At 44.3% G+C, this 115,343-nt stretch carries 114 protein-coding genes, 1 tRNA gene, 1 other RNA gene and 6 pseudogenes (2 of these 122 running past the window's edge); 31 read left to right on the forward strand and 91 right to left on the reverse strand.

Translation table 11 applies throughout. The features are described from left to right. Positions 1–511, reverse strand: the 5' end (the start) of a protein-coding gene (locus C0638_RS24065) for a glycosyltransferase family 4 protein (protein ID WP_058711305.1). It extends 614 nt beyond the left edge of the window; only the first 511 of its 1,125 coding nucleotides appear in the window; it begins with the start codon at positions 509–511; its stop codon lies off the left edge, out of view. Positions 512–716: 205 nt separating this feature from the next. On the opposite strand from C0638_RS24065, the gene C0638_RS24070 reads away from it, so the two are divergent. Next, entirely contained in the window at positions 717–1,898 is a 1,182-nt protein-coding gene (locus C0638_RS24070; RefSeq protein WP_058711306.1) for a GGDEF domain-containing protein, read from the forward strand. 124 nt (positions 1,899–2,022) lie between these two features. Here the strand turns inward: C0638_RS24070 and C0638_RS24075 are convergent, their stop codons facing one another. Both C0638_RS24075 and C0638_RS24080 read right to left on the reverse strand, forming a co-directional pair. Next, entirely contained in the window at positions 2,023–2,805 is a 783-nt protein-coding gene (locus C0638_RS24075) for a pseudouridine synthase (RefSeq protein WP_025676949.1), read from the reverse strand. Further along, positions 2,802–4,469: an RsmB/NOP family class I SAM-dependent RNA methyltransferase gene (locus C0638_RS24080; RefSeq protein ID WP_058711307.1), complete on the reverse strand. Its 1,668-nt coding sequence runs from the start codon at positions 4,467–4,469 to the stop codon at positions 2,802–2,804. Before C0638_RS24080 ends, C0638_RS24075 begins: the two co-directional genes overlap by 4 nt. A 163-nt stretch (positions 4,470–4,632) precedes the next feature. Here C0638_RS24080 and C0638_RS24085 point away from each other — a divergent pair, with 163 nt between their 5' ends. Next, positions 4,633–5,160, forward strand: a complete 528-nt coding sequence (locus C0638_RS24085) for a thioredoxin family protein (protein WP_013370512.1) — start codon at positions 4,633–4,635, stop codon at positions 5,158–5,160. Between the two features lie 85 nt (positions 5,161–5,245). Here the strand turns inward: C0638_RS24085 and C0638_RS24090 are convergent, their stop codons facing one another. The 3 genes from C0638_RS24090 to C0638_RS24100 are packed head-to-tail and all read right to left on the reverse strand — an operon-like array spanning position 5,246 to position 7,757. Beyond that, positions 5,246–5,815 (reverse strand): DUF309 domain-containing protein, encoded by a 570-nt coding sequence (locus C0638_RS24090; protein ID WP_013370511.1) that lies wholly within the window; start codon positions 5,813–5,815, stop codon positions 5,246–5,248. Next, positions 5,816–6,628, reverse strand: a complete 813-nt coding sequence (locus C0638_RS24095; RefSeq protein ID WP_013370510.1) for a GTP diphosphokinase — start codon at positions 6,626–6,628, stop codon at positions 5,816–5,818. 34 nt (positions 6,629–6,662) lie between these two features. Then, positions 6,663–7,757, reverse strand: coding sequence for a quinone-dependent dihydroorotate dehydrogenase (locus tag C0638_RS24100; RefSeq protein WP_013370509.1), 1,095 nt, complete (start codon positions 7,755–7,757; stop codon positions 6,663–6,665). A 218-nt stretch (positions 7,758–7,975) separates the two neighbouring features. Between C0638_RS24100 and C0638_RS25480 the strand changes: the two genes are divergently transcribed. Next, the gene (locus tag C0638_RS25480; RefSeq protein ID WP_013370508.1) at positions 7,976–8,122 is read left to right on the forward strand and encodes a hypothetical protein; all 147 of its coding nucleotides are present in this window, start codon (positions 7,976–7,978) and stop codon (positions 8,120–8,122) included. A 27-nt stretch (positions 8,123–8,149) separates the two neighbouring features. On the opposite strand, the gene C0638_RS24105 is transcribed toward C0638_RS25480, so the two are convergent. The 3 genes from C0638_RS24105 to C0638_RS24115 form a co-directional block, all read right to left on the reverse strand. After that, a complete protein-coding gene (locus C0638_RS24105; protein WP_102163817.1) occupies positions 8,150–9,580 on the reverse strand; it encodes a L,D-transpeptidase in 1,431 nt (476 codons plus the stop codon). Between the two features lie 161 nt (positions 9,581–9,741). After that, entirely contained in the window at positions 9,742–9,984 is a 243-nt protein-coding gene (locus C0638_RS24110; RefSeq protein WP_013309730.1) for a ferredoxin, read from the reverse strand. 161 nt (positions 9,985–10,145) lie between these two features. Then, on the reverse strand, positions 10,146–11,426 hold the full coding sequence (locus C0638_RS24115) for a DNA polymerase IV (protein ID WP_058711309.1): 1,281 nt from the start codon (positions 11,424–11,426) through the stop codon (positions 10,146–10,148). A 293-nt stretch (positions 11,427–11,719) separates the two neighbouring features. On the opposite strand from C0638_RS24115, the gene cimA reads away from it, so the two are divergent. Beyond that, positions 11,720–13,336, forward strand: coding sequence for a citramalate synthase (gene cimA, locus C0638_RS24120; RefSeq protein WP_013370504.1), 1,617 nt, complete (start codon positions 11,720–11,722; stop codon positions 13,334–13,336). A 62-nt stretch (positions 13,337–13,398) separates the two neighbouring features. Here cimA and C0638_RS24125 read toward each other — a convergent pair whose 3' ends face one another. The 4 genes from C0638_RS24125 to C0638_RS24140 all read right to left on the reverse strand — a co-directional run bounded on the left by C0638_RS24125 (position 13,399) and on the right by C0638_RS24140 (position 17,467). After that, the gene (locus tag C0638_RS24125; RefSeq protein WP_058710352.1) at positions 13,399–14,025 is read right to left on the reverse strand and encodes a TlpA family protein disulfide reductase; all 627 of its coding nucleotides are present in this window, start codon (positions 14,023–14,025) and stop codon (positions 13,399–13,401) included. A gap of 173 nt (positions 14,026–14,198) precedes the next feature. After that, positions 14,199–14,936 (reverse strand): exonuclease domain-containing protein, encoded by a 738-nt coding sequence (locus C0638_RS24130; protein WP_058710353.1) that lies wholly within the window; start codon positions 14,934–14,936, stop codon positions 14,199–14,201. Continuing rightward, positions 14,933–16,015, reverse strand: coding sequence for a DUF294 nucleotidyltransferase-like domain-containing protein (locus C0638_RS24135; protein WP_058710354.1), 1,083 nt, complete (start codon positions 16,013–16,015; stop codon positions 14,933–14,935). The genes C0638_RS24130 and C0638_RS24135 overlap by 4 nt, the downstream gene beginning before the upstream one ends. Before the next feature lie 48 nt (positions 16,016–16,063). After that, positions 16,064–17,467 (reverse strand): ammonium transporter, encoded by a 1,404-nt coding sequence (locus C0638_RS24140; RefSeq protein ID WP_013370500.1) that lies wholly within the window; start codon positions 17,465–17,467, stop codon positions 16,064–16,066. Between the two features lie 292 nt (positions 17,468–17,759). Here C0638_RS24140 and C0638_RS24150 point away from each other — a divergent pair, with 292 nt between their 5' ends. Both C0638_RS24150 and C0638_RS24155 read left to right on the forward strand, forming a co-directional pair. After that, entirely contained in the window at positions 17,760–18,191 is a 432-nt protein-coding gene (locus C0638_RS24150) for a MerR family transcriptional regulator (protein ID WP_043886097.1), read from the forward strand. Positions 18,192–18,233: 42 nt separating this feature from the next. After that, complete coding sequence (locus C0638_RS24155; RefSeq protein ID WP_025676967.1) at positions 18,234–18,905, forward strand: zinc metallopeptidase; 672 nt, start codon at positions 18,234–18,236, stop codon at positions 18,903–18,905. Positions 18,906–19,001: 96 nt separating this feature from the next. Here the strand turns inward: C0638_RS24155 and C0638_RS24160 are convergent, their stop codons facing one another. Both C0638_RS24160 and C0638_RS24165 read right to left on the reverse strand, forming a co-directional pair. Then, positions 19,002–19,931 (reverse strand): glutamate biosynthesis transcriptional regulator GltC, encoded by a 930-nt coding sequence (locus tag C0638_RS24160; protein WP_058710359.1) that lies wholly within the window; start codon positions 19,929–19,931, stop codon positions 19,002–19,004. Positions 19,932–20,029: 98 nt separating this feature from the next. After that, a complete protein-coding gene (locus C0638_RS24165) occupies positions 20,030–20,653 on the reverse strand; it encodes a rhomboid family intramembrane serine protease (protein WP_013370496.1) in 624 nt (207 codons plus the stop codon). Positions 20,654–20,774: 121 nt separating this feature from the next. Between C0638_RS24165 and tpx the strand changes: the two genes are divergently transcribed. Beyond that, entirely contained in the window at positions 20,775–21,293 is a 519-nt protein-coding gene (tpx, locus tag C0638_RS24170) for a thiol peroxidase (protein WP_013370495.1), read from the forward strand. Between the two features lie 90 nt (positions 21,294–21,383). On the opposite strand, the gene C0638_RS24175 is transcribed toward tpx, so the two are convergent. The 4 genes from C0638_RS24175 to C0638_RS24190 form a co-directional block, all read right to left on the reverse strand. Beyond that, entirely contained in the window at positions 21,384–21,776 is a 393-nt protein-coding gene (locus C0638_RS24175; RefSeq protein WP_025676970.1) for a DUF1499 domain-containing protein, read from the reverse strand. Between the two features lie 216 nt (positions 21,777–21,992). After that, positions 21,993–22,187: non-coding RNA, 6S RNA (gene ssrS / locus C0638_RS24180), on the reverse strand. 58 nt (positions 22,188–22,245) lie between these two features. Further along, on the reverse strand, positions 22,246–23,007 hold the full coding sequence (locus C0638_RS24185) for a YesL family protein (RefSeq protein WP_013370493.1): 762 nt from the start codon (positions 23,005–23,007) through the stop codon (positions 22,246–22,248). Between the two features lie 217 nt (positions 23,008–23,224). Next, the gene (locus C0638_RS24190; protein ID WP_013370492.1) at positions 23,225–24,802 is read right to left on the reverse strand and encodes a degradosome RNA helicase CshA; all 1,578 of its coding nucleotides are present in this window, start codon (positions 24,800–24,802) and stop codon (positions 23,225–23,227) included. Positions 24,803–25,128: 326 nt separating this feature from the next. Here C0638_RS24190 and C0638_RS24195 point away from each other — a divergent pair, with 326 nt between their 5' ends. From C0638_RS24195 to C0638_RS24210, 4 genes are all read left to right on the forward strand, one after another. Then, entirely contained in the window at positions 25,129–25,950 is an 822-nt protein-coding gene (locus C0638_RS24195) for a YitT family protein (RefSeq protein ID WP_058710355.1), read from the forward strand. Between the two features lie 172 nt (positions 25,951–26,122). Further along, positions 26,123–26,311, forward strand: a complete 189-nt coding sequence (locus C0638_RS24200) for a hypothetical protein (protein ID WP_014599634.1) — start codon at positions 26,123–26,125, stop codon at positions 26,309–26,311. A 218-nt stretch (positions 26,312–26,529) separates the two neighbouring features. After that, positions 26,530–27,708, forward strand: a complete 1,179-nt coding sequence (locus C0638_RS24205; RefSeq protein ID WP_058710356.1) for a putative glycoside hydrolase — start codon at positions 26,530–26,532, stop codon at positions 27,706–27,708. Positions 27,709–27,899: 191 nt separating this feature from the next. After that, positions 27,900–29,270 (forward strand): MATE family efflux transporter, encoded by a 1,371-nt coding sequence (locus tag C0638_RS24210; protein WP_058710357.1) that lies wholly within the window; start codon positions 27,900–27,902, stop codon positions 29,268–29,270. Here C0638_RS24210 and C0638_RS24215 read toward each other — a convergent pair. The 5 genes from C0638_RS24215 to C0638_RS24235 form a co-directional block, all read right to left on the reverse strand. Beyond that, positions 29,267–29,476, reverse strand: a complete 210-nt coding sequence (locus C0638_RS24215; RefSeq protein ID WP_040101660.1) for a DUF3906 family protein — start codon at positions 29,474–29,476, stop codon at positions 29,267–29,269. The two genes, C0638_RS24210 and C0638_RS24215, sit on opposite strands and share 4 nt — an antisense overlap. A gap of 117 nt (positions 29,477–29,593) precedes the next feature. Next, entirely contained in the window at positions 29,594–30,565 is a 972-nt protein-coding gene (gene pfkA, locus C0638_RS24220; protein ID WP_013370486.1) for a 6-phosphofructokinase, read from the reverse strand. 23 nt (positions 30,566–30,588) lie between these two features. Continuing rightward, entirely contained in the window at positions 30,589–31,668 is a 1,080-nt protein-coding gene (locus C0638_RS24225; RefSeq protein WP_014599633.1) for a tetraprenyl-beta-curcumene synthase family protein, read from the reverse strand. Between the two features lie 237 nt (positions 31,669–31,905). Next, positions 31,906–33,321 carry an MATE family efflux transporter gene (locus C0638_RS24230; protein WP_058710358.1) on the reverse strand — a complete coding sequence of 472 codons (1,416 nt, stop codon included), beginning with the start codon at positions 33,319–33,321 and terminating at the stop codon, positions 31,906–31,908. Positions 33,322–33,530: 209 nt separating this feature from the next. Continuing rightward, on the reverse strand, positions 33,531–33,728 hold the full coding sequence (locus C0638_RS24235) for a cold shock domain-containing protein (protein ID WP_013370483.1): 198 nt from the start codon (positions 33,726–33,728) through the stop codon (positions 33,531–33,533). Positions 33,729–33,901: 173 nt separating this feature from the next. Between C0638_RS24235 and C0638_RS24240 the strand changes: the two genes are divergently transcribed. From C0638_RS24240 to C0638_RS24260, 5 genes are all read left to right on the forward strand, one after another. After that, positions 33,902–34,135, forward strand: a complete 234-nt coding sequence (locus C0638_RS24240; RefSeq protein WP_014599632.1) for a hypothetical protein — start codon at positions 33,902–33,904, stop codon at positions 34,133–34,135. A 7-nt stretch (positions 34,136–34,142) separates the two neighbouring features. Then, positions 34,143–34,331 carry a hypothetical protein gene (locus C0638_RS24245; RefSeq protein ID WP_013370481.1) on the forward strand — a complete coding sequence of 63 codons (189 nt, stop codon included), beginning with the start codon at positions 34,143–34,145 and terminating at the stop codon, positions 34,329–34,331. Positions 34,332–34,530: 199 nt separating this feature from the next. Further along, positions 34,531–36,327 (forward strand): oligoendopeptidase F, encoded by a 1,797-nt coding sequence (gene pepF / locus C0638_RS24250; RefSeq protein WP_013370480.1) that lies wholly within the window; start codon positions 34,531–34,533, stop codon positions 36,325–36,327. Between the two features lie 56 nt (positions 36,328–36,383). Continuing rightward, complete coding sequence (locus C0638_RS24255) at positions 36,384–36,806, forward strand: LapA family protein (protein ID WP_040101661.1); 423 nt, start codon at positions 36,384–36,386, stop codon at positions 36,804–36,806. A 13-nt stretch (positions 36,807–36,819) separates the two neighbouring features. After that, positions 36,820–37,857: a M42 family metallopeptidase gene (locus tag C0638_RS24260; RefSeq protein WP_040101662.1), complete on the forward strand. Its 1,038-nt coding sequence runs from the start codon at positions 36,820–36,822 to the stop codon at positions 37,855–37,857. Between the two features lie 89 nt (positions 37,858–37,946). Here the strand turns inward: C0638_RS24260 and C0638_RS24265 are convergent, their stop codons facing one another. From C0638_RS24265 to hemE, 9 genes are all read right to left on the reverse strand, one after another. Continuing rightward, positions 37,947–39,896: an ABC-F family ATP-binding cassette domain-containing protein gene (locus C0638_RS24265; protein WP_058711188.1), complete on the reverse strand. Its 1,950-nt coding sequence runs from the start codon at positions 39,894–39,896 to the stop codon at positions 37,947–37,949. Positions 39,897–40,018: 122 nt separating this feature from the next. Further along, entirely contained in the window at positions 40,019–40,597 is a 579-nt protein-coding gene (locus C0638_RS24270) for a TetR/AcrR family transcriptional regulator (RefSeq protein WP_058711187.1), read from the reverse strand. A gap of 67 nt (positions 40,598–40,664) precedes the next feature. Beyond that, positions 40,665–41,471 (reverse strand): DUF92 domain-containing protein, encoded by an 807-nt coding sequence (locus C0638_RS24275; protein ID WP_040101664.1) that lies wholly within the window; start codon positions 41,469–41,471, stop codon positions 40,665–40,667. A gap of 162 nt (positions 41,472–41,633) precedes the next feature. Continuing rightward, positions 41,634–42,257: a fumarylacetoacetate hydrolase family protein gene (locus C0638_RS24280; RefSeq protein WP_040101665.1), complete on the reverse strand. Its 624-nt coding sequence runs from the start codon at positions 42,255–42,257 to the stop codon at positions 41,634–41,636. Positions 42,258–42,295: 38 nt separating this feature from the next. After that, positions 42,296–43,066: a glycerophosphodiester phosphodiesterase gene (locus tag C0638_RS24285; protein ID WP_058711186.1), complete on the reverse strand. Its 771-nt coding sequence runs from the start codon at positions 43,064–43,066 to the stop codon at positions 42,296–42,298. Positions 43,067–43,147: 81 nt separating this feature from the next. Continuing rightward, a complete protein-coding gene (locus C0638_RS24290) occupies positions 43,148–44,569 on the reverse strand; it encodes a CapA family protein (protein ID WP_058711185.1) in 1,422 nt (473 codons plus the stop codon). A 137-nt stretch (positions 44,570–44,706) separates the two neighbouring features. Continuing rightward, positions 44,707–46,152: a protoporphyrinogen oxidase gene (gene hemY / locus C0638_RS24295; RefSeq protein ID WP_040101668.1), complete on the reverse strand. Its 1,446-nt coding sequence runs from the start codon at positions 46,150–46,152 to the stop codon at positions 44,707–44,709. Positions 46,153–46,159: 7 nt separating this feature from the next. Further along, the gene (hemH, locus tag C0638_RS24300) at positions 46,160–47,101 is read right to left on the reverse strand and encodes a ferrochelatase (RefSeq protein ID WP_025676991.1); all 942 of its coding nucleotides are present in this window, start codon (positions 47,099–47,101) and stop codon (positions 46,160–46,162) included. A 22-nt stretch (positions 47,102–47,123) separates the two neighbouring features. Then, entirely contained in the window at positions 47,124–48,179 is a 1,056-nt protein-coding gene (gene hemE / locus C0638_RS24305) for a uroporphyrinogen decarboxylase (protein ID WP_058711184.1), read from the reverse strand. Between the two features lie 231 nt (positions 48,180–48,410). Between hemE and C0638_RS24310 the strand changes: the two genes are divergently transcribed. Next, positions 48,411–49,631 (forward strand): MFS transporter, encoded by a 1,221-nt coding sequence (locus C0638_RS24310; protein ID WP_013370468.1) that lies wholly within the window; start codon positions 48,411–48,413, stop codon positions 49,629–49,631. Between the two features lie 104 nt (positions 49,632–49,735). Here C0638_RS24310 and C0638_RS24315 read toward each other — a convergent pair whose 3' ends face one another. Further along, entirely contained in the window at positions 49,736–50,380 is a 645-nt protein-coding gene (locus C0638_RS24315; RefSeq protein ID WP_082689639.1) for an O-methyltransferase, read from the reverse strand. A gap of 156 nt (positions 50,381–50,536) precedes the next feature. Here C0638_RS24315 and C0638_RS24320 point away from each other — a divergent pair, with 156 nt between their 5' ends. Next, on the forward strand, positions 50,537–51,697 hold the full coding sequence (locus tag C0638_RS24320) for a THUMP domain-containing class I SAM-dependent RNA methyltransferase (protein WP_040101671.1): 1,161 nt from the start codon (positions 50,537–50,539) through the stop codon (positions 51,695–51,697). 187 nt (positions 51,698–51,884) lie between these two features. Then, the gene (locus tag C0638_RS24325) at positions 51,885–53,867 is read left to right on the forward strand and encodes an LTA synthase family protein (protein ID WP_058711183.1); all 1,983 of its coding nucleotides are present in this window, start codon (positions 51,885–51,887) and stop codon (positions 53,865–53,867) included. Positions 53,868–53,993: 126 nt separating this feature from the next. On the opposite strand, the gene C0638_RS24330 is transcribed toward C0638_RS24325, so the two are convergent. The 16 genes and pseudogenes from C0638_RS24330 to C0638_RS26265 all read right to left on the reverse strand — a co-directional run. Then, the gene (locus C0638_RS24330) at positions 53,994–54,263 is read right to left on the reverse strand and encodes a hypothetical protein (protein WP_013370464.1); all 270 of its coding nucleotides are present in this window, start codon (positions 54,261–54,263) and stop codon (positions 53,994–53,996) included. A 93-nt stretch (positions 54,264–54,356) separates the two neighbouring features. Next, complete coding sequence (locus tag C0638_RS24335) at positions 54,357–54,578, reverse strand: YuzB family protein (RefSeq protein WP_013370463.1); 222 nt, start codon at positions 54,576–54,578, stop codon at positions 54,357–54,359. Positions 54,579–54,601: 23 nt separating this feature from the next. Next, on the reverse strand, positions 54,602–54,904 hold the full coding sequence (locus C0638_RS24340; protein WP_013370462.1) for an iron-sulfur cluster assembly accessory protein: 303 nt from the start codon (positions 54,902–54,904) through the stop codon (positions 54,602–54,604). A 207-nt stretch (positions 54,905–55,111) separates the two neighbouring features. Further along, entirely contained in the window at positions 55,112–55,378 is a 267-nt protein-coding gene (locus C0638_RS24345; RefSeq protein ID WP_058711182.1) for a hypothetical protein, read from the reverse strand. A 136-nt stretch (positions 55,379–55,514) separates the two neighbouring features. Next, positions 55,515–56,735 (reverse strand): M14 family metallopeptidase, encoded by a 1,221-nt coding sequence (locus C0638_RS24350; RefSeq protein WP_058711181.1) that lies wholly within the window; start codon positions 56,733–56,735, stop codon positions 55,515–55,517. 119 nt (positions 56,736–56,854) lie between these two features. Continuing rightward, complete coding sequence (racE, locus tag C0638_RS24355) at positions 56,855–57,664, reverse strand: glutamate racemase (protein WP_013370458.1); 810 nt, start codon at positions 57,662–57,664, stop codon at positions 56,855–56,857. 209 nt (positions 57,665–57,873) lie between these two features. Beyond that, the gene (locus C0638_RS24360; protein WP_058711180.1) at positions 57,874–58,197 is read right to left on the reverse strand and encodes a YtxH domain-containing protein; all 324 of its coding nucleotides are present in this window, start codon (positions 58,195–58,197) and stop codon (positions 57,874–57,876) included. 96 nt (positions 58,198–58,293) lie between these two features. Continuing rightward, positions 58,294–58,941: a helix-turn-helix transcriptional regulator gene (locus tag C0638_RS24365; protein ID WP_016819697.1), complete on the reverse strand. Its 648-nt coding sequence runs from the start codon at positions 58,939–58,941 to the stop codon at positions 58,294–58,296. Between the two features lie 8 nt (positions 58,942–58,949). Continuing rightward, positions 58,950–59,390, reverse strand: a complete 441-nt coding sequence (locus C0638_RS24370; RefSeq protein WP_013370455.1) for a DUF86 domain-containing protein — start codon at positions 59,388–59,390, stop codon at positions 58,950–58,952. 24 nt (positions 59,391–59,414) lie between these two features. Further along, the gene (locus tag C0638_RS24375) at positions 59,415–59,702 is read right to left on the reverse strand and encodes a Dabb family protein (RefSeq protein ID WP_013309679.1); all 288 of its coding nucleotides are present in this window, start codon (positions 59,700–59,702) and stop codon (positions 59,415–59,417) included. An 81-nt stretch (positions 59,703–59,783) separates the two neighbouring features. Beyond that, positions 59,784–60,209, reverse strand: coding sequence for a phage holin family protein (locus C0638_RS24380; protein WP_013370454.1), 426 nt, complete (start codon positions 60,207–60,209; stop codon positions 59,784–59,786). A gap of 329 nt (positions 60,210–60,538) precedes the next feature. Beyond that, on the reverse strand, positions 60,539–61,675 hold the full coding sequence (locus tag C0638_RS24385; protein ID WP_058711179.1) for a polysaccharide deacetylase family protein: 1,137 nt from the start codon (positions 61,673–61,675) through the stop codon (positions 60,539–60,541). A gap of 463 nt (positions 61,676–62,138) precedes the next feature. Next, positions 62,139–62,657, reverse strand: a complete 519-nt coding sequence (locus tag C0638_RS24390; RefSeq protein WP_102163819.1) for a hypothetical protein — start codon at positions 62,655–62,657, stop codon at positions 62,139–62,141. A gap of 318 nt (positions 62,658–62,975) precedes the next feature. Continuing rightward, positions 62,976–63,287, reverse strand: coding sequence for a hypothetical protein (locus C0638_RS24395; RefSeq protein WP_058712177.1), 312 nt, complete (start codon positions 63,285–63,287; stop codon positions 62,976–62,978). Between the two features lie 266 nt (positions 63,288–63,553). Beyond that, complete coding sequence (locus C0638_RS26260; protein ID WP_244491608.1) at positions 63,554–63,667, reverse strand: hypothetical protein; 114 nt, start codon at positions 63,665–63,667, stop codon at positions 63,554–63,556. Continuing rightward, positions 63,668–63,957, reverse strand: a pseudogene (locus C0638_RS26265) (polymorphic toxin-type HINT domain-containing protein); the annotation flags it as partial. 330 nt (positions 63,958–64,287) lie between these two features. Here C0638_RS26265 and C0638_RS24405 point away from each other — a divergent pair. After that, complete coding sequence (locus C0638_RS24405; protein WP_013370447.1) at positions 64,288–64,872, forward strand: helix-turn-helix domain-containing protein; 585 nt, start codon at positions 64,288–64,290, stop codon at positions 64,870–64,872. Between the two features lie 202 nt (positions 64,873–65,074). On the opposite strand, the pseudogene C0638_RS24410 reads toward C0638_RS24405, so the two are convergent. The 3 genes and pseudogenes from C0638_RS24410 to C0638_RS24420 form a co-directional block, all read right to left on the reverse strand. Next, positions 65,075–65,323: pseudogene (locus C0638_RS24410) on the reverse strand (FGGY-family carbohydrate kinase); the annotation flags it as partial. Between the two features lie 275 nt (positions 65,324–65,598). Next, on the reverse strand, positions 65,599–66,705 hold the full coding sequence (locus C0638_RS24415) for a GntR family transcriptional regulator (protein WP_058712175.1): 1,107 nt from the start codon (positions 66,703–66,705) through the stop codon (positions 65,599–65,601). A 190-nt stretch (positions 66,706–66,895) separates the two neighbouring features. Then, on the reverse strand, positions 66,896–68,047 hold the full coding sequence (locus C0638_RS24420) for a sn-glycerol-1-phosphate dehydrogenase (protein WP_058712174.1): 1,152 nt from the start codon (positions 68,045–68,047) through the stop codon (positions 66,896–66,898). A gap of 168 nt (positions 68,048–68,215) precedes the next feature. Between C0638_RS24420 and C0638_RS24425 the strand changes: the two genes are divergently transcribed. Then, entirely contained in the window at positions 68,216–68,419 is a 204-nt protein-coding gene (locus tag C0638_RS24425) for a hypothetical protein (protein ID WP_013370442.1), read from the forward strand. 109 nt (positions 68,420–68,528) lie between these two features. Here the strand turns inward: C0638_RS24425 and fabV are convergent, their stop codons facing one another. Together fabV and C0638_RS24435 are read right to left on the reverse strand one after the other, a co-directional pair. Next, positions 68,529–69,707: an enoyl-ACP reductase FabV gene (gene fabV, locus C0638_RS24430; RefSeq protein WP_058712173.1), complete on the reverse strand. Its 1,179-nt coding sequence runs from the start codon at positions 69,705–69,707 to the stop codon at positions 68,529–68,531. 218 nt (positions 69,708–69,925) lie between these two features. Then, positions 69,926–70,282 carry a winged helix-turn-helix transcriptional regulator gene (locus C0638_RS24435; protein WP_013370440.1) on the reverse strand — a complete coding sequence of 119 codons (357 nt, stop codon included), beginning with the start codon at positions 70,280–70,282 and terminating at the stop codon, positions 69,926–69,928. A 197-nt stretch (positions 70,283–70,479) separates the two neighbouring features. Between C0638_RS24435 and C0638_RS24440 the strand changes: the two genes are divergently transcribed. After that, positions 70,480–71,010, forward strand: coding sequence for an NAD(P)H-dependent oxidoreductase (locus C0638_RS24440; RefSeq protein ID WP_058712172.1), 531 nt, complete (start codon positions 70,480–70,482; stop codon positions 71,008–71,010). 92 nt (positions 71,011–71,102) lie between these two features. On the opposite strand, the gene C0638_RS24445 is transcribed toward C0638_RS24440, so the two are convergent. Continuing rightward, positions 71,103–71,187, reverse strand: a tRNA-Leu gene (locus C0638_RS24445). Between the two features lie 381 nt (positions 71,188–71,568). Between C0638_RS24445 and C0638_RS24450 the strand changes: the two genes are divergently transcribed. Next, positions 71,569–72,003, forward strand: coding sequence for an N-acetyltransferase (locus C0638_RS24450; protein WP_058712171.1), 435 nt, complete (start codon positions 71,569–71,571; stop codon positions 72,001–72,003). Between the two features lie 103 nt (positions 72,004–72,106). Here C0638_RS24450 and C0638_RS24455 read toward each other — a convergent pair whose 3' ends face one another. Beyond that, on the reverse strand, positions 72,107–72,616 hold the full coding sequence (locus C0638_RS24455) for a GNAT family N-acetyltransferase (protein ID WP_058712170.1): 510 nt from the start codon (positions 72,614–72,616) through the stop codon (positions 72,107–72,109). Positions 72,617–72,686: 70 nt separating this feature from the next. Then, on the reverse strand, positions 72,687–73,202 hold the full coding sequence (locus tag C0638_RS24460; protein WP_058712169.1) for a hypothetical protein: 516 nt from the start codon (positions 73,200–73,202) through the stop codon (positions 72,687–72,689). 298 nt (positions 73,203–73,500) lie between these two features. Here C0638_RS24460 and C0638_RS24465 point away from each other — a divergent pair, with 298 nt between their 5' ends. Further along, complete coding sequence (locus C0638_RS24465; protein ID WP_013370433.1) at positions 73,501–74,028, forward strand: hypothetical protein; 528 nt, start codon at positions 73,501–73,503, stop codon at positions 74,026–74,028. A 297-nt stretch (positions 74,029–74,325) separates the two neighbouring features. On the opposite strand, the gene C0638_RS24470 is transcribed toward C0638_RS24465, so the two are convergent. Further along, positions 74,326–75,488 (reverse strand): IS3 family transposase gene (locus C0638_RS24470; RefSeq protein WP_442792739.1). Its coding sequence is split into 2 segments (ribosomal slippage): positions 74,326–75,224 and positions 75,224–75,488, totalling 1,164 coding nucleotides; the frame shifts between segments, so codons are not numbered across the junction. Positions 75,489–75,592: 104 nt separating this feature from the next. Between C0638_RS24470 and C0638_RS24475 the strand changes: the two genes are divergently transcribed. Beyond that, positions 75,593–76,090: a hypothetical protein gene (locus tag C0638_RS24475; RefSeq protein WP_058712366.1), complete on the forward strand. Its 498-nt coding sequence runs from the start codon at positions 75,593–75,595 to the stop codon at positions 76,088–76,090. A gap of 113 nt (positions 76,091–76,203) precedes the next feature. Here C0638_RS24475 and nspC read toward each other — a convergent pair whose 3' ends face one another. The 7 genes and pseudogenes from nspC to C0638_RS24510 form a co-directional block, all read right to left on the reverse strand. Beyond that, complete coding sequence (gene nspC, locus C0638_RS24480) at positions 76,204–77,343, reverse strand: carboxynorspermidine decarboxylase (protein WP_013370431.1); 1,140 nt, start codon at positions 77,341–77,343, stop codon at positions 76,204–76,206. Between the two features lie 8 nt (positions 77,344–77,351). Then, positions 77,352–78,551: a saccharopine dehydrogenase family protein gene (locus tag C0638_RS24485; RefSeq protein WP_013370430.1), complete on the reverse strand. Its 1,200-nt coding sequence runs from the start codon at positions 78,549–78,551 to the stop codon at positions 77,352–77,354. Positions 78,552–78,865: 314 nt separating this feature from the next. Further along, positions 78,866–79,126: a bacteriocin immunity protein gene (locus C0638_RS24490; RefSeq protein WP_013370429.1), complete on the reverse strand. Its 261-nt coding sequence runs from the start codon at positions 79,124–79,126 to the stop codon at positions 78,866–78,868. Between the two features lie 158 nt (positions 79,127–79,284). Then, a complete protein-coding gene (gene htpG, locus C0638_RS24495; RefSeq protein WP_102163821.1) occupies positions 79,285–81,165 on the reverse strand; it encodes a molecular chaperone HtpG in 1,881 nt (626 codons plus the stop codon). Between the two features lie 181 nt (positions 81,166–81,346). Beyond that, complete coding sequence (locus C0638_RS24500) at positions 81,347–81,970, reverse strand: SMI1/KNR4 family protein (RefSeq protein ID WP_058712333.1); 624 nt, start codon at positions 81,968–81,970, stop codon at positions 81,347–81,349. Positions 81,971–82,126: 156 nt separating this feature from the next. After that, positions 82,127–83,315, reverse strand: a pseudogene (locus tag C0638_RS24505) (hypothetical protein). A gap of 52 nt (positions 83,316–83,367) precedes the next feature. Then, positions 83,368–83,841: a hypothetical protein gene (locus tag C0638_RS24510; protein WP_013370425.1), complete on the reverse strand. Its 474-nt coding sequence runs from the start codon at positions 83,839–83,841 to the stop codon at positions 83,368–83,370. 132 nt (positions 83,842–83,973) lie between these two features. Here C0638_RS24510 and C0638_RS24515 point away from each other — a divergent pair, with 132 nt between their 5' ends. Then, positions 83,974–85,104, forward strand: a complete 1,131-nt coding sequence (locus C0638_RS24515) for a phosphodiester glycosidase family protein (RefSeq protein WP_013370424.1) — start codon at positions 83,974–83,976, stop codon at positions 85,102–85,104. Positions 85,105–85,234: 130 nt separating this feature from the next. Here C0638_RS24515 and C0638_RS24520 read toward each other — a convergent pair whose 3' ends face one another. The 3 genes from C0638_RS24520 to C0638_RS25930 all read right to left on the reverse strand — a co-directional run bounded on the left by C0638_RS24520 (position 85,235) and on the right by C0638_RS25930 (position 86,379). After that, positions 85,235–85,687, reverse strand: coding sequence for a DUF6386 family protein (locus C0638_RS24520; RefSeq protein ID WP_013370423.1), 453 nt, complete (start codon positions 85,685–85,687; stop codon positions 85,235–85,237). Positions 85,688–85,911: 224 nt separating this feature from the next. Then, positions 85,912–86,010: a hypothetical protein gene (locus C0638_RS25925; RefSeq protein ID WP_014599622.1), complete on the reverse strand. Its 99-nt coding sequence runs from the start codon at positions 86,008–86,010 to the stop codon at positions 85,912–85,914. A gap of 99 nt (positions 86,011–86,109) precedes the next feature. Then, entirely contained in the window at positions 86,110–86,379 is a 270-nt protein-coding gene (locus C0638_RS25930; RefSeq protein ID WP_225683746.1) for a hypothetical protein, read from the reverse strand. A gap of 353 nt (positions 86,380–86,732) precedes the next feature. Between C0638_RS25930 and C0638_RS24530 the strand changes: the two genes are divergently transcribed. Further along, a complete protein-coding gene (locus tag C0638_RS24530; RefSeq protein ID WP_058712638.1) occupies positions 86,733–87,071 on the forward strand; it encodes a helix-turn-helix domain-containing protein in 339 nt (112 codons plus the stop codon). 166 nt (positions 87,072–87,237) lie between these two features. Here C0638_RS24530 and C0638_RS24535 read toward each other — a convergent pair whose 3' ends face one another. From C0638_RS24535 to C0638_RS24555, 5 genes are all read right to left on the reverse strand, one after another. Then, on the reverse strand, positions 87,238–87,492 hold the full coding sequence (locus tag C0638_RS24535; protein ID WP_058712639.1) for a YciI family protein: 255 nt from the start codon (positions 87,490–87,492) through the stop codon (positions 87,238–87,240). 206 nt (positions 87,493–87,698) lie between these two features. Next, a protein-coding gene (locus C0638_RS24540; protein WP_412534807.1) for an IS3 family transposase occupies positions 87,699–88,861 on the reverse strand; the annotation gives its coding sequence in 2 pieces (ribosomal slippage) (positions 87,699–88,597 and positions 88,597–88,861; 1,164 coding nt in all). Between the two features lie 871 nt (positions 88,862–89,732). Next, positions 89,733–91,115: a lanthionine synthetase C family protein gene (locus C0638_RS24545; protein ID WP_058712041.1), complete on the reverse strand. Its 1,383-nt coding sequence runs from the start codon at positions 91,113–91,115 to the stop codon at positions 89,733–89,735. 16 nt (positions 91,116–91,131) lie between these two features. Further along, entirely contained in the window at positions 91,132–92,997 is a 1,866-nt protein-coding gene (locus tag C0638_RS24550; protein WP_058712042.1) for an ABC transporter ATP-binding protein, read from the reverse strand. Further along, positions 92,997–96,182 carry a lantibiotic dehydratase gene (locus C0638_RS24555; protein ID WP_058712043.1) on the reverse strand — a complete coding sequence of 1,062 codons (3,186 nt, stop codon included), beginning with the start codon at positions 96,180–96,182 and terminating at the stop codon, positions 92,997–92,999. The genes C0638_RS24550 and C0638_RS24555 overlap by 1 nt, the downstream gene beginning before the upstream one ends. A gap of 161 nt (positions 96,183–96,343) precedes the next feature. Between C0638_RS24555 and C0638_RS25245 the strand changes: the two genes are divergently transcribed. Next, a complete protein-coding gene (locus tag C0638_RS25245) occupies positions 96,344–96,514 on the forward strand; it encodes a hypothetical protein (protein ID WP_155617165.1) in 171 nt (56 codons plus the stop codon). A 115-nt stretch (positions 96,515–96,629) separates the two neighbouring features. On the opposite strand, the gene C0638_RS25250 is transcribed toward C0638_RS25245, so the two are convergent. The 7 genes and pseudogenes from C0638_RS25250 to C0638_RS24590 all read right to left on the reverse strand — a co-directional run. Then, positions 96,630–96,797, reverse strand: coding sequence for a hypothetical protein (locus tag C0638_RS25250; protein ID WP_155617164.1), 168 nt, complete (start codon positions 96,795–96,797; stop codon positions 96,630–96,632). A 193-nt stretch (positions 96,798–96,990) separates the two neighbouring features. Then, positions 96,991–97,758 carry a hypothetical protein gene (locus tag C0638_RS24565; RefSeq protein WP_058712045.1) on the reverse strand — a complete coding sequence of 256 codons (768 nt, stop codon included), beginning with the start codon at positions 97,756–97,758 and terminating at the stop codon, positions 96,991–96,993. A gap of 12 nt (positions 97,759–97,770) precedes the next feature. Next, complete coding sequence (locus C0638_RS24570; RefSeq protein WP_058712046.1) at positions 97,771–98,604, reverse strand: ABC transporter permease; 834 nt, start codon at positions 98,602–98,604, stop codon at positions 97,771–97,773. Beyond that, positions 98,601–99,329 carry an ABC transporter ATP-binding protein gene (locus C0638_RS24575; RefSeq protein ID WP_058712047.1) on the reverse strand — a complete coding sequence of 243 codons (729 nt, stop codon included), beginning with the start codon at positions 99,327–99,329 and terminating at the stop codon, positions 98,601–98,603. Before C0638_RS24575 ends, C0638_RS24570 begins: the two co-directional genes overlap by 4 nt. 156 nt (positions 99,330–99,485) lie before the next feature. Beyond that, positions 99,486–99,659, reverse strand: a complete 174-nt coding sequence (locus C0638_RS24580; protein WP_081317837.1) for a gallidermin/nisin family lantibiotic — start codon at positions 99,657–99,659, stop codon at positions 99,486–99,488. Positions 99,660–99,842: 183 nt separating this feature from the next. Beyond that, complete coding sequence (locus tag C0638_RS24585) at positions 99,843–100,535, reverse strand: response regulator transcription factor (protein ID WP_058712048.1); 693 nt, start codon at positions 100,533–100,535, stop codon at positions 99,843–99,845. Between the two features lie 185 nt (positions 100,536–100,720). After that, positions 100,721–101,566, reverse strand: a pseudogene (locus C0638_RS24590) (helix-turn-helix domain-containing protein); the annotation flags it as partial. Positions 101,567–101,946: 380 nt separating this feature from the next. Between C0638_RS24590 and C0638_RS25935 the strand changes: the two are divergent. Then, positions 101,947–102,402 (forward strand): annotated as a pseudogene (locus C0638_RS25935) (Tn3 family transposase); the annotation flags it as partial. 31 nt (positions 102,403–102,433) lie between these two features. Further along, complete coding sequence (locus C0638_RS25940) at positions 102,434–102,661, forward strand: tyrosine-type recombinase/integrase (RefSeq protein ID WP_233902256.1); 228 nt, start codon at positions 102,434–102,436, stop codon at positions 102,659–102,661. A gap of 781 nt (positions 102,662–103,442) precedes the next feature. Here the strand turns inward: C0638_RS25940 and C0638_RS25945 are convergent. From C0638_RS25945 to C0638_RS24635, 8 genes and pseudogenes are all read right to left on the reverse strand, one after another. Further along, complete coding sequence (locus tag C0638_RS25945; protein ID WP_233902257.1) at positions 103,443–104,075, reverse strand: serine hydrolase; 633 nt, start codon at positions 104,073–104,075, stop codon at positions 103,443–103,445. A 327-nt stretch (positions 104,076–104,402) separates the two neighbouring features. Continuing rightward, positions 104,403–105,542, reverse strand: a complete 1,140-nt coding sequence (locus tag C0638_RS24605) for a 5-methyltetrahydropteroyltriglutamate--homocysteine S-methyltransferase (protein WP_013370388.1) — start codon at positions 105,540–105,542, stop codon at positions 104,403–104,405. A gap of 124 nt (positions 105,543–105,666) precedes the next feature. Continuing rightward, positions 105,667–106,569, reverse strand: a complete 903-nt coding sequence (locus C0638_RS24610) for a LysR family transcriptional regulator (protein ID WP_058712052.1) — start codon at positions 106,567–106,569, stop codon at positions 105,667–105,669. 133 nt (positions 106,570–106,702) lie between these two features. After that, entirely contained in the window at positions 106,703–108,112 is a 1,410-nt protein-coding gene (locus C0638_RS24615; RefSeq protein ID WP_040101694.1) for a glycoside hydrolase family 1 protein, read from the reverse strand. A gap of 74 nt (positions 108,113–108,186) precedes the next feature. Then, on the reverse strand, positions 108,187–110,067 hold the full coding sequence (locus tag C0638_RS24620) for a beta-glucoside-specific PTS transporter subunit IIABC (protein WP_058712053.1): 1,881 nt from the start codon (positions 110,065–110,067) through the stop codon (positions 108,187–108,189). A gap of 182 nt (positions 110,068–110,249) precedes the next feature. Further along, positions 110,250–111,106 (reverse strand): annotated as a pseudogene (gene licT / locus C0638_RS24625) (BglG family transcription antiterminator LicT). 243 nt (positions 111,107–111,349) lie between these two features. Next, entirely contained in the window at positions 111,350–111,685 is a 336-nt protein-coding gene (locus C0638_RS24630) for a carboxymuconolactone decarboxylase family protein (RefSeq protein ID WP_025676279.1), read from the reverse strand. Beyond that, entirely contained in the window at positions 111,682–112,068 is a 387-nt protein-coding gene (locus tag C0638_RS24635; RefSeq protein ID WP_058711451.1) for a tautomerase family protein, read from the reverse strand. Before C0638_RS24635 ends, C0638_RS24630 begins: the two co-directional genes overlap by 4 nt. Positions 112,069–112,178: 110 nt before the next feature. Here C0638_RS24635 and C0638_RS24640 point away from each other — a divergent pair, with 110 nt between their 5' ends. After that, the gene (locus C0638_RS24640; RefSeq protein ID WP_058711452.1) at positions 112,179–113,087 is read left to right on the forward strand and encodes a LysR family transcriptional regulator; all 909 of its coding nucleotides are present in this window, start codon (positions 112,179–112,181) and stop codon (positions 113,085–113,087) included. Positions 113,088–113,190: 103 nt separating this feature from the next. Here the strand turns inward: C0638_RS24640 and C0638_RS24645 are convergent, their stop codons facing one another. Together C0638_RS24645 and pfkB are read right to left on the reverse strand one after the other, a co-directional pair. After that, positions 113,191–115,119, reverse strand: a complete 1,929-nt coding sequence (locus C0638_RS24645; protein ID WP_058711453.1) for a PTS fructose transporter subunit IIABC — start codon at positions 115,117–115,119, stop codon at positions 113,191–113,193. A 66-nt stretch (positions 115,120–115,185) separates the two neighbouring features. Then, positions 115,186–115,343, reverse strand: partial view of a 1-phosphofructokinase gene (gene pfkB, locus C0638_RS24650; RefSeq protein ID WP_058711454.1) — the 3' portion only. 754 nt of this gene lie beyond the right edge of the window; 158 of the gene's 912 nt are visible here — the last part of the coding sequence; its start codon lies off the right edge, out of view; it ends in the stop codon at positions 115,186–115,188.

The raw sequence follows: 115,343 nt of genomic DNA on the forward strand, positions 1-115,343 counted from the left end.
GTACATAAGGTGTTAAGTAATGCTGAAAAGATTGCGATACTGCTATCAGGCGATCCGCCTTATGCTCCATTTCTCGGTACAATGACACTAAGAACTGGTGTTCAGGCCCGTTCTCCTCTATTTTCCCGTTTAGAATTAACTCCTTCTCATAGGAAGAGTGAATCGTCTGTACGAGCGGGATATCTGGAAATACGTTTTTCATAGCGAGCCCGGCAATCGGATGATGAGCATGAATAAGGTCAAAGGGCTTCTGAATACGAAGCCGAGTCCACCACAAATAATCACGGTACGTCTGAATATATTTTTGAACGATTGGATATTGCTCATATCTCGTCCAGTCGAAGGTATCAAAGATTACTTGGTCCCTACCCTTGTTACGAATCCGTTTAGGGATTGAAAATAGCTCCATTTCCCAACGGGGGGACGTAAATCGCTCTTGCAAATATGGAATCATGGATGAAACGCCTCCCGGTTGCTCGGGTGGGAAAAAGAGAGCCTGTAGCAATTTCATGAGTGCTTCCCCTTTCAAGCATTAAACTGCCCGGAACACAGGATATATGTATAGGTTTCCGGATTTTCTGAAAGATGATATATTGAGAATAAATGTTAGGCACAAAAGAAAATTATAACATTTTAACTGCAATAAATCCTGTCTATTGTATCGGAACGATATCGTCTGTTCAATAGATAGATTAATTTTACAAATGGAGTCGGTGATGTTGACGTTGTTGTCCTTATTGGGAACCTTGGGCTCCCCATCTCTGGCCGGGGCTATAAGTGCAGCCTGCGGTTTGTATATTATACTCATGATGGCGCTAATGTGCGTGATCATATATAGCAGACAACGAAAAAAAGCCTATATCCTTTTTTCGGTTGCCGCTATTTTTATTATGACATATGAAGCGATGAATCTCTATTCGGCAGGCGGCGGCCAAATGCAACTGCAGGGAATCGTACGGAAAAATGCGCTGGAGGCATTTGCCTTCTTGCTCATCAATGCCGCTGTATTTCAGCTGTACCGAAAACTAAAGCGTGTGGAAAAATGGGCCTTGCTGTTGCTGGCTGCGTTATTAATACTGCCGGTAATGGCTTGGACTTTAGGTTTGTTACCCACTTGGATCAGCTCAGTGAAATTGGTTGGATTCACTCTGTTTTATCGAGTGCTGGTGCTTATATTAAGCCTTCTGTTCATCACCCCACGGATCGGACAGCCAAAGAAATTTATAGCAGGCTTATTCACTTATTCGCTCTGGCTTGGTTTTCTCTGGCTGCAAAATGACATCCCTGAAGAAGCAAACGGGTCAAGCACAGTCCTGTGGATGTCATTTTTACCATTGTTGTACTACACTACGTTATTCATCATTCTGTTTGAACGGATTGTGGAGCTACTCCAAAGGATTTATCGTTCTTCCATCACCGATGGCCTCACAGGGCTGTATAACCGTAAATATTTTTCGGGAAGATTACGGAGATATATGGACCAGGGAATCCGCGTGTCGGTCATTTTTTGCGATATTGACAATTTCAAAAAGCTGAATGATACGCAAGGCCATGCTCGTGCGGATGAGGTTCTCAAGCAGGTCGCACAAATTATGGAGGAGGAACTGGATGAAATCGGGCTGACCGGACGATACGGTGGCGAGGAACTGGTCGCAATGGTTGTGGATCGGCGGGCCAAGGTGGCGCAGGTCGCAGAACGAATCCGCGAACGTGTCGCTGAGGAAAGCATCGTCACTATCAGTGTCGGACACAGTACAGCAAAGAAGGAAATAAACCCGGATGAACTCGTCAAACAGGCCGATCAAGCCATGTACATATCCAAAACGACAGGCAAAAACAAGGTTACAGCTTATAAGGCAGCGGAAGTGAAGCAAAGTCGGGCAGCACGCGCACAATAATTCGCAAATTCGATTCGTTATCAAAGACTGCCTATGAATACTGCTCCGTCTGGTTGTCTATATCATAAAATGACGCACAGGAATCTCATACGAGCCTGTGCGTCATTTGTATTTAATCTCTTCATTAAACTTCTGAAGTTGCGGATGCTATATCACGGCCGATCGAGGCCAGTTCTTCGCTAGTCAGCTCTCGATAGCTGCCCAGTGGAAGCTGATCATCCAGCTTCAATGGCCCCATGGCTGTTCTTTTCAAGTAGGTCACCTTTTTACCAACCGCCTCGAACATGCGCTTCACTTGGTGAAACTTACCCTCATGGATTACGAGCGAAATATAGGAAGTGACTTCTCCATCTGCCTGATGCGGCTGTTCATGCCGAAGAATCGTCAACTGCGCGGGTAGGGTGACATACCCATCGTCCAGTTCCACTCCTGCTGTAAATTGAAGAATATCCTCCTCCGTTACATGCCCCGACACCGTAGCTTCATACGTTTTGGGGACATGACGCCGTGGAGACAGTAGTTCGTGCGCCAGCTTGCCGTCGTTGGTCAACAGCAATAAACCTTCTGTATCTTTATCTAGCCTCCCTACTGGAAAAGGCTCAAAATGTCGTTCCTCCGCACTCAGCAAATCCAGCACCGTCCGTTCCCTCGTATCTTCGGTTGCGGATATGACACCTGGAGGCTTGTGCAGCATGATGTAAATAAACTCCCGAAATACAACCAGCTCTCCGTTCACTTCAATTTGGTCTTGGTATGGATGAACCTGTAAGCCGCTATCTTTGATGGTCCGTCCGTTTACCGTGATCATACCTTGCTTTACCTGTCTCTTGATATCACTACGGGAACCATATCCCATATGGGTTAAAATTTTGTCCAAACGCTGAGTTTGTCTTCCTTTTCCACTCATACCGATGTCCACCTCCAGCCTGTAGGATATTCATTTTTAAGCATGCCGTCCTGCCATTTGCCCCACCCGGCCGAATAACCATCAATACACACGAGAGTAAAGCCTTTGGGTTGGACTTCATTTCGAAGCTCTATTCTCTCAACAGGGATGGACAAGGTTTCACCTTTTAAATACCGGATGGCTTCAGCATCCGAGCTGGAGAGGTTGATGCTCCTAACCGCCTCAGAAGGGCGTAAAGCCACCGCCAGCGGATGTGAAGGTACAAAACGACCATTCTTATCGGTTCCCATAAACCAGCCCGGACGTACCACCTTAAGGCCGTCCAAACGATGTGATGCCAGCGGCGATTGATAAATGCGATCTCCGTAGACCACCGTGTAGCCTGCAAATGAAACCTCCAGCTGCTCCTGAACAAATTGGTGATAGGACTCCAGCACATCATGCGGGGAGCGTGCGGCAGATTTCACATTTTCTTTGCCCATACGTGACTTGCTGCCATCAAAGCCGCGCGTGTTCTTTCCTTTGGCTAACTTTCCGCCCATTCCTTTTCCGGTTCGTTTAGGCTCATCAGTCGTGCGCCTTCCTTGGCCACTTGGGAGTAGCGCTTCCTTGACGGGCAAATGTTGCTTCTTCTGCGGATATGCTGCTTCTATGTTTAATACTCTGTCATTCTTGTTCGAAAACGGAACCATATCCCCCGATACAGTGTGATCTGCTGTCGAGGCCACACGAGCACCACCCTGATGCTGCAATACAGCGATAAAATGGCCCTCCCCCTCTACAAGATGCGGCCAGAGGCGTGCTGTACCCCGCAGTTCGGGATGTGCCGATGCAATCTCTTCGTTCATCCATTCCGGGTGGCCTGGTGCAAAGCCTGCTTCCGAAGGAACAGGGACTACGTTAAAATCGGGATGAGCATCCAGAAATTCCGCAATCATTCCTTCATTCTCCTCCGGGGCAAAGGTGCAGGTCGAATAGACAATTCTTCCCCCATCGCTCAGCATTGAGGCCGCTACACGCAAAATGTCCCGTTGCATGACCACACATTTTTCCACCGAGTGTGTCTCCCATTGTTTGGCCATATCCTCATCCTTACGGAACATGCCTTCTCCCGAACAAGGTGCGTCAATTAAAATCTTGTTAAAAAAATGAGGAAAAGCATCTGCGATACGATCAGGGCTCTCATTCAATACCACGGCATTGCGCACACCGTACAATTCCACATTTTTAGCCAACGCCTTGGTTCGATCGGCGCTAATATCATTGGTCACCAGTATGCCGCTTCCTTGCAGTTTGGCTGCGATTTGGGTTGATTTCCCTCCCGGTGCAGCGCACAAGTCCAAAACAGCTTCACCCTGAGCTACATTGAGCAGTTCAACTGGAGACATGGCACTCGGTTCCTGAACATAGTACAACCCAGCATGATAGTAGGGGTGAAGTCCAGGCTTAGTACCGTGCGGAATGTAAAAACCTGTGGCGCACCACGGAATCGGCCGCAGTTCGAACGGAGAACGTTCCTTAAAGTCCTCTACTGGAATTTTTAATGTGTTGACACGAATCCCCGCATGGGGCGTGTGGTCATAGGCAGCCATAAAAGCCTCAAATTCATCGCCGAGCAGTTGCTCCATGCGCTTTACAAATGCTGTGGGGAGCTGTACACCCATAATCGTAATCATCCTGTCCTGTTAAAATAAATTTTATTGTACCATAATCAACCTGTTAGCCGGCAATATCTGTGTGATTTACAAACTTTCACTACAAGCTGTAATGTTGTATAATAATGAGGTTCATAGTTACATATTTTAGATTTTGATAGGAGAGATTCCATTGAACGCACAAAAATCCAACAAAAAAAAGCTTATACCTGTCATTGGCTTTTTTGTTGTGCTTATCATTTTGCTTGGAGTGCTGCTCGCTTTAAACTCAGGCACTAAAAACAAGCTGTACGGCGTTTCCACAGCTTCGTTAAGTCCTACTACCCAGGAACTGCTAAACGATCCGAACTATCAGCAAATTATTAAGCCAGAAGATCTACAAAGTAAAATTGACAAAAAGGAAAGCTTTTTCGTCTATCATTTCGCGTCTGACTGTGTTCACTGCCGTGCCACCACTCCTAAGCTCATGCCTTTGAGCAAGCAGGAGAACATTACGATGCACGAATTTAACCTGCGTGAGTATGAGGCTGGCTGGGACAAGTACAAGATTGAGTATACACCTACGCTTGTTTATTACGAAAAAGGCGTGGAAAAGGAACGTATGGTAGGTGGATTGAAGGAAAGTCCTTCAGACAACGGATACACACTCGATGATTTCAAAGCCTTCTTTGAGAAATATAAAAAGAACGTGACCTCTTAGACAAATGTCCTCACACCTGACAATGATAAAGCAGCCCGATCCCTATAAAACGGATCGGGCTGCTCGTTTATTATGCGCTACAACATCAAGGCGCATCCTTCGTTTCCACTGTAGCTGAGCGTAAGCTCCCAGCGGCCTGTCTTCGCCTAATCGAAGCTTCCAGCGCCTGCTGACGCTGCTCATGCTTTTCCCCACGCCGAGGACCTCTCTGCTGAGGGATATTGACTGGAACGGACGATGATGCCTTCTCCACGGCCTGGCGCAGTCCGGGCTCGACAATTTCAATCGTCAAATCCCGATAAACCGGCGGTTGACGTTGAAGCTCTTCCGAACCTTCCATAACAGCTTCAGCAAGCTGCCGAGCGCAAGCGCGCGCCTCATCTACCAGCTTCGCCATATTAATGCCCAGCGCGTGCGAAGCAGCATGCTCCAGCCTATGTACCGCACTGTCCAGCATCATGTATCCACCACGATAGTTACCATTGCGAAAATGATACAGTCCTACAGCAATTTGCAGTAAACCTTTATATACAGGGTCTCGGTCCAGCTTAAGCCACAGCTCTTCCAGTACCTCATGACATTCAAAGTAATCCCGATCCCGATTGAAGTATACCAAATAAGTTACGTACAACGGTTCATAGGAAGGGTTCACCATTTAAAACTCATCCCTGTCTTCTTCCTTAGTTGAAGCTTCCAGCATCTCCTTGACCTCATCATGCAGCTGCTTGATTCCTTCCATGTCGTGCCGCTCCCACAGTTCATTAAATCTGCGCTGCGCCTCAATCGTTTCACTAATTTTATGGTAGAAATAAAGACGGTGCATGCCTGTTAGAACTTTGGATACGATATTGGCTTCATCCTCGAACTTCTTCTGCGCTTCCAATATTTCAAGACGGATGGAAGACATTTCATTATCCAACACAAAGGCTGCCTCAGCCGCCTTTTTCAACCGGGCCCGCATATCATCCGGCAAGCTCTCACGATACTTATAGCTAAGAGAATGCTCTATGGTTGCCCAAAAATTCATAGCCAACGTACGGATTTGAATTTCGGCCAGCACAATTTTTAACCCCACTGCTGTCTGAACCGGGTACTCCACAATCATATGAAAGCTGCGATAGCCGCTATCTTTATAATTGGTGATATAGTCCTTTTCATACAATACCGTCAAATCCTTACGTCTTCGAATATATTCGGCTACCCGCCGAATATCCTCTACGAATTGACACATGATGCGAATGCCGGCAATATCCTCGATCCCCGTCTCCAGCTGATCAGGTGAAACCTGCAATCTCTTCGCCTTATCGAGGATGCTGGATATTTTTTTAACCCGTCCAGTTACGAATTCGATAGGAGCGTATTCCTCGCGCTTTTTCAGCTCCGCACGCATTGTTTTGAACTTGACCTTAAGTTCCTCCACCGCCTGATCGTATGGCAGCAAAAATGTTCCCCAGTCTCTTCCGTCCATCCCCGTACCTCCTGTCTCTTCCGACAACACTTTTTTATCTATGAGCTGCACCAACAGCCTCGGTAATGTGTCTAAAGCCGTCCTTTCGAAGCAGCTCACGCAGACCGGCATGTATAGCCCGGTTTACTTCCGGCCCTTCGTAAATCAATGCTGTATAAATTTCAATCAGGCTAGCGCCTGCTTTAATTTTGTCATAGGCATCACGACTGGTAAAAATACCGCCTGATCCAATAATAGGCAGCTTCCCTTCCGTCTGGCGGTATACCCGTCCAATGACCTCTGTGGAACGGTCACGTAGCGGCTTACCACTCAATCCTCCGGTTTCACTTGCATTTCGATGCGTCAGACCCGTCCTGGATATCGTCGTGTTCGTCGCAATAATGCCATCCACTCCGCTGGCCGCAATCGCATCCGTCATATATTCCAATTCCTCGTCCGATACATCCGGTGCAATTTTGACCAGTACAGACTTGGCTTTACCATACTTTGTCGCCTGAACTCCCATCTCTGCCCGAACCGCTTCCAGTAACGACTTCAGTTCACTGCCATGCTGGAGTTTTCGTAAATCCGGGGTATTGGGCGAACTAATGTTTACTACAAAGAAGTCCGCATACGGATACAGTGCGGAAATACATTTCTCATAGTCCTTATGGGCATCCTCATTTGGCGTTACTTTATTTTTACCGATATTAACAGCAATTGGCACAGGTCGATGTTTAAGGGTAGCCAAACGCTGGGCCATGCTCTCAGCACCCAGATTGTTAAAGCCCATCCGATTGACTAATGCCTCATCGGGAGGCAGTCGAAACAACCGGGGCTGATCATTGCCGGGCTGTCCGACAGGTGTCACCGTGCCTACTTCCATAAAACCAAAACCGATGGAAGAAAAACCGACAACCGCTTCAGCATTTTTATCCAGTCCCGCAGCCAGTCCAATCGGGTTGGGAAAATGAATACCAAACAGATCAACGGCAAGATCTTCCGTTTCCTTGACTCCATACATCCCTCGCAACGTCGCTGCTCCACCGGGAAGAGAGCCCGCATGCTTTAAGCCGTCAATGACTACATGATGGGCCCTCTCTGGACTCATTTTGAAAAAAACAGGTTTCGCAATCCTTCGATACAACACGATTCATCCACTCCGTTCTATGCCCTTGCACAATCCTAAAAAAACATCTCTACAAAATAGTTTAGCTTTTTCCATACCAAAAAGAAAGTAATTTGCGAGGTCCAATATCAGAACAATTCAGTTGTCATGGAGATGTCATTGAAAATGTATAATCAAACCATTTACAATGGACATAGTAAGACAGGATCTTAGCCCGCAAGAAAAGAGGGATTGCTGATATGAAGACCAAGCGCAAACCGCCCAGTCTGCAAAAGAAAAAGGATGAGGTGAACAAGAAAGCGATTGTTTGGACCGCCGTCAGCTTTGTTCTACTCATCATTGTGATTGTTCTGGTCATTGTTTTAGCACAAGCAGGAACTCGTTAAACAACAAGTAGCAGTGGCATCAAAATGTTAATTTAGCCAGTGATAGGTTTTGTGGGGATTCGTCTGGTCGTGCTGCGGCTCACTCGTAAATCGGGAACCAGGTACAAGCACTTGATCAGGCAGTCCCCCGTTACCAATAACCACCTCCGTACCTGAAGGTACGAGTGCAAACAATTCCTCCACGTCTTCCTTCCCCATGCGGACACAACCCAGCGACTCATTTTTGCCGATACTGTCTGGTTCGTTCGTACCATGGATAGCATAATTTGTTGCAGACAGTTGCATACCACGGCTGCCAAACTCACCGTTGGATTTGCCGTTCGGATTTACGACTTTATCGGTAATCACAAATTTCCCTTCCGGTGTTCTTTCTCCGCCCAAACCGATGGGATAATTGCGAATAAGTATATTGCCGCTCACCAATGCTAGCCTGTGTTTGGATTTGTCTACCACAATTCGTAGCGGTTGCCCCAGAAAAGGCCGTCCGTGCAATGACGATGCCAGCAGTAGACTGCTTTCAGCCGCTGAGCCAGCGTTCTGATCTCCTGCCTTCCCTGTTCCCTGTGCTGGAGAAGCAAGTAAATTGCGCATAGGTGTAAAAGCCTTCTTCATCCCGTCTGTCGTACCGTACATCGTGTTATTGGGAAAATCTCGGGTCAGTTCCTCAAGACTCTGGGGAAGACGTTGATGCTGCGAGCGATAAGCACGCATGGCGCTATTCAGCACAGCCAGCTCTTCCTGTCCGGCAGCCCATTTTAGACCTTTTATGCGGAGATTCTCACTGTCCGACGGCTTGCAAGCACATGCAGCGGCGTCGTAAGACTGAATAGCTAATCCGCCGTTTCCCTTGTTCTGTACACTAAGTAACGGCTTCATGCCTTCTCTCCAGATCAGCCACGCCCCACTCTGCTCCATGCCCAGCACTGTGGTCTTGGACGGCATTTGACTCGTCTTTGCCAACATATCCGTAAGCGCTGTTCCAGCCCCACTTCCTTGCCTGGCTTGAGCTGTAAACACATCACCAGCATAAGTCTCACCGTTTTGTGCCCTCTTCTTTGGATCTGCAGTAGCCACTTTCGCAACTTCGACATGATCAATCGCTGCATGCTCAGTTCCGGATGGAACGGATGCGCTCTCAGGTGAAGTGCTCGGTGAATTGGCTGAAGGGACCCAGATGAGCAGAAGTACCATTAAGGCAGTTAAAAGATGACGTGTTCGAGCGGTTCTCCGCTCCTTCTCCTTGGACATCTGAACCAGTTTATCCTGATATTCCATCCATACGTCTGCCGGAATCCGTTTATGCTCAAAGGCTTCGAACACTTCTCCTGCACGATTGAAGCAATAATTTGCTTTGCCCTCCTGACCGTTGCTTTCATACTCCTTACCGAGTAAATACCAGGCCATTTTATTATCAGGGTGCTTTTTGACATACGATTTAAGATGAGGCGAATGGTCCATCGGATCCTCCTGATCGTGTAATCTTGCATGCTTACTAGTATGTATATCGGTCACAATGGGCCTGATGGACAGCACATAAAAAAAACAGCACCGTCAGCATGCTTTCACCGTTATACGGTGAAGGGTACTGTCGGTGCTATGCCTGTCCAAAAAACTTACACTTAACCTTCTTTATTGAACGGTTCGTCTGCAACTTTGATGGAATCTGTAGGGCAACCGTCACAAGCATCCTGCATATCATCAAACAGGTCTTCTGAGATCGCCTTGATGCCTTGGTTTGCATCCCCTTCAAAGATCACTTCAGCCAAACCTTCATCATCATAATCATAGATGTCTGGTGCTGTAGCGCCGCAGGCTCCGCAAGCAATGCATGTATCTTTTTCTACCCAAGTGTATTTAGCCATAACTTTTCTCTTCCTCCTATACAATCGAACAAACCAGCTTTTGCATTCTATTCACATATTAATACAAACCCAAAATTATTACAAATTATTTTCCTTTATCCTTCATGCAAAAAACGCTTATAACGTGTGTTACTGATACTGACCATCATTCTCCCCTAAGTTCACTCTGGAGTAGGTAGATTGTCTTTTTGCAGCGAAGTTCCGCGCAGCTTGGAATTACGAAGAAGTACTGAAGGATCATCTCCCAGCATCCCCGCAGTCAAAATTGCATTTTCACCAAACTTATCCCGCAGCGCATCCATCGTTTTCAGTAAACTTTCTTTTTTAGGCTGGTCTTGGTATTCAAATAGATCTAATTGAACTGCCGCTTCCTCCTTTGGAATGAGCTGTTGCAGCGTAATCCCCAACAAACGCACTGGCTTATCCTCTCCCCAATGGCGACGATACAATGCACAAGCTTCCTTATATATGTCTTCTGCACTTTCCGTAGGCGTACTCCTGACTTGAGAACGCGTAAAGGTCTTCATATCCGGGGTCCGAATCGTCAGTTGGATACCTCCTGCCAGCATCCCTTGTCGTCGAAGCCGCCGAGCTACCTGATCACTAATGTTAAGCAGTACCCTTTGGGCTTCTTCCAACTTTACTACATCCATAGGCAGAGTGGTTGTGTGACCGATGGATTTGTTCGGCTCCCGTTCAGTGCTGACTTGAGAATGGTTAATTCCGTTTGCCGCCAATTTTAACCAAGAACCAGTTACCCCAAATATGCTAACCAGCATGTGTTCATCTGCCTTAGCCAGTTGACCAATGGTGCGAATGTTCATTTGTAGAAGCTTATCTGCTGTTTTGCGGCCCACACCAAACAATTGCCCACATGGAAGGCTCCACAAAATGTTGGGTACATCACGCAAACGTAGAACAGATATCCCGCGTGGCTTTTTCAGATCAGAGGCCATTTTGGCTAGCAGTTTGTTGGGTGCTACCCCAATTGAGCAAGGCAAGCCTAGCTCTTCTTCTACTCTACGCTGAATCTCCTCGGCAATATCCAAAGGTGTTCCAAACTGCTTGGAACCGGAAATATCTAGATAACACTCATCAATTGAAGTTGCTTCCAGCATAGGCGTATACGAGTAAGCAATACTCATAAATGCTTTGGAATAACGACGGTATAAATGAAAATCAGGCTGTATTATGATGAGCTGCGGACAAATCCGACGAGCCTGCTGAACAACCATCCCTGTTGAAATGCCCAATCGTCGTGCTTCATAAGAGCAAGTTACAATTACACCTTTGCGCAGCTCACTGCTGCCTGCCACTGCGGTAGGCAATCCTTTATATTTTTCCGGCTCCTCCGCTGCATGAACAGAACAATAAAATGCGTTCATATCCACATGCAGAATAACTCGTCCACCAACCGGATAATAAGCACTGACATCTTTCATGCTCAACCCTTCTTTTTAACTGTAAATTCATTTGTTAGCCCAAGAATATGTCCTTTGATTTTATACTTAAAGTACCCTTGCATACTATTTCTATTTTACATAAAAAATATAGGTTTTGCGCTCAAAAATGATAATTATATATTACATTTGAAGTCATTAGTTGTTATAATCGACTATCATACGAACACGACAAACTAACGCTTTCCTGTTTTTAAGCGTTAAACAACTAAATTAATTTGCTTAAAAAAGCAGAGCATTACCAATCTGAGCAATCCGCGAAGGAGGAGTCCCTCATGTCCACCGCTATTTCTATCTTTGACACAACGCTGCGAGATGGCACTCAAGGAGAAGGAATTAGCTTGTCTGCTGATGACAAATTGAAAATCGCCAAAAAACTCGATGATCTCGGTGTTCACTATATTGAAGGCGGGATTCCCGGGAGCAACAGCAAGGATATTGAATTTTTCAAACGGGTACAAGAACTAGGCCTTCAGGCAAAGATTGTCGCCTTCGGCAGCACGCGCCGCAAAGATAGCATCGCAGCGCAGGATGTCAATCTGCAACGGATTCTGGAATCTGGCGCTCAGGCCGCTACTCTGGTCGGTAAATCATGGGATTTTCATGTACACACTGCATTACAGACAACGCTGGAGGAAAATCTGTCTATGATTTACGACTCCATCGCCTTTTTAAAGCAAGGGGGCATGGAGGTTATTTTTGATGCCGAGCATTTTTTTGACGGATATAAAAACAACCCCGAGTATGCACTCGCCGTTATGAAAAAAGCTGAGGAAGCAGGCGCGGATTGGCTCGTGATGTGTGATACCAACGGCGGTACCCTTCCGCATGAAATACATGAAATTGTCACTACACTGCAAAGCCAGCTAACGAAGTCACAGTTGGGCATTCATACACACAATGATTGCGAATTGGCAGTAGCCAACTCACTCAGTGCAATTCAAGCAGGCGCAAGACAGGTCCAAGGTACCATCAACGGCTACGGTGAACGGTGCGGTAATGCCAACCTATGCTCCGTCATTCCGAACTTGCAGCTTAAGCTGGGCTACGACTGTCTAGATCCCGAGAAGCTAAAACAACTCCACAATACAGCTCGCTTTGTGAGTGAAGTCGCCAACGTCAATCTGCCTGTCAACCAGCCTTATGTTGGCAATGCTGCTTTTGCCCATAAGGGGGGCATTCACGTGTCAGCTATTCTGCGCGACTCACGAACTTATGAGCACATCGCTCCTGAACTTGTGGGGAACAAGCAGCGGGTCTTGGTCTCCGAACTGGCCGGACAAAGCAACGTTGTATCTAAGGCGCAAGAACTGGGCATCACCCTTGATCCGTCCAGTGATGAGGCACGTGGCGTCATTAGTCGTATCAAGGAACTTGAGCATCAGGGCTATCAGTTTGAAGGCGCGGATGCTTCGCTGGAATTGCTTATTCGTGAAGCCGGCGGTGAAGTGAAGGAAATGTTCTCATTTGAATCCTTTAAGGTGCTGGTGGAAAAAACAGCGGGGCGATCGGTCGTCTCCGAGGCATTCTTAAAGCTGAATGTTGCAGGGACAAGTGTCTATACCGCAGCTGAAGGAAATGGTCCTGTCAACGCACTTGATAATGCACTCCGCAAGGCTCTTTCTCAGTATTTTCCAGCCTTGCGAGACATGCATTTGGCTGACTACAAGGTGCGTGTGCTCGACGAAAAAGACGCCACTGCCGCCAAGGTACGCGTGCTCATTGAGTCCAAAAACTACGAGGACGTCTGGAGTAACGTAGGCGTATCCGAAAATGTTATTGAAGCTAGCTGGGAAGCTCTCTTGGACAGCTTCCGTTACGCATTGCTGGAAGCGCCAACTCCAAAAAATGAACAAACAGAGCTTACTCATCACGGATTAGTTAACCACTAATCAACTACTACAATGAGACAATAAGGTGACATTGGAGGTCTATATCAGCCCCCAAAGTCACCTTATTTTTTTGAAAGTGCTTCTATTTTACACTCCAACTCTCGTTCACTGAGCATGCCGATTATAATTTCTCGTACCCGTCCATGGTCATCAATCGTTACATGAGTCGGAAAAGCCACTCCTTCAAATTGTTCAAACAACGCTCCTTGTTCATCCAGTAATATGGGAAATTTGAGGTTCAAAGAACGGGAAAACTTCTGCACATCCTCCAACCGGTCATAGCGAGTTACATTGATGCCATACACATCTACATCATGTTTGTATTTACTATACAATTCATTCAGCATGGGGGCTTCTAATCGGCACGGATCGCACCATGAAGCCCAAAAACTAATGATCATCGCTTTATTTCGCGGAGCCCCTACATCGTAGGACTTGCCGTTTAACCCCTTTAAAATCATAGAAGGAAGCTGTTGCCCAGGTTTGATTCTTTTTATTACCTCTGCTGCTGCTGATTCAGCCCCTACATTCTTCTCAACATCAAGCTCTTTCTCACCTTTATATTTTTCTTCCAGTGGTGCATTTTCCACAGGCAAGCTTGCTGAATAAACTGTGTTTGCAATAATCCCCCATGAAGACCCAACCATAACCAGCACAATTATCGCTCTGATGAAAAGAAATCTTTTCACAGTCTTATCACCTGTCTTTCATCTAAATGATCTTCATCCTTCCCATAGGATGCCCCTACGATTCCCACCTCTAACCTTCTAAATCTGAACAGGACACAAAAAAAACAGCAAACCCACGAAAATCGCGAACTTGCCGTTATGATGTGATGTCAGATACTATACCTTGTACTGAATCAGGCATGACTCAAATGCGCGTAGACATCTGCCAAATTGGTCACATTACGCTTCAGCATTTCCTGAACATACGCCACCCAAAGCTTAGCCGTCATCTTCGCATCCTCTAACGCATGATGCCGCCCTTCAATCGGAATGGAATGATAGGCCAGCAATTCATCCAAACTATAGGTTTGGTGTTGCTGTGGCTCCAGCCATTTGGCGAGCATCATTGTGTCTAGTACACGGTGAGTTAACTGAACTTTAGATGTTTTCCATAACGCAGCATTTAAAAAGGCCTTATCATGAGCGCTAGCATGCGCTACAAGCACCCGCCCACCTACAAAGGACATAAAGTCATGCAGTCCATTCATAAGCGGCAGAGCTCCATCCGTCATTTCCCGGGTAATCCCAGTTAGCCGAGTAATCTGTTCAGGAATCTCGGTCCGCGGATTGACAAGCGTATAAAACTGCTCTTTTTCCATAATTACATCCCCGACTACCCGAATCGCTCCGAACGATAAAATCTCATCTCCATGCTGTGCCGAAAACCCCGTTGTCTCCAGATCAAAAACTACCGTCTCCAAACGCTCCAGTGGGGTACGCAATACTTCAGAACGCCGTTGTTCCCGCGTTAAGGACCGAATAAACGCCATCTGCTGAGCCGTAGGAGCCCCCATTACAGATGCGATTGCCGACGGCACTCCTCCTCTGCGGAGGGCACTCCAGAAGCCACCTCCCTGCGCTGGTTCCTTCATGACCTTCTCCCTTCCATAAATCGCAACTGCCTTTGCAACGCACGATGCAGCCGTCGTACTGTTGAAAGAGCCTCGCGCAGCTCATGCCAGCCTTTACCTTGCTTCAACGGCTTGACAGCCAGATAGCCATTACTGATCAGCAACCCGTCCTTCTCCCTCGCCGGAGTAGCCATTCGAAGCTGAAGTGCGATCCGAAAGGCTCGCTCGCAAGCATCGAGTAAAGGCAACGGTGCCGCTTCAAGTGATGCGAGACGCCTGAGTCTTTTCAGGGTGGAAGTTTCCTCTACACCATGTTGCAATGCCAAAAAACGGACGGCGTTCACCAATGGAATGTATAACCCGTATTTCACATCAAAATCGCCTGCATGCTCACCGAACCGCTCGGTAACGATCTGACCTAAAATATTAAGTGTCGCTTTATGCCTTACCGTGTTTCTAAGTACCACTGAAGGTAGGTCGGGTTGTTTGCGGAACAACTTATAAAAGCTTTGCTTCCATTCCACAGACAATTGCTCGTCACCTGCGATATGTCTCATGTCAGACGAGATAATGAGATATCGAATCGGCTCCCAGGCAAAATCTTCCGACCATTTTGATAGCTGGTCTTGCCATCCAGTCAATGTATGGCGCCACAATGGCTCCGAGCACATCACTTTCCCCTCGCATTTGGGATATCCCAAATGCTCTAGCATTGCAGAGAGTCTGCGACCAAACTCGTTAAAATACAATTCTTTATCAGCAGACACAAGGTCACTGATAATCATACCGTTATCCTGGTCACTCCACAGCGTCGATTCCGAGCGTCCCATGCTACCGAAGGCTATAAATGCGTAAGGGACGGGAGGAGGGCCGAAGCCATCCTCAACCATCCCTTTTTCGCACATTTGTACAGCTCTGGCCGCGATGCGGTCATGCATTTCATTCGCCGTTCGTAACCAGTCTGATAACGGAGCGGAGGCTTGGGAAGCCAGCAGCCATTTCTGGGAATCCACCCTGACCTGCCTTAACGACTCAGGTGTGTCTGCATGATCAATCGCTTCGGCGGAACTCACCCAAGGGGCCATATTTTGCAGTTCCATACTTCCATCTCCTCCGCTCATCCATACTGGCTCTTTATATTTTACCTATTAGCTGACAATTCCAGAACGCTTTTCAGCTTCGGTAACTAACTTCATTTGCTCTGGATAGCCGTACGTACCGTGTTCACTGATATCGAGTCCCATCGTTTCTTCCTCTTCCGTAACGCGAATACCCATAATTGCTTTCATCGCACCCAGAATAATGAAGGAAATGACGAATACGAATGCCAAAGTACCAATCAGTCCAAGCAGCTGTACTCCTAATTGTGTAAAACCACCACCATAGAACAGACCCGCTTGACCTACACCTGTTATTTTTGCAAGCTCAGGAGTAGCGAAAAACCCTGTGGATACCGCGCCCCACATCCCCGCAACACCATGCACGGAGAAAGCATATACCGGGTCATCTACTCTCGCACGCTCAAACCATTGCGCTGTGAAGAAAGTGACGATCCCTGCAACTGCGCCAATAACCAATGCCGCCCAAGGTGCTACAAAGGCACAAGAACCCGTAATGGCAACCAAGGCTGCCAGCACACCGTTTAGCATAGCAGGAATATCTGCTTTTCCGTATACCATCCAAGATACGAGCAAAGCGAAAACTCCGCCTGCCGCAGCAGCAATATTTGTAGTCAGAGCTACATATCCAAAGAATCCGTCATTCATAGCAGAAACAGCACTACCTGGGTTAAATCCAAACCAGCCAAACCAGAGAATAATAACACCCAGGATAGAGTACACCTGATTATGACCAGGGATAATGTTCGGCTTGCCATCTTTATTAAACTTGCCCAGACGCGGTTTGAGCAGCAGCGTAGCGACGAGTGCCGCCGTAGCACCTGTCAGATGGACCACTGTTGAACCAGCGTAATCTTGCATTCCCAACTTGCCAAGCCAGCCGCCGCCCCATACCCAGTGAGCTACAACTGGATAGATCACGATGGAGAACAAAATACCGAAAATAATGTATACACTTAATTTTGCACGCTCTGCCATCCCTCCGCATGCGATCGAAAGCGAAACCGCAGCAAAAGCAAAGTGAAACAAAAACATAATCGTAATCGGAACATCCAAACCTGAAAGAGTATCAAACGATGCAGCAGCATCTGTCCCGCTCATGAAGAAACCCGTCAGTCCCATAAATCCGTTACCGCCGTCATTGCCAAAACCGAATCCAAATCCGAGGGCCCAGAAGGACAAAGCCGCAACACCCGTCGTGAGAATCGTTTTACCAGCGACATGACCCGCGTTCTTCATTCGTGTCGAGCCTGCCTCCAGCAATGCAAATCCTGCTTGCATGAAAAATACAAGTATAAATGCCAAGAACGTAAATGCCGTGTTTAGCCCAGCTTGAAGTTGAATATTTGTCGGCCCGTCAGCAGCGAACGCACCTACCGGAAAAGCTAGAACCGTCAGCATGGCCAATAATACAACTAACCACTTTTTTCTCATGAAGACCACTCCTCGAATGTTAAGTTTCTTTACATTTCGTGAAATTCTTATTGTCATTATAATCAGAATACATGAAAGTTGACAAGATTTTTTTTATTATGTTAAAAAAATGAACTTACAAACCTGACATGTCACATTTACTAACCATAAAGGTAGCTTGTTTGAGCCCGACAAAAGCATAACGTTTGACTGTATGGTTGAGGATCATGTAAAATATCCTTTATAAACACTCGGTTTAAAATGCTAATATTGAAGGTTGAACGAAGAGCGCGAGGTGAAGACAGATGGGGATATGAAGCTATATCGAATTGGCGAGCTAGCCAAAGCGGCTGGTGTCAGCGAACGAACGATTGATTATTACACTAAACTCGGTTTGATCACACCTGAAGAACGATCATTGAAAAATTATCGCCTTTATAATGGTGAAACGTTAAACAGGCTTGAACGTATTAACCAAATGAAACAAGAGAAGTATAGCCTTGAGGAAATCAGACAGACTCTGATTAAATGGAACTCGGTTGCAGGAGAAGAGCACGTCACTGACAAACTAACGAGTCTAGAAATGCATATGCAGCGTCTAGAGCGTGAAGTCAATGAACTACAGCCTCTTCTCGGACAGCTCAAGCCCGTCCAAGCTCGCAAGCTGCTTACTGGTCTTTTGCCACAAAGCGCTGCTTGTATTGAGGCTTTGAAGTATCTGTTGGAGCATAGTTCTATGATGTAGATACTCGGGCTAGTAGTATGAACAATATTGGAGGGTTGCTTTATGATGGGTATGTATATATTGATTATTCTTGCGTTCGGATTATCCTTATGGGCGCAATTTCGTGTAAAAGGTACGTTTAACAAATGGTCTGATGTCCCAAATGAAAATGGGCTGACTGGTTACGATGCAGCTCGGCACATGCTGGATCGTAATGGCTTACATGATGTACCTATTGAGCCAGTACCCGGCGCGCTATCTGACCATTATGATCCGATACAACGAGTGGTGCGCTTGTCCGAGCCTGTTTATTATGAAAAATCCATTTCTGCGGTTGCTGTGGCTTGCCATGAAGTCGGTCATGCCATCCAACATAAAGAGCATTATCCTATGCTGGCACTTCGCCACCGGATCTTTCCAATCGTAAACTTTGCTTCCGGGATTGCACCGTTTCTGCTGATTGCTGGTTTCTTATTTAGCTTTACGAACCTGATCGGTTTGGGTATTATCTTCTTCTCGGCTACTGTTGCTTTTCAATTAATCACATTGCCAGTTGAGTTTAATGCTTCTAATCGCGCACGGGAAATTATGGTTTCTGAAGGATTTATCCGTAATGATGAAGAACGTGGTGTAGCCAAAGTTTTGAATGCTGCTGCATTGACGTATGTGGCCGCAGCTCTCGTTTCCTTGCTGGAACTGATCCGCCTAATTGGCATCTTTAATAGCCGGGATTAATCACTTGTATTGCAAAAAAAGGTTGTTCCTCCACCAAGACGGTAGAGGAACAACCTTTTTTATTGATCTTAAACCAATACACTATACTTAATTGTCTCAATCTGCTTTTGCCGTTTTGTTCGAAGTAGCAGCGTTACCATGAAGGCCAAAATATTGCAATAAAAAACTTCGGAACGATTTAGCAACCAATGGAAGTTTGTCATCTCTACGATGAATCAAGCCAATCGTTCGCGTCACCTCTGGGTCAACAATCGATACCCTTGCAGGTTGAAGCGGGTTAGTCTGAAACAGCGCCATTTCAGGCAGAAGACTAACCCCCATACCCGCAGCTACTAAACCGCGAATCGTATCTGTCTCTTCACCTTCAAAAGCAATATCCGGCGTAAATCCAGCCTCCAGGCAGGCCTGCCAGACAATCGGACGTAACGAATATCCATCCCTGAACAAGATGAATTTTTCACCTTTAAGCTGGCTTAATGTGATGTGTTCAGCTGAAGCTAAAGGGTGATTAGGTGGGAGAACCGCAAATAACTCCTCGGTTAACACCACATCCCCCTCGACATGGTCATGTCGATCTGGAAAAGGAGATACAAAAGCCAAATCCACCTCACCCGCTAACACATCACGAATTAAACTTGGGTACATTCCTTGTTTAAATCTGAATTTAACATTGGGATACCGCTTACGGAATTCAGCCACCACTGTAGGAATAAGATGAATCCCCAAACTGTGCGGAAAACCGATACGGATTTCGCCCCCCTCAGGGTCCAAAAACTCATGCACTTCCAAAACAGCCCGCTCCAGATCTTTTATGATCGTTTCCACCCGTTTGCAAAATAGCTGTCCCACTGGCGTAAGTTGCAGATTGCGACCCTTTTGCATAAAAAGATTAACTCCCAGCTCCTCTTCAAGCTGATGAATTTGCCGACTTACCGCAGATTGCGCCACATGCAACTCCTCAGCTGCCTGAGTGACATGTTCTTTTTGCGCTACTTTCATGAAGTATTGCAACTGTCGTAATTCCACTCCGATATTCGCTCCAATCTGTTTTTCAACATACGAAAGAAGATGTTCATCGAACATCATCCTCTTTCTTACCCAGATAACTTACGATAAAGCTGTCTTTAGTGACGTTTGCGTTGACCAGTCAATCTAATCAATAATCCATACATGAAGAACCCACTGAGCAAGCCCCCAAAGTGAGCGGTCCAGTTAATGTTCGCTACAGCAAAAGAAAACAGAATACCAAACCCAAGCAGCGTGTACAGCGTTTTGCGCGAAGCATCATCCATCAAGGAACGTTGGAACAAGGCAACGTACAGAAACGCCCCATAGATCCCATAAATCGCTCCTGAGGCTCCTACAGAGACTGTCGTTTCTGCCACCATGTTGTAATGCGCAATGGACAGTATGTTCCCTACAACACCCGTGACCAGATACAACAACACATATCTTAAGGACCCGAGCAAACGCTCCAGCGGAGGAGCGAATACAAGTATTGCAAAGGAATTAAACAAAAGATGATCAAACCCTGCATGTAAAAACATAGCTGACACATACCGCCACAGCTGGTCAGTGAATGGCGCCTCATTAATCAAAGCCCCATACCGGATCAGCGTCAAACTATTTTCTGATCCACCTTGCACGGTCAGTACAATAAACATCACAATATTGATAAGCAAAATCAGACAGGTTACCGGGTAAAACCGCAAATAACTTTTCCAGTTCTCATAACGTAAAAAAATCAAGGCAATCCTTCCTTCATGGGGTGTCTCCACCTTATTCAAATTGGACAATGTCTTTTATAAAAGATTATAATAGATTTCGGCAACGATAACCAATGCCAAAAACCAAAGGAGGCTATTACATATGGCACAAGAACGTACAGGAGTTGCTACTTTTAAAGGCAATCCTTTGACTCTCATAGGTCCTGAACTGAAAATTGGAGATCAGGCGCCTGATTTCAAATTACAGAAAGACTTATTGGAAGCAGCTACGCTTCAAGACTTTGCAGGTAAAGTCAAACTGATTAGCGTTGTCCCTTCTCTAGATACAGGCGTGTGTGACGCACAGACTCGACGTTTCAACCAGGAAGCAGATTCCTTGGGGGACCAAGTTGTGGTCCTGACGGTTAGCGTGGATCTGCCTTTCGCCCAAGCTCGTTGGTGCGGTGCGGCTGGTATCGATCGCGTATTGACACTGTCTGACTATAAGGATCATTCCTTTGGTGAAGCTTATGGTGTATTCATTAAGGAATTCCATTTGGATCATAGAGCTATTTTTGTCATTGATCAAAATGACAAAATCGCTTACGTAGAATACTTGAGCGAGATGGCCGAGCATCCTGACTATGACCAGGCGATCGCAGCCGTAAAAAAACTCGTCTAAATCAAGATCGAATATTAAAAAAGCGAGTGAAGGATGGCCTTCCTCGCTTTTTTGATGTTTGTCTACCACATCACTACTCCCAACCTGCTATTACTGTACGACCTTATAAGCGGACAGCTTCTTGTCGATCATAGCGAACAGTTGCAAAATAATGCGGTAATTCGCACCCAAGTCCCCTAACGATCCGCGTGAAGCAGAATAAATATCCACCGCACTTCGAACTGGCGAGACAGATAAAATTGAAACGGTAATGTCGACGGTTCTGCCGAACGCCGTTCGCTTCTCCAACGTAATCTCACCTACGGATGCTACCTCATGGAGTACCTTGTAGCCAGGAATCTTTTTCATGATAGATGATACTTCTTCCCAAGCCTTGTCTCTCGATAAGTTATAATAGCGTGTCTTCATTTGGGGGTCCTTGACCCGGTCGCTTGTACCTTCTTGGCTGCGCACAATCCCTACCAGAGTCCTCTTCAACGACAAGACATTTCCTCCTTCACGATAATCGCTACCTAATCATACGACACATCGGCTTCCTCTGCTGCAAGCGCTTTATAAAATACGATAAACAACCGAAAATGAGTCCGATCATGTCTTTGGTATGCGACCTTAGTATCTCATGTCTTAGTTTAACATTGTTGCATACAAAAAACACCCTGTTTCTGCATAAGCAGTACCAGAGTGTGTTCATTACATTATGGAGTACCCGCCGATGCCGTCCGACCATAGCGTCTTCTGAACCTGCTTTAGCAGGTGGGTGACCGCAGAATAAACTTTTGAAGTCCCCTTGTCAGCAATTGACAGGGCTTTTCAGCTATTCATTCGTATAGATCTCCCTAGACATTGTCATTGGTTCAAAACAACAAATGACCGTAACGTGCATCGCAGGATGTGACCTTATTATAGCGCTTCTCACTCAAAAAGTAAATGCTAGGAGAAATATGTTTTATTTTTAGAGGTTATCACTTTTTTTGTCTTCCATGCTTGCCTTTTCCTCGTCTTTCTGTTTCATCTTCTCCATTTGATCCTGCATTTTGAGGAAGGTTCCGTAAAAATTAAAAAAAGCGAACCAGGCAACTACACTGCCGATGAAAAATAAGAAAAGCACGGGATATTTAACTCCAATGTATATAACAACGGCGCTGCCGAGCATGGTGGAAAATACACGGAATGGTCGAATCAGCGTCAATAAAACTGCATTCTTAATAATTTGTCCGGTAGACATATGATAGTGAACTACCATCGAAAAGAAGTTAAACATAGACACAAGCAAAATAATAATGAGGATCAGCATGATGACGCCCACGATTTGCAAGTTGCTGAGCTGTGTCATATATACAGTGTAATCCACATACATAACGACAAACAATAGCGTGTAAAAGATACCCCCGATCAGACTCTGCTTATAGTTCTCTTTATATCCTTTAAAGAAGGTACGAAACACGCCTGTATCGGTATCGCCCATCACCCATTTGCGAACCACTGCGAACAAAGCCGATGTTGCTGGAAATAAAGTAAGCGGTGCCAAAATCGCCATCGCCCAGTTCATTTGTAACGATTCATTCGCCAGATTCTGATTCATAACAAGTAATTTCAGTATGAGGCAGAATACAAAAGGCGATGAACATAACACCCACAACAAATTGCTAGCCGCCAGCCGGGTAATCCACTCGGTTAGGCGGTAAATCCCCCCCATAGCTCCTTTAAATTCCAATGTTAGTCTCTCCCTCCGCAAGCCTTGGCAGTTCCAAGACTTATGTTGCTATGCCTGTTAATTCCGGCTCTTGACTATATCATACCGTATTTCAGCCCTAAAGCGCCAGTGAAATCCATACGTGGTCCATTAAAGCTGATCCCATAAATTTCATACATACTGATCAAAAAAAGCCGAAGCTAACATTAGCTTCGACTTTTTATTCATTTATTTCTTATTATTCAGAAGAGGAATCTTCACGTCTTGCAGGACGGCGAGTTTCGCCATTGCTGCTCGGGCGTGGTTTGCGATCTCCACTATAGCGGCTTCCGGAATCACGGTTGTAGCCACCGCCTTCTTTGCCACGGTTGTAACCACCGTAGCCACCTTTACTGCCGCTACCGCCACGGTTGGAATTATACCCACCGTTGCTGCGTCCACTATAGTTGGAAGGCTTGCGTCCGCCAGAACGCACGTCAGGTTTACGACGTTTTGCACGGATCGGATCTTCTGGAGTCAACTCAATAGATGCCTCTCTCTTCTCACCAGTCATCAGCTTCAGAGCTGCGGAGAGGAGTTGAACAGAGTCATATTGCTCCAGCATTTGAATAGCCAAACCTTTGTACTCGTTCAGCTCGCCTTTTTCTACAACTTCTAGAAGGCGTTCTGCGATGATACGTTGTTTGCCTTCCAGAGCTTCTGCCAACGTTGGAAGAGGCTTACGTGGAATGCGGTGACGAGTTACACGTTCAATGAAGTGCAAATGGTCAATTTCACGAGGCGTTACGAATGACCAAGCTTCCCCTTCTTTACCTGCACGTCCAGTACGTCCGATACGGTGAACATAGCTCTCCGGATCTTGCGGGAGGTCAAAGTTCACAACGTGAGTTACGCCGGAAACGTCCAAACCACGGGCAGCAACGTCAGTCGCTACGAGCACGTCAATACTTCCGTCACGGAATTTACGCATAACAGCATCACGCTGATTTTGAGACAAGTCACCATGCAAACCATCTGCGGAATAACCACGTTTTTGCAGAGCTTCAGCCAGCTCGTCTACCCGGCGCTTAGTGCGACCGAATACGATAGCAAGTTCTGGGGATTCCATATCGATCAAACGGCTTAATGCTTCGAATTTTTGACGCTCAGGAACTTCAATATAGGCCTGATCAATCAGCGGAGCGCTAACTTGTTTAGGAATAACGGATACATGCTCAGGATCTTTAAGGAATTGCTCAGCCAATCTTTTAATGTTAGGAGGCATTGTAGCCGAGAACAGCATCGTTTGACGCTCGTCCGGAACCTGCTTCAGAATGGACTGAATATCTTCCATGAAGCCCATATCCAGCATTTCATCTGCTTCATCCAAAACAACGGTGTTTACGTCTTCTAGCTTAATGGTTTTACGATTAATGTGATCGAGCAAACGTCCTGGTGTACCAATAATAATTTGAGGTTTCTTTTTCAAAGCGCGAATCTGGCGTACGATATCTTGTCCACCATAGATCGGCAAAGTGCGAAGACCTTTAAAGCGGGAGAGTTTTTCGATTTCTTCAGCCACTTGAATAGCAAGCTCACGTGTTGGAGCCATAATCAGGGCTCTGATTTTTTCATCGTTTTTAGAAATTTTATTGATCATCGGAATACCAAACGCAGCAGTTTTACCAGTACCTGTTTGGGCTTGACCAATCATGTCTTTCCCTTGCAATGCAATCGGGATGGATTTGGATTGAATAGGTGTTGCTTCTTCGAACCCCAGCTCCGTAATCGCCTGAATTACTTTCGGTTCAAGATCAAATTCTGCAAATGTCGTCAAATTTATTCAAACTCCTTCATAATGGTGGATGTGGTGGACAATCCACAATGTTGTCTGTATTCTTAAGTAGCGATATTATTGTATAAGTTTTCCCCAATACAGTGACAGTTTATTTAACTCTATAACTGCATCTTTTTGTAATGAATTTGGGGAACCCTATCCGATACATCTTAAACGAATTTACCCTTTTTAAAACAGTTTAAATTTTAAGTGTTTCTCTGGACATAGGTCCCTACTCAAGAATATCCACATCGCATTATAGCACAGAACAATTCATGAATACCAGTAAGTTGCTTTCTGTATAATTAAAATGAGGTGAAAAAAAGTTGTTAAAAATAGTGTTAAACTGCTTAACTGTTATTCTTGGAGCCGCTGCCATAGCATGCGGTTTTAATCTGTTTCTCGTCCCACATCACTTGCTGAGCGGGGGAGTAGCCGGACTTTCCATGCTAATTGGCTATTTCACAAAATTCGATATCAGCACCATGTATTTTATCATTAATATCCCGATGCTTATTGCAGGCTGGTTTATTTTAGGCAAGCGTTTTATTAGTCTGAGCATTCTGTCGGTTATCGTTACCACGTGGATTTTGGCTTGGGTACCCGTACATTCTGTTGTGTCTGATCCCCTGCTGGCCTCTGTCTTTGGAGGGGTCATGGTAGGCATTGGAGCGGGAATTTCCTTTCGGGTAGGAGGGTCTACAGGCGGTTTTGACATTATCGGTTCCATCGTTACCACTTATCGGGACTTCCCCGTCGGAACTGTACTTGTAGGCTTGAATGGACTGGTCATTCTCGCAGCAGGATATTTGAACGATGATTGGAATATTGCACTGGCTTCCATGTTATCCATTTTTGTGACTGGTAAAGTGTTGGATCAAATCTATGTAAGTCATACGAAGATCACCGTCTACATCATTACAGAGCACACTGACAAGCTACTTAGCCGAATGTTGACCACGCCTCGAGGTGTCAGCAAAATAAAAATTGAAGGTGCATTTTCACATACCGAAAAGGACATGCTGATGACTGTTACGACACGCTACGAACTTGTTGAATTAAAACGTATTATTAGGGAAGTAGACCCTTCTGCTTTTGTCAATATTGTGGAAACGGTTGGAGTAATGGGTTCATTTCGCCGAAGATAAGCACAAACCCAAGTGTCAAAATGAAGCTTTTGTGGTACACTATATGTGCGCTGTTCCCATAGTATATAAAGACCAGCTTTACCTGCTATTTCACAGGCACTTTGCTTTTCCGAATCGTATTGAATGATTCTTTTGGAATGATTCCGAGCAGGAAAGGGTGATTTTTGTGGAAATGGAAACGGTAAAACTGTCCGACATTGTCTTAAGATGGTACCCGGAAATGCTCCCTTCTCTCAAAAAGAATGAGCTAAACTCGATGATTGTGCTTCGAGACGGGTTGTCCATACTCAAGCCAACGGATGCGCTTGAAATTATTCAGTACAGTATTTGTGAGCACCAAGACAATAACTATCTTCAATAAATCTTTTTTGCCAAATGCCGCTTCTTCCGGTTGTATCCACAACCGTGAAGAGAGCGGCATTATTTATGCCTATTTACGGATTCATCGAGCGATAGTTAGGTTAATCATGTAAGACTATGCCTGATGATGCCAGTATTGGTTACAAGCGTGTTGTTTTTTCCATCCATAACTTTACGTATAATCAGGTAAGCGCCATACATAAGGGAGAGAGTTAGGAAATGAATATGATTTGGGCAATTATGCTATTCGCAATGGGAATAGGCGGAAATGGGGACCCGTCAGCCAACGTCCCAAATGTAAAAGATACAGTGGCAACGACAATCAGTAGCGCTATAATCCAGGCACAACATAGTAATATAAAGGTAGATGCCTCCAATCCGCCGGTTAAAATTGACCCACAGCCGACCACGCCAGCGATTAAAGGCATCTATGTCACAGCCTATAGCGCAGGCGGTTCACGTATGAACCAGCTACTCGAATTGCTGGACAAGACAGAGCTCAATTCCATGGTTATCGATATTAAGGACGATGCAGGTTACATCACTTATCCAACGACCAACCCCGAGCTTCTGAAATTGGGCAAGCCACAAAAATTCATTAAGGATATTTCCGGCTTGATGGACCGTTTGAAAAAACATAATGTTTATCCGATTGCTCGTATTGTTGTATTTAAAGATACGGTACTGGCCAACAAAAATCCTGAGATGTCCTTCCGCAATGCTGACGGCTCTGTTTGGAAAAACGGTAAGGGAGATGGGTTCGTCAATCCCTATAATAAAGAAGTATGGGATTATAATATCGCCATTGCCAAGGAAGCAGCAAAACTCGGTTTTAAGGAAATCCAATTTGACTATGTACGTTTTCCTGAGGGCTTTGAAAAAAGAGCAGACAAACTTAAATATACCAAATCAGATCAATCCCGCTCGGATACGGTCGCTGAATTCGTACAATATGCCCGCAAAGAGCTTGCTCCACTAGGTGTGAGGGTATCGGTAGATATTTTCGGATATGCCGCATCCGTTCCTGCTGCCGAGGGAATCGGACAGGATTTCACTAAAATCTCTGAAAATGTGGATGTCATTTCACCGATGGTTTATCCAAGTCACTACACAACAGGCTGGTTCGGTGTAAAGGACCCCGATAAAAACCCCTATCAGACGATCAAAGGCTCCATGGCCGATACACACAAAAAACTCAATCCTACAGGCAAGCTAAAGCCAATTATTCGCCCTTGGATTCAGGATTTTACCGCAAGTTGGTTAGGAAGCGGACATTATGCCAAATATGGGAAAACACAAGTCGAGGACCAAATTCGCGCGCTTAAGGACATGAAGGTGGACGAATATTTACTCTGGAATGCCACTAACCGTTATACAAGCGGAGTAACTTATAAATAATTATTTCTCTGGACTTCTTTTTGTATAAGAATTTTAGAACTTATATCAAATATATCGAAGACTGCCCCGTTGTTTGACGAACGGATGCAGTCTTTTTTATTGCTGTTCAATTGTTGTAGTATCCCTTACAATAAAATTTACATGTTATGATATATACAAATAATAAACCCAAGTAAATGAGGAAAACAAAAATGCAATTGACTCTAACAATGGGTCAGAAATGGAAGCAGCTTTTTTACATTTTGCTTCCTATTCTGATTACCCAGCTTGCACTATCTGCCATGACTTTTTTTGATACTAATATGTCGGGGCACTTTTCCCCTGCTGATCTGGCTGGAGTAGCTATCGGAGTAAGCCTGTGGGTTCCTGTACAAACAGGCCTTAATGGGATACTGATGGCTATTACCCCTATTGTATCCCAATTGCTAGGAGCACAGCGTAAAGATAAGGTCTCCTACTATGTCATTCAGGCTCTTTGGCTATCTCTCGCCCTATCCATCGTCGTCTTGATAGCCGGGATCATTTTGGTAAAGCCTATATTAAACAGTATGAATCTGGAATTGAGAGTTCATAATGTGGCTCTGTACTACCTTTGTGCGATGGCCTTCGGTGTTGTTCCTCTATTTGCCTATACCGTGCTTCGCAGCTTTATGGATGCATTGGGACAAACCCGTTTTACGATGTTAATCACGCTCATGTCATTGCCCATCAATGTTTTATTGAACTATCTACTTATTTATGGTAACTGGGGTTTTCCGCGTTTGGGGGGTGTAGGCTCCGGGGTAGCAACAGCTACTACCTACTGGATTATTATGCTGGTCGCTGGTATTACTGCTCATCATGGACAAATATTTGCCGAATACCGAATCTTTAGCAAAATATACGGGATTGCGGCCGGTGCTTTAAAAGAGCTTATCAAGATCGGAGTACCTATTGGATTTGCTATATTTTTTGAGACTGCCGTCTTTTCAGCTGTCACGCTCTTCATGAGCAGCTATAACACGGCTACCATAGCCGCTCATCAGGCTGCCATGAACTTTGCATCTACGCTGTATATGATTCCACTCAGTATTTGCATGGCACTTACGATTCTGGTCGGCTATGAAACAGGAGCTGCCCGTCCACGAGATGCCAAAACTTATAGTGTAATGGGCATTAGCAGCGCAGTGGGCTTATCCTTAATTACAGCTATTGTACTGCTCATCTGGGGTGAACAGGTCGCTCGGCTTTATTCTACCGACCTGCTGGTCATTCAATTAGCCCAGCATTTTTTAATCTATGCGATTTTCTTTCAGATCTCTGATGCTGTCGCTACACCAACACAAGGTGCGCTACGTGGGTATAAAGATGTCAATCCGGCGTTTTTACTCACCTTCCTGTCCTATTGGGTTATTGGGCTTCCTGTAGGGTATATACTCGCACGCTGGACCACATGGGGGCCTTACGGCTATTGGATTGGCTTGATAACAGGCCTGGCCGTAGGTGCTATTTTACTTCTCTGGCGTTTGGTAAGAGTGCAGCATCGTTTTGCACAACAAAAACAACACGCAGAGACTAATTAGTCTTTGCGTGTCTCGATGACATATGCTGTACCTGCAGTTATTCGTTTTTTCTCTACGATAGCCACTTCCTTTAGCTCGGGGGGATATAAAAAGTGCCTCTCCACATGTTGATCCATTTCCTCAAATGCCTGTTCTTCATTCTCAGCAGCAAGAATGACGGTTAGAGCTCCTTCCGAGCTGTCCACTTCCATTTTGAATAAATACATGCATGATTACCTCCTGGCCCTATTCAATGCTAAAAAAATAGCGGATGACTCAGGTCATCCGCATAATTTTAATTTTTCCCCATATCAGAACCGATCTACTAAACGTAAAGGTTCTTATTATTGGGACAAACGCAGAGCCAACTCATAAAGCTCCATGTTGAAATCTTTTTTGGTATTTACAACCTTGTCAATATCTGTAGCTACCAGCTTACCGTCGATCGTTCCGCAAGCTTTGTCAGATACACCCTCAATCAATTGACGAACAGCAAAGTCACCCAAACGGCTTGCGAGGTTACGGTCAAACGCAGTTGGTGTACCTCCACGTTGAATGTGTCCAAGCACTGTAACACGAGGCTCATAATCCGGACAATTTTCTTGGATTACTTTTGCTACTGTTTCGCCTTTACCTACACCCTCAGCAACGATAATGATACTGTGGCGTTTGCCATGTTTGAAGTTTTGTTTCATTCGATCGGATACTTCATTCAGATCAAATTCCACCTCAGGTACCAAGATCGTTTCTGCACCGGAAGCCAGACCTGCATGGAGAGCAATATCGCCACAATGACGTCCCATAACTTCCACGATGGAAGAACGTTCATGGGAAGACATCGTATCACGCAGCTTGTTGATTGCGTCCACTACAATACTAACCGCAGTATCAAAACCAATAGTATAGTCTGTGAAGGAAATATCATTGTCAATCGTTCCTGGAAGACACATGGTTTTAATGCCTTGCTTGGTCAGCTTGTTAGCTCCTTGGTAAGAACCGTCGCCACCAATTACGACTACGCCGTCAATTCCACGATTACGCAAAATTTCAGCGCCACGTTTCTGGCCTTCTTCAGTCGTAAATTCCAGGCATCTTGCAGATTGAAGTACAGTACCCCCACGTTGGATAATATCTCCGACGCTTCTCAGGTCCATTGGAAAAATATCGTCGTTCAAAAGACCTTGATATCCGCGTTGGATCCCGAATACTTCCAGTCCGAAATACAATCCGCTACGCACAACGGCGCGAACTGCCGCGTTCATCCCTTGTGAATCTCCACCACTTGTTAATACTGCAATTTTCTTAACTGCTGTCATGATTTATGACCTCCTCAAAATAATCATATAAGCCTTCTTATCCATCGACTGTTTAATAAGAAAAACAAACGCATGAGCGGACTATTTTTCATTAAACGTCTCGAAACAGCGCGAACATCCTGCTGCTCACTAACTTTAGGGTCGGATAAATATAAAGCCAGCAATCCCTCGATAATCATCCGGTGAAAGGAGCTGGCAGGGACATCTGCAATATCAGCCCGCGCCCGATTCACAACGTAGGCGATCCGGTCCAGCATCATGTCGGCATCTTCATAATAATTGCAAAAGTTAAGATCTCCGCCCTTCCGGTCTTCGTCTTGATCGATTAGATAATCCAGCAAAATATGAAGACTGCACACATGTGGAAAATACGATGCATGTATTGAGGCAGCCCCCGCATCTGTGAGATGCCGGTCGCTGGCAGCAAGAAACAGCATAAAGACCCCCAGGGTTGAGCCAGTAGCCGCAGCAAACTCGTTCCAGCGCAGCTCGGGTGTACGGTCCTTATGAATCGACCACCAGTCCAAAAGCGCTTGTTCCCGCAGCTCGGGTTTAATATGCTTGTATACTTGCAAATCCGTGTATAATCGCGCCAAATCCTGAACGTAAGGCATTGCCGCCTCATAGCCCGGAAGCCTGCTTACACAAGACTGACAGGTTGTCACCAGCCCGGTCAAATAACCGCCATCCTCCTGCTCACGACGCAACTCATAATAATTCACTGGCCTAGCCGCCGGATTAACCGCATCCAGCATAGACTGATGCAGCAACCTAAAATCATCCGGGTCCATCGACGTACTGCGATCACACAGGTTGTCCAGATAATCGCTAATCGTCTGGTACGCCACAATCAACGGAATTAGCGTCTGCCGGTCAGACATATTGGCTGCAGCATAAACCGCTCCCCCCACGCAGTGAAACGTCTTCTCTGCTATGCTCGCAAGCGCCTGGCTTCTCAGCTCAGGGTCCGGAATCTGTTCGGCCTTGCTCTTCCAGTTACTCAATTCTTGTTTCGTTTCAGGGAGAATGTGCTTGTACATTCGGCTCATTAGACCTATGGGGCCTCTCGGTACTTGATAACGTCCTTGCTCAACATAACTCAAATGACGGTGCCTCCACATTGTTGTCTACGTAATTATACCTATCCAAACCATATTCATTATAATATGATCGACCTTTTAGCACAAATGAACAACCTCACTTTTTTCTTTCATTTTCAAGAAAAATGAGTTCTTCTCACAAAAACGCTTTGTATCTGTGCTATTGAATCAATCAAAAATAGGAGTTTAACAAGATTCACCCTTATAAGACTTTAATCGCAAATAGTAGAAATGTCCTACCTAGCCCTTGTCCTCTGCCAACTTCATGACTTGGTTGCCCTCTCCCATGCTAGCCTGCTTCCATTTCCCGAAAAGGTAGTAGAAAATAACTGCAACGGCGGAGATCGTAAAACCAACAGGAAAGCTCCACCATACAGCATCTAGACCATACTTATCGACAAATGCATAGGCCAAAGGTATACGAATGCCCCATAATGAAATAATGGTAATTAAAAGCGGTACCATTACAGAGCCTGTAGATCGAACAACGCCTGTAATGACATTGGTAATACCGAATATAATAAAAGACCACAACGTGATCAGATTAATCTGCATACCCAGTTCCAATGCCCCTCCCGTAGAAGGGAGAAACATCAGCAAGGCTTGACGGTTAAACACGTAAATGAGTACCACAGCCCCACCAGTCAATACAAAATTATATACAATCCCAATCCAGGTTGTCCTGCGTACTCGATCCCAGCGTCCGGCTCCGATATTTTGAGCGGCGAAGGAAGATACTGCTGCACCTAATGCCATGGCCGGCATCTGCACATAGCTGGACAAATTGTTAGCTGCTGTATAGGCTGCCGCTGCGACTGTCCCGTAACCGTTGATCAGATTCATTAAAGCAATCGCACTGGTAGAGACAGCAATCATTTGTAGTCCCATCGGAACTCCCTTACGAATAAGAGTCCAAATAATCTTCCAATCAAATCGAAGTAAGTGAAGCTCTGAAGATGTAATGCGCAGAAAATATTTTACACGATATAGGTAAATGAGAATCAACACAAAGCTGATCCCTTGAGCAATCAGGGTAGCTGCGGCAGAGCCTCCGATGCCCATAGCAGGAATCGGTCCCCATCCAAATATGAGTAGTGGGTTAAGTAATACATCCAGTACGACGGAAACGAGCAGAAAATAAAATGGTGTTTTGGAATCTCCCGCCCCTCTCATTACGGTCATGATGTAGTTATAGCCGTACAAAAAGGGCATACCCGCGAAAATAATGCGTGTATAGGTGATCGCCATATCGACTGATTCGGCAGGCGTATTGAGCACATGAAGAATCCAAGGTGAGCCCAAAAAACCAATAATACCTATAGCAAAAGCGAGCACCAGGAAAAAGACAGCGCTTGTACCTACTACACGCTTCGTTTCCGCTATGTCACCCGCTCCGATATTTTGTCCGATCAGAATAGTGGCCGCCATAGTGACCCCAAAAATCGAGCTGATCAGAAAGAACATTATAATATTTCCGTTCGAAGCGGCAGTCAACGCAGCTTCTCCCAGAAACTTTCCAACCCAGATTGAATTAATCGTTCCATTCAAGGATTGCAGAATATTTCCGAACAGCATCGGCAAAGAGAACATAAACAGTGTTTTGGCAATGGGGCCTTCAATCAGGGAAGGATTACGATTAGCCTCTGCTGCACTCATTTTCTCAACTCCTTTCAACTTACAATAACTCATATTTAGTTTTATTACGTATAATACCCTATTCGAGCTCAATCTTCTCATTTCACAAACGTTTTTACGCAAAAAAGCGCAGCTCCTTAAATGTAAGGAACTGCGCTCTCAATTCATCGTTTAACCGTAATATATAAGACATCCGTAAAAACGGAACATTTCTTACAATTCAGTTACACTTACAGTTTGATTACGTTAGCTGCTTGTGGTCCACGGTTGCCTTCAGTAATTTCGAATTCAACCTCTTGACCTTCTTCCAAAGTTTTAAAACCGTCGCCTTGGATTGCGGAGAAGTGTACAAATACATCCTCGCCACCCTCAACTTGAATGAAGCCATAACCTTTTTCTGCGTTAAACCATTTAACTGTACCTTTCAAGTGAACAACCTCCTAAAAATACCGCCATCTATGGCGAATATCCATATTATACTTCATGCTTTTTCACATTGCAATTGGTGTTTTTCCGGGTTTTACGGTCTGGAATGATTTGCTTTTGCGGCGGAAACTGCGGTATCATGAACCAAAACATCTATAAAATCGGAGACATGCATATGATGAAAAAACACGAAATATACAAAAAAGACAAGTGGAATATGATGACTGTCGAGGTGCAGGGCCGTTACATCGTTTTGCGGGAAATATCTGATGATTGGGGCGAGGAAGCCCACACGTTTTTGAGCCGTCCTGCGCTTATGCATTGGGCTGAAAATCGTTTTCCCAAGCAATCCTTTCAAGATAATGAGGAAGAGTGGCAGCGGATCATGAACGCTTTCAAACAGGTGTAGCCTATTCATGGTGTCCAACAGCTATCTCATCTTCATTATTCTGGCCTTCACGCTGGGCGGAGTGCTGATCATGAAGCGTGAAACGATACCGGCTCCTCTCAAAAAGTGGATGGCCCTCACTGCCGTAATCATGATTTGCCTTGCCTTTTATCTTATTGTATACAGCTTATTAAATATAGGTTCCAACCCACAGTAAGGAAAATTATACTTTCAGGGGCAAAAGGTCATACTATGGTATAACAAGCCATGGTATAAGGAGGATATGCCGTTACATGCATCCTGTAAAACCTCTTGCCCTGCTGCTTACAGTAAGTGTGGCGGTTTCCTCGTTTTGGCATCCGCCCCTTACCGCCGCAGCCCTATCCCACATTACGTTCGATCAGAGGAGGCTCTCCATGAGTGAAATTGTAAAACGCGCTGATGCGCCAGTGGAAAATACATGGAAACTGGAAGACCTGTTCCCCAACCGCAAGGCATGGGATCAAGAATACGAAGAAGTCAAACAATTGGCCAAAAAGGCTGCTCAATTTCAAGGCAAGCTCAACTCAGCCGAAGCGATTGGCAACTGCTTCAAACTCGAAGATGAGCTGTCGCTCAAAACTGAGCGTGTATATGTGTATGCCCATCTTCATCATGATGAAGATACGGCTGAACCTACATATCAAGGTCTTTCGCAAAAAGCTAAAAAGCTAGGCGTTGAAGTCAGCGAGTCCCTATCATTCGTCACACCTGAAATTTTGGCGCTGCCAGATTCTCAGCTTGATGCCTTCATTGAAGATCCGAAGCTTTCGGATTATAAGTTCACACTTCAAGAAATGAAGCGGGAAAAAGCACATGTTTTGGGCAAAACAGAAGAAGCGCTGCTCGCTCAGGTTGGCAATCTGGCTCAAGCCCCGCAAACGATTTTTGGGATGCTCAATAACGCGGATCTGAAGTTTCCGAAAATCAAGGATGAGCATGGCAAAGAGGTCGAGCTGACTCATGGCAGCTACATTCAATTTCTCGAAAGTCCACACCGCGAAGTACGTGAACGTGCTTTTAAAGCGGTATATGACACATATGCGAAAAATAAAAATACGATTGCTTCTACATTGAGTGCCAATGTGAACAAAAATATTTTTTATTCTCGTGTTCGCAAATACCCTTCCGTACTGGAAATGTCACTATACGGCGACAATATTCCGAAGGAAGTGTATACGAATCTTATTGATACGATTCATGAAAGCTTGCCCCTGCTTCACCGTTATATCAAGCTGCGTAAAAAGCTGCTAGGTGTGGATGAGCTACATATGTATGATTTATTTGCTCCGCTTGTGGACGAATATAAGATGGATATTACGTATGAGGACGCCAAAAAGCAAACCAAAGAAGGCCTTAAGCCTCTGGGCGAGGACTATCTGGCTTCATTGCAAAAAGGCTATGATGAGCGCTGGATTGATGTATATGAAAATGAAAATAAACGTACAGGCGCCTATAGCTGGGGAGCTTATGGCACCCACCCTTATGTGCTTCTGAACCATAAAGATAACCTGAACAGCATGTTCACGCTTGCACATGAAATGGGGCATGCGCTGCATTCGTACTATTCAGACAACGCATTGAAGTACCGGGATGCACAATATACTATTTTCCTGGCTGAAGTGGCTTCCACTACTAATGAAGCCTTGCTGATGGATTATTTGCTGAACAAATCTACCGATCCAAAAGAGAAAATGTACCTCCTCACCTATTATGCGGACCAATTCCGTACAACGGTATTCCGTCAAACGATGTTTGCGGAATTCGAGAAGATTGTACATGAGCGTGCTGAACAGGGAGAATCCCTTACACCGCAGCTTTTGTCGGAGATTTACTATGATCTGAATGTGAAATATCACGGACCTGGCATGAAGGTAGACAAAGACATAGAAATGGAATGGGCACGAATCCCTCATTTTTATAACAGCTTTTATGTCTACAAATATGCTACCGGCTTCTCGGCAGCAACCAGTTTTTCGAAACAGATTCTGGAAGAAGGCCAGCCAGCCGTTGACCGTTACTTAGGCTTCCTAAAGAGCGGTGGCAGTGATTATTCAATCAATATTTTGAAGAAAGCTGGCGTTGACATGTCCTCACCGCAGCCGATTCGCGAAGCAATGAGCGTATTTGAGGAAGTCATTACGGAAATGGAAAAACTAACTGAAGGAAAGTAAAACCGTGCACACTTAGAATCCCGCATTAAAAAGATGCACGGATAAATCCCTTGTCCATGGCGGACAAGGGATTTTATAATGTAACGGAAGGAGGTGGCATTTTGAAAACACAATGGTCTTTGATCGCAGCACTTGTTATAGCTTTGTTAACAGCTGTTTTTGCTGTTATTAATGTCAATTCGGTTCAAGTGAACCTTCTGTTTAGTAGGGTTAGCATCCCTTTGATTCTACTTATTCTCGGTTGCACTCTTTTAGGTGGACTTATTGTCGGTTCTTTCGGTATCTTCCGCCAATATAGGCTTCAGAGAGAGATTAAACGTCTGACTAATCAGCTTCATACACTACAAGAAGAGCACACATCGGCAGTCGAAGCATATGCGAATGTGTCCAGTAACACGACTGGTTCTTCCAGCACGGTGTCTACATCCGACCCAGGTATAGAGCAATCGTCCTCTAACCCTGATCGGTTGTCCAAATGAGGAGGAGCAACAAATGACAATTCAATTAAATGAAAACTATATCATGAGCCTTTTAAATCAGCTTTTGAACACGCCTAGTCCCAGTGGATATACACATCATGTAATGGAGCTGATTCGTAAGGAAGCCGAAAAGCTAGGAGTACCCCTCGAATGGAATGCAAAAGGCGGTGCTATCCTGACTCTGGAAGGTCAAGCAACGGACCGTACAGTGGCGCTTAGCGCGCATGTGGATACATTGGGCGCAATGGTACGTTCGATTACAGCGCATGGTACCCTACGCCTGACATCTGTGGGTGGCTTCATGATGAACAGCATTGAGAACGAATACTGCCTTATTCATACCAGAAGCGGACAAACCTATACGGGCACTATTCTATCCAGCCACCCATCCGTGCACGTCTATGATGATGCACGAAGCTTTGATCGTAAGGAGAGCCATATGGAGGTACGGATTGACGAGCTTGTCGAGTCGAAAGAAGACGTGCTTCAGCTCGGTATTTCGGTGGGCGATTTTATTTCGTTCGATGCGCGCCCAGTCGTAACGCCCAGTGGCTTTATCAAGTCGCGGCACTTGGATGATAAAGCCAGCGTAGCGGCACTGTTTGGTTTATTAGAATCATCTGTACATGGAGGCTGGAAGCCTCGACATACTGTTAAATTGCTCATTTCCAACTATGAAGAAGTGGGGCATGGAGCGGCTTACATACCCGATGGAATCAGTGAGATGATTGCTGTCGACATGGGCTGCATAGGTGAAGATCTAAGCTGCAAGGAAACGGACGTTTCCATCTGTGCCAAAGACTCCTCAGGTCCTTACGACTACAACATGACAACCCGTCTGATTGAGCTGGCTAAGGAACTGAATATTCCGTATGCGGTAGATATTTATCCACACTATGGCTCAGACGCTTCGGCTGCGCTTAAAGCAGGCAATAACATTCGTGCTGCACTGATCGGACCTGGCGTACACGCCTCTCACGCAATGGAACGCACGCATAAGCAGGCCGTAGTGAACACTGCCCGTCTGCTCGCGGCTTACGTAACAGCTTAACCATTTTATGCTGCATGGAAAACAGGTGCACATACTTCTATTTCTACAAAAAAGCAAGCCTCCATCTAAATGGAGACTTGCTTTTATTTTTAAGATTTACTTTGTTCAATTTGCTCGGCTAGCTCATTCAAATAGGTCCAGCGTTCCATTTGGTACTCTAGATGCTGTTCGGCCTTCGCTTGCTCAGCCATGAGCTCCTGCAACCGTGCCGAATCGCTGAAAGATTCCTCCATCTGTCGCTGAATATCGGCCAATTTCTGTTCGGCTTGTTCAATCAGCTCATCAATCTGCTCATATTCCCGCTGTTCCTTAAAGGTAAATTTAAGCTTGGGTTTACTTGTCCCCTTGACTGAATCGGAAGAACCAGCAGACTTAGGCGTAGAAGAACGATTCGAGGAAGCTGTACCCGTCGAGTCAGACGTATTCGCAGAAGATTGAGCATTTTTACTGATCCATTCTGCATACTCGCTATAGTCGCCTACATGTACACGTACTTGCCCATTCCCTTCGAAAGCAAGTATTTTGTCCACGGTCCGATCCAGGAAATAACGATCATGAGAAACGATAAAAACTACGCCCGGGAACTCATCCAGATAGTCTTCCAAAACGGAAAGAGTCTGAATATCAAGATCATTTGTCGGTTCATCCAACAATAGTACATTCGGTGCGGACATAAGGACACGCAGCAGATACAAGCGACGTTTTTCGCCCCCCGATAAACGAGAAATAACCGTCCATTGCGCGCTTGGTGCAAACAGAAACCGTTCCAGCATCTGCGCAGCTGTAATCGTCGAACCGTCTGCCGTACGAATCACTTCGGCTTCTTCCTTAATATATTCAATGACACGCAAGGATTCGTCCATTTCCTGATGTTCTTGAGTAAAATAACCAAGCTTCACAGTCGGTCCCAGTACAACACTGCCGGAATCTGGTTCTAGACGCTGGGCAATCATTTGGAGCAGAGTGGATTTTCCACTACCGTTAGGTCCCAGGATGCCCACACGATCACCAGGAACCGCAATGTAACTCAAATCCTGAATCAGCTTACGAGAATCTACCGATTTGGACAGCTCCTCGATCTCCAATATCTTTTTACCCAGCCGTGTGGAGGCAACGGACATATCTACAGATCCAGAACGAGCTTCCGGTTGCTGATCCCTGAGCTGCTCATAACGGTCAATACGAGCTTTCTGCTTGGTCGAACGTGCCTTTGCTCCTCGGCGAATCCAGGCCAGCTCATTACGCAGCAGGTTCTTCCTTTTTTGTTCCGATGACGCTTCCCGCTCCTCGCGTTCTGCCTTCAGCTCCAGAAAACGGGTATAGTTAGCCTCATAACGGAAAAGGCGACCATGATCCAGCTCTAACATGACATTAGCAACTCTATCCAGAAAATAGCGATCATGCGTGATCATTAATAACGCACCGCGTCTTTTTTGCAAATATTGCTCCAACCATGCAACGGAATCATTATCAATATGGTTGGTAGGCTCGTCCAAAATGAGCAGCTCACAGGGTTGGATCAAAGCCGCAGCCAAAGCAACCCGTTTACGCTGACCACCGGAGAGAACGCCCATTCGAGACTCAAACTGGGTGATCCCCAGTCGGGTAAGTATATTTTTGGCCTCGCTCTCCAGCTGCCATGCTTGGAACGTATCCATTTGTTGGCTTGCTCGCAGCAGGCGGTTTTGGAGCTCCTCGCTACCCGGATTCAACTCCAGTAACTCCATGGTTTCCGTATATTCACGCACTGCTTTCATTTCAGGCTGATTACCATGAAAAATATGCTGGAGTACCTTCATTTCAGGATCAAACTCCGGATTTTGTGCCAGATACTGAATTCGCACATCGTTGTTCACTGCAATATTACCCTCATCTGGCGGCTCTAAGCCGGAAATCACACGTAAAAACGTCGATTTTCCAGTGCCATTTACACCAATAACCCCTATTTTGTCACGCTCATCCATACCAAAGGAAACATCCTCGAACAACATTTTCTCGCCGTAGCTTTTTGTTATATGTTCAACGGTCATAATATTCATTACAGATTCCCTACTCTTCCCCAATTTTGTGATGCATCTTGTCTATTTTAACACAGACACAGCCAATGATTAAAAAAAACCGTTAGCTGAACAATGCCAGTACGGTTTTCAAAGACAACATGTCAGGATTTTTGTACTCCGGCTTCACAGCCATGCATAAATAAATTAGCTGCCAATGCAGCCGTCTGATCCACGTCACATTCACGGAAATCTTGATTCAACAAAATATCCATTTTTAGGCGTTCCATCATACCAATGAATGCCTTCGCATGAAATTCGGGCTGCAATACACCCTCTGACGCCAGTTTATTTTTGACCAGATCGGTATAGTCCTGAATAAATCCCCGCATAAACTCTATGAGATCGGGATCACTATTCGGAGTCATAAAAAATAATTTAGTATGCTGCTTGCGTTTGTAATAATAGTGGAGATGCAAACTCGCCATTCGCAGCAATCCCTCTCCCAAAGTACGATTGACTAATGCGTCTTGCATTTCGGCTAGGTATTGTTCGCAATCTCTACGTGTGACTGCTATAAATAGCTGCTCTTTACTTTTAAAGTACAAGTATACCGTGCCTTTAGCAACACCTGCTTGTTCTGCAATTTCGGAAATTTTGCTTTCATAAAAGCCTTTGGTGCCGAAGACAGTGTAAGCAGCGTTCAAAATAGCTTCATATTTATCTCCGTGCATTTCACCCATCTTTGCACCTCCTGAAACCATGATTGAAGCACGCAGTTATTCCCTAGAGCGATCTCCAGCCCCGTGTTCAGAGTATAAAGAAAATGCCTGCAAGCGCGACCAATCCTCCGAAAATAGAGCTAATACTATTCACCCGATCATTGCTCATCCAATGCCAGCCTCGCATATAAACTGTCGTTTGTCCACAATGTGTGTCTACTTCTACTTCCCGCTTGCAAACTGGGCAGGAGCGCATCAATTGCACCGTAGCACCAAGATAAGAATCAGCAAAAGCTCCGGCACTGCCGGATATTCCCCCAATCAGTGCCCACAGCCATAACGGCAATTCCGGCATTCCTACGGTGTGTCCAAAGCCCCATGCTCCAATACCGATCAGTATGCCACCAGCCAAGGCCGCAGCCGTTCCTAATACAGATACTCCTCCTGAGGTTCCGGGTGCCAGCACCTTCCCGGTAAGCACCGAACGAGGCGGCTTACGACTCAGGCTTCCAAATTCTGTTGCCCACGTATCGGAGGTGACCGTAGCCATAACACCGACAAATGCCAGTTGCCAGGCAACATGAGGCCATATCGCATAACCTAGGCATAGCAGCATGCCTAATCCCCCATTAGCCCATACTTGCCCTGCATCCCGATTGCCTGTTTTGGCATACGATTTTTCGAGCTCAGCCTTGCGTTCCTTTTTGAACCTCGACAATAGGGTGGACGTGATAAAGAATAAGAGCAATGTACCAAACCAAAACAGGTTGCCCGCCCCATAATACACAGTTCCCATCAGTACAGCCGCAGCAAAGCCGGATAAGGTTAAAGATTTTTTATAAAATGCAGCCCCCGCTACCACAGCAGCGGAAAGCAATCCGATGATCCAGTCCATGATATACCCCCGCATTTGAGATGAATCTCTGTTTTTCGCTTGTAGTTCTGTATATCATTGTACAATGCTGTACGCTTATATAAAAGCCGTGCTCCATGCTTTCGCACAGGACACGGCCTTCACAAGACTTTTTTAAGTATCTTTATTATTGCCACTGTAGATTTAGCCGATGGTGAAGCTTCCCTGACGCTCACTCCCCCAGTAAAGCTCAAAGTGGTCCCCGCTCGTTGTAGGCCCTACACCCGCCGGAGTGCCAGTAAAAATAATATCTCCCTTACCTAGTCCATATTGAGTCGCTATATATTCAACGATGTGCTGGATGGAAAAGATCATGTCCTTGACATGCCCACGCTGCACCTCTTGTCCATTTTTGAATAAGGAAAAATCCTGCTGCTCCAGCACGTCCAAGCTCTCCAAAGGCAAGAACGGTGTCACAGGTGCAGACGATTTAAAGCCTTTGGCAGCAGTCCACGGGTGGCCTTTTTTCTTGAGCGTACTTTGTACATCACGCAGGGTAAAATCAATGCCAAATGCAAAAGCGTTCAGACACACATCTGCGGTCATGCCTGGTTCGTAGTTACGGCCTACAGCGACAACCAGTTCAGTCTCAAAATGAATATCTCCCTTACCTTGAGGAAGCTCCAGCGTAGCACCATCCAGCGGCACAACCGCATGAGACGGCTTCAAGAAAATCATCGGCTCTGTGGGAACCTCATTCCCCAGTTCCTCCGCATGCAACTTATAATTGCGTCCGACACAATAAACATTACGAATTTCTACGTTCATTACGATCCGTCACCCTTCCGCGTATGTAGTCCAATTGATTAACGAATAAGTTTACGTATATAGTGCCACATCCGGGACTTAGAAAGCAAAAAAACCTGCTCCCAGCGATCCGGCCAATTAGTGCAAATCATCAATTCAGGATGTAATGAGGACAATCTCCGCATGATACGCCGGTCATCCACCGTCCACGCCATGACCGTAATACCCCTTCCGATCAGATCTTTCAAGAGCTTTCGGTCTATCCGTGGATAGCCAATAGATAAAAAAGAACATTGCAGATTTTCTAATTGCTTTGCCAAATCGTCTGGACGGGCATCGATAATCAGTCCAGTACGGATTTCGGGTGCCAGTTCTTTTGCTCGGCACAATGCCGCACGCTCAAAAGAGGTCAAGACCACCTCAGCCTCCATCCCCCTCATTATAATTTCACGTAGGACGGCTTTCTCTAGTCCGGGATACATATCACCAGCAGTTTTGAGCTCAATATTGAGCGATACACGCCCCTGGCACAAGTCAAGCACTTGGGCGAGGGAAGGAATAGGTTCCCCGTGATATTGTGCATTTTTCCAGCTACCTGCATCGAGTCGTTGCAATTGTTTCCAGTCTGCATCCTTTACTCGTCCCGTACCGTTTGTCGTCCGCTCCAGCGTAAAATCATGAAAGACCACAGGAACACCGTCCTTTGACAGCTGTACATCCAGTTCAATCCAGTGCACAAAAGGCTGTTCCAGCGCAAGCTTAAAAGCTACCATCGTGTTCTCGGGAGCAATTCCCGAGAAACCGCGGTGAGCCACGCACAAATGATCCATCTCGTTATGACCTCCATTCACAAAGGAGTCGTTCATACAATCGTTCCGTCCATGTCTATATTGACAATTTCTTTCTTACTGCTACTGAGCGCTTACCGTACCATCTACACCTATCGAGACATTACTTGGTGACAGTGCCGCTACTTTCTGCAAAATTTTGCTGGCCTCCACATCTTTCAATGGGATCGGTTGACCCAGCTCCGTCCGGTAAGGGGTCAGCTTCATCTTACAGTCCCCGTTTCGGGTACAGGTGGCCTGAAATATCGCTGTATCCCAAGTGGCTGGCACCGTTGATTTAGAAAAAATAAAATTGCCTGTGCTGTATGCAATCCATTTGCCTTTATATTGCTCCATCCCTTGCAGCACATGAGGATGCCCGCCAATGACCAGATCGGCCCCAGCATCAATAAAAGCATGAGATAACTCCGTTTGATGGGGTTCAAGTGTAGTTGCCCGCTCCTTGCCCCAATGGGCAACCACAATCACCAAATCAGCCTGATTTCGTGCCTCACGAATGGACTTTACGATAGCGGTCGAATCATAAGCCCCTGCTACACCTGGCTGTTTGGCACTCGCATTCCAGTTGGCTTCAGGCATGACACGTGTAGCCCCCAACAACGCAATTTTAATTCCGTTACGTTCAAAATAATGCGGCGCATACGCTTCTTTAGCATTGCGTCCAGCTCCAGCATGGGCTATACCCTTTTCATCCAAATATTTCAGGGTATCCAGTAATCCGCTTGTCCCCTGATCCAAAATATGATTGTTGGCCAAATTTACAGCATCGACCCCTGCCGCTGCCATTGCAGTTAGCGCCTTAGGCGAAGATTTATACACATACGTTTTATTTAACGCACCGACGCCATTAGTAGTCACCGGTGTTTCCAGATTGGCAATCGTCAGATCGTCTTTATGAAACAAACTTCCGAGATATTGGTATGGAAAATCAAACCCGTTCTGCTCCAACCGCTGCTCAACTTTACCAGAGAACTGCACATCCCCTATGAAGTGAAGGATAACTGCTGGAGAATTCGCATCGTCCGTGTTTGATTTTATGACATCCTCCGTTCCCCTCTTCTCGGTGGGTGCATCATCGTTGTTTACATCCTTATTTGGCGAATCCTCCTGTGCTTGCCCGTCTTTCTCCGAAGATGATTTTTCTCCTGAAGAGCTGGCTTCGGAGGTATTGGTGTCGGGCGTTGTTACGGGACGACTGCTTGTGTCTGGAACAGTAGCGTCCTTCGTTTCATTAACATCTTCACTTCCTGAGGGAGTAGAATTCTCATCATTAGCAGACCCCGTTTGGATGTTCTTTTCAGTTTGCGAATACTTGGCGTTTTCCGCAAGAGAACCACTACTATCGTGTTCAAATATGTAATAATAACCGAAAAGTCCTACAATCATGAACAGCAAGACCAGATTCGTAATGATCCATGCCTTGCCTATTTTGGGTTTTCTTGCTCTCTTTCGACCTTCATTTCTCTGTGACCTGGGAGGGTACATACTTCACTCCTTCTATGCTATTCCATATACATGCATTCCTTATTAGCTGGCGACTTTTACACCTTCTCCATTATATATTAAATTTCTATATAAATAGAACCCCTCGCCTGGATCGCGAAGGGTTCATTATCGAACATTTATACCTGGACCTTAATGGCTTCCTGTTGTGCTGTGTGGACAGCCTTGGAGGCCCATTCCTTAGCCTGACGGATGCAGTCCGGCAAACCGATTGCATCATAGCCAGCGCCTAAAACGTACACCCCTGGCATCGCACTGCGTAGCTCTTCCCGCAGATTAGCTATAGCTTGTGGGTGCCCTAACGGGTATTGCGGCATGGAATTACGAAGACGTGTAATTTCCGTGAACAGCGGAGTTGCTGTAACTCCCATCATCTCTTTCAAATCCTTACGTACCACCGCAATCAGCTCATTATCCGGTAAGTCTACTGTTTCTTCAGCTCCTGCTCGCCCTACATAACAACGCAACAGCACCTTATCATCCGGGCTGGTATGTAGCCACTTGGCGGACGTCCAAGTACAAGCTGTGACACTACGTCCTTCTTTGCGAGGAACCAGAAAACCGGAGCCGTCAAAGACGTTCTCAATATCTTTTTTATCAAAGGCCATGACCACGTTCGCTACGGAGACGTAATTAACAGCTTCCAGTGCAGACACATTTACATGATCTCGCAATAGCGGCGCAGCAGCAAAATTGGGAGTCGTTACAAAAATATCATCTGCCTCCAGCGTCTCTCCATTGTCCAACATAACGCGATAGGGACTTCCTTTAGTTTCCGTTGTCTTTGTGAATTCTGTAACAGCAATTCCGGTGCGTAAATCACAGTCGTACAAATCATTCAGCAACGCATGCACCAAACTTTGCAAGCCTTGACGGAAGGTCAAAAAGGCGCTTTTTTTCGTACCCGTATGTGTTTCAGCTGGTTTTCGACCTGTCCTCATCCCGTGAATAAGGCTTCCGTATTGCTGCTCCACCTCTGCAAACTGTGGAAAAGTTGCCTGCAAACTTAGCGTCTTCATGTTGGCAGCATAGATTCCCGCCAGCAGTGGCTCGGTTACATTCTCCAGCACTTCTTTGCCCAGTCGGCGTTCAATAAAATCACCCAGCGCCTCATCTCCCGGTTCACGTCGAGGCGGAATGACAAAATCCATCATAGCCCGCATTTTTCCACCTAAAGAGATCAAGCCACTGCGTAAAAATGGTTTTAGCTCTGTTGGAATGCCCAGCACCAGCCCAGGAGGCATCGGATGAAGCTGACCTTCATGCAAAATATATGTCTTTTTAGCTTCAGGGTTCGTGCTTACCAGCTCATGGTCCAACTCTAACTCTTTTGCCAGATCTATCATAGCCGTTTTACGGGCCAGAAAGGAATCTGGCCCCTTTTCTATGACAAAACCATCTTTATGCAATGTTTCAATTTTTCCGCCTAGCGCGGAAGCTTTCTCCACCAGCGTAATTCGAGGTGTGTAGCCAGCTTCTTTGTACATTTTTCGTGTATAAAAAGCAGTGCTAAGCCCGGTCAAGCCTCCACCTACAATTACAATATTACGTAACTTTTGCTCCATTATGTCCTCATCCCTTTTTCCATTGGTCTATGATGACATCACTAAGCGTCTCCATATACAGTGGGTCACTGTTGAGTGAATCAATACGCTGAAAACGCATATCCAATTCTTTCGCCAAAGCCTGTGCTTCAATATCCAGGTCGTATAACACCTCTAAGTGATCAGAAACAAAGCCAACTGGCGCAGCCAGCACATACTCCACTTGCTCTTCCTTAAGACTGTGCATGGTATCCAAAATATCTGGTCCCAGCCACGGTTCAGCTGTACGGCCGGCACTTTGCCACGTAAACTGCCAGTTGGTAATTCCCGCCTTATCCGCAACAGCCTGCGAAGTTGCCATTAACTGCTCCACATATGGATCACCCATAGCCAAAATCCGCTCAGGCAAGCTATGCGCACTGAACAGAACACGAACCTCGTCCCGCTTGGCTCCCGCTTCTTCAAAAAGCGCCAGTTTTGCGTTCACACGCTCAGTCAGCGTCTTGATCAGCTTGGGATGAAGATAATAGCTCTCCACAAACGATATGGCCAGATCCAATTCCTGTGCCTTAGCCTGTGCACGCTTGATATAAGAGCCTACACTCATAACGGAATAATGCGGAGCCAGCACGACACCCACCGCCGTACGAATGCCATCTTGCACCATCGCTTCGATACCGTCCTCAATAAACGGCTTGGCGTGTTTGAGCCCCTGATAACAGACAAATTCTATGTCCGGGTTGCGATTTTCCTGATTTAAGGTTTCCTGCAAGTTGTGGACCTGTCGATCTGTATTCTGACGCAACGGAAACACGCCACCCACAATGGCTTCGTAGCGATCTTTTAATTCTTTTAACTGCTCCGGCGAGGGAGCATGACCACGGCGAATATGTGTATAATACGCTTCAACCTGGTCCAGACTCTCCGGCGTCCCGTAGGACATGACCAGTACACCCACTTTGGTTTTCATTAGCAGATCCCTCTTATCTTTTCTAGTTGTGTTCATTTTTTGACAAAACAGAGCGAGAATACTCATGTACATAATCGGTAAGCTCTCTTAGCTTATCTAGCGAGGCTTCAGGAAATAAGCCGTGACCGAGATTGAAAATATAGCCCGGCTCCAGAATGCCTTCATCTACAATTTTTTTTGCATACTGCTTGATCACATTCATCGGCGCAGTAAGCACATAAGGGTCCAAATTGCCCTGCACTCCAAAACTGTTACCCAAGCGACGACGGCCTTCAGGTATACTTACCCGCCAGTCCAGTCCAATCACATCGGCTTTTACCCCGCTCAAATGCGGAAGCAATTCACCAGAGCTTACGCCCGGAAAATAAATTTTAGGCACATTCAGATCAGATAACTCATGGAAAATACGTACAATGGTCGGCAACACAAAAGTTTGAAAATCATAAGGCGAAAGTGCACCTACCCAGCTATCAAACAATTGAAAAGCCTTGCCACCGTTAGCGATATGGGCCCGCACGTATGTAATAACCATATCCCCTAGCTTATCCATCAAACGATGCCATAGTTCAGGCTCTCCATACATCATCGCTTTGGTGCGAATATATCCCTTGGAGGGTCTTCCTTCTATTAAATAGCTGGCAATAGTAAAAGGCGCTCCAGCAAACGTGATCAATGGCACGTTCAACTCACGGTCTAAAATACGGATAGTTTCCAAAATATGACCCAAATCGCGTTCTACATCAATCGGACGCAAGTTGTCTACGTCTGCAGCTGTACGGATCGGATTATCAATAACCGGGCCAATATTTTTGACAATATCAAAATCAACCCCTAGCGAGGCTACCGGATTCATAATATCAGAATATAAAATTGCAGCGTCCACCCCAAGCTTGCGCACGGGCATCAACGTTACTTCTGCGGCCAACTCGGGCTGGCGGCAAATTTCAAGCAGCGTGTATTTTTCCTTAATTTTGCGATACTCAGGGTCATACCTTCCGGCCTGCCGCATGTACCATACGGGAATATGATCCACAGCTTGCTTGCGGCAAGCGCGGATAAAAGTATCATTGTAGGTCATGACTTCAGCCTCCAGTTCGAATCATAAATACTATATTTTATTATGCCCTTTTTCAAGAGTCGTAACAACCGCCGCTCTCAAACAAACCATGACAAACCCATGACATTTGGATAAAGTTTCAATGAAGTGTGCTATACTAGAGAAATGGCTTTTTTAAAGCTCCGGGAAAGTTATACATGAATAAGTACCTTTACAACAGGATGAGAATGGCAGAAAGGAAGTGAAAGCACATTGAAAACGTGGGAGACGTGGAAAATCAATCTCATTGTGCTTTGGTTCGGTCAGTTTCTGGTCAATGCGGGAATTACAATGATTACTCCGTTCCTTGCCCTATATTTGGCTCAAGACCTCCATGTGAAGGGCGAGCACGATATAGGACTGTGGGCAGGAGTTATTTTTGCAGCTAACTTTTTGACCTCGTTTATATTTCAGCCATTATGGGGTAAGCTGGCCGACCGATATGGACGTAAAGTCATGCTGCTTCGCTCAGGCTTCGGCATGGCCCTGGTCATCGGATGTATGGGTTTGGTCACCCACCCATGGCAGCTGCTAGCGCTTCGCCTGCTAAACGGTACAATTTCGGGTTTCAACCCGGCTTCTATTTCCCTAGTGTCGGGTACCACTCCCAAAGAGCGAACCGGCTTTGCTATGGGAATTATGCAGTCCGGTCAAATGGCTGGCACAATTCTCGGCCCTTTGCTAGGCGGATTTTTGGCTGACTGGGTCGGGTTCAGACCGATCTTTTACATTACAGGAGCTCTTATTTTCCTAGCCTCTCTAATGGCAATGTTTTTGGTTAAAGAAAATTTCAGCAAAGCGGAGGCCGCGCGAATTCCACAAATTTCGGTTCTTGCCGGATTAAAGGAGCTAAGCCATACGCCCCAGCTTCCGGCTTTGTTCACCGTGACATTCTTACTCCAGTTTGCCATGATCAGTACAGTTTCTCTGCTACCTTTGTATGTGCAAAAGCTATATGGCTCGGCAGAAGGAATTGCACTGGTTGCCGGATTCGTTACCGCTATTACAGGCGTATCGAATATGGTAGCCGCACCGCTCCTTGGACGATTAAGTGACAAAATAGGAGCACACAAGATCTTGACCATTGCACTACTCGGAACGGCGATTATGCTCATTCCGCAAGCTTTTGTCAATGAAGTATGGCAGCTTGTCATTATCCGTTTTTTCATGGGTGTGTTTATGGGCGGTCTGCTACCAAGCGTAAATGCGCTGATTCGCACCTATACACCGGAAGGAATGGAAAGCCGCTCTTTCGGTTTCAATACCAGTTCGCTGGCGCTCGGGAATATGCTGGGTGCGGTCATTGGCGGAGTGCTTTCCGGATTTATCGGCATCGAAGGACTGTTCATCATGTCTGGTGTGCTGCTGATTGTCAATATAATCTGGGTACGTATGAAGCTTTTTGATCGTAAGGCTACGCCCCATTTCAGGTAAGACAACCTTCGGGTAGGACAGCCTGTCTTAACAGACAAGAACCTCCGCTCCACGCTGTGGATAAGGAGGTTCTTTTTGGTATAGCTACATTCAAGGGACGCCCGTTACTTCACTCGTGCCAACGCCAAACCATCATAAGCCGGCAAAAGCGTACTGACTAGCCGTGGATCCGTTGCTATCGTTTCGTTAAAACGTCTCACGGCCTGTACGGCAGGTCCGTTCTTGTCGGTGTTCAGTGTGCGTCCCCGAAGAAAACAGTTATCTCCGGCAATTATAGCGCCTGGATTGGCCAGTGCAATCGCATACTCCAGATACACTGGGTAATTTTCCTTATCCGCATCAATGAAAAAAAAGTCAAAAGTCTTTCCTTCTTCCTGAAGCTTCTTCAGGCTGTCCGCTGCGGGTCCAATACGATACTCGACACGATCACCGTAGCCATTGTTTTTCATATGTTGATGAGCCAGCGCAGCGTACGCTTCTTTCAGCTCCAGGGACACGATGCGACCTTTCTCTCCCAGCCCACGGGCCAGGCATAATCCACTGTATCCTCCTAATGCTCCGATCTCCAGTACCTGCTGTGCACCAGAGACTTCAATGAGAAAGGTCAACAGCTTTCCATAGGGATGAGCAACCGATACCTCCGGCATCCCTTCTTTAACAATAGCCTCCCTAATACTGCGCAGCGCTTCATCCTCCTGTACCAGCTGGTCTACATATTGTTCAGGTGTCATATTGGGTGTGATTTCCACGTTTCATCTCTCCTTCTTGCTTTATCATAACGCAGGTTGGACACGGTGTCCTTCGTAAATTATTTGCCTTAACGATTTGTCTCTTCGAGTACAATGACCTATACTATAGGGATTGAACCAAGCTTACATGATTATGAGACGGAGTGAATACGTTTAATGACTCAACTGCAACTAATTGCAACTGCGCCGATGGGACTGGAAGCCGTTGTGGCCCGAGAACTCAGAGAACTGGGGTACACGGATCTGACCGTCGAGAATGGCCGCGTCGTTTTTTCCGGAGATTATAAGGATATATGCCGATGCAACCTGTGGCTTCGCACATCTGACCGCGTTCTTATTAAAATGGGCGAATTTGCTGCAACTACCTTCGACGAGCTGTTTGAGGGTACCAAAGCATTGCCTTGGCAGGATTGGATTCCTGTAGATGGTGAATTTCCCGTAGAGGGACGTTCACACAAATCACAGCTTAGTAGCGTACCAGCCAGTCAAGGAATCGTCAAGAAGGCGATTGTAGAAAAGCTCAAGGAAACCTACCATACAGACTGGTTTGCTGAAGATGGTCCTCGTTACGTCATTGAGGTCATCCTATTGAATGACCGTGCGCTGATAACGCTGGACACAACTGGTCCAGGACTGCACAAACGAGGCTACCGCAAGCTTGTTACAGAGGCGCCTCTCAAAGAAACAATGGCTTCCGCTCTTATTCAGCTTAGTCGGTGGAGCCCGGATCGACCATTCTATGACCCATGTTGCGGTTCCGGTACTTTATTGGTCGAAGCTGCTATGCAAGCCTGGAACATTGCTCCAGGCCTGAGACGTACCTTTAACTCGGAAGACTGGCCTGTCATTGGCAAAGAATTATGGAATCAGGCTCGCGACGAGGCGATGGATCTGACTCGTGATGACATTCCTTTTGAGATTGCAGGTAGCGATATCGACCCTAGCGCTATACAAGTTGCTGAAGCAGCTGTAAAGGCAGCAGGCTTTGCTAAAGACATCTCACTAAAGGTGCTGCCTGCCAGCAAGGTTAGACTTGAGGGCCAGTATGGTGTTATGATTACAAATCCACCTTACGGCGAAAGACTGAGCGAGCAAGCCGAGGTGGAAAAGCTGATCCGTACACTTGCACGCACGGCAGCCGAAATGAAGACTTGGTCCTTCTTTGCCATCAGCTCCACCAAGCAATTTGAGCATTATTGGGGCCGCAAAGCCGATAAGCGCCGTAAGCTGTTTAACGGCCGAATTGAATGCCAATACTATCAGTATCTGGGTCCTCTGCCTCCGCGCCGCAAAGATACTTCACCGTTGCAGTCCTAAATGTTCGAGCTATAGGCCAGGAAACGAACCCTTTGTTCGTTGTCCTGGCCTCATTTGTGCTGTATTTTCTTTACTTAATCATTGAAATGCGCAGGATGAGCGCTATAATAATTAAAGGCATTTCGGTTTTAACATTACGTTAATGTGTAGTTTATACTAGCCGAACATTTCTGCCGGAGGGGGTAAAGTGTTGGTTATTCGCACGACCAGTGCAAGACGCACTGGTAACATGTTCAGCAGACTGCTGCTGTCTCAATATTTCGGTTTAGTTCTGTTTTTTTTACTTATGATTGGCAAGCTTGTACTGATTCACTATAACCTGCATGCCCAAAATATTGACATGAATCCGCTGGATTATGTCATTGCTATTGGTTCCCTGTTGCTTGTAAGCTTTTGGACCTTGTGGCTGCCACGTCGCGGACGTTTGATTGCTCTTGTGGTGCTCGATATATTGCTCACCGCGCTCATTTATTCCGACATGGTTTATTATCGGTATTTCCAGGATTTCATTACGATTCCCGTTTTGCTTCAAGCTGGACAAGTTGATTCTCTGGGTGGAAGTATCGCATCTCTTATGTACTGGTGGGATATTTTCTTTTTTGCAGACTGGATTTTATTCATTCCGTATGTCATATTCGTAGCTTCCTTACGGCGTCGGTTTACAACGAATGATCATTACTTAGAAGCATCACGAAGCTCTTTCACTAAAAGATTTCTGCTTCGCTTCTCCAAGGGGGCATTGGCTTTCCTGATTGGCTATGTTTTGACATTTGGACCGATCAAAATATATACCTCCACTTGGGCAACCGGCATATTTGTCGGCAACTGGTGGTCAATGGCCTTGTACAACGTAACCGGATTGATCGGATTTCATGGATATGATATCTACCGCTACGGTCAGGATCATCTTGGGCCCCAGCCTACATTGGCTCAGGTGGAATCTGATAAGGATAAGGAATGGTTCAATCAACACCAGAATTTACTTCAGGTAAAAAATGACCTATACGGCAAGTATAAGGGAAAAAATGTGATGGTCATCCAAGCTGAAGCGTTCATGAACTTTTTTATCGGCAAACAGATCAACGGTCAAGCAATTACGCCTAACTTTGACAAACTGACGAAGGAAAGCATGTATTTTAATAATTATTTCCATCAAACTGCGCAGGGTCGTACTTCGGACGCGGACTTCTCTACCCACGCTTCGCTGCATCCGCTCCCTACGGGTTCTGTATTTATCCGTTATGCGGACCATAAATTCGATACGTTGCCTTCCATCTTGAAGGATACAGGTTATAGTCCTAATGCGTTTCACGTGTACGACAGCAGCTTCTGGAACCGTTACACGATGTATAAGGCGATGAACTACGACAAGTTCTACAGTAAAAAGGATTTTAAAATAGATGAGCCTCTGGGCTGGTCCCTGGGAGACAAATCCTTTTTTAGACAAACGCTCAACGATCTCACAACCGAAGTTAAGCAACCGTTCTACGCCTATATGGTCGGTATTTCGAGCCATCATCCGTACAACCTGTCACCTGACGCTGTAGATTTGGATGTTGGCGAGTTTGAAGGTACGATGTTCGGAGACTACCTAAAATCCGTCCATTATGTGGATGAGGCTTTGGGTGAATTGGTAGATCAGATGAAAAAAGACGGATTGTGGGATAATACGATCCTGATGTTCTACGGGGATCACGACAATTCCATTAAAGACAAAGCACTGTATGAAAAGTTTTTAGGCAAGCCTCTTACAGATCTGGACATGCAGAAAATCATGAATCAGGTGCCATTACTTGTGCATCTTCCTGACGGAAGCCAGGCAGGCACGTATACAGAACCGGCAGGACAGCTGGATCTGACGCCTTCCGTAATGCATCTACTTGGGATTTCTACAAAACCATATCATTTTATGGGTAACGATCTGTTTAGTGGAAAACCTCGTATGGTTGTGCTGCGTACTGGCGCTTTCACGGATGGACGAGTGTACTACATTCCATCTGAGGACGGTACATTCTCCAAGGGAACCTGTTACAATCTGAGTACAGGTCAACCTACAGATGTGAATGCCTGCGGACCAGGCTATACTGAGGCTCTCAATCGATTAAAGATATCCGATCAGGTCATCACATACGATCTTATTCGCGAATGGGAGACTGAAGCAAAGAAGTAACAAGGATATCGATTGCATAACTACCTGATATATAACAAAAATCCCGATCCATCGCTTGTTAGGGCTGTGGATCGGGATTTTTGTGTTGACAGTCATTTGACTGCGCTTGTTACCATTAACAAATACTCAGGAACGCAACGTTTTTTTAGCCTGATCAAGACGCTGTACCTCTTCACCAAGCATTTCCTCAGCAACTTCTACTGCATCGTCACCAAGGCTATCCTTTGCCTGCTGTATAGCATGCTCCGCATGAGTGCGAGATTGCTCCGCTTGCTCAATCAGCTGTTCAGCCGGATGTGACAATGCCTGAGACACGGCATTGTGGAGCTTGTCCACCGAGTTTTGTGTTTGAGCTTCGACACTGTGATTGTCGAGATTGGAATCATATTGGGCCATGAGTTACTCCTCCTTCTGGGCATGGTCTACATTCATTAGCATGGATCAGAAGGAGGGGAACTATTCAAAAGGTGCCAACGATGCGCACTCGAACTATTTTATAAAGCGTGCAGCCTTCTCTAATACTTCATCCTCTGTGGCCGCACTCACATAACGTCCGTTCACATACACAAACGCCCGTTTTCCACAAGGACCGCAATACGATTTGCAACCGATTTTGATCTCCGCATCGGGTGCCATCTTTTTCAACTTAGGCAAGATCGTTTTTAAGCGGATATGATTGCACTCATCACATACGCGAATATCATTAGCCATCTGTCATCCCTCCGAGCTCCGGCTTAGTGGTCGCCGTGATTACCTTGGGAAGGGTTAGTAATAACAAATCCTTCTTCGGGGAAGTACAAGTAATCAATTTTTACACCATCCAGCAACGGCTGACCGCTTTCCAAAATTACATCGATGCCTTTATCTGTAGATACAACAGTATCTGTTTCCTTAGGCGTGTCCAAATCGAGCCCGTAATGAGCATGATCTCCATGAGCATGAGTAATAACAACACGCAGGCTCTTCCCTTGGTTCTCTTCCTTATCCAGTTCAAGCTTCAATACTTTAGCTGCATTACGAGTAATTTTGCAGTTCATTAAACTTCATCTCCTTCATATTCATTAAATGAAATGTGGTTCAATGGATACATAAACCACACCACACAACCTAGCGGATAAAATCAACAATTCCAATAATTAGCCCTCTCCTTGATAAAAAGAAGTTGTGCAGCATAGCACAAGGCAATATTCCTATTGTAAAGAAAATCGCAAAAAATCGCAATCACGAAAATCATAAGCTTACATCTAACGGACACGTACGTGCTGTTTTTCAAGCATATCGGGATATTTTCGTTCAGCACGGGTGACGAACCAATTCATAAGCAATAACGTCACACCAATATCGTCGATGGGCATAAATGGCATGACATCAGGTAGTATCCAATAGAGCAATACAGGCACCGCAAAAAGTAATTTTTCACCCAATGGAATCCTCGAAGAGGTAATCAATCGGGGGATACGACGAAATACATGTGACCACTGACGGAGAGATAGTAGTCTTTTCCACTTCATAGGTTGTTCACTCCATTTCCAATGCTCCTAAGTATATATACCCTATTGAAGGGACATGTAAAGAGGAACACTTGTAAAAAACGTGCTCCTCCTAATACGCGCAAATGAATCAATACGTTTCAGCAGGTCCGATCTGTTACCATGACAGCACCGTCGCCATTAACATGCCTACTTCTGCTGCAATATCATCATAATCCCGCATAGGCAGCGGATTTACGCCTAGACCGACTTCAACGGTAAATCCCGGTTTACCAAACCGTTGTATAAACCAATCCTTATACCCGGCATCGCTTCCCCCCAGCTTTACCGCCCGATACCCTGTTGCAGCAGCCAGCTGTAATGCCCAATCTCGGCTCTCCTTAGGCTCCAGATCCCGGTAATTCCAATAGATTTCCTGTCCTTGGCTGTGTATGGATAATACCATGTCGAACTGTTCGCGCTCCGTTAAATCCGCAAGGGCCTTGGACTCTGGCTCAGACAAAGGTGCAGGTCCTGCGTAATCTCGTCGAGACGGACCTGTTTTACCGCGTCTGCGCACCTCTTCCTCCCAATACGCCGGAAACTGATCGTTGAGGTCGACACCGCGAATATTGGCCTTCCAGCCGCGGTAATCAGCACGTCCTTCATTCCACTTTCTGAGTTCATGATACAGCGGATGAGTTGGGAGTATACCCTGTTGCACCAGTTCTACTCCATCCGGATTGACCATCGGTACCACCCATAAGGATGTATGTTCCATTAATTTCATCGGCGAGCCCGCATACACCCATTGAGAATTCCCAGCAAGTTCTCCAGACCCATTAATCCCTTGTGCATATTGTTCTATAAAACGCAGCAAACAAGGCGTCGTCAGCCATTCGTTAGCATGTACAGAAGCGTTGGCATGAATTTTCCTCGTTCCCTGCCCAATCCGTATATAAGGGATATCCTTCCCCATGACACTGGTGCCAATGCTGCCAACTTCAATAAACGGATATTTGTGGGCCAATGCCTCCAGGTCTTCCTTTAAATCTTCATAACTGTACTCTCCACGTAACCGTACAATCTGATCCTGATAGTCATCAGGAATGATAATTATCTTTCCTTCCACAAAATCATGCTCCGCAAGCCTCGAATTAGCAAGCCGCAGCTCATCAAGCTCTACACCGAACTGTTTGGCAATCTGCCTTGCATTCTCCCCAGGCTGAATAACGTATTTACGATCCGTAGACGGACGAATATATAGCAATTGACCACAAATCAGATAGGGTTGCGTGGCGGCCCACGGATTATCTGCGATCAAAGTATCCGCCGATAGTTTAAAAGCCGAGGCGACCCGGTGCAATGTATCTCCTTTTTGAACGATATATTCCCTCATCTTACTACGCCCCTTCCATCTGCCTTACTGCATGTTATGCAGACGCTGCGTGTCTTGATGTAGCGAAAAGCAAAACAACCAACTCCTTTTGTCCAATGACAAAAAAGTTGGTTGTCTCGTTAATCCAGATGAGTGACTTGCCAGACAACAGGCGTTTGCCGAATCTGCTCCCCAAGCCACTGTGCGGCAATGCGCTGGAACAACTCTGGATCGCCGGAACAAAAAAGCTGATGCACCGGCGTTTCGTCCCCGGCCTCTAACTTGCCCTTGTTATACAAAATGGTACTCGTCTCTCGTGCAGTTTCATCTGCCGAGCTAATAAGCTTCACCGCAGGACCCATGACTTCCTGAATCGTTTCCCTCAAAAAAGGATAATGCGTACACCCAAGAATCAGACAATCAATCGGATACGTTTGAATAGGCCTCAATGATTCCTCCACAACCTGCGATGTCGTCTTGGAGCGGAACAACCCTTGTTCCACCAAAGGCACAAGTGCAGGGCACGCATGACTCACCACGTCTACATAGGGAGACAACTGCTTGAGCGCAGTTGTATATGCTCCGCTTCGAATCGTACCGACAGTTCCGATCACCCCGACATACCCGGTAGCGGTCGCACTGATCGCAGCACGAGCCCCAGGGTGGATAACTCCGATCACCGGAATGGATACCTTTTGGCTTATATACTCCAATGCCGCAGCCGTTGCTGTGTTACAAGCAATAATAATGACTTTCGGATTAAACTGAATCAGAAAATCAACCATTTGCTCTGTAAATTTTTTAACCTCTTCCGATGGTCGGGGACCATACGGGGTGCGCGCAGTGTCTCCAAAATAAATAATTTTTTCCCGCGGAAGCTGACGCATGACTTCTTTAACAACCGTCAAACCTCCTACACCGGAATCCAATATTGCAATCGCTTGCTGCACGTACACACCGCTTCCTTTTTTGTTTAAATATGAGTTGTTTCATCTCGGAAATCTTTCTGCTGCTACATAACTTATGTCGTATTAGCGTAAAAGGTACCCCAAAAGATTACCCTAAAACGAGGAAGCGATCAACAAAAAGGCTTCACCCCAACGGGAGAAGCCACAAACTCAAGCTATAGCCAGTTGTTTCACCTACGATATACAGACAGTTACAAAGCATCTTCTTCCGTATTCTCTTGAACAGGCACGGATGAAATGCCAACCTTTGAAGCAATATCACTCTTTTTACGCCATTGACCTAATTCATGAATGACGGCTGAAGCTGTCTCCTTAATTTTGTCAGTATACTCGATGGAAGTATCTGAAATTTTCCCCGCAAGCTCGTGTCCCTTATCACTCACGTGACGTGCCTGGTCTGTAATATCCTGACGCAGCTCGCGACCTGACTTAGGAGCAAATAACAACGCAGCAACCGAACCAGCAATGCTGCCTACCAACGCGCCACGGATAAAGCTTTTGCAGTTCTCTTTCATATTCATCTCTCCCTTATGCCCGGGCGAATGCCCATCTGTTAATGCATTATAAGCATGGAGAGCCTGTCATGATACAGAGAACAAGCCAGAAAATTTCTACTTATTTTTGGAGCGGATACGATACAAGCAGCAACGACCTCCATCCGCCAAACAATCCTCACGGACAACCTCGGCATCAAGCAGCTCCTCAAACATTTGCTGTTCGCATTCACAAGCCTTGCGGTAACGATTGGCGATCTGAGAGATCGGACAATTGTATTCCATAATAGAGTAACTGCCATCCTCTTCCTCACGCCACTCTGCCATATAGCCTGAAGCGTTCTGGATGCCCGAAAGCTTTTCCACACGTGAAGCTAGTGTAGACTCACTCTCTATGTGAGGGGCGTAGCGCTTCATCATTTTACGTTTTCTACCATCAAATAACGAGTGTACAGCTTCCATTCCCTGCTCTTCATCCAGCTCCTCTAACAGTTCCAATAACAGGTGATCATAATTACGAGGAAACTGCTCGCTTCCCTGATCGCTCAGGCTGTACAAAAACGTTGGGCGTCCCATCGCCTGTCTCAGGATCGTAGCCACAATCAGGCCATCCTGCTCCATTAATTTGAGATGCCTGCGCACCCCCATTTCGGTAATGCCCAATTGAGCTGCCAAGCTTCCGACGCCCACAGGTCCCTGGGTTTTCAACAGTGTCAAGATCATGCGCCTAGTGGGCATTTCGGGTACGATATACTTATCCGTCACTTTTGCCTTTACACTCCCTCGGGCTGAGGACCCAATTCCTTATTTAAATAATCGTGCACGTTAGATACAAAAAGCTCCAGCAACCCAGGCAGCTTAGGTGTAAGTGGGTGAAGGCTTGTCCTGTCCCAATGGAAATACTCCTGTACTAAGGGTTTACGTAAGGCTACCAGCTCTAATAGTGAATGAAATACGGTATCATCCAATACACCTTCCTCATGAATGATACCGATAATGTCCTCATAGCTACTGGCGTCACGCATAATAAAACCGTCGATGATATAGCTTCCTACGTCCGTTACCGTCTCAATGGCCAGATGAAGGCAGCGCTCCTGCACTAGCCCCTGCAACAGATCGCCGTTCCAGGCGGCGGATGTCTGGCGAAGTCCGGCGACAATGTCGGGAACAGCCCCTAGTCGAAGCTCAATTTGTTCCCGGTTGACATAATACAAAGTTCTGCACCTCCAGTAACCGCTTTAGATTTCATAATCAACTGCGATAGATACATCCTTCACTTCATTCATGTGTACAATAATTTCCTGATGCACAGGGTGTACCTGATACGTTTGCAAGTCTTCCAGTGTTTCGACCACAGCGGTAAGAGAAATATCATAAGAACGTTCCGAACGAATCACATCCGTACCTACTTCTAGCGACAGCAGCTCTTTGATCTTGCCATTCATGCTGCGCAATATAGATGCCGTATGTTCTATGCTTTCAGGAGAGCGATCTTTCAATTTGAACAAAACAATATGTTTAATCATGCGTATAGGCTCCTTATCTTAAAAATGTTCTCTTGAAAATTTTATCATAACGCCCCACATACGGAAAGAAACTTTGTGATCTTAACGATCTTTTCCACCATTTTTACCATCAGACTCCTTGTCCTTTAATAGGGCAAAAAAATTCTTAAGCTTCGGTGGAAGCGGCAGACCCATTCGTGAACAGTTTTCCGTAATTGAGATCAATTCGTTGGATAAATAGAAATACGTTGCCGCCCCTTTCATGATTTCCGTACCCATCAGGAGATCCACATGATGCGCCAAAGAAATCACCATGAGCATTAAAGCCTTTCTCGCCAACCCCCAAAAGCCGGCTTTACTGCTTAACCCTTGCCCAGTCTTCACGGCGGCGGCGACTCCAGTTACATAATCAACAGCCATGGCAACCGTGAATAGCACCATAAGCTGATTCCAGCCGCCAAAGGCAAACGTAATAATCGCTCCTGCGGTGGCACAAATCATACTAAACATACTCGGATTAATATTCATACCTGCTCCTCCTCTCGGGGCGGTTATTGTAATATATGCAGCGACGTGGTCACCCGTAAAGTCATATGACCTGTACGTAGATATGAATTCATAGATTCATATAAAACGAGCTGTGAATTTCACCATTTTCGAGCAAATAATAAAAGCACCCTCAAAGCCCCATAAAGGAGCGATAAAGATGCCTTACTTATTTTTAGGGCAATATAATAATTGTCTATCTATTTTATCCATGACATTTGGTTTTTGCTTATCATTTATATAAAAAACAGGCTACCCTCTATCAAAAAAATCGAAGTAGGGTAGCCTGCTTTCCTTTCAAGTTTATTCTATTAACGGTGATCATTCCAAAAATTAAGCGGAGTCAGCTTATCATTCAACGGCTCGAACGAATATCCTTCTTTCTGCAAGGCCGCCATAATTTGTGGAAGCACCTTGATCGTAGATGGCTTATCATGCATAAGAACGACTGGTGTTCTGCCTTGCTTTTTCAGTCTCTTAATATCACTGAGGACCGTCTGTACAAAATGCTGTGGATTTTTAGTATAACGCCAATCATTCGAATCTATGTTCCAGTCCCAAATATGATAGCCTGCACCCGTCAGTTGATCACGGTATGCTTTCTTCAAATATGGTTTGCTGCCATAAGGTGTACGAATCAAAGAAGTGCGTTTCCCTGTGGCCTTAAATAAAATATCGTTATCCTGATTCATCTCTGCCAATGCTGCTGCCGGGGATGCATAGATCTTTTTCACCTGATGTGTCATCCCATGTAGGCCCAAACCATGCCCTGCGTCTACCATTCTCTTCATCACTGCGCTATGTTGGCGAATTTCAGGCCCCAGCATGAAGAACGTAGCTTTGGCATTATATTTGTCCAAAATATCCAGCAGCTGCGACGTATGCGCTGTAGGACCATCATCGAAGCTCAAATAAATGGTTCGGCTGGAAGGCTTGGCATTTCCCGTATTGCCTGTATTGCTGGCTTTGTCTGGCTTGGCGGCTACGTACTGTTTAATTTCTGCTGCAAATGTATTCAAGAACTGAGAATCAGACAAACTAGCATTTGCATTCTGAATTCGATACACATTACTCGAAGGAATCGTAATAGTGAAGCCAAACGCATCGGTCAAAGTGCGAATCGGCACCATCGTACGTCCTCCACGCTCAAACACATCACCTTTGTTCAAATCCAGCGTAAAGCTGCGATTATGTCCAGTCAGCACCAATGTATTTCCATTGGCAGAAGTAGAAATGCCCATCTTTTGCCCTAATGTCACGATAGGAACATACAACTTATCATTTTCCATTACAGGCTTAATCGTATTCGAATCTAGCAAAACATCATTGACACCAAGTAAAGGAGCCTGCGCTTGTGCACTCGCTGTATTCGTATGTATACCCAGCAAACCCAAACAACAGATTACCATCAAGCATACAGCCATCCATTTTACTTTTAAAAGCTTCATTCATTACACCATCCTGTGCTGTATTTTATAATGTGCGGGAGCTATCTCTAGCTTGTCTATGAAGTTATACAGACATGACGATATAGACATGGCAATATAGACATTCACTCAACATAAAGAACATAAACGCATCTCAACCGACTGAACCGGACGTCTTTTGGCCCCCTATACATATTAATAGATTACCAGACTATAGTAGGTAAATATAGTAAAACAATTTGAAAACAATCTCGCAACCCCCCTGCCAGAGAAAGTTACAAAGTTGTGAATAAATCGACTGTGTTTAGAAGAATTCAAGGGGTAGTAGATTCTTTTGATGGAGCCTAGAGCCTACTGGAAGGAAATGAAGGTAAGGTGCTTGGAGATAGATACAGTGATATCTGTATTTACTTGGTTTGGTATTAGGGGGTGATATAAAAGAAAGCTTAGTGGATTGCCGCTTCCCAAGGTCTTTCCATATTGCCTATTCTATTAATGATACCTCAAACCTCTTTTTAACTTTATCCAGATAATTAGCAAGAAACAAATTCTTATTTGTAAATCCTAAAAAATATTCATAGTCATCCTCATCACTAGACGGATAATATTCCTGATGGAATAAAACATTGAAATGTTGTTTAAAATCTGAATCCTTTTTTAAGACAATACATCTAAATAAATGATCAATTTCAATTGCTTTAATAATATCTTCTTTTTGCATCACTGAAAACCACATTATTTTCGGCGGTGTCTGGTTCGGTTCATTCCAATGAGGTATAGATTCCTTCCATGGCAACACCCACTCAGAATTCACAAAAACACATCTCTCTGAGATAAAATTCTGTGTATTCACATCAAATAAATTCATGTTCCTTTCGTAAAAGGAAAATAATACAATTGAATCCTTTTCAATGAATAACCTTATCAAGTCAGCAATATTCTCCGTTGACATATTATGCTTAATCACACCATAAGGCCGTTTAAGATTTATTTCCAAATTCATCATCCTATTCATTTGAATTAATAGTGATCCGGTGTAGTTTAACCTGTCATAGGGTCAATATATTGAAATTATTGGAACATTTGGTCAGGATCATAGATTTATTATCAGTCAAGAAGTAATAATAAAAAAGATCATAACACGAAACTATCTGGTATAGTGTACAGGCGTATTAGAGAAAAATTAAACGGGAGTAAGGAGGAGTAATTTTGTTAGACTTAGCGCCCAATTCATTCGGCACTGGGCGGGGGTAAAAATAAAGACCTTGAGATGATGTACTCTCAAGGTCTTTCTCTTATCCAAACTTTTTGTTGAGTCCCATTACTTACCATTCATATTCATTAGCTTTCTCTTCTCATCTAACCATTCATCTTCTCTTCTCACCCATTCTTCAGGACTTAATTTTTCGTCCGTCCAAAACGTAGAAGAGTCCACAGCATTACCATCTTTATCGGTTGCAATAACCGATGTCCTACTTTTACCGAAAACCAAATTGGGACAAATTTGATGACCATCTTGGTTGTAAGTTAAACAGTGAACACCTATATTTCCCTTACAGCATTTTGAACCATGATTCTCTTCATTGTCTTTATAGAAACAACTTGCCTCTAGAACAATATGTTTCCATCCCATAAGACTCCTCCTTACACTCAAAAAGCAGCCTTTAATTCCCTAATGACGGCCTTGTAGTCGTGGTTGTTTATTCCAAGCCACTCATTTACACCGTTTTCTCGAATTATTCCATAAGCCCAAAAGAACCTTCGATCAGGGAGACACATACTTTCTACCACTTGGAGCACCATTTAGGTGCTCGAAATTCAGACTTGGATGCTCCGGATTCTCCTTGAATTGCTTAAAAGCTGCATCCGCTTTTTCTTGTATATTTTTTAGCAAGTTTATTATACGTTGTTAATTTCTTTACTCTTAATACTGGTGTATCCACACGCACCTATATTATGAACCCAAATATTAAGGTCACTTACAAAGTAGGTATGGTACTCATCAACCGTCATGTTGTAAACCGTGACGTGCTTGTGTTCCACTTTAATGCTGTCTATCTTGAGTGTATTCCCGTTACTCTGAACAAGCAAGTCACCGATTTTAAGATCTTTGACGAACTTCCATCCCTTGCCTTCCACATAGAAAGGATGATTGAAGGTCGATTCAATGACTTGGTTACCCACTTTAATTTGGTAAATCTCATCCGTCTTGTGATAAACGTAGCCGTAACCTCTTTATAAGCTACCTTACCCGTTGCCTCATCTTTGGAAAGAATCCTATCTCCGACCTCAACGTCTTCGATATTCTTCTCCCTTTCGTCTGTTTGAACCTTCGTACCTGCTGTAAAGCAATTACATTCTCCATACCATTACCTTAATCATATAGCGCAAAAACCCACTTTTCTCTCTGACATCCTCACAATCGTAAGAGAAGAACATATTACCTCTATTTCCACAAAAAATGTCACATTTTAATATATCGACACCTTAAATTTCCATTTTTATAGGTCAAATGGACCTTATTTTCCATAAACCGGTTAAGCCCATGGGATTAAAAGAAAATCAGGATAGGAGTCACTTGCAAAGCCCCCTTCGGGTATAGTAGTATGTGTTTAAAAAAAATCGGAGGGTATATGCCTAAACAACAAGACAAACATTCCATTCAGGCGTGGTCTCTGATCAATCGCAAATATTTGGGAAAAGGCGTGCGTGTCAAACGTTTTCGCAAACCAACACGCTGTCAAGTACGCAATCGCGTTCTGCTTGCCGTTTTGATGGCTAATGACATTAAACTGTCCCAACTTGCCGAGGAGCTTTCCATCTCCTCTCGCAGCGTCAGCGCGTGGGTATATGAAGGTCGTATTCCCGGCAACACTAATCTGGAAAAGACGTGTAACACACTTGGTTATCCGCACCATATTCTATTTAATGAAGAGGTTGTCCGGCGTTCACCGCTCATTTGTCAACCATCGCCGTCCCGTTTTATGAAACGGACTGTAACTCGTTCTCCAGTTAAAAACCGGATTTTGGCGGGTTTGTGCATGGTACATGATATTTCGGTGACTGATGTCAGTCATTGGATTGGCGTTCACCCCGGTACATTTCGGAAATGGTTGCATCAGGGTACCGTTCCTTCGCAAACTTTCCAGGATCAGGCGGAACAGTTTTTCCGTATTCCAAAATCCATTTTGTTTGCTGATGCCATGCTGAAAAAGTAAAAATGTCCTTTAAAACAAAACGATTGAATTTTTCATGAAAGTCTTTGAAAGGAACGCATTACCATCTTTCATGCATAAGGCTTTCACATCATGTAATTCACAGAATATAAAAGCAAAAAAGCACAGTCTGCCGATTCCTCGGTGTACTGTGCTTTTTAGATTGCAAAATTTAAATGCTTCTTGCTTATAATTTGTATACTTCTTAGGAATGAGTGCTTGCCGCTTCAGTTGAACGTCCAGCTTCTGCCTTGATAGCCTTCAGCTTTTTCATAACTGGGTTGCCCCCACATCCAAAGTAGTCGTGAAGACGGCTGTATTCCTCATAGAGCTTATTATAGACGGCAGCGTTCTCGGGGATGTGTTTGAAGCTCTCGTCCCGTACACGTGCCATATGGCGCGCTGCTTCGACGATATTGTCGTACCCTCCAGCTCCAGCTCCTGCAGCCACGGCTGCAAGTCTGTCCTCCCAAACGTCCTGATTTAATGTTCCTAATATATTTAGGTCACTCTTCTTACTTTCATTTCTGTTACCACTCTCATCACACACTTGTACGTACAACTCAACCAGCTTTTTTATGTATTTTTTGATAGTTTTATGTATACATTTTCGAAAATGTATAGAAAAAACAGCCCATTTTCTGCAATCCAGAAAACAGGCTGTTCGGTATGGCGAGTAGCATGCCATTCAAAATTCAGCGTTGAACCCAAACGATTGATAGCCCCATTTCAAAATCCTCCAGACATTGCCTGAGCTGGTCCCGTGGATTCGCGTACAATCAACTCTGGAGGTATAATCCACTGACGATCTTCTTCACGATACCCCTTCTCTTTAATCATCGATAGCATGGTATCGGCGGCACGTAACCCCAATTCTTCCTTAGGGTGCCGAATGGTTGTAAGTTTGATTTCCGTGGCTGTCGCCAAAAATGAATCATCAAACCCAACCAGCGATAGATCTTGGGGAATGCTCAGGTTCGCCGAACGTACAATATCCAGTAGCCGCACCGCCAGTTCATCATTATAGGTCACCCATCCGGTCGGACGTTCCCCTGTCTCCATCGCCAGCAGCTGCGATGCGCGTTGTAACGGAAGCTCATTTTTTTCTTCAGTCCGGTACGTCGTTACTGCGTTCGGATGTAAGGTCACTCCATATTTACGGTGAGCAGCTACAAATCCCTTCATCCGCAGAATTCCTTGCATATCATCGGTTTTGAAAAAACCAGCCAATCGCCGGTGCCCCAGCTTGATCAAATGCTCTGCTGCCAAAAAACCACCCTTCTCATCATCCAAACGCAGACAAGGTGCGTCCATCTCCTCATAACGCGCATTGATCATTAAATAAGGGATTTGGCGATTTTCCACGGTTAAATAATAGTTCAAATTGGGATTACGTTCCCCGCTTTTGGTCGGCTCAATAATAATTCCGCTCAGTGGTTGACTCAGCAGCATTTCCAAGCACTGACGTTCTTGTTCAGGGTCATTACCTGTGCTTGATAGCAGTAGCTTGTAGCCCTGCCGGCTTAGCTTGGATTCAATTCCTTGTACAATGGATGGAAAAATATAATCCGATATATAGGTTGTAACGACTCCAATTGTCCGTGGATCTTCGGGTTGCTTATGATCCCGTGTTGCGACAAAGGTTCCCTTGCCCTGTATGCGAAACAGCCAACCTTCCTGTACCAGCTCACCCAGCGCCTGACGCACCGTTTGCCGACTAACTGCAAATTGTTCAGACATTTCATGTTCAGAAGGAAGCTGGCTTTGCGGCTCCAGTTTGCATGAATGAATCCATGATAAAATTTCCTGTTTAACTTGTATATATTTGGGTGCCATAATTTCCTCCGTACTTGCCATATCATGTACCTATTCGTATTCCGATTATAGCATATCGTCCATTTGTACATACAAATGTTACAGGAGCAGGATATCGTTGTATAGCTGCCGGAGGCGTAAAGCCATTCACAACCCCCTTCCCATGCTTAGACTGAGTATCTAAAGGATTCTGGTGTAGGTGTAACACACATTACGAACGGAGCAACTGGTGTTCATTCATATACTTGAGTCCGGTATAGCGATCACGCAAAGTATGTGCCGTACGCAAAGCACGATCAAGCTGTTCCTGCGTAACCCCCAGATCGGCAATGGTAGACGGACCTCCAACCTGAGCTAGCCATGCACGCATCTGTTCCGATGTAGGCAAAGTCCGATATACTTTAAAAGCCTCCACATCCTGATTGGCAGCCAATTCCCTGTACATATCAGACAGTAAAGCAGAGGCAACGCCCACTTTGGCACCATGCAAAACTTGCTTGCGCCCCTCTGCAATAAAATCCATCTCAATTCGGTGAGAAATATGATGCTCTCCACCTGATGCAGGGCGGGAATGATCAATCATCAACATCGAAATACCGGATGCAATCAGCGCATTCATCAACACCTCGACACCTGTCTTGCTGCCTGCCGCAATCTCATCAACATGCTCTACACAGGCACGTAAAGCCTCCTCGGTAATTCGGTTAGCCACAGGTGAATACGGCTCGTTTCCCAAATCTCTGGACACATGCCAGTCTGCTAATGAGGTAAACTTACCGAGCATATCGCCAAAACCCGCAGCAGTCATCGTTTGAGGGGCCCTCGCCAATACGGACAAGTCAGCGAAGATCGCCTCCGGCGGAACGGCTTGAAACGTCTGCTTGCTGCCATCTACAATTAATGGGGCACCAGCGGAGGTAAAACCATCTACGGAGGCAGCCGTTGGGACTGACAAGAACGGACGATTCATTTTATAGCACACAAAGCGAACCAGATCGTGAATTGTACCGGACCCTACAGCAAGCACAGCCTGACTTTGATCCGCCACACCCAGCAGAACCTTCATGATATAAGTTTCATCAGCAATAACATCCCCTACCGCATTCGGAGGCAGCCGAACTACATCAACTGTCAAACCTGCTTCACGGATGAATTCAGCTACTTTTTTCCCTGCTGCCGCTGAAGTATGCTCATCCTCTACCAGAGTGACATGCCGATAATTCTGTTGAATTAAATAAGAAGCAATGGATTCAAGTGCTCCATCCCGTACCTCGATAAACAATTCAACCTTTCGGTGAGGATGATCAGCGTTACTAGCCTGCGCCTCTTCGTTCCACAGTTTGATTTGCTCATTCATATTCATTTCATAAGCCTCCTGAAAAAGGAATAATTTGTACAAGAATGATCCATACTAATAAATAGATTCCGTTTGAAAACGATTACTATTTAATTGTACGCACAAGTGTAGGTACAAGTCCAGAAAAAACGTACAAGTTACTATTCAATTCAACCATTCGAAAGGAACATGATGATGAAATTTGGAACGGACATTGCCTGCGCACTCGGGTTACTGGCAGGTACAACGTTTGGCAGTGGGATTGCTTTTTTGTTCGGCTGGCAAGCTTATCGCGCACTGACTTCTGTCACGGTTTTTGGCATTGCAGGGATTATCATTACCATTGCCGTTTTTCGCTTGCTGCACCGGAAGTCGCTTTCTACGTCTAATTCTCGATGAAATTTGTTGGTGAACCAACCCATTTTTATTTGCCTGCATACATAAAAAACGGGTCTCACAAGCCATCGCAGCTTGAGAGTACCCGTTTTTGACTTGGAACCTATTTTACTTAATTCGTGTGAACTTCTGGATCAATGTCCAATTCATAATCAATTTCATCAAATCCGAATCCAAACAATTGAAGGAAATCCAGACGGTATTGTTCAAGATCACCCAGTTCGGATACGTTTTCGGTAGTGATCTCAGACCAAGCCGCTTTAACAGCTTGCTGCACATCCTCTCTCATTTCCCAGTTGTCCAGACGAATGCGTCCTTCTTCGTCCGTTTCCACAGTGGACCCACTGTATAACGTCTCGAACAGACGTTGCGCCTGCTCAATACATCCCTCATGCAGTCCTTTTTCTTTCATGACCTTAAACAGTAAGGAAATATACAGAGGCACTACAGGGATAGCCGAACTGGATTGTGTAACCAAAGCTTTATTCACTGAAACGTAGGCCTTCCCATGATAAGACTCCAGTTGCTTTGTTAAAGTATGCGCTGTGGCTTCCAAATCATTTTTAGCTGCGCCAATGGTTCCTTTACGATAGATAGCCTCCGTAATTTCAGGACCAATATACGAGTAAGCCAGTGTGGTTACTCCTTCAGCCAGCAGATCAGCTTCTTCCAACACTTTAAGCCATAAGGACCAATCTTCGCCACCCATGACTGTGATGGTGTTCTCAATCTCTTCCTGCGTAGCTGGTTCCAATGTGATTTCCGATACAACACCCGTATTCGTATTCACCGTTTTATTCGTAAACGGCTGTCCGATCGGCTTGAGAACGGAATTAAAGGTTTCACCTGTATCTGGATGGGTCCGCCGTGGTGAGGCGACACTATACACGATCAGGTCTACCTTGCCCAGTTTTTCCTTGACCAGCTTTAACGTCTCCTGCTTAATTTCATGGGAAAAAGCATCTCCATTAATGCTTTCCGCTATATAGCCAGCCGCTCTGGCTGCTCTTTCAAAGGCCACTGTATTGTACCAGCCTGCCGATGCCGTGCGCCCCTCTGATGCAGGACGTTCAAAGGATACTCCAATGGTGTCAGCTCCCATACCAAAGCTTGCAGCAATGCGGGAAGCCAGTCCATAACCTGTGGATGCTCCAATCACGAGTACCTTTTTTGCTCCTTGTAGTGACGTGCTGTCTTTGATGTAGTCGATTTGGCGATTAACATGAGCCGCACATCCTGCAGGATGCGCAGTCGTACATATAAAACCACGAATTTTCGGTTTAATAATCATTGCAAGGGTCCCCCTACTTTGGCATTCATTTAATATTGATGGAATGGTTGTCCAGTCATAACTATATTACAAATCAGCTTGCGGCTCAACATATAACATAGTCTTGAAGGTAACTGTTTATATACTACGACAACAGACATCCCCAATCTACCGACTCTATGATAAAAAAGAAAATCGCCGTAAACATCATAGTCTACAGCGCTCTTTCACTCTACTATTCATTTTGACTCACTTTCTAACAACCGCACATCTTCTCCTTGCTGTTGTCTTTTTTTGATATTCGATCTTCCCCAGGTACACATTAAATCAATTATTTCATTTGCTGTTATACCATATTCCGTTATATAATACTCCACTTTTGGAGGCATTTGATTATACACATGTCTGCCAACGATGCCATCCTTCTCAAGTTCACGAAGCTGCTGTATAAGAACCTTTTGAGAAACGCCTGGTATACTACGCTGTAATTCACTTGTCCTCTTTCTACCAGCCATTAATAAACATATGATTAAGGATTTCCACTTACCTCCGATGATCTCAAGTGTTGCTTCTATGCCTAAATTATATTGTTTCATACGACCACCTTTTCACCGCTAAAATAACTAAGTTGATCCAATTAATTCTATAGTCACATATCTTTACTCTAAGTACCATGCACACTTTCAAGTAACTATATTACTTTATTGTGTGTATTTACTTTTTTTATAGCGTACAGAATAATAAGACGTATCCCCAAAAAGCAAATGATGCTATGTAAGAAAGGTGATTTATGATGAAGACTCTCGTGATTTTAGCACATCCGAATATTGAAGATTCCAGAGTAAATCAAAGATGGAAACAAGAATTGCTTCAATATACCAATGAAATTACAATTCATGAAATTTATAAAGAGTATCCAAACTGGAGCATTGATGTTTTGAAAGAACAAAAGTTACTTGAAGCACACAACAATATCATATTTCAATTTCCTTTATATTGGTACAGTTACCCTCCTCTGTTAAAAAAGTGGTTTGATGATGTTTTTACGCATGAATGGGCTTATGGTTCAAAAGGTGATAAGTTAAAAGGAAAGAAGCTAGGGATCGCCATGTCGATTGGTGATAAAAAAGAAAACTACTTATCTACTGGTTCCGTTACCTATACGGTAGATGAAGTTATAGCACCTTTCAAAGCAAGCGCAGTACATGTTGGCGCCACGACATCACCCTATTTCGCTGTCTTTGGAGCCTCGTTTCAAGCAAGTGATGAAGACATTAACCAAAGCGCAAAGGACTATATTAAATATATATTCCAGTATAAATAAAATGGCTGTTTTACAACACGCATCTTAACCATATAAAAACAGGCTCTTGGTGGCATCCAGCCAATCCAAGAACCTGTAATGGTTAGGTATAATGCGGTCGAGAGGACTCGAACCTCCACGGGGGGTTAGCCCACACGGACCTGAACCGTGCGCGTCTGCCAATTCCGCCACGACCGCATACTATGTATTGATGGCAATTTTTTTAATCACCGTAATTAAGATTATATCTTGCATAGAATTTAAAAGCAAGCCATTTTTATATTATATTTTCTATGAATAATACTAGCAAATATAATAAAATCACTGGATATCACCAACCAGATATGGTAAGATGAATGCATCAGGAAAGGAGGTGCGTCAACATCAATAATCACATGTTGAGCGTATCCCTTACCCGGTCCGTTATTCTCTAATTTACAGAGTTGAAGGAGGCGCGGGATACGGATCAAGGTTTTAATTAAGCGCCACGGGTAGAAAGACCGTCCACGGACGGTCTTTTTTATTTCAGTATCATACTTAATATAGATAAGATTACATAATGTGAAAAGAGGCGTTACAATGTCGATTAGACCTGTGAAAGTAGAAGAGTTGAAAGAACTGGTAGCCATCTGGCTGGATGCTTCTGTAGAAGCCCATCATTTTATTGCTCCACAGTATTGGAAATCTCAAGCTGCCGAGATGGAGAACAAGTACCTTCCCCTCGCTCAAAACTACGTTATCATACAGGATGATCATACGATTGGCGGCTTCGTTTCCATGTTGGATGGATACTTGGCTGCTCTGTTTATACGTGTTGATTCTCAAAGAAAAGGCTATGGAAAGCTACTATTAGATTGGGTTAAGAAGCATCATGACGAAATTCAATTAAAGGTGTATCAGTCCAACACGAAAGCATTTAACTTTTATACTAAAAATGGATTTACCATTCAAGCGGAATCTGTGGATGCCGAAACTGAGGAGAAGGAATTTGTGATGATATGGACTAAACATTAATAATAATGAAGCACCCTTTAACTTGTTAGAGCAAAGGCTCCGCTCCCGTATCCATACGGCACAAGCAGAGCCTTTTAATTTTATCTACTAACTGTCTAGTCTCTTATTTAAGCCCATAAACCTCGGTATATAAAATCTCTTTAAAAGGAGCAAACGCCGATTCAGCCAACGCATCTGGATAGCTCATAATTTGAAGCCGCAGATCCGCCTGTCCTTCTCTTAGAGGGGGCTGTACATATTCAAAATGGTTCAAACGGAACCCCAATCGTTCGTAAAAACCGATTCTTCTTCGTGACCATTCATCCACTGGCGGCTCAACCTCTAACACTACCGGCTGATCAGACCGTGAGACAAACCTACTCGTAAGCTTTTTGCCTAATCCGCCACCTCGTATACGGGAATCTACCGCAATATGCTCTACAAACCGAAAATGCGCGAATTCCCAACCTGCCAAGAAAGCCACTATGTTCCCCTGCTCATTCTTTTCAGTCATGATGCGATAGCTAGGATGTTTTAGCAAAGCCTTTTGAGCCTCAAACGTCCTGCATTCTGATGCTGGAAAAGAAGACTCCATAATCGCATATATTTCAGGAAAATCGTGTTCATTTATCATATATCCCTAGCTCCTTTACCTCTAAATTCCCCAAATGACAGGCTGTCTTTATTAAGAGGAAAAGGGATGTTTAGATCTTGTTTAATTCCGTAAGCGTCAGCAACATATGTTCCAACAACTCTGGAATATCCTCCATCTGATCTTCGTTAATTTGCCTGGAAAATTGGAGTTCAATCCTATTATGGTATGTAGATGTCTTCTCTCCGTAAATCTGACTTAGCGTCTGTACTGGTCGAAGTTCAGGCTTCCAAATTTCGGCCAGTATTTTTTCAATCCGGCTGCATTGTGTCTCAATATCTCGAATCTTCATATCAAAATACAGCAATAAGCTACATCCCGGAGTTTGATCTTCCATTTCCAAAATTTCTGCAGCCAGGTTGTTTAAATCCATTTTTAGTTGAAGTTCTGCCGTCACACCCAGCTGTTCTCTCAGACTGAACTGTACACCAAATTCACGCGACATTACCGACATTTCCAATCTATCGATTCGCTGTGTAATGTTAATACGTGAATCCAGATTATCCAGATCATAAACCGCATTTTCCATAGCCACTTTTAAATTATCAAAAACGGTCGGGTCGAACATTTTTCTCACCTCCAATTATGGAGTATAACATAGCTTGTGTTACTCCTAAAATAGGATGCCCCTTTTCACAAAAGCATATTAAGATGGAATTCTATAGTATACAGTAAGTTGGCTAACTCTTAATTGAAGTTTAATGAATAAATTTGTAAAATCTCATAATTGTGACAAAAAAATATATATTTTTATTTTTTGTTACATTTTTATTCCAATTTATTGGGATTCAATATATAATACTGGATGGGATTGGTTATATATATTCGTATAAATCCCAAAATAAAAGAAGGGAAGAGATGATTAAATGAAAAAGGCAGTTTTTTCTACACTAGGTCTTGCACTTCTATTAAGCACATCCACCGCCGTTGCATCTGCTCAAGAAGCTCAAGAAGTAGCACCCGCATTACAAAAGGAATCTATCCAGCCTTCTAATTCTTGGTACGCCGACACAGAGCCTAATAACTGGTTTGATGAGATTACCAGTGAAATAACAGTAGGAGATGGAATCGATATCTATGGGAGCTTAGGAAGAAAAATCCCTGGAGGATATGCAGGCTATTATGACTTTGTCGATTATTATAAGTTTACAGCTTCTCAGTCTGGATTCTACGAATTTAATATTCAAGGAGAGATATATCCCAAAGCATGGATGAGGCTTAGTGTGGCTGACAGTAATGGAAGCGTCAAAAGAAGTGCAGAAGAGCGTCAATACCGTTTAGGTTTAAATCTTAAAGCTGGAGAAACTTACTACTTGTTAGTAGAAGCAACTGATGCTGACGTTGGTCAATTGTTTGACTATAGAGTTACTTCTACGATTAAACAAATCAATTAGTAGTAAAGTTGAAGTATAACAAAAAACGCGATCCTTTTTACTGAGTTTACATCTTTGAACCCCCCTATTATCTTACGGCAAATATAGCTATATCGTCGTAGAAGAACTGACGGTTTTTTACGTTCATACCTTCTTCGTTTTATGGCTCGTTTGTACCTTCTACTTATTTTGTGTATATCCTTTTCTATTGAAGGATATATAAATAGTTCAAAAATAATTACTGATATATTCATATAAGAATATAACCCTTAAAAATGGTCATACCCCTGTCAAGTAGACAGAACTAAAAAGACATCTTTAAGCAGCAACCGTTTCTCGGTATTCAATCGGGGAACGGTTGTTTAATTTTTTCTGAAATCTATTTTCATTATAAAAAGAAATGTACTCCCGTACGTGTTGTTCTACCTCCGCTAGGGTTCCGGGTTTCGTTAAATAAATCTTCTCTGTTTTAAGATGGGAGAAGAAGGATTCTATACAGGCATTGTCTAGGCAATTTCCACGCCTTGAATGGCTCCCAAGTATTCCAAGCCGCTTAAGTTTGCGGTTAAACGGCTTGGAGGTATACTGAAAACCCTGGTCTGAATGGAGAATGACACCCTCCATGTTCACGTTCTTACTTAGAACGTCTAGCGTCTCGCTAACTAGAGCAAGGTCATTTCGTTCCGAAAGACGCCAAGCCACGATTTCATTGTTAAACAGATCTTGAATGACAGAGAGATATACAAACCGCTCTCCAGCTCGTATGTATGTAATATCGGTAACCAGCTTGGATAAAGGAGAATCTGCCTGAAATTGTCGATCTAATCGGTTGGCATTTACCACAGATGCCTGTTTGCCAAAAAAGCGCCGCTTCTTTCGAATGACGGAACGGATCCCTAATTTCTTCATTAGGCGGTACACCTTTTTGTGATTGACCAAGATACCTTCTCTACGTAAAGCAACGGTCATCCGCAGATAACCAAAATAGGGATGGATCCGGTGGATCGACAACATATGCGATTCCAGAAGCTCTTCTTCTTGCTTACGCTGCTGGGTTGTTTGCTGAGTCTTTCTCCATTTATAATATCCTGCCCGAGAAACATGGGCTAATTCAAGTAACCATTTCAACGAATATCGTGTTCGCATTCCCTCAATAATTTCAAACCTCGCTTCTTTCCTCGTCACTCCTTGTGTAGATTTGGATACTGCTTTTTTAAATATTCAATCTCCGCCCGTAGATACGCCATCTCCTCTTCCATACTGGAAAATTTCGTTTTGGGTCGTCCCTGCCTTGTGGTCGTTGGCTGGAGGTTCTCCCCCGCTCGATGTTTCATCACCCAGCTTTGCACTTGGGATTTATTACGAATGTCCAATTGTTTCGTCACTTCACGAATACTCATATGTTCTTCGTTCACCAACCGGACTGCCTCCATCTTTACATCTAAGGAGTATTGCCGGAATGATTGTCCCTTTTTAGCCATGAAAAATCCCCTCCGTTCAACAAGATTAAGTCCATCTTAACAGATGTCTTTTCTCTCTTGTCTACTAGAAGGGGATAATACCAAAAAGAGAGGTGTTTTATTTTATGAAAAAAATGTTGTTAGCTTCATTAGGTCTTACACTTATGCTGAGTACTACTACTGGTATCGCTGTAGCCGAAGAAACAAATCCTACAGCAAACAAGCAACTAATTGCTGTTCCAACCCTTACTGGAAATGAACAGGAACCAAATGGCACCTTCGAACAAGCTAACCCTTTTTTTGTAGGTGATTCTATCATTGGGACCCTTGGTAAAGAAGGAGTTCCTGGAGTCTGGGAAGCCTATGATGTATATAAATTTAAGGCTTATGAATCGCAAAAAGTTCATTTTACAATTCAGGGAGACAGATACTCTGATTCCTGGTTGCAAATGACTGTCTATAATAGTAATCATCATAAATTGAGTCGTTCAAGAGACGATCAATATTTTTTAGATGTAGAATTTGAAAAAGGTAAGGAATACTACCTAGTCGTCGAAGCACCAGGACTTGAACCTTACACAGGCAGAGCGTTCTTTTATAAAGTCTCTACTGAACCTAACTAAAATTATGTATTTACTTAGTAGCTTAGATAATCAATAAATACTAATTACAAAAGCCGTGCCCCTATTTCAGGGACGCGGCTTCTTGTGTTAAGTCACTTTACATTATTTATTCTTTACGACAAACGCGAGCTAAAGTCCTCGTAGGAGAACTGACGGATTACCTTGATGCCCTCTTCATCGTTGTAGCTGGCGATGGCTGGCAGGTTGACTCCGTTGAACATATGGTTTTTGACCATCGTGTAATGGGCCATGTCGCAGAATACAAGCTTGTCTCCCGGCTTCAATGGCTCTTTAAAGGAATAGTCACCAATCACATCTCCAGCCAAGCACGTAAGTCCTCCAAGTCTGTAAGTATGTGCATACTCACCAGGCTTGCCAGCACCAATGATATTCGGGCGGTAAGGCATAGCCAGCACATCAGGCATATGACATTCAGCCGAAGTATCCAGAATGGCAATATCCATTCCGTTCTTCATCGTATCCAGTACAGTCGCGACCAGATATCCGGTGTTCAGAGCGATAGCTTCGCCTGGCTCGAGATAAACTTGCACACCGTATTTATCCTGAAAATATTGGATACAGCGTACCAGTGTGTCCAGATCATAGTCTTCTCTGGTAATATGGTGACCGCCGCCAAAATTGAGCCATTTCATTTGCTTAATGTATGGCCCGAATTTCTCATCCACGACTTTAATAGTGCGCTCCAGCGTATCTGAATTTTGTTCACACATCGTATGAAAATGAATACCGTCCACGCCATCCAGATCCTCAGGTCTAAAGTTAGCCAGAGTCACACCCATTCTGGAGTTGTTGTAGCAAGGATCATACAGCGGTGTTTCAATTTCCGAATATTCCGGATTCACTCGAATGCCGATATCGATTTTTTTGGAAGTTACGCCTTGCACTCTGCTTTTGAAGCGGTTCAGTTGATCAAAGGAGTTGAAAACAATATGGTCAACATACTCCAATAGCTCATCAAATTCACTGTCAACATAAGCTGGTGCGTATACGTGAACCTCCTTGTCCATTTTTTCGCGACCGAGTCTTGCCTCGAACAACGAACTGGAGGTTACGCCTTTTAAGTATTTGCCAACCAGAGGAAAAGTCGAAAACATCGAAAATCCCTTAAGAGCAAGCAGAATACTGCAACCTGTACGCTCTTGTACGGAATTCAAAACCTCAAGGTTTTTGACAAGAAGTCTTTCGTCAACAAGATAACAAGGTGATGGGAGTCCGGTAATATCAATATTCATCGCAGACCTCAATCAAGCAACGTTGGCGAAAAGTTCTCTTGCCATGGCAATCCGTGTTTATTTAGTGCTTCCATGAATGGATCTGGATCGAATTCCTCAACGTTGTAAACGCCTGGCTTTTTCCAGAGACCTTTGATGATAAGCATTGCACCGATCATGGCAGGAACACCTGTTGTATAAGAAATGGCTTGGGAGCCAACCTCTGCATAACATTCCTCATGATCACAAACGTTGTAAACATAATAGGTTTTCGGCTTTCCATCTTTCACGCCTTGGATGATGCAGCCAATGTTTGTTTTGCCTTTTGTTCTTGGTCCCAGAGAAGCCGGGTCCGGCAAAATAGCTTTCAGGAATTGCAGTGGAATGATTTGTTGTCCTTCATAATCAATAGGCTCGATCGAAGTCATGCCTACGTTTTGAAGTACGTTCAAATGATTCAGATAATTGTCCGAGAACGTCATCCAGAAGCGGATTTTTTTCACGCCTTTAATATTCACTGCAAGAGATTCCAGTTCCTCATGATACAAAAGATATATATTTTTCGGTCCAATTTCAGGCAGGTCGTATACCTTTTTCTCAGAAAGTGGCTCAGTTTCAATCCATTCTCCGTTTTCAAAGTAACGGCCTTTCGCTGTAATTTCACGAATATTGATTTCCGGATTAAAGTTAGTTGCAAAAGGATATCCGTGGTCCCCTGCATTTGCATCCACAATATCAATCGTATGAATTTCATCAAAATAGTGCTTTTGAGCATATGCCGTAAATACTCCAGTCACGCCTGGATCAAAACCGCTGCCCAACAGAGCTGTAATTCCTGCTTTTTCGAATCTTTCTTTGTAGGCCCATTGCCAGCTGTATTCAAACTTCGGCGTATCCGGCGGTTCATAGTTCGCCGTATCAACGTAATGAACACCTGTCTCAAGGCAAGCATCCATTATCGTCAAATCCTGATAAGGGAGAGCCACATTGATAACTACATCCGGTTGAAAGCTTCGAATCAAGTCAATGACCATGTCGGTGTTGTCAGCATCAAGCTGAGCCGTTTGGATCTTCGTACGACCTCCACCCAGCTTCTCTTTAAGCGCATCGCATTTCTCAACAGTTCTGCTTGCGATACAAATTTCTTCAAATACATCTGGGTTTTGGCAACATTTATGCACCACAACGCTGGCCACGCCACCGGCGCCAATAATCAATGCTTTTCCCAAAATAAATAACCTCCTTATTCCATACGCTAATCGCTATTCATTCTTGCAAACAAAATGATTATAAAGACATCCCACCAAATAATCAAGAAAAACGACAATTTGCTGTGTCAAAATTCACAGGAGCATGTCACAAAAACTTTACAAATCCCAAAATTATGCATAAATTCTTTGTGAAGCGAGCCAAAAGCAAACATTTCCCCATACATTACAAGGAATCCGGCACACCTTTAATGGAAGTTTTCTTGAATATAATGCTCATGTCTTAAAGAAATCATATTATCTTATTTTTGAACAAAAGACCACCCCTCCGCGTCCTATGAAGAAGATTCATGGGGTGGTAAAATAATGGGCTGATAGGCTAATGCTTCATCTACAATCTCTGCCGCACTCAAATCACGGTCATCCCAATAAATCAAATTACTAATCCCCGGATGAGGTGTATTTTGCATGACTTCAGTCAGCATGCTGTCAAGTTCCTCCTCCGTTCCCTCGCCTCTGATAATTTTGTCCACCAACTGTATAAGCTCACTTCGGTTTAACTTTTGGAGTTTCAATGGGTTTCGGTCCAGACTCATACAATCGCCCTCCTAGGTATGGATTATAGTCAACATAGTGTTGTAGCCTTACACTTCTAGTGTAAGCACTATACGACCTATTATGGAGCTTTAAGAAGTGTCATAATAAATAAAGCCGCCCCCGGTACGGGAACGGCTCTACATCGTAATAAAGCATATTAAACCATGATTTTGCAAATATCGTTCGTGAATTCAACCGGATCTTGCAGCGGCAAGCCCTCGATCAGCAAAGCTTGATTATACAGTAATGCCGTATAGAGGTTTACCTTCTCCTTATCCTCGGCAAAGGCTTCTTTCAAAGAGTTGAACACCGCATGGTTCACGTTGATTTCCAGCACTTTATTCGCTTTGACATCAGTGTTATTCGGCATGGCGTTCAAAATTTTCTCCATCTCAATAGTCACTTCGCCGTCTGCGGACAGACATACCGGATGTGTTTTCAAGCGTTTGGAGGCTTTTACACTGGATACTTTGCCTTCCAGCAAGCCCTTCATGTACTCGAACAACTCCTTGTTGTCGTTTTGTTCCGCTTCAGTTTCTTTCTCATTTTCGTCAGATTCAATCCCCAGATCGCCACTCGATACGGATTTGAATTCTTTCTCTTTATAGCTTAAGAGCATTTTAATAGCGAACTCATCAATATCATCAGTGAAGTACAAAATTTCATAGCCTTTATCGGCCACTAATTCGGTCTGCGGCAGCTTTTCAATACGCTCGTTGGACTCCCCGGAAGCATAATAAATATACTTTTGATCCTCTGGCATACGAGATACATATTCGTCCAAAGTAACCTGTTTTTTCTCTGTAGAAGAGTAGAACATAAGCAGATCTTGAAGGGTTTCTTTATGTCTGCCGTAATCGTTGTAGACACCGAATTTCAATTGTCTGCCAAATGATTTGTAGAATTGATCATATTTCTCCCGATCATTTTTGAGCAGAGTCAACAGCTGGCCTTTAATTTTACTTTCGATATTTTTGGCAATCAGCTTCAACTGACGGTCGTGCTGCAGCATTTCTCTCGAAATGTTGAGTGACAGGCTTTCGGAGTCAACCATACCTTTCACAAAGCTAAAATAATCCGGCAGCAGGTCAGGAGATTTTTCCATGATCAGTACACCGTTGGCATACAACTCCAGTCCTTTTTCATATTCCTTGGAGTAAAAATCAAACGGTATGTTCTCAGGAATAAACAGAATAGCTTGGTACACTACCGCGCCGTCCGCGCTGACATGGATATGCTGGAGCGGCTTGTCGTAGCCATAGCGTTTTTCCGCGTAGAAATTTTGATAATCCTCGTCGGTTAACTCGCTTTTATTTTTTCTCCAGATGGGCACCATGCTGTTAATACGCTGTTCTTCTTTGTAATCCTCAAACTCGTTGTCGCTTCCTTCTTTCAGACGCTTGCCTGTAACATCCATTTTAATCGGGTAGCGGATAAAGTCAGAGTATTTTTTAATAAGCGCTTTTAAACGGTACTCGTCCAAATATTCGTCGTAGGACTCATCCTCGGTGTTTTCCTTGATTTTCAGTACAATCTCGGTTCCGACCTCGTCCTTCTCAGCCGCCTCAATGGTATAACCGTCAGCACCTGTTGATTCCCATTTATAAGCCGTATCGCTTCCCAAAGCCTTGGTAGTTACTGTAACTACATCTGCTACCATGAAAGCTGAATAGAAGCCGACGCCGAATTGACCGATGATGTCATGACCATCCTTGGACTCATTTTCATTTTTGAATGCCAATGAACCACTTTTAGCAATGACGCCCAGATTATTTTCCAGTTCTTCCTTGGTCATCCCAATCCCGGTATCACGCAGAGTTAGCGTTCTATTATCCTTATCAGCAATTACTTTAATATAATAATTTTCTTTGTCGAAGACCAATTGATCGTCTGTCAGTGCTTTGTAATAAATTTTGTCAATCGCATCACTTGCGTTGGAGATCAGCTCTCTTAGGAAAATTTCCTTTTGAGTGTAAATCGAGTTAATCATCATTTCGAGCAGACGCTTGGACTCAGCCTGAAACTGTTTTTTCTCCATTCGGATATCTCCTTTCAAATATAAACCTATGTAAGGCCAGCGGATAAGAGCTATGCAAACGATTCAACTTTGTTAGCACTCCCACCATTCGAGTGCTAGCCTACCTTTTTTATAACATTCCTCATTTTTTATGTCAATATCTTGCTTAACCTGCACAGTAAAATTACATTTCAGGAAATCGCTAGTGTCTGATCTGCTTAAACATAACGTTAAACAGTTCGACAGAGGATGGAAACAGCCCCTGCACATGAGGAAGCAGATTACTCCTGATCCGTAGCTCATCCTCATCCAAATGCCTTAGATCCTCATGAAAGAACCAGACAATAGGATAATCTCCGTCCTTATGTCTGCTGCCTGCATTTAAACACACAGGACCCTGATCGTCTTCTGCAATTGCAAACGGAATATAGCCTGCTGACAGCAAAGGTGACCATTGATCGATCAAATCATAAAATGCTTTTAAGCCATGACCTATCGGCAGACGTGGAAACTCTACAAACGTACAATCGCTCCAGTATACTCCCGGAATAGATTCATTATCGAATTGTAAAGATACATAATGGTAGGACATGATAAAATTCCTCAGCAGAGGCGGCAGTTCAAAATGGTATTTTTCTTCCATATCCCGAACTTCCTGTTCTGTAATCTGTGAAGGAATAGGTTTCCACTTGATCCATCCCTCCTCATCGACGTTCCCATCACGCATTTCGAACGGTACATTTTCTTCCACATCCATAAAAAAGGCTTCATTCATCTGTGCAAATAACTCCTTCATGGATGTGCGAATATCCGCTTTCTTGTCCATGTTCTCACACCTCTTTCCTTTTTATTCGCATTTTGCACCATAGGCGTATGCCTCACACATCTCTATATGAAAATAGCATTGCAATCATATACCACTACTCTTTTTATGTTCAGCTTATCAGAACTTGCTTTTTTCACCATTTGCGGAATATTAGTATTACCAGCGCAATGGCTCATAACTACGCCAGAGCAACCAACGCTCTGTCTCGTGAATTGGAGCAGTGCCAATGCTATATTCATCCTTTGAGCCACTCTGCAAATCAATCAAATGAAGCATACCGCCATACGTCCCAACCGCCAGCATGCCTTCATCAGGTGTAACTGCCAGCCCGGATATCGTACTGCCGACAAAATAGCGCCAAAGTTCACGCCCCTCTCTATCAATAAGACGGAGATAGCCGTAGGCATCACCTAGAATAGATCCTTGTGTCAGCGCTACTGCAGCGTATACTCGCATTTCTTCATTTATTATCGGCCATTCTTCCTTATTCTGAGCAATTCCCTGCTCCACTTCGGCAATTGGCACCTGAATGGTGGCACCGTTGTAGAAATGACAGGCATTGTACCAGACATCCATATCATCTTTGGAAAATAGGGCATAATGCGGATAGCTGGAGCCTGGCTCCAATGTATGCACCGTCTTATCGGTTAAGTCCATAAGCAAATGCTCACTCATCCGGCTGCCATATGCGAGCCAGCGTCCATCCTTCGACACAGCTCCATGCGCCATATCCACAATCGTGTCTTCCAGTCCCAATTCCCTTCGTTCAGACGCCGTGGGATGAATCAATTCCACCTGATCACCAGCCAGCAAATAAACACCGTAACCGCAAACCAGCAACAGGCGCTGTCTCTTCGCCTTGCAAATTTCGGTCCGGTTGACGAACAATCCGAATCCCTTGTCCATCCACCAACGCAAAATAACTCCCGTCCGGCGAACAACCTACTCGGTGCATTCCAGGGATTTGCCTGATTCCATCTTTTCCCGTCACATAGATCTGCCCGCGTTCTCGAGGACTGCCTGCATGTAGAATGACTTCATTGCCTCCATTCATAAAAGCCATCGGCCTAACGGCTTGCAAAGCCTCCTCAAACGCTGGTGTAAGCGGCCAGGATGCAGCCGGAATCTCCTGACGTAACTGCTCTATTTCCCCGGCCTGATTTGCCTCCTGAATCATACAAAAAATATCTTCGGCTAGTTTGGAGCGTTCGTCTTGCTTTGGCTCTGGCTGCTCCTGCTGCCACTGACTTTCCATACCGATTCTGACAAATTCATTCACGTCTGCGGCATACCTTTTTCCTTCCTGTCGCCACTGTGCCGCCATTTCATGATCCAACCAACTCATCCTGCTTCCCCCATCCAGTGTATGTATGTCTTATTTGTTCTACAGGCTTTATTCATTCTGTTAGGTGGTTCCTCACCTTCGTCAACACAAACCACAGGTCTGTCACTGCCTTTACCTCGTCATAGTCCAGATAGGCATCGCGCTTGTCGTAATATTTGACCGCCACAATCACCATCTGAAGTGTCACTGGCTTTCCAGCAGCCTTAAGAACTTCTACAACACTTTCAAAGGTGGCCAGCTCAAACCAGGTTTGAACCTGACGATCTGATATCCATAGGGGAATATACTCGTCCTGTTCGTTGGTTGCGGCTGTACCGTCCTCTGCACATTCCTCCAGCCAATGCTCATCCAAATAATAAATCGGTGTATGAACAGGGTCCTGATCCCATTGATCCACATTCACATATAACCAGTTATTATGCAGCTGCCCCACACTGCACACCAATTCCTGCATTCCTTCAAAAACACGATAAGAAGGGCGCTCCCTGCGACGGTAATCCTCAAGTCTTGTCTCATACCTGCTCATCTCCAGCCACCCCGTTTCTGTATCATCCAAACACTCAAAATTCGCGTAACATACACTTATAACTCATAAAACCCGATATAAGTACAAGCACCTCGTCCATAGTTAAGACTACATAAGGAGATTGATCTATTCATGAAAAGAATCACCGCACTTATCATCCTGTCCATGCTCTTACTTGTAACCCCGATCTACGCTGCTGCACCAGCACCTATGCTGGTTTATGTGGATCAGAATAACCACTCCTTCATCCCGCTTCGCCTCCTGAACAGCTATGAAGGGATCACGCTCAACCTGAACCCAGCGGACAAAAAAATAGAAATAGCGCAAGGCAATACCCGGCTTACCTTATTTACGGGACAAACTGTTGCTAAAGTAAATGATCAAACGATTCGTTTGCAAAATGCACCTTTTACCGATAACGGCGCTACCTATGTCCCCTTGCAGTTCATCAGCCAATATCTAAATCTGCAAGTCTTATGGCAAAAAGAAACCTCAGCTGTGCGAATTACGCAGAGTACGAAGTCTGTTACGCTTCCGGTACTTACCGGCAAGCTACCCGGAAACACTACCCCCATCACGACAGCTCATAAGAGCTTCAAGGTTGGATCTCGTACCTTTTCCGCTAAGGTGGTCACCATCTCCATGCTCCATCCCAAGGTAAGTTTGGACGTAGCACTGGCAAGCGATACCCTTGGTAAAGTGGAGGACTTAAGCAGTCTTGCCAAACGCAATCAAGCGGTTGTAGCCATTAATGGCACATTCTTTGACGCCTATACCAAAAGCTCATACAAGACGTCTTACGGCTATCTGGTCAGCCATGGCAAGATGTTGAAAAAAAGCTCCGGTGACCAACGTACCGTCTTTACCTACGATGCTAACCATTTAGCCAAGCTTGTGTCGGGTTCTGTCTTTGAACAACAGTTAAGTCAAGGCAGCGTGGAAGGTGCTCTTCAAGCTGGACCTCGTCTGGTTACGAACGGTCAGGTTTCCCTAAATGTCAAAGCCGAAGGCTTCAAAGACCCTAAAATATTAACAGGCGGCGGCGCCCGCAGCGCACTTGGAATTACTAGGGATCATAAGCTGATCCTCCTGACTACAAGCGGAGCGACCATTCCGCAGCTCGCCCAAATGATGAAGCAGGCTGGCGCTTATCAGGCCATGAATCTGGATGGCGGTGCTTCCAGCGGACTGTACTACAACGGCTCTTACCTCACCACACCCGGCCGCCAGATCAGCAACGCTATTATTGTAAAGTATCAATAGACGAATAAAGGGCTGTCTTCACGGATCTGCAAGCCGTGGGGATAGCTTTTTCCTTTTTCCCAGTCCCGGTTATTATGGCTCCCCTGTGTTCGAGCGGTTTGTCTGATCCGTTACGGGTTGATCCTGCAACCTACAATCGAACCAGACTGGTAAAACTGTTGCTGCCTTCGCTTCCTTTTTTTAAAGAAAGATAAATACGGTTGTTTTCTCCTCTGCTTGCCAAGCATTCATAAAGTCCGGGTTGCACAGACAGGAATGACCCTCCCCATACACAATCAGGTTCTAACTCACCACCTGTGGCTTCCTCTCCTGCACCAATAAATATGTTCCCTGAAGGAACCTTCAAAAACAGCCGCACCGTCGGCTGCTCGATATGATCTGTTATCACAACCTCATACGTCCCATCCGCTCCCAGGTTCAAGAAAGCAGCGTTTCCCGCATTTAACTCCCCCAGCTCGTCTGCTTCGATAGACCACCAATCCGGCTCATCGTTCAAACGATGCTTCAGAGCTTGCGTATCAAATAGGCAAAGAGTCGCCGTGTCTGTCGTAAATTGAAATGGACTGATTGCCATGTTCATCATACAATCCTCCTGATAATAGTCAGCGAATTTTCCGTTTTCCCACGTCTTCCGCTATCCGTATTGCTATAGATTTGAGGGAAATTATCCCTGTATGTAAAGTATAACAATGCTTGTAGAACCAGACAACATACTAGAGCCACCATCCATTCTGCATTAAAAAAGCCCTCCCTCACGATGTCGTGAAAGAGGGTCGCTTTGTAAGTTTGAGCGATGCTAACCTAACGTTAGATCAGAAAAGATTTGGTGATAATCACCAACAAAATGAACAATACCAAAATCGCGCCTGTGGATGTCCATGCTCCACCGTAACCTACTTCACCCATGTCTAAATCCCTCCTTGCGTTAAAGCTTACTCTTATTGTATGTAGAAAAGCGGATAACGACCGGGCGAATCGGTAAGTTTATTTGTGTGAAGGAGCCTCTTAGAAAATGGACTGGTATGTTTCGGATGGGTCGGTAATGACTCGGGATGACAACTGGCAAAGAATGTCGTCTGTTCTGCGCAGCAGCCTGCTCACATCCTTCTGCTTCATCTTCTGAAGGAGCGGGGTTTCTAGCTGGGATGAAAGAAATTGAGTGGTGCCTATAAATACGACAACATCCAATCCCGGGTTGGTTTCGGTATGTAATAAGTGCAACAAATCCGCCATCGACAAGAGTTTCGGAGGGAAAATGCTATTAGTTTCTTTCATATATAGAGCTTTTAACATGGAGGTTAGCGCCCAGTCACAGAGGATAATACAGCATTGGAGTTGGTTATGCTTGTACAGTATTTGAGCTAGTTTCATATGGTATTGGGCTAAGTGTGGAAATCGGTTATTGAATGATCTAGGTGTTGCACGGGTCTGGATGGTTGAGTGGGACTTGGAATATAGGTAGAAGGAGCTTCTTTCATATCTATTCCTCCAGAGAATTTCAAGAATAGTCTTATTATACCTCAAAATAATACTTATAGATATAATTAATAACGAATATACGATTCTTAATCTCATGTTTACCAAAGAAGATCTTGTCTACACTTTTTAGTATGAAGGGGTGTAGATGTATGCTGGACAAAGAAGTGTTAAAGCTAGTTGGGGCTAGAATAAGAGTTTTACGCAAAGAAAAAGGCCTCTCGCAAGAAGCACTTGGGGAAAAAGGCGGATTTCATTTTACATACATTGGGCAGATCGAACGTGGAGAAAAGAATGTTTCCTTGATAAATGTAGCTAAAATCGCAAAAGCACTAGACGTAAACTTAGTTCAGTTGTTTTCATATGTAAGCGAGGACCCCAAAATTGTGGAGTCTGATGAAGATATTATAGAAATTATTACAATGCTCAAAAAATCGAGTCCAGAAAAGGTACGTTTGGCGAGGAATGTGATACGGGAGATTATCAACTAAGAAGATTCTCAAAAATTGTGAGAGCAATCTCTTGGGAAATAAAAAAAGGACCATACTTTTCATTTTCAGAAAATCATAGTCCTCATTTTTTATTCAATACCAAAAAGGCACATTAGTTATTTGTCATGACCTTCTTAGATGGATTATCACTCTTTGCAGATGAAATTTAACGCAACAGCCATTCCTTTATTGTCAATGTAGAAGAACCATTTTGAATGAGCGGATCTAAATCCCCAATCTTTGTCGCCTCCTCAAGTGACGCTGCTTTTATTAGATAGGCTCCTCCCGTTCCATCGCTAAATGGACCATACTTTTCAAGAGCTCCCTCTTTCTTTAACTGTTCCAGATGGTCATAGTGCCCTTTGATATCATCTGCATTGAACTTGTTTGTCCGTGTAGTAATCAATAAAAAGTAATTCACTGATTTCCCCTCCATATTTCCCTTGTAATAAAAAATATCTGGCGTTCCTTTAAGAAGATATTACAGCGTTAGCTATTATAATAAAAGTCCTTAAAGATGAAATGCAACTATAAGGGAATTTGGTCAATTTTAGCGGACTCTCAAATAAAAACACGCCCACAAAATGGTCATACCCCTGTCAAGTAGACAGAACTAAAAAGACATCTTTAAGCAGCAACCGTTTCTCGGTATTCAATCGGGGAACGGTTGTTTAATTTTTTCTGAAATCTATTTTCATTATAAAAAGAAATGTACTCCCGTACGTGTTGTTCTACCTCCGCTAGGGTTCCGGGTTTCGTTAAATAAATCTTCTCTGTTTTAAGATGGGAGAAGAAGGATTCTATACAGGCATTGTCTAGGCAATTTCCACGCCTTGAATGGCTCCCAAGTATTCCAAGCCGCTTAAGTTTGCGGTTAAACGGCTTGGAGGTATACTGAAAACCCTGGTCTGAATGGAGAATGACACCCTCCATGTTCACGTTCTTACTTAGAACGTCTAGCGTCTCGCTAACTAGAGCAAGGTCATTTCGTTCCGAAAGACGCCAAGCCACGATTTCATTGTTAAACAGATCTTGAATGACAGAGAGATATACAAACCGCTCTCCAGCTCGTATGTATGTAATATCGGTAACCAGCTTGGATAAAGGAGAATCTGCCTGAAATTGTCGATCTAATCGGTTGGCATTTACCACAGATGCCTGTTTGCCAAAAAAGCGCCGCTTCTTTCGAATGACGGAACGGATCCCTAATTTCTTCATTAGGCGGTACACCTTTTTGTGATTGACCAAGATACCTTCTCTACGTAAAGCAACGGTCATCCGGAGATAACCAAAATAGGGATGGATCCGGTGGATCGACAACATATGCGATTCCAGAAGCTCTTCTTCTTGCTTACGCTGCTGGGTTGTTTGCTGATTCTTTCTCCATTTATAATATCCTGCCCGAGAAACATGGGCTAATTCAAGTAACCATTTCAACGAATATCGTGTCCGCATTCCCTCAATAATTTCAAACCTCGCTTCTTTCCTCGTCACTCCTTGTGTAGATTTGGATACTGCTTTTTTAAATATTCAATCTCCGCCCGTAGATACGCCATCTCCTCTTCCATACTGGAAAATTTCGTTTTGGGTCGTCCCTGCCTTGTGGTCGTTGGCTGGAGGTTCTCCCCCGCTCGATGTTTCATCACCCAGCTTTGCACTTGGGATTTATTACGAATGTCCAATTGTTTCGTCACTTCACGAATACTCATATGTTCTTCGTTCACCAACCGGACTGCCTCCATCTTTACATCTAAGGAGTATTGCCGGAATGATTGTCCCTTTTTAGCCATGAAAAATCCCCTCCGTTCAACAAGATTAAGTCCATCTTAACAGATGTCTTTTCTCTCTTGTCTACTAGAAGGGGATAATACCAAAAAGGCGTGTTTTTATTTAGTTGCTTTAGCCAGTTGAGTACGCAAAGCGTGCGAAACAAAAAAACACCTGATGCAATCGTTATAATAGGAGTGTTCAAGCTACTATGTATAACGAAAGGAGAAGGTGGTTTTTGTGGCACAAAGCAGAGATGGCATGGCGCATACCAAGAGGTTGTTTGAGGAAAGCATTAGAAAGTATATTCAAGAACAGGAAAACCAGAGGCTTATAGCCTCAGAGCAAACCCCCGTCTGACTGGTGGTTATGATTTGAAAACGTACCTACAGCACCTATAAAATATGCACTATTCTCTAGTAGTCTAAACGTCTTATTCACTACCACATTTTTCTTCGCTCATCGAACTAGGGTTTGTCTTCTAAAACAAGCTGAGATTCTCAAGGAAGAAGATCTGAAAACGGCGAAAGCGTATCACTTGAGCTCATTTTCGAAGTTATGGAAGCAGGAAACGCCTGAGAAAGCGAAAGTGTTTTGGGATGACTGGTATTTTTGGGCGACACATATGCGCCTTCTCAGTATTTAATGCGAAGGAGCTTTCGGGACCATAATACCAGCCCATAATCTCGTGAAAACCCATAAGAGGAATGTCCGTAATGTACAGGAGTACTGCCTCTTTTCGACGTTGTCCCTCAACATTCTACGAATGCTTGAAAGCTCTAGCCAGACCAATGAAGAATCACATCGTTTGTGAACATGCATAAAGGGTCTGAAGATTTTTTCACGGACCCTTTTGTCATCAGTCCTGGCGGTGTCCGGTGGTGTGGTGTTAACCTATCGTATCAACAAAGCCTGATCCCAATCCGGGCTTTCCTCGCAAAGCAAAGAAGCTAGCACAAGTGCCACGCCCGCGGCACCCGTCAAAAAGCCCGCTTCATCCACTTGCTCATACTTGCCATTTACAAAATATTCATCATAATAACCAAACTTCGACTCTGCCGCATACTTATCCAGCACAGCCACAACTAGTTCATCACGAATCGCACCAAGCTTCACATGACCCGTATCCGAATACATACGTTGAACCATATGAAGCAGGCCTCCTATACCGTGACACAAGGTAGAGGCGGTGAGTCCTCCCATGGTCTGGATGCGATTCTCAATGTCTACATACGCCTGCAACCCAATTGCGCTCCATTCCTGATTATGCATCGCTTGCCCAGCTAGCCAGATGGATCGTGCAATCCCAGGCACCCCATAGCACCAGGAGTCCCACGGGTCTCGGATACTGCTCGGATGCAATTCACCCTGAAGTACCTCTTCAACAGCGACTCGCCCCGGCCATAACGTTCCTGCTTCACCGCTCACTCGCCATCGACATATCCACTCGGTGAGCCGCCGCAGATCTGCACGCATCGCTTCTGTTGTCATGCCCTGCAATTGCGATAGACTCAGAAAAGCCAGCGGTCCTGAGATACCATGGGATAGGCCCAGGTTAAAATTCCCATTTGGATACTGCACCTTTTCATGTTCGAGGAACTGATTCGCAGACAGGATATGCCAAGCAGGGATCCGATGTCCTTGATAATCTTTTTCCCCGCAGAAGATATGGAATACTTCAACAATCCGTTGCCAGATAATCTTCATCTGCGGTCGATCTGAGAAAGCCAACACAACTCGTGCAATTCCTGTCAAACCTTCGATTGTATCGTACTGACTAATACGCAATTGCCCTTCTTCCCACTGGTTTTTGCATATCTCTACATAATTTAACACAGCTTCCTCGAACCAACTAGCCAGTGTATCTAGCATGCCTTGGTAGCGCGTATTCTTTCGTGACAGAGCACGAACGCCTAGCAAAATACCCGCTAACCCACTGTATAGAGATAGAGTATGAATACCTTGCTGTTCGATTACCTGTTGGATCTTTTGCAGGTAACTATGCCCTACCATATCCCAACCGTTATCAGGATATAACTGATCCAGTTGTCCCATTAATACACAAATACCCGTAAATCCACCCGAGAAGCTTGTGTCTGACCATCGTGCTACCTGTTTCCCTTCAATCACTTGCCCAGGAACCTGCTTCATCTGGGCACGTACTTGATCAGGATCCTTATAACGCTGCACAATCGCCTGCAACACTTGTGCTACTTGCTTCCTAACTTCCCCACTTAAGGGGATCCATTGTGTCGATACCGCACTTGCCGCTTTCATCCTCAATCATCTCCTTCTAATTCACCGCAACTTCTTCTGCAAATGAACTTGCTTGCACTTGATACATCTGCGCATATACCCCACCTAAACGTATCAATTCAGCATGCGATCCCTGCTCAATGATCCGGCCGTCCTCCATGACTAAAATCTGATCGGCTAGACGCGCTGACGAGATACGATGTGTAATGAAAATCCCTATCGTGTCTCTCATTAAATGCATGAACAATTGTAGTAAGTCTCGTTCAGCCAATGGATCCAAGAACGAGCTCGGCTCGTCTAGAATATATACATCCGCACTTCGCAGAATGGCTCTTGCAATTGCAATACGTTGCCACTGTCCGCCCGAAAGTTGATGTCCTTCATCGAACCATTTGCCAAGTTGTGTATCGAGACCGTTTGGCAAATTCGCAATCACTTGGTCAATAGCTGCAACTTTGGCTGCATCCATCAATCGCTCATCTTGTTCGAGTTCAGCCAATGAGCCGAAGCCAATATTATGGCGAGCCGACATTTCATAGTGAACAAAATCTTGAAACACAACCCCCATACGTTCTTGGACTTTTTGCAGATCGTAGTCGAGAACATTACGGCCATTGACTTGGATGGTACCACGATAATCCTTGTACAATTGCATTAACAGCTTCATGAGTGTGGACTTACCCGAACCATTCTTCCCTACAATAGCCACAGTCTGCCCCTTCTTGAATGTCACATCCACTTCTCGAATCGTATCCGAATCTTGTCCTGGATAAGCGAAAGATACCTGATTGAACGAAATCTGTGTAATCTGGACACTTGCATTTGCGTGACACGATAGCTCTGTTGCACTGGGCAACTGTTTCTGTCGATTAACAGGATCCGACGTAGGCAATTGCAAGAACAAGAGCAACTGCTCCATGTAAAGATTGTTCTGTGAGAACTGGACAAGCCCCTGAATAACCCCATTCATCTGGTTCTGCGTGAGCATAATCGCCTGGATATACCCATACAAACTCCCGATCATCATCACTCCTATAAATGTCTCGTGAATTGCAAGCCCAATTAACCAGAACAAAGCTACCATTTCTAACATATCGTACAGAAAAGTAACTCGAATTCGCTTCAGTAATATGCGACGATCCACAAGGAAGAAGCCATGCAACAAATCGCGGTATCGGTTTAACAAGTAAGAACCCAGTTGGAATATTTTCACTTCCTTAAATGTACTATCGTTTGTTAAGAGATACGTCATGTACCACGATTCTCGATACTTCGGAGTACGATCCAAGTAGATTTGGAACTGTTCTCGATTGATTTTGAAAATCGAATAGATAGAAAACGTTGATATTATGAAAATCACGAGCACCACCCACCATTTCCACAGAACAAGTAGGATAGCAGATGAAATAAGTGTAATGATTCCAGAAGTTATGCCAGCCATCTGGCTATACAATTGATAGGGGCGATAAGTAGATTCTTGTGAAACCCTTTTTAATTGATCATTAATCGAAGCATTCTCAAAATCGGCCAATCCCAACGTGGTTGATTTCTCACAGATCATGACATTCATCGAATTGGAAATGACCGCCTGAAGGTTCCCCTCCACATAACTTTGGGCGACGTCGATGAAATTCTTAAAAACATAGATGACGATGAACCAAACAAAATGAGAAAGTACCCTGTATTCCCCTTCTTTCCATCCCACGGAAACACTATTCAACAAATTCTGTGTAACCATTAATGTCATCACAGGCACAGCGCCTTGAATGATGTGTAGCATCATACTTGGAATCATATACTTCTTATTCATGCGGAAAATCAATCGGAAGAGTTGCAGCCCATGTCGAACCGTCTTCCAGAGTGAAGCTAATTCATGCTGACATCCCTTCCAAATAAAGTTCATTAGCTCTTCCTCCAATATTGCAACAAGCTATTAAGGGCATGACGAGCCATAATCATTACCTTACGTTCTTTATCTCGATCAACCCCAATCAAGCGGTTTAAGTACATATGAATCACACTGAACAGGATACTGTCTTTGTTGTTCATAAGAGTGCCCTGCCGCTCATGCTCAAGAAGTACTTGCTGATACCGCTTGACAGCCTCTTCCCTGTGCTGACCAATCTGATGAATCAGCTTACCTTCTTGATGCAATGGTGCTAATTCGGATGAATCCCTCCCTAACAACTGCAGGAATAAACGTCGTTCATTACGGAAGTCATCCAGATATTCTTTTACATCGAAGCGCTCATTGAGGAGCTCGTATACCTTCTGCTCGTTGTAACCAAACTGAGTCATGTATTGTATCACACCACACACCGCCACGACCTCCTGACTTAGCTGGATCTGCTTAAATCGAAGCAACCGAACCAAATTCGCTGTGACATCGCTGTCACAAGCAAACATACGTTCCGCTAACCGCATAAGCTCAGGTCCACCATATCGTTCGATCTCTGGTTCATACGTGTCCACAACAACCTTATTTATCATTCCATCTTGAAGTAACATAGTCGTCCATTCATGGAAGATTGGGATGAACGAAGATATGTCATTACCGCTTGGCATGTTGAACCGTACTCGAATATGACGAGTTGGATCGGAGTAACGAATGAAATACGCTTGTTCAATTACACCTGCCTCACGGCATTTCTGAACAAAATCTCCCCACTGACGACCAATGAACTCATCTTGGCGACTGTCTATCCCATAGAACTTGGCATAGAACCACGATCCACCCGGCAACTGTACACGCTGCGATTCATCAACAACAGTCCGGCGAGAGATTTCTGTCTCCTTACTTACCGCCACTTCCGCTTGGGTCAGATCCATCTCTTCCGTGCGTCTAACGAGCGGGAAGACAAATTCCGCCGTCAAGGGCCCATCGCTCCGCTGGATCGGCATATCCTCGAACCCCCCTATATGCTCGATCAGCGTCACTTGACCTTTTGACTTCAAGTCTTTGCAGATCTCCTCCACATGCAGAGGATGCTCCATATCGAACAAGATACGATTATCGAATTGAGTCATATACACATACCGAGGTACTTTCCACTGCATACTAAATTCCCTAACCAGAAGCTCCAATTGCTCCTCGCTCTCGCGCTCAGATGTCTTGCCACTCAATTGTATACGCCATGTCGCTGGACTTAGCACGATGTTCCCATATCTTAAACGCGGAGTAAAGGGGGATTGATCCATTACTCCCCATTCTAATGTCGACCATTGTCGATACCCTTCCTGACTAACTTCCACCAGAAATCGGTACACATTCGGCGCACCCTGGTAGTTCAACATATGCCCAGCTGTCGGGATCACTTCGCAATTGTGCTTGCGTGACTTCAAATAAAATTTATCGTCTCGCACCCCAACCATCAAATCGGACACATGAATCTGTTGATCCTCTGGTACAGTGTGATTCGTGCCAATTCCGATTTCATAAGTGCGAAAATTTTCCGTGAGAACGACATTCGTCGATCTCGCTGCACTGGGTAAATACGAAATCTCTGCAAGCAGTTTACCTGGTGATAGGCGTTGCTCTTCCTCATGAATCTCATTGAACATGTTTTTAAACGAGACACCCATTAAATCAATAAATCGTCCGAACGTTTTCCCCGCGCCACTCGATCCAGGATTCGGTCCAAGTACCAACGTGTACTCTCCGCGATTGAGTGCTTCCCGATCCTGCACTACCATTAAAAAGTAGAGTTCCATTGACGGAGTAGGAATTAACTCACTGGTGGTTTTATCAGATTCATCCTCCAAGATCTGTTGAATCCTTTCGTTCGTGAGAACGATCTCTTGTTCACCCTGATGCATACACGAGACGAACCACTTGAAGAGTAATTGTTCACACTTCGTACTGAATGGCACACTCGGATTCTTTAACTGCCTATGAACGCTACTCGGATTTTGATAGGTGGCCGGTGGCCCTAGCCCAATCTCCTCATCCAGCAACTCCAAAATTGATATCTCTCGATACGAGCCGTATTTCTCTATGAATTCATTGCAGTATTCCTCCAGGTGTCGGTACTTACGTGTAGAAATTCGACTAAACAATTGTGCAACTTTCTCAACATCCTCACGAACCTGATAGGGCAAGGTCACGGATCGATCTTCCAAGGACAAGTCAACCTGTACCGTCGTCTTTACCTCCGCCAAAGCATTCATCATCTGTCGCAACTGAAGTAATTGCTCCTCGCCCTGCCCAATTGATCGGTTATTATACGAGCGAATATTCCGACGAATTTCATTGAGAGCAACCTTCCATTCATCTATACCCTCTACCCCATCCAACACAGACAGGATATGATCAAAGGGCTCTATACTCGTCGTCGGAGGTCGCAATTCCGAAATTAAGAATTCTTGTTCAAAAAGCTGCCAAATGTAGCGATGAATCGTATCTAATTCTGCCTCCATGAAAGCACTCTTAATCCGGGATACGAGTTCTAGGTACGGAATTGGATTTATACTAGCTTCCATCACCAGATCGAATACTGCAGAGGCTCGTACAGATACGCTATCACTTTCTCCGACGCCGAGATCGCCATATCTGGCTACGTAAGGAATTTTTGCTCGTTCGCCTTGCCGGTAGATAAGAGAGTTGCGCTGAATACGAAGCTGAACTACAACTTCACGTTGCTTCTCGATTTTATCAACAATCTTTAACAACCATTCCATATCTGGTCGCACGCGTTTGCGATACATTGCGATGCCTTCTATGTTCATCTGCGACTGTTCGGCGAATTGCCCATAAGTCACACCGGAAAACAAGCCAAATGGTGTGGGACGCGTCATCATGCGGAGCAGATAGCGCATAAAACCTTTGATAGCCTGCGCTTTCTTCCGTGCATTCTGGTCATTGCCAAGATGAGAAAGTGACTCAAGCAAGCTCGGGCTCGCTACCGCAATCGCTTCGCGAATAATCGAGTCATTGGATAATTCGACAAGTTTATTTAGCGAAAAACGCTTAAGCTCTTCTTGGTCTTTCCAATCGGAAGGAAAACACTGTATAAACAAATTGAACGGCAAAACAGGCGTGCGAACCATAAAAAAATCCAGTGCGCGATATATATTGGGTTCTTTTGTCATTTTTCCTCCTAGTTTTAGCGGACTGAAAATAAGAGATTTAGGGAGTAGTTATAGAGTCTAAATACTTGCAGACCTCTTTACATTCGACACATACCCGAAATCTTTTATAATCCTAAATTTTGAAAGCACGTAACAGCGGGAATCAAATAGAAGGATGATCAATGTTACCTATAATAAAATGGGTAAATACCCAAAAATGTCTGAGCTCGAGCAACGCATACGCCGAATCTTTTTGGATTCGCGTCGCCTTTACGGTAGCCGATAAAATCAAGGAAGCGCTAGAGCAGCAAGGCGTTTATGTGACGGGAAAAACCGTTGAGGACGCATCATGAAAGAACTGGGCTTGAAATCGCGAAACATCAAGAAGTATAAAGCAACTACGAACTCTAAGCGTAACTTCCCCGTACATGAAAACATGCTGGACCGCGCGACGAAGTTCTCCACCATTCAGATCGTGGTAGCCAATATGCCTTCCTGGAATACCAAGCACGATTGCAGAAATACGGGATAAAAAGCAACATGAGCCGCAATGGCAATTGCTACGATCACGCGTGTACAAGCCATGAAGAGCATATTCGAGTAATTACCTGCTTCTATAATGGCAAACGAATTCATTCTGCCATCCGGTACTTAACGCCCAGCCAATGTGAACATGTGTACCGTCCCACGGTGTAATCTTCTCAATTCTATGTGTCCAATCTATTCATCCACCTTTACTACACCCTAAAACAAACAGCGGATTATCTTTTTTCTGTCTTCCTTTCGTGGGGGCTTCTTCTTTTCATTTAATGGTTTCATATGCATGCTTTTACATTCCTCTCTTACTCCAAATCCAGAAACTGATGGTTGGACATATCACAACAATCCCGGTTAAATACACCCAGAAGATCATACTTCCTTGTCCGCAAAGTACTCTCAAAATACTGACAAACGGATCATGCAGAAAACGAAGTTCAGAGACGATGACATAACTGCCAAGCAACCCTAAAATGGTGCATGCATACACAATTGAAACTCGTGTGATAAGGATAGAAAAAACACTGCATATCACAAGAACCGCAATGCTAGTCAGCACAAGAAGGAAATCGTATTGGATCGTCAGCCACAATACATCGGCATATCCAATCGATTCTGGCACTAAGTACACCTCTGTCGATTGCGGATGAGAAAAGAACAACCATCCACACGCAAGCGAGACCAGCGTTGTTCCAAAGATAAGCGTGACAATCAAAACGATCTGTGTAAGTAATTTAACTAGCCAGTGCTGATAGCGATCGAACGAACGTAACATATATATGCGATACGCTCCCGAATGTATCTCATCAGCAAGCGACTCTACAAATAAGCCTGGCAACACAAACAATTGCAACAAGAACGACATATCCTTCATAATAAATATGGGCAGATTTAGTGCATCAACCGAAAACCACGGGCTTAGGTCAATTTGAATACCGCCTGTTAGACGTAAGAATCCAATATCGATCAATAGAGCGAGCAGATAAGCACATCCAAACGTTCGAATCCGCTTCCCCTTCCATATCCGTTCCAGTTCACTGATCCACAAGCCAGTGCTCACACGCCAACACTCCTAATTTAAATAATCTGCTCTCGTAAATTTTCTACGAGCAGCTACAATACATACGAAAAAGTAAATAACTAAACCCACTGCTATTGAAATTTGTGCATATTCATCGCCCGACAATGCCTTTTCGACACCAACAATCTGCATACCTGGAATCAACCCTGCATAAATCAAGGCAAGCAAGAATGCATTTTCCGTTATTAAAGGACTTCCCGGATCGAAAATACTTGTAGCAAACATTGATATAATGATATAGATCGTCGCAATACCAATTGTACGAGCCGCAGTCCTACAGTACATAGCAATCCAAATAAACAAACCGCCCCCCCCGATCAATGTAGCGAAATCAAGTGCATATTGTTTCAAAGTATAGAATAGTATTGCAGCATCTGTGGAAGGAATCCTATTCCCTGATATCATTACCTCTGGGGGAGATGGAAGTTTCATTACGCCAAAGATCGTAAACGATACGCCTAAAATGGCCATCATTAATAGGATGAATAAATTCATTATCATCCATTTGCTAACAAAGATTTGACCCCGAGAATAGCTTCTTAAAAAAAACATTCGCAATTTACCACCCTGAAACTCTTCTGTGTATAAGAGACCAGCCAACAGCGCAACCATTAAGTTCCCAAATAAATATATACTTTCTTTCATCCCTCTCGATGCCGACATGCTCGCAGCTACATAGAATGGGCTATCAGGTAAATGCCGCTGATCAACCCACATAAAATATGTTATCAATGCATAAGCAAATGGAATGCAAGAAACTAACATGAACCATGTCCATTTCTGGTGGATCAACTTCTCGAATTCAATCCTGATTAACACTTTCATGACAACATCAACTCCAAGAATGCGTCTTCTAGCCTCTGACCATCCACAATCAAATCATTCACATTACCCGTCCATATGACCACCCCTGCTCGAATAACAATAAGTTGATCACACATGAGTTGCAGCTCATCTAGAAGGTGGCTGGATACGAAGAATGATAAACCTCGTGATTCCCTCAGTTGGAGGATCAGATTACGAAGCTCCCGCATACCTAGCGGATCAAGTCCATTGGATGGCTCATCCAGAAGCAGCAGGTCGGGGGACCCTAACATAGCTTGCGCAATACCTAATCGTTGCTTCATCCCTAACGAATAAGTCTTCACTTTATCATCTGCTCGGGACTGCAATTCCACACTCTGGAGCAACTGATCGATGTGCTTTTCTCGATCTGCAGAGCGAATTTCAGAGTGCAATCGAGATAAATTTCGAAGCACCTGCCTTCCGGTCATATACTCAAAAAAGATGGGGGATTCTATAATCGCCCCTACATTAGCTAGTGCCTGTTTTCTCTGTTTTTGCACATCATATGTCCCAATGCGAATCGCTCCGCTTGTTGGCTGGATAAGCCCTGTCATTAATCGCATTAATGTTGTTTTTCCTGCTCCATTAGGGCCTATAAATCCGTAGATCATACCTTTTTCCAATTTAAAGGACGTCTCTTGAATAAGAGTCTTATTACCTATTCGCTTCGTCACACGATCCACTTCCAGAATCAGCTTGGTCATCAGTTCACACCTCTGTATGCTATATTGATTTCTCTCTTCATTTCACTACAAAAAAGTGCAGACCTCTGTCTTGCATTAGCCCACACGACTAACAACTAGACAGAAGCCTGCAGAACGTTAACATTACTGACTACATATGATCATACTTGGTTTTTATTAACAATATTTCGACGTTGTTTTACCACAAGGCACAGTTCCGCATTCACTAGATCCACAATTAGACCCAGTGAGACATCCTCCAGTGCAAGCAAACCAACTGGTAACTTGAGGCTCGATTTTGCCAACATTTTTGCTTACTTGTACATCAAGATCAAATTGATTATTAGACATAATAACTACCTCCTAAGATTTTCATTGTCTCTTGGTATTTCACCAAACTAGACAAATTCCCAATTAGAGAAGCAGTGATAGCAATCTATACCGGCGCCAATACAGATAGCGCGATCCAACTCCTCTATTACAAATTATATTATAGATTTCATTTTTTTTACTAGGGTGACATTTTTCTCCCCCCTATCGCATAACGTAATTGTTGTCAAACAATCCTCGCCGTCTTGCTACTTTGACTGCGTCTTTGCAACTACCCACATCTAGCTTTGTGAGTATATGTTTCACATGCGTTTTTATTGTTTCCTGTTCAACATGCAGAACTTCGCTTATTTTTGATTTAGAGTACCCTTCGTGCAAATACGCGATTACTTGTCGCTCGGTCCGCGTAAGGGAGCATTTAAGCTCTTCCAATCTTAGTTTGCGGAACTCATCGCGCAGCACCCTAGCGGCATCGGGATGAATTGCTACGCGATTATGATACGCATCGCGAATAGCCGCAGCAATATCCGTATAGTTCTTCTTCTTAATATAATTGACGGCTCCAACGCTAAAGGAGTCTGCAATCACTTCCAAATTATCTTCTGAAGATAAAATAATAATGCTAACATGTTTTCTCATCAAAATCTCTCTCACTGCATCCAACCCATCGTACTGGGAAGAGGTCAGTGTTACATCCATCACGATAACATCGACTTTATACTGCTCTGCAAAATGAATGGCTTCCTTCTCCGTTGCTATACCTGCGATATATTTCATATCTGGCTGCTGCTTCACATATTTGCAGATTAAATCACGCCATACCGAATCAGTCTCCACATGTAATACACCGATATCCCCCATAATTTGCAATAGCCACGCAGTATTCCCAAATCTCATACCTAAAGGTATATTTTTTAGCGCAGCAAGTACCTCCTGTTCATTTTGTGATTTTTGGTACTAGACAACGTTTTCTTAAACGTATGGGCCTCCTTGAAATGCAACAATCAACAGCACCAGAGATGTTACCCATAAAAATACGTTCATCTACTAGAGGTGGTATCAGCTACGCTGGAACTACCTCATGTTGCAGCGATATATTCAACATAATCATGTAGTTCATTTATATCTTCTAATAAAAGCCTAAATGCGTAAGTATTACCTTCCGCCCATTGTTGAAACAAACCAATCCAGTGTGGGGTATCCTCATCAGTCTCTAAGACCCAATCTAAATCAGCGTAGTTATATGTATATTGTAGAGCTTGTTGATAATCGCCTTGGGCTTCACAGACACTAGCACACAATAGATCAGCATAGGTGATGTACACAAACATGGGACAACTTAGCTTCTTGGCAGAATCATCACACCCTCGACTTTCTTGTTGATGTTTCATCAAATATTGAATTTCGGCTTTGATTGTCTCCAATCTGAATCGTGAAAATACGATACTGACAGACTGCCAAGCGCTCGGAGTGCTGGTATTTTTCCACTTCTGCCACATTCTAATAGAGCATCAGTGCAGCAGCATGTTGTCGCTGTGAAAATAATGTTTGTTTCTGCAATTTGATATAGTCTGGGAAAGTACATAAGTCCAATCATTGACGGATCGCTTCCAGCTTGTTCAGCTCCGTACAACGATATATCAATGGTTCAATTCGTGTCATGTTTTGGGGGAGGTCAATGATGTAGTTTTCTATGTATAGATCGTAAAAGTGACCTTCCGGTAAACCCATAGCCACAGTGATTCGATCAAGCTGCTGCACGGAAACAGAACGATGCTGAATATCCAATTACTAAGTGTTCTTTAATGGACAACTGAATATTCCGCAAATTGAGCCAGTGTCATATCGTTTTGTTTTAGATAATAATCAAACTTTGCCCGAAACTGTAAGTGTATTGTACAAAAATAACCACCTCTTATCAGGAACATATAGAAAATCAACTCATGAAACGAGAACTACTGCAATCAGATGAATCGGATAGGTCTTTCCGCAATTTATCATACCATTTTTTAGAATAAAATCATATACATATCAAAATTTACTCATGATACCTATTTAGATACTTTGCAATGATTTCATAATTAAAGGTATGCCATTTTCTTATTTCAGCATTTGCATAATTCTATTTTCAACGCTCGTAGTTACAATATATAGACGAACCAAAAAACGTTTCGATCTATATATTGCTGATTGGAAAACGCCCCTGGGCTATTAGACCGTAACCAGGCATGGCCGATGCTTATCCGAATTTGCAACCGGTACTGACTAACCCGATCAATTGGGCACTGATTAGGCAGCAGTACAACCACGCAATAATTTAAAACATCCAACCTAGCAAGCTTTGGACGAACTTGGTTAAGCAGTAATGACGATATTGACGATATTCTTGTGCAACTATCTTTACTCGGAGGATTTTGCGCCGGGAGATCAATTCAGGCTTGAATATCGTGGAGAATTAGAACTCGACAAATAGTCTCCATTTTTTGCGGAAAAGGCGGGGAAATAGCTATCAACCGGCTAGTGGATTAGGGATGGCCGCACTGTCGCTTCACCTCCTGCAGAAATAATTGTTTTACATCAATACCATCATGTTACAAAACATCTTATCTAACGAAGATGGTACGATATGATGACTCCAGAAGACTTACGGGCACTTACTCCACTGGTTTCCAGCACCTTCGTGCGGAGTTGGAAGTCGAGGTGCTCAAAGCAGCAAGAAGCTCCCCTATGTACCCACAGAGGAGGAGTTAAAGCGCTATTATGATGTTGTCTGGCAAGTGAAGAATTTTCAAGACATGATGATCGTTAAGACACTTTTGTATACGGCCGTTCGGGTCAGTGAACTGATTAATATCAAGTTAGTCGATGTTGATTTCCGTTACTGTCAGATCCGCATTAATAGTGGCAAGGGGAAGAAGGATATCGTATTGTACCATTCCCTTATTCGTTCAAGGAAATGTTGGCCATGCATGCTGATTCCAAAAAGAAGAAATACACCGATTGGAGAGTCTGCAAAATCCTAACCAAATCTTCGGAAGCTGCCAGCATGACTCAAAATCTGTCTCCACAAAAGCTGCGACATTTTCTCTTAGCCTGGCTATAAAAGTAAGGCACTGATGATGAGGTAATTAATAGATTTTCCATTTGATAATATCTACTTTGCGGATGGTGTCAACTTCGCTGGTAATCCCCCAAATTATAAAAACCATATAATCCCACCTGTTCCTTAAATACAGGTGGGTTCTACAACTATGGTTGTCTCCACACTCCAATATGATGAGAGACCAAATATATTACTGATTTACTGAATAAAACAATCACTTCTTCCCTTATCATATGTTAATTTGCTACTTACCTCTTCTTGAAATTCAGTATCCGTCAATAATTTGTAAAAAAACAAATCAAGCTTCTGCTTGAGCCAAATATGATCCACCCCAGATTCATCTTGAATAAACATGGCTATTTGAAATTCATTTCCTTATCGATCTGTACAATATAAAGCCTCTGTTAAAACAGAAATGGTAGATCCACCTTTATTTCCAAACTCTATTAGCTTGGAGTTATCCACTTGTCGCTGAACTAACAGTTTTAAATATGGATTTATAGAAGAAGGAACTAGCTCCTCTTAGTGTATAAGCTTCATTATATGAGCATATTCCTTAGTTGTAGAACGAGGAAGCCTTCGCGATTCTAGAACTTGAAGCCTTCGTGCATAATTCTGCTTGGTATTCCATTTCTGAATACATCCTATTCTCTTATCGCTATTTAATATTTGGTGTATTTCGATGGATTTTTCATGTATTCCTAATAGGTCATTTCACTTATTTTTTGTATTGATTCTTTAAAGCACATTTTTTCTGTTTCTTGTATATAGGAGGACATTAAACCCGCAGATGAAAAGGGAAAGATTTTATCATGTGAAGATAACGAGAGTTTCATTATATTATCATTTATCTCACTTAATCCCATTCTCGCTATCAAAAATTCTGTATTGGCATTGGAACTGTACGCTAACATACCGCTAGCAATTTCAAATAACGTAATTTTCCCTTGAACCTCTTTATGGTTTGACTTAATCCATTTGATCCAGTTATTATGAGCGTTACCATCCGAACCAGGAATATAAAATTTATTTAGTTCCTCTAAAGCCACAAGTTCATGTTCGTCTAATAATTTTGCCGCTACTTGACGAGCTAACTCAATAGCAATGATCACTTTTGCAGTACTGGCAAGCGGCATTTTAACTTCTGAATTGTAGCTTATTTTCTCCATACCATTTTTGATCATGTATAAGGAAGCTTTTTTCGGATTTTCTATTAAAAAGTTAAGAACATCCATTTCTGTTTTTTGATTATTCTGGTGCTTTGCAATTAAAAAAAATATGATAAATATAACAAATATTAAAATCATAGCTACTATAAATAAAATGATTATCATATTTTGCTCCTTAATGGAGACGCTTAGGATGAGTTTCACATAAGTCGTCTCAGTCCCCCACAGGAATTACTGTTCTTTTAGAAGTAGGAGAATCATACACTTAATCGCCTATACGGTTTCCTCAATGAGGCAATATCATAGATATTGTGCAAACGGTTTAAGACTTTTATTAATTATAGCAAAATGGTGGTGAATAAGACGTTTAGACTACTAGAGAAGAGTGCATTTTTTATAGGTGCTGGAGGTAGGTTTTCAAATGCAAAAACACGCCCTCAAGTGGCGTGTTTTAGTAATCACGAATCTCTCCAATTCAATTCCCCTAAACTCTTACTTCCAAATCTCGTCCGCAATCTCTTTAATGAAAGCAAGCTTTTTCCATTGTTGCTCTTCGGTCAGAATATTGCCCTCTTCTGTGGAAGCAAAGCCGCATTGCGGGCTGAGGCAGATGTGGTTGATGTCTACGAATTGAGTTGCTTCCTTAATACGGTTGATGACCGTTTGCTTGTCTTCCAGCTCACCCGTTTTGGAGGAAACGAGGCCCAGTACGACTTGTTTTTCATCTTTCAGATGCTTAAGCGGTGTAAAATCACCCGCACGGTCGGTATCGAATTCGAGGTAGTAGCCGTCGATGTTATCGATGCCGAACAGGGTTTCGGCTACAGGTTCATAGCCGCCAGAAGATGCCCAGGTGGAGTGATAGTTACCACGGCATACGTGGGTTGTAACGACCAAATCGGCTGGAAGATCCTTCACGGTTTCCTGATTCACGCGAGCGAACAGCTTTTTGGTATCCTCCACATTTTCACCCGCATGCTGTCTAGCTTCCCAATAGTTTTTATCACAGAGCATGCCCCATGTGCAATCATCCAGTTGCAGGCTGCGGCAGCCTTCATTATAGAGCGCTTGGATCACGGATTTGTAGGCTTTGGCAATGTCCGTCACCAGTTCATCCAGATTGCTGTAATACGTATCGGTTGATTCTTTATTTTCTCCACGCAACAGCTCAGCCAGGAACTGCGCAGGTGCCGGAATCGTTTGGCGAGCGATAGCATCCTCTCCTGCGACTTGTTTCAGGAATTTAAAATCTTCAATGAAAGGATGACGGGAATGTCCAATTTTACCGGACAAACGTGCGGTTTCCGCTCTTGTTTCCACACCTTGGAATTGGTAGCCGTTTGCAAGCTGTACCTTTTCCACGCCGTCCAGTCCCCACATAAAATCAAGATGCCACCAGGAACGTCTGAATTCCCCATCCGTCACGGCTTGAAGGCCTACGGATTTTTGCTTTTCCACCAGTTTGATAATTTCTTCATCTTCAATCTTTCTCAGCTCGTCCGCAGAGATTTCATTATTTTGAAATTGAATTCGGGCATCTTTAATCGCTTGCGGGCGCAAAAAGCTGCCAACCATATCATGTCTAAAAGGGGTCACTTTACGTTGGGATGCATTGTCAAGGATGCTGCTCATTAGGGTTATCTCCTTTTTCGCTTCAGTAGTGAAGTTGTTGTAAGAAAGATAACATACATTTTCAGCTATAAGGTAACTCTAATAAACTATAGCTAGTTATAGCCTAAGGCTATATCAAACTTTCTTATCCCCCTATTGCCTCATGCAACGCTTCTACATAGACTGTGGCCAGCTTGGAGAGCGCGACGTTTTTATGGCAAATCCATCCCACATTAATAGACTCATCACACTCCAGGGGGACGGAAATAATTTCGTTACCGTTCAGATCCGCACTAATCACTCCGGTAGAAATGGTATAGCCGTTCAAGCCAATGAGCAGATTAAAAAGGGTGGCCCGGTCATTGACGCGAATGCTTTTGGGGTGCGACAATGTACTCAGAATCTCCTCGGAAAAGTGAAAGGAATTGTACTCCCCTTGTTCAAAGGACAGATATGGGTAAGGATGAAGTTGGTCAATGGTCACGATAGACTGCCGGGATAGCGGGTTATTGGCACTGATAAATATATGCGGCTTAGCCGTAAACAGGCTGTTGAATTGCAGATTTGCATCTTTTAGCAGCTTGTTGATGACTTTGGCGTTAAATTCGTTCAAATACAGGATTCCGATCTCACTGCGTAGGCTTTTGACATCCTGTATGATTTCATGGGTTTTGGTCTCCCGCAAAGCCAGCTCATATTCATCCTGTCCATATTGATTCACCAGATTTACAAATGCATTCACTGCAAAAGCATAATGCTGCGTAGACACCGCAAAATGCTGTGGTGAAGGCTTGGCATCCAAATAGCGACTTTCCAGCAGCTCCGCCTGCTCAACGACCTGACGCGCATAACCTAGAAATTCCACGCCTTCCTTGGATAAAGAAATTCCTTTATTAGTACGCTCAAAAATGGTGATATGAATTTCTTCCTCCAGATCGCGAATCGCGTTAGACAGACTGGGCTGGGAGATGAACAACCGCTTCGCCGCCTCATTCATGGAGCCACGATTGGCAACCTCGATGACATATTTTAATTGTTGTAAGGTCAATGCATGATGTCCTTTCCGTTTATTGTTTCTTCTATTATATAATACATGATCACCCTCCTGGAAAAGGGAATAGAAACACCTCCTCAAAATGGTAACATCCATTTCAAGGAGGTGCTTTTCACTGCTACATTAATTAACGAATTTCACCGTTTGTAGCGATCAGCTTTTGATACCAGTAGAAGCTTTGTTTACGAATGCGGCGCAGATCTTTGAGATCAAATTCCTCACGATCCACATAGATGAATCCGTAACGCTTACTGGAGCCCTGATGGGTACTCACAAGGTCAATCGCAGACCACGGACAGAAGCCGAATACGTCTACGCCGTCTGTAATAGCCAATTGAATCTGCTCGATATGTTTCTTGAAGAAGTCAATACGATAAGGATCGTTCACTACATCTCCTTCTTCCAGCTTGTCAAAAGCGCCCAAGCCGTTCTCTGTCACGATTAAAGGCAGGCGGTAGCGAGAATATATCTGGCGTAATGTGGTTCTAAAACCAACCGGATCAATCTCCCAACCAAACTCTGTCGTTTGCAGGTTGGGGTTCACAGAACCTCGATATGCTCCAGGTTCACCCACAATTTCGTGCTGATCGCCTGTATGTGAAAAATCATTTCCATCATCCAAACTTTCCCCTACGGTTTGGGAGGTGTAATAGTTAAAGGCGATAAAATCTGGATTTCCTTTCGCTAATATATCCATATCCCCTTCTTCAATAACAGGCTCATAACCCTTCTCGACCAAATAGCTCCAGGCAATGTGGTTGTAGCGACCAAATACAGCCATATCCAGGTAAAGCCAGTTGCGAATGGCTGCATAGTTATCAGCCGCCAGCGTATCTTCCGGCTTGGAACTGGCTGGATAAATGACCCCAATATTCGGTGCTGGTCCAATTTTCGCGTCAGGCAGCATCTCGTGACACAACACCATCGCCTTCGCCTGCGCGACTAACATATGATGATTTTGCTGATACAGTACCTTTTGCGGATTTTCCAGGCTAGTATCCAATGTACCAATAGAACCGGGATGGAGAATCAGCATGTTCTGCTCATTAATGGTTAGCCAGTATTTCACCCTGTCCCCAAAGTTTTCAAACAACGTTTTGGCATACTGCTCGAAGGCATCAATCGTTTCCCTTTTGGACCATCCGCCTTGTTGTTCAAGCGCATAGGGCAGATCAAAATGATACATGGTAACAATCGGTTCAATACCATATTTAATTAATTCGTCAATCAATGAGCTGTAAAATGCAATTCCCTTCGGATTGACTTCACCCGCGCCTTGTGGATAGATGCGTGTCCAAGCGATCGAGAAGCGATACGCCTTAAAGCCCATTTCAGCCATCAGAGCTACGTCCTCTTTGAACATATGGTAATGATCACTGGTTACCTTAAAATCAGTCACCCCTTCAACATGGTTAGCCATGTCAATGACAGAGGGGCCTTTTCCATCTTCGTCCCATGCACCCTCTACTTGATAAGCGGAAGTTGAACCTCCCCAGAAAAAATTTTCAGGAAATGCCTTCAATTGATTATGTTTCATGATCTAGTTCCTCCAGTTATAGTTGTATCCTTGTGATTTTGCAATTCATGAATGTGGTGGTAGACTTTCCTGTATCACACAACCAAAGTTAGCAATACTTCATTTTTCTGAACCTGCTCCTGATTGGTCTCAAATACGTCCACTTTATGTTTCGTCAGGGTGACGATGACAGGGGTTACGATTTCGTACCCTGCTTCTATAATCTGCTCTCTGTCAAATTGGATTAACAAGTCCCCTTGTTTTACGATATCTCCCTCTTGAACGACCGGATTAAAATGCTTTCCTTTCAACGCGACGGTGTTAATTCCAATATGAATTAATATCTCCGTACCCGCCTTGGAAGTCAAGCCGATGGCATGTCCTGTAGGGAACAGCGACGTTACAACTCCATCTATGGGCGCTACGACCTCACCGACAGACGGTTCAATGGCTAAGCCTTTTCCCATCGCCTCTGTAGAAAATGCAGAATCATTCACTTGGCTCAGGGGTGTCGTCTTGCCTGTGATCGGGCTGTATATCGTTTCTTTCTTGATGTCAACAGCCTTGGTTGCTGTAGCAACGTGCTGGGGTTCTTCCGTCTTAACAGACTCAACTGTTGCCGCACTCTCCCCTTTCACCTTGCTTTCATAACCAAAAATAAGAGTCAGCACCGTAGCTGCTGTGAACGAACATGCAATGGCAATCACGTAAACCAAGGTAGGCGTATATACCGGAATCGCAAAAATGTTGTGAAACACATAAGCTGTCATTTTCACTCCAAAGTGTCCATTGATGGCACCGCCTATCGCCCCTGCGATAATGACAATCGGAATGACTCGTTTAAAGCGAAGTACCAGACCATACACAATCGGCTCTGTTACACCCGCCAGCAAGCCTGTAATACTCGTGGAACCCGCAAGGGTTCTAAGTGTTTTATCTTTTTTCGCCTTCAAGAAGATACCGAATGCGACACCAATTTGAGCAAATACAGCCGCAGCCGCCATCGCCTCAATCGGATCACCGCCAACACCGATATTTTGAATCGTGATCGGGGTAAAGCCCCAGTGAAGTCCGAAGACGACCATAAAGGTCATAAAACCGCCAAGCACAATTCCTGATAAAATGCCGCTTACACCGATTAACCATGTCACACCCGAAGAAATCCAATCTCCTACCGTTGTACCGAACGGTCCAAATGCGATGGCAGATAGCGGAACCATAATCATTAAAGCCAGCATCGGAACTAAAAACAGCTGCAAATCCTTAAGAATGATTTTCTTCAAAAACTTGTCGACCAACGCATAGATGCTGATAGATATGAAAATCGGGAAAACACTCGCTGAGTAGTTCATCATGACCACCGGTATTCCTAAAAACGATACATCAGAGCCTTTGTCCATCAACCCCGTAAAGTTGGGTTCCAGAAGAGCCGCACCGATCACACCAGCTACATAAGGATTCGCTTTCAGCTTTATACCGAGCGTAATCCCCAGTAAAATCGGCAAGAAGTAAAAGACAGCATTCCCGGCAGCAGACAGGATCAGATAGGTATCACTCGTTGCAGACATCCAGCCTAGCAAGGTCAAAACCGTCAAGAGGGCTTTCAGCATCCCCGAGCCTGCCATCGCCGGAATCAACGGGGAGAAACTGCCGGAAATGACTTCGAAGATTGTAGATATGACCGATGTCTTCTTTCCGCTGGATTCGTTGGCCGTAGAGGTGTCTGACCCAAAATCCCTGTTTTTCATAATCTCCGTATATACATAGGCAACATGGCTGCCAATAACGACTTGGAATTGTCCACCGCTTTCAACAACAGTAATGACTCCCTCGTGCTTCTCAAGCGCTTCTCTTTCGGCTTTTCGTGAATCCTTCAGGTCAAATCGGAGCCGTGTAGCACAATGGACAAGCCCATTGATATTTTCTTCTCCTCCAACGAGACGTACGATATCCTCGCCCATTTTCTTATGGTCCATGTTCATTCTCCTCTTGGGCAGATTGCCTGAAAACAAAAAAATACCTAAACGAAAGGCATGCATGATCATAGAAAATGATCACTGCCATTCATTTAGGTATCGCCTGCTTATCAGTAACAATCCTTAAATTTAAGTTGTGAGCCTACTATAAATCACTCCGAAATCGTTTGCAAGCTTTTTTTCTAAGAATCAGCCATATCGTTTCTGGAGGTTACACGCTGTATATGAATCGTCAAATACACTTTTTCATCAATCGACATCGCACTTTCATGCTTTAATTCCAAGTACTGATTAATTAATTGGGTACACTGAAAAGCCCTCTCGTATTTATCTTTGACTTGGTCATACAAGAAGTTATCCCCTGAAGCTAATTGCTCTTGTTCATTGCTCAACAAGCGTTGGCAAAGTACTGCAAATGAGTAATAAACCGCGAATAATTAAATGAGGTTTCATCCAGTGTAATCTGATAGTAATCGGTTACAATATTGAAAATGTCATCAATGACCTCCGTAATCTCAACCGTTTGTTTCATGCCCTGACCGTCTTGTCTTGCATTGACAAAATGCATGGCAATAAAGCTTGCTTCATGCTCATCCATTTGAATGCCAAATTGAGCATGAATGATGTCCAATGCATTCATACCTATCATAAATTCTTTTTTGTAAAATTTTTTGATCTGCCATAACAGTGAATTTTTAAGCCCCACGGATTTTCTGTATCGAGAGATGGCAAATTGAATATGGTCAATCAAGGAAATATAGATATTATCACTAAAAATATCTCCCATTTCTTTTTTGGCGCTCCCTACAATTTCATCCGCCACCTTTAAATACTCTACAGATGTTTCCCCAATGAGATCAATTAATTTTTGCGGAATTTTATCGGACTTTAATACAAAGGTTTTTTCTATTTTTTCTTCATCGACCCTTTGACCATTTTTCTTTTTAAAACCCAGACCGTTCCCTATGACAACAAACTCATGACCTACCTGATTTTCGGCCCGAATGACATTGTTGTTAAATATTTGCCGGATGATCATCTAGCTGCTCACCTCATTGATGTAATGACAAAGTTTGTAATAACAAAAAAAACCAAATAACGACTAAGTCCATTAGTCATTATTTGGGTATCGCCTGCTACCAGTAACAATCCCGAAGGGCACTTCACCCCTCATTCAATTACTCTTACTATACCGCTTTCAAAGCAGAATAACAATACAATCATACCAAAAAACCGCCAAACACTCGAAATCCTTGTGCTCAGCGGTAATTCAAGTTCATGGTTAACGTTCTTTTTCTTTACAAAATACGTCTTTGGCAACCTGAACTGCTGAGGCCGCCCGCGGCCATCCTACGTAAAAGGCTAGCTGTGTAATGACCTCAATCAATTCTTCCTCCGAAATCCCGTTCTCTTTGGCCAGGTTCAGATGATAAGGAAGTTGATTCACATGCTCACCCGCTACCAGAGCGGCAACTGTAATAAAACTCCGTTCCCTAAGAGACAACTCACTTCTTCTCCATACATCTCCAAAAAGAACATCCTCCGTATAGCTTACAAAAGCGGGTGCAAAATCACCTATCGTTTCCCGAACACTCGATCTGATTAATTTATGCTTCATAAGATCATTTGGGCAAGTCCGTTGCCAAAGGACCAATCCTCTAATTCAGTCTCTACCAGCGTCACAAATACATCCTCTGATCTAATCTTGCATTCAATAGATAGGAGTTCGGCTAACGTTTGGTAAAAACTCTTTTTTTGTTCCGTAGTTCTACCCGATCCCATTGTAATTTGGATGTACAGCAGCTTGTCTGTTCTGGGTACATTCAAATAATCTGGACTATAATAAAACTCGCTCTGCTTATGAACATGAAAAACCTGAAAATAATCTTTGGGCGGGACCTGAAAATGTTCGATCAAAGCAGTCATAATACAGCGACTAACGCCAGGCAGCTCTTGTTCTGTGTATTGCTGCTCCATGTAGCCTACTCGTACAAAGGGCATATTCATCTCTCCTATCTTGGGAATAAGATGATTGTACTCCCCTCACCTCCATCTGTATAATTGAAAATAATAATAATTATATTCAATTTCATCGATGGAGATGAGTCCATATGGATTTAAAAGAGTTAACTACGTTTCGTACCATTATTGAAGAAGGAACCTTCTCAAAAGCTGCCACCAAATTAAACTACGCGCAGTCTACAGTCACGAACCAAATCCAGAGGCTAGAGAAAGAGCTGGGGTTTCAGCTTTTTAAAAGAGGCTGGGATGCGGAATTAACTCCCTCAGGAAAAATGTATGCCGAAGAAGTTGACGGACTTATTCAGCATTGGAATTTTGTAATGGATCAGGCAAAATCGTTGAAAAAAGAGGAGATTGGCACGCTCCATATCGGTGTGATTGAAACGGCAACTGCTACCGCATTGCCTTTGATTATACGACGGTTTCGAGTGCATAAACCGAATATTACGTGCCATTTTACAGTAGGAAACACGGATACACTCTCCAAAGGCTTGGTAGACGGTACGCTGGATTTTGCAATTTCCGGGGAACCTCACTCGAATCCTTCCTTACAATTTGAACACTTATATCACGAACAAATTGCTTTTATCGTATCCCGTAATCATCCCTTCGCGGCAAGAAGTAAGCTTCAGCTCGAAGATCTGTATGAGTATCCGCTTATCGTCGGAGGTAAGAACTGCTTGTACCATTTACGACTGGAGAAAGAGCTTTCCGGCTTCCCGTCGATGCCGTTTTTTTATTCCATCAGTCAAATTTCGTCTATACCCTCATTCGTAAATACGATTCCATCGGTTGGAGTGGTTCTGTCGTCAATGCCTTTGCAGAAGGACCTAGTCGCCATCCCTCTCCAGTTAACAGACCCGAATATTCCCATCGGACTATTACAAAACAATCAGCATCCACAATACCTGACTTCGGCCCGAAGGCTGTTTATGCAGTTGGTTAAAGAGCAATGGGGAATGACACCCGTTGGAGCTGAAAATATTGAAATCCTATAAAAAAACCGCTAAACACATCGTTATACGAGTGTTTAGCGGTTTTGCTATGATAAGGCCAAGAGGAGTTCGGTTCCTCTTTTATTTTATACTCTGGTGATACTCGTTATTTCGTTTCAACTGTTTTTTTCCACAGTCCCAGAATGAGCGCGGAAATCACGGAGCCAATCGCCACTGCAAGCAAGAACAGCAAAGCATGGTTGGCAAGAGCTGCTACAAAAATCCCGCCATGTGGAGCTGGAAGATTGATTTGCCAGAATTGCGTCAGACCACCAGCAATCGCTGAACCTACAATACAAGAGGTCAGGACACGCAGGGGATCAGCAGCTGCGAATGGAATGGCTCCTTCCGTAATGAAGGACAATCCAAGTACATAGTTCGTCAAGCCAGATTTGCGCTCTTGCTCGGTAAACTTATTTTTGAAGAACGTCGAAGCTAGTGCAATCGCCAGTGGAGGTACCATACCGCCTGCCATAACAGCTGCCATCATAGCCCCGTTTGTGTTACCGCTGGAAGTGAAGACACCGATCGAAAATGCGTAAGCTGCTTTGTTGAAAGGTCCACCCATGTCGATCGACATCATTCCGCCCAGAATCAGACCCAAAATAACCGCATTACCTGTTCCCAAATTGTTCAGAACATTGACAAGCCACGTATTAATACCACCGAAAATCGGATCGAACAGGTAGAACATAATCGCGCCAGAAATTAGGAGTCCAAATACAGGGTATAACAAGATTGGTTTTAAACCATCCAGAGCTTTTGGCAGACCTGCAAAAGCTTTACGCAGGAAGATAACTACATAACCGGCCATGAAACCAGCTGCCAGACCGCCAAGGAACCCTGCATTGGAGTTTACAGCCATCAGACCACCGACCATACCTGGCATCAGTGCCGGGCGGTCTCCAATGCTCATTGCGATAAATCCGGCCAGTATCGGAATCAGGAAGTGGAACGCACCTGTTCCCCCGCCAATCGTTTGCAGCAGTTGGAAAAGTACATTATCTTCTCCGGCCACTTGTTCGATCAAGAAGGAAATCGCTAACAAGATCCCCCCGCCGACAACGAATGGCAACATATGAGAAATACCGTTCATCAAATCCTTGTAAATTTTACTACCCACGCTGGTCTTCTCGGCTTTTGACTCTTCAGCGCTGCCTTTACCTTCACTACGGTAAATTGGCGCATCGCCGTTTAGCGCTTTGCGAATCAATTCTTCAGATTTACGGATACCGTCACTTACCGGTCTTTGCAATACAGGCTTACCGTCAAATCTAGCCATTTCGACCTTCTTGTCAGCTGCAACAATGACACCTTTGGCACGACGAATTTCATCCGCTGTCAGTACGTTTTGTGCGCCTTCCGAGCCGTTCGTTTCTACCCGGATATTGACACCCATCTCTTTCGCTTTCTTAATGAGAGCGTCTTCAGCCATAAACGTGTGCGCAATGCCTGTAGGACAAGCGGTCACCGCAACGACAAACTCGTCAGAATCCGGGTTGCCAACGATTACCTCCGGTGTTTGCTGTGCTTTGGCTGCCTCTTTCTTGGCCTCTTTGGCTTTCTTGGCAGCTTCTTCTTCCGCCTGTTTGGTATCAAATAGCTCTGTTACTTCATCTGGTGTTTGCGTGTTCATCAGTTTGTCGATGAAATCGGTATCAATGAGCAACCGCGAAAGAGCAGCCAGTGTGCGAAGATGCGTATTCGCTGCTCCCTCTGGAGCTGCAATCATAAAGAATACTTTTGCTGGCTCGCCGTCCAACGATTCGAATTCTACGCCTTTACTGCTTTTGGCAAATACAACGGTCGCTTCATTCACAGCTTTGGTCTTGGCATGCGGCATCGCAATACCGCCGCCGATTCCAGTGCTGGATTCGGCTTCGCGTTTGTAAATCATTTCTTTAAACAAGGCACGGTCATTAATACGTCCACTTGCTTCGAGACTGGCGATGAGTTCCTCAATCGCTCCGTCCTTTGTCGTCGCCTGCAGGTCCATGATCATCGTTTCTTTAATCATCAGGTCTGTTATTCTCATTGTTCACACTCTCCTAAGTTCGATCAGCGTGTAGACACACGCATATTAAGCTCATGATGCACCGGATTACCGTTTTGAAATCGTAACTTGCGGCCGTAATTGTTCAATTTTCTCTCTCGTAGCCAAATCGTCAGAGAACGCAGTTGCGCTTCCGGATGCCACTCCTGCACGGAAGGCTTCGATCGGATCGCCATGAAGAGCCAGCGTTCCTACGAATCCAGCAA

Source organism: Paenibacillus sp. lzh-N1 (genome assembly GCF_002872435.1).
Classification (GTDB): domain Bacteria; phylum Bacillota; class Bacilli; order Paenibacillales; family Paenibacillaceae; genus Paenibacillus; species Paenibacillus polymyxa_C.

Excerpts from the sequence above, each read along its gene's own strand:
- C0638_RS24620 (WP_058712053.1), bottom strand. The coding sequence starts at position 110,067 with ATGGACCATAAGAAAATGGGCGAGGATATCGTACGTCTCGTTGGAGGA.
- C0638_RS24460 (WP_058712169.1), bottom strand. The coding sequence starts at position 73,202 with ATGTTCGACCCGACCGTTTTTGATAATTTAAAAGTGGCTATGGAAAAT.
- C0638_RS24340 (WP_013370462.1), bottom strand. The coding sequence starts at position 54,904 with ATGAACTGCAAAATTACTCGTAATGCAGCTAAAGTATTGAAGCTTGAA.
- C0638_RS24380 (WP_013370454.1), bottom strand. The coding sequence starts at position 60,209 with ATGAATATTAATCCGAGTATGTTTAGTATGATTTGTGCCACCGCAGGA.
- C0638_RS24425 (WP_013370442.1), top strand. The coding sequence starts at position 68,216 with ATGAAATTTGGAACGGACATTGCCTGCGCACTCGGGTTACTGGCAGGT.
- C0638_RS24530 (WP_058712638.1), top strand. The coding sequence starts at position 86,733 with ATGCTGGACAAAGAAGTGTTAAAGCTAGTTGGGGCTAGAATAAGAGTT.
- C0638_RS24420 (WP_058712174.1), bottom strand. The coding sequence starts at position 68,047 with ATGAATATGAATGAGCAAATCAAACTGTGGAACGAAGAGGCGCAGGCT.
- C0638_RS24330 (WP_013370464.1), bottom strand. The coding sequence starts at position 54,263 with ATGGCCCAATATGATTCCAATCTCGACAATCACAGTGTCGAAGCTCAA.
- C0638_RS25480 (WP_013370508.1), top strand. The coding sequence starts at position 7,976 with ATGAAGACCAAGCGCAAACCGCCCAGTCTGCAAAAGAAAAAGGATGAG.
- C0638_RS24255 (WP_040101661.1), top strand. The coding sequence starts at position 36,384 with ATGGCGGACAAGGGATTTTATAATGTAACGGAAGGAGGTGGCATTTTG.
- C0638_RS24110 (WP_013309730.1), bottom strand. The coding sequence starts at position 9,984 with ATGGCTAAATACACTTGGGTAGAAAAAGATACATGCATTGCTTGCGGA.
- C0638_RS24585 (WP_058712048.1), bottom strand. The coding sequence starts at position 100,535 with ATGAGATTTGGGAATACTGCGTGGCTATTGCAAATTATGGGGGATATC.
- C0638_RS24630 (WP_025676279.1), bottom strand. The coding sequence starts at position 111,685 with ATGAAGCATAAATTAATCAGATCGAGTGTTCGGGAAACGATAGGTGAT.
- C0638_RS24280 (WP_040101665.1), bottom strand. The coding sequence starts at position 42,257 with ATGAACGTAGAAATTCGTAATGTTTATTGTGTCGGACGCAATTATAAG.
- C0638_RS24080 (WP_058711307.1), bottom strand. The coding sequence starts at position 4,469 with ATGGGTGTACAGCTCCCCACAGCATTTGTAAAGCGCATGGAGCAACTG.
- C0638_RS24450 (WP_058712171.1), top strand. The coding sequence starts at position 71,569 with ATGTCGATTAGACCTGTGAAAGTAGAAGAGTTGAAAGAACTGGTAGCC.
- C0638_RS24200 (WP_014599634.1), top strand. The coding sequence starts at position 26,123 with ATGGAAACGGTAAAACTGTCCGACATTGTCTTAAGATGGTACCCGGAA.
- C0638_RS24575 (WP_058712047.1), bottom strand. The coding sequence starts at position 99,329 with ATGACCAAGCTGATTCTGGAAGTGGATCGTGTGACGAAGCGAATAGGT.
- C0638_RS24140 (WP_013370500.1), bottom strand. The coding sequence starts at position 17,467 with ATGAGAAAAAAGTGGTTAGTTGTATTATTGGCCATGCTGACGGTTCTA.
- C0638_RS24260 (WP_040101662.1), top strand. The coding sequence starts at position 36,820 with ATGACAATTCAATTAAATGAAAACTATATCATGAGCCTTTTAAATCAG.
- C0638_RS24385 (WP_058711179.1), bottom strand. The coding sequence starts at position 61,675 with ATGAAGCTTTTAAAAGTAAAATGGATGGCTGTATGCTTGATGGTAATC.
- C0638_RS24515 (WP_013370424.1), top strand. The coding sequence starts at position 83,974 with ATGAAAAGAATCACCGCACTTATCATCCTGTCCATGCTCTTACTTGTA.
- C0638_RS24070 (WP_058711306.1), top strand. The coding sequence starts at position 717 with ATGTTGACGTTGTTGTCCTTATTGGGAACCTTGGGCTCCCCATCTCTG.
- C0638_RS24645 (WP_058711453.1), bottom strand. The coding sequence starts at position 115,119 with ATGAGAATAACAGACCTGATGATTAAAGAAACGATGATCATGGACCTG.
- C0638_RS24290 (WP_058711185.1), bottom strand. The coding sequence starts at position 44,569 with ATGTACCCTCCCAGGTCACAGAGAAATGAAGGTCGAAAGAGAGCAAGA.
- pfkA (WP_013370486.1), bottom strand. The coding sequence starts at position 30,565 with ATGACAGCAGTTAAGAAAATTGCAGTATTAACAAGTGGTGGAGATTCA.
- hemE (WP_058711184.1), bottom strand. The coding sequence starts at position 48,179 with ATGACCTACAATGATACTTTTATCCGCGCTTGCCGCAAGCAAGCTGTG.
- C0638_RS24275 (WP_040101664.1), bottom strand. The coding sequence starts at position 41,471 with ATGGACTGGATCATCGGATTGCTTTCCGCTGCTGTGGTAGCGGGGGCT.
- C0638_RS24115 (WP_058711309.1), bottom strand. The coding sequence starts at position 11,426 with ATGAAAGATGTCAGTGCTTATTATCCGGTTGGTGGACGAGTTATTCTG.
- C0638_RS24350 (WP_058711181.1), bottom strand. The coding sequence starts at position 56,735 with ATGAGGGAATATATCGTTCAAAAAGGAGATACATTGCACCGGGTCGCC.
- C0638_RS24245 (WP_013370481.1), top strand. The coding sequence starts at position 34,143 with ATGGTGTCCAACAGCTATCTCATCTTCATTATTCTGGCCTTCACGCTG.
- C0638_RS24605 (WP_013370388.1), bottom strand. The coding sequence starts at position 105,542 with ATGAGCAGCATCCTTGACAATGCATCCCAACGTAAAGTGACCCCTTTT.
- C0638_RS25930 (WP_225683746.1), bottom strand. The coding sequence starts at position 86,379 with ATGAAAGAAACTAATAGCATTTTCCCTCCGAAACTCTTGTCGATGGCG.
- C0638_RS24105 (WP_102163817.1), bottom strand. The coding sequence starts at position 9,580 with ATGGACCATTCGCCTCATCTTAAATCGTATGTCAAAAAGCACCCTGAT.
- C0638_RS25940 (WP_233902256.1), top strand. The coding sequence starts at position 102,434 with ATGATGATCGTTAAGACACTTTTGTATACGGCCGTTCGGGTCAGTGAA.
- C0638_RS25925 (WP_014599622.1), bottom strand. The coding sequence starts at position 86,010 with ATGGGTGAAGTAGGTTACGGTGGAGCATGGACATCCACAGGCGCGATT.
- C0638_RS24475 (WP_058712366.1), top strand. The coding sequence starts at position 75,593 with ATGAAAAAAATGTTGTTAGCTTCATTAGGTCTTACACTTATGCTGAGT.
- C0638_RS24580 (WP_081317837.1), bottom strand. The coding sequence starts at position 99,659 with ATGTCTAATAATCAATTTGATCTTGATGTACAAGTAAGCAAAAATGTT.
- C0638_RS24490 (WP_013370429.1), bottom strand. The coding sequence starts at position 79,126 with ATGAGTCTGGACCGAAACCCATTGAAACTCCAAAAGTTAAACCGAAGT.
- C0638_RS24615 (WP_040101694.1), bottom strand. The coding sequence starts at position 108,112 with ATGAAACATAATCAATTGAAGGCATTTCCTGAAAATTTTTTCTGGGGA.
- C0638_RS24150 (WP_043886097.1), top strand. The coding sequence starts at position 17,760 with ATGAAGCTATATCGAATTGGCGAGCTAGCCAAAGCGGCTGGTGTCAGC.
- hemY (WP_040101668.1), bottom strand. The coding sequence starts at position 46,152 with ATGGAGCAAAAGTTACGTAATATTGTAATTGTAGGTGGAGGCTTGACC.
- C0638_RS24265 (WP_058711188.1), bottom strand. The coding sequence starts at position 39,896 with ATGAATATTATGACCGTTGAACATATAACAAAAAGCTACGGCGAGAAA.
- C0638_RS24210 (WP_058710357.1), top strand. The coding sequence starts at position 27,900 with ATGCAATTGACTCTAACAATGGGTCAGAAATGGAAGCAGCTTTTTTAC.
- C0638_RS24130 (WP_058710353.1), bottom strand. The coding sequence starts at position 14,936 with ATGAAGGAACCAGCGCAGGGAGGTGGCTTCTGGAGTGCCCTCCGCAGA.
- cimA (WP_013370504.1), top strand. The coding sequence starts at position 11,720 with ATGTCCACCGCTATTTCTATCTTTGACACAACGCTGCGAGATGGCACT.
- C0638_RS24390 (WP_102163819.1), bottom strand. The coding sequence starts at position 62,657 with ATGAATTTGGAAATAAATCTTAAACGGCCTTATGGTGTGATTAAGCAT.
- C0638_RS24465 (WP_013370433.1), top strand. The coding sequence starts at position 73,501 with ATGAAAAAGGCAGTTTTTTCTACACTAGGTCTTGCACTTCTATTAAGC.
- C0638_RS24545 (WP_058712041.1), bottom strand. The coding sequence starts at position 91,115 with ATGAAAGCGGCAAGTGCGGTATCGACACAATGGATCCCCTTAAGTGGG.
- C0638_RS26260 (WP_244491608.1), bottom strand. The coding sequence starts at position 63,667 with ATGACGGTTGATGAGTACCATACCTACTTTGTAAGTGACCTTAATATT.
- C0638_RS25245 (WP_155617165.1), top strand. The coding sequence starts at position 96,344 with ATGTTACCTATAATAAAATGGGTAAATACCCAAAAATGTCTGAGCTCG.
- C0638_RS24320 (WP_040101671.1), top strand. The coding sequence starts at position 50,537 with ATGACTCAACTGCAACTAATTGCAACTGCGCCGATGGGACTGGAAGCC.
- C0638_RS24415 (WP_058712175.1), bottom strand. The coding sequence starts at position 66,705 with ATGGCACCCAAATATATACAAGTTAAACAGGAAATTTTATCATGGATT.
- C0638_RS24075 (WP_025676949.1), bottom strand. The coding sequence starts at position 2,805 with ATGAGTGGAAAAGGAAGACAAACTCAGCGTTTGGACAAAATTTTAACC.
- C0638_RS24550 (WP_058712042.1), bottom strand. The coding sequence starts at position 92,997 with ATGAACTTTATTTGGAAGGGATGTCAGCATGAATTAGCTTCACTCTGG.
- C0638_RS24510 (WP_013370425.1), bottom strand. The coding sequence starts at position 83,841 with ATGAGCAGGTATGAGACAAGACTTGAGGATTACCGTCGCAGGGAGCGC.
- C0638_RS24285 (WP_058711186.1), bottom strand. The coding sequence starts at position 43,066 with ATGGATCATTTGTGCGTGGCTCACCGCGGTTTCTCGGGAATTGCTCCC.
- C0638_RS24395 (WP_058712177.1), bottom strand. The coding sequence starts at position 63,287 with ATGGGATGGAAACATATTGTTCTAGAGGCAAGTTGTTTCTATAAAGAC.
- fabV (WP_058712173.1), bottom strand. The coding sequence starts at position 69,707 with ATGATTATTAAACCGAAAATTCGTGGTTTTATATGTACGACTGCGCAT.
- C0638_RS24520 (WP_013370423.1), bottom strand. The coding sequence starts at position 85,687 with ATGATGAACATGGCAATCAGTCCATTTCAATTTACGACAGACACGGCG.
- hemH (WP_025676991.1), bottom strand. The coding sequence starts at position 47,101 with ATGAAAACCAAAGTGGGTGTACTGGTCATGTCCTACGGGACGCCGGAG.
- C0638_RS24155 (WP_025676967.1), top strand. The coding sequence starts at position 18,234 with ATGATGGGTATGTATATATTGATTATTCTTGCGTTCGGATTATCCTTA.
- C0638_RS24570 (WP_058712046.1), bottom strand. The coding sequence starts at position 98,604 with ATGAAAGTGTTAATCAGGATTGAATTCGAGAAGTTGATCCACCAGAAA.
- C0638_RS24405 (WP_013370447.1), top strand. The coding sequence starts at position 64,288 with ATGCCTAAACAACAAGACAAACATTCCATTCAGGCGTGGTCTCTGATC.
- C0638_RS24215 (WP_040101660.1), bottom strand. The coding sequence starts at position 29,476 with ATGTATTTATTCAAAATGGAAGTGGACAGCTCGGAAGGAGCTCTAACC.
- C0638_RS24555 (WP_058712043.1), bottom strand. The coding sequence starts at position 96,182 with ATGACAAAAGAACCCAATATATATCGCGCACTGGATTTTTTTATGGTT.
- C0638_RS24640 (WP_058711452.1), top strand. The coding sequence starts at position 112,179 with ATGGATTTAAAAGAGTTAACTACGTTTCGTACCATTATTGAAGAAGGA.
- C0638_RS25945 (WP_233902257.1), bottom strand. The coding sequence starts at position 104,075 with ATGATAATCATTTTATTTATAGTAGCTATGATTTTAATATTTGTTATA.
- C0638_RS24435 (WP_013370440.1), bottom strand. The coding sequence starts at position 70,282 with ATGAAACAATATAATTTAGGCATAGAAGCAACACTTGAGATCATCGGA.
- C0638_RS24090 (WP_013370511.1), bottom strand. The coding sequence starts at position 5,815 with ATGGTGAACCCTTCCTATGAACCGTTGTACGTAACTTATTTGGTATAC.
- C0638_RS24205 (WP_058710356.1), top strand. The coding sequence starts at position 26,530 with ATGAATATGATTTGGGCAATTATGCTATTCGCAATGGGAATAGGCGGA.
- C0638_RS24500 (WP_058712333.1), bottom strand. The coding sequence starts at position 81,970 with ATGGACAAGAAAGCGGATATTCGCACATCCATGAAGGAGTTATTTGCA.
- C0638_RS24335 (WP_013370463.1), bottom strand. The coding sequence starts at position 54,578 with ATGGCTAATGATATTCGCGTATGTGATGAGTGCAATCATATCCGCTTA.
- tpx (WP_013370495.1), top strand. The coding sequence starts at position 20,775 with ATGGCACAAGAACGTACAGGAGTTGCTACTTTTAAAGGCAATCCTTTG.
- nspC (WP_013370431.1), bottom strand. The coding sequence starts at position 77,343 with ATGAATATTGATATTACCGGACTCCCATCACCTTGTTATCTTGTTGAC.
- C0638_RS24375 (WP_013309679.1), bottom strand. The coding sequence starts at position 59,702 with ATGATTAAACATATTGTTTTGTTCAAATTGAAAGATCGCTCTCCTGAA.
- C0638_RS24440 (WP_058712172.1), top strand. The coding sequence starts at position 70,480 with ATGAAGACTCTCGTGATTTTAGCACATCCGAATATTGAAGATTCCAGA.
- C0638_RS24360 (WP_058711180.1), bottom strand. The coding sequence starts at position 58,197 with ATGAAAGAGAACTGCAAAAGCTTTATCCGTGGCGCGTTGGTAGGCAGC.
- C0638_RS24135 (WP_058710354.1), bottom strand. The coding sequence starts at position 16,015 with ATGGAACTGCAAAATATGGCCCCTTGGGTGAGTTCCGCCGAAGCGATT.
- C0638_RS24095 (WP_013370510.1), bottom strand. The coding sequence starts at position 6,628 with ATGGACGGAAGAGACTGGGGAACATTTTTGCTGCCATACGATCAGGCG.
- htpG (WP_102163821.1), bottom strand. The coding sequence starts at position 81,165 with ATGGAGAAAAAACAGTTTCAGGCTGAGTCCAAGCGTCTGCTCGAAATG.
- C0638_RS24455 (WP_058712170.1), bottom strand. The coding sequence starts at position 72,616 with ATGATAAATGAACACGATTTTCCTGAAATATATGCGATTATGGAGTCT.
- C0638_RS24345 (WP_058711182.1), bottom strand. The coding sequence starts at position 55,378 with ATGAAGTGGAAAAGACTACTATCTCTCCGTCAGTGGTCACATGTATTT.
- C0638_RS24635 (WP_058711451.1), bottom strand. The coding sequence starts at position 112,068 with ATGCCCTTTGTACGAGTAGGCTACATGGAGCAGCAATACACAGAACAA.
- C0638_RS25250 (WP_155617164.1), bottom strand. The coding sequence starts at position 96,797 with ATGAATTCGTTTGCCATTATAGAAGCAGGTAATTACTCGAATATGCTC.
- pepF (WP_013370480.1), top strand. The coding sequence starts at position 34,531 with ATGAGTGAAATTGTAAAACGCGCTGATGCGCCAGTGGAAAATACATGG.
- C0638_RS24270 (WP_058711187.1), bottom strand. The coding sequence starts at position 40,597 with ATGGGTGAAATGCACGGAGATAAATATGAAGCTATTTTGAACGCTGCT.
- C0638_RS24240 (WP_014599632.1), top strand. The coding sequence starts at position 33,902 with ATGATGAAAAAACACGAAATATACAAAAAAGACAAGTGGAATATGATG.
- C0638_RS24230 (WP_058710358.1), bottom strand. The coding sequence starts at position 33,321 with ATGAGTGCAGCAGAGGCTAATCGTAATCCTTCCCTGATTGAAGGCCCC.